This window comes from Acinetobacter sp. 251-1 (assembly GCF_030329305.1).
In the GTDB taxonomy this organism is placed as follows: domain Bacteria; phylum Pseudomonadota; class Gammaproteobacteria; order Pseudomonadales; family Moraxellaceae; genus Acinetobacter; species Acinetobacter piscicola_A.
This window is the reverse complement of sequence record NZ_JACANS010000014.1, coordinates 1-115,343: the sequence shown is the minus strand read 5'-3', so window position 1 is coordinate 115,343 and position 115,343 is coordinate 1. Positions and strand designations below refer to the sequence as shown.

The following is a 115,343-nucleotide window of genomic DNA, read 5'->3' as shown; positions in this document are numbered from 1 at the left end:
GTAGCTATAGTGGACGTTGCACATGCAGCGCCGAGTCCAAACCAAAATCCACCCTCTCTAAAAGCCAATGCACCGCATGTTTATGTGGTCAAACGTGGCGATACGTTATGGGATATTGCAGGACGATTCCTCAGCAAACCATGGCGTTGGAAAGAGATTTGGGCCAGTAACCGCCATGTCAAAAACCCACATTGGATCTATCCCGGGGATAAATTATTACTCTGTAGCTTAAATGGTCGTCCACTGGTCGGTGTCGATGAGGGTGACGGCTGTGATGGTATTATTCGCCGTCATCAAGGTGGTGCATCTTTACGCCCACAAGTGCGTGTTGAATCTATTGGGAATACCATTCCAATCATTTCAAGTGCAGATATCAAACCATGGTTAGAACATAGTATTATCGTTTCACCTGAATCACTCATTGGCGTGCCTTATATTCTGGGTGCAGCGGATAATCGTGTGATTACAGGTGCAGGTCAAACCGTCTATGCTCGTGGCAATGGTTTAGTTGTTGGACAACGCTATGGTGTGTATCGTCAAGCTGAGCCATATTTCTTTGTCGATGAAAAAGGCAAAAAAATCAATGTAGGTCAAGAGCTTACTGAAGTGGCTTCTGCTGTTGCAGTTGCAGGTGAGAATGATGTTACAACGCTTGAACTGACTGACAGTTATAATGCTGAAGTCCGTAATGGTGATTATGTCTTACCTGTGTATGAGTATAATTTACCTTCTATTTTTTATCCTACAGCACAAAATGAAGTACTCACTGGTGGTAAAATCGTTCGTGTACAAGGCTCAATTGGCACAGGTGCAGTCAATGGTGTTGTAACCATTGATCGTGGTAGCGTAGATGGTGCAAAAGCTGGACAAGTATTTAGCATTTACCAACAGGGTGAAGTGGTAAAAGATCCAAAAACCAAAGAACCAATCAAACTACCGAACCAAAATGTCGGCACTTTGATGGTCTTCAAAACGTTTGAGCGTTTTAGCTATGGCTATATTTTAGATAGTGCATTGCCAATTAAAGTGGGTTCTTCAATTCAAACCCCTGCGATTGCAGAAAATTAATCTTTCTAAAACGCTCTAAAATCTAAAAACAACTAAAAAATGTGATATCGGCATGTTGAACTTTATACCTGATGTGCAATTAGACACCATCAAGTTATGGTATTTAGTTCAACATTCCAATCTTGCATTTCGTAGTCTCGAAACTTATTTTGGCTCAGTGGCAAAAGCAGTTTCGAGTGAAAATTTGCTGCGTTGGTCTGAGGTGAATATTCATAAAAATCACCTCCAACGTGCCGAAGAGTTTCTCACAGACAAAGGACAAACTTCCTTTTATCTGTGCCTTGAGAAGTTAAAACAACACTGTGATTTTATACTGTTAGACCACGACAGCCATTATCCACAACAACTCCTCCCCTATGCCGATCATCCACCCATTTTATTTGGTCAAGGCGCTTGGCAAAATTTAACACAACCCCAAGTAGCAATTGTAGGTAGCCGAAAGCCAAGCCCCCACGGTAAACAAGTGGCTTATGATTTTGCCTATTATCTCAGTGAAAAAGGCTTTTTTATTACCAGTGGTTTAGCTGAAGGAATTGATGCTGCGGCACACGCAGGCGCATTAAAAAACTTACGCACCATTGCGGTCATTGGAACAGGTTTAGAACAAGTCTACCCTACACAAAATCGACAATTACACGCACAGATTTTAGAACATGCAGGAACGATTATTTCCCTGTATTTACCTAATACACCGCCCTTAAAATCTAACTTTCCACGCCGCAATCGGATTGTGAGTGGTTTAAGTTTAGGGGTTTTGGTGGCTGAAGCTGCTTTAGAAAGTGGCTCCTTGATTACCGCTCAAGCCGCAGCCGAACAAGGCAAAATTATTTTTGCCATTCCTGGGCATATTTACAGTGAATACCATCAAGGTTGTCATCAATTAATCCGTGAGGGTGCTATTTTGGTCGACCATCCTGAGCAAATCATTGAAGATTTAGCATTACCTACACAATGGCATTGTGAAAATACTCAAAAAATCGAAGAAAAAGAAAAATTACCCGTGTTGCCTGAACATTTATTTCAACTTTATCAACAACTCGATTGGGTTGGACAAGAGATTGATATTCTTCATCAAAAGCTCAATTTAGATATTGCTGTTTTAACAGGATATCTCATGGAACTAGAGCTTTTAGGCTTATGTATTCAACAATCTGGCTTGTACTTACGTTGCCGAGCGAGTCATTAAGGTTCACAATAGCCCTTTAAAAACTGATAAGGTGGAAAGATCCATGATGACAACCTCAGTTGCTGAAGCTGCTCAAATTCTGCGTCAAGGCAAAGTGCTTGCTTATCCGACAGAGGCAGTATGGGGCTTAGGTTGCGACCCAATGAATGAACAGGCATTTTTAGAAATTTTACGCTTAAAACAGCGCCCAATTGAAAAAGGTGTCATTTTACTTGCGGGACAACTTACTCAAGTTGAACATTTATTGGAAAACTTAGAACCCAAAATCCGTCAACAAGTCATTGAAACTTGGACACATCGCACACAGACTGAACGTGCAACCACTTGGCTTCTCCCTGCTGATGAAAGCATTCCCCAGTGGATTAAAGGCAACCATCCCAAAGTTGCTGTTCGTGTCACCACACATCCTTTATGTATTGCACTCTGTAATGCGTTTAATGGTTTTATTGTTTCAACCAGCGCCAACCCTGCGGGTTTAGAACCTGCTCGTTCATTACAAGACGCCAACCGCTATTTTGCATCACAACTGAATTATTTAAATGGTGATTTAGGACTCAGCCAACAGCCAAGTCGTATTTTAGACGCTGTCACAGGTGAGATTATTCGAGCTTAAATGAGATAGCATTTTAGAATATTTGAGACTGTAAATTGAGGCTTAGGCAAAATAACGCCAAAGTATTTAAATTTCACCTCAATCATTCCATCACTTTTCTCAAATGATAGACAAAAAAAAGCTCAGCCATATAGGGTCGGCTGAGCATGAAAAAGGATGTGGATCACATCCAGAGGGTATACAAAAATTTGGTTTAAACAACAGATAAATGATCTTTCATACCTTGTTGTCTATGGGTATTATTATGCTATAAAAATACTATTCATACAAATTTTATCTTTATTTTACAAAAATAAAACTATGTTTAAATCAAGCTAACAGATGAGTATATTGATAAAATTAAACCTATCTATTTGCTTTATATTTTTTTTAAAATGAACGTATCAAATTTTAACCAAAATTCAATTAATATATTTTAAGCCTAAATTTATATAAAAAAAGTCTAATAAAAATCAAAAATATTTCTCATCTTTACCGATTAATTCAATACTTTTACTTTTTTCTGCGCAAGTACAATACCCAATAAAATAATCAAACCACCGATGCTATGATAAATCGTCCACGCCTCATTTAACCAAAAAAAGGCGATAATCGCGGTAAAAACGGGCATCAGATTCATAAAAATACTGGTACGATTTGGGCCTAAATATCGAACGGCCATCATCCATACAAATGGTGCAATCAAAGAAGGAAAAATTCCTGCGTACAATACACTACCAACATTATTCATATCGATACTTTGCAGACCAAACCAAGCAATAAACGGTAAGTGATAAAGCAATGCAAAAGCAATTTGAATATATAAGCTAATCAACAAAGGGACTTTGAGCTGCCATTTTTTTAGAAATACACCATAAAATGCATAAAAGAACACTGCAAGCACCATTAACAGGTCACCTGAATGCCCACCTAAACCGAGCAAACTTGCAAAATTACCTTGTGCCATGACATAGACCAAGCCTAAAAATGACAGAATACTCCCAATGATCGCAAAACGATTTGGGATCTCATGCAAAATCAGCATCGAGACAAAAATAGTAAAGATCGGAATAAAAGCATTGATAATGCCCATATTGGTCGCGGAAGTATGATGGGCTGCGGAATAGGATAAACCTTGATATAACACCATTCCAAAAGCACTCAAAATAGCAAACTGCCAAAAGTGCTGACGAATCAAATGACGGTTTTGCCACATTTTTTTTGCCATAAATGGCGTCAAAATAATAAATGCAACGAACCAACGGTAAAAGCTGATACTGACTGGTGAGATATAGTCTGAAACATAGCGAGTGACAGCAATATTCATTGACCAGATCAAAACTGCAATGATGGGTAAACACACTGCCCACCACATCGGCTTGGTATTGGTGTACATAATTTTAACGCTTCAGAATGAAAGCTCGATTATTGACTAAGTCGGAAATAATTTAAATATCGTATTTCCGACATCTATAGCGAATTTCAGACAGCCCTTATTCCGCATATTGGATTGATGTTTTAAAATAAATCGTAGGTTTTCAGCGCTAAAAGTACCACTTTCTCAAGTTGTTCTAGTCCAACACCATCACGAGCCTGCATCGTCAATCCTTGAATCACCGTTGTATAATAATCTGTCATCGCTTGAATATTGGTTTCAGCTTTTAAGTCACCATCCAGCACCCCCTGTTGTAAACGCTGATAAATTTTTTCTTTGACTTGATTACGTTTCGACAGTAAATCTTGTTGCAACTCAGTATGTTCTTGTGAGCAATTCATGGTTGCCGTGAGTAACATACAACCGGTGGGTTTGTTTTGCTGAACGATTCTTTTTAAATTTTCATATAAATAAAGTTCAAGTGCGATTTTAGCTGTTGTTGATTGTTGGAAAATCGCCTCTAATGCGCATGCTTCATGTTCAATATAATAGTCTAAACAAGCATGAAACAATTGCAACTTATCACCAAAACTACTGTAAATACTCGGCGCAGTCAGATGTAATGCTTTGGTTAAATCACTCATCGATGTCGCTTCATAGCCATATTTCCAAAACAACAACATGGCTTTTTGTAACGCTTCTTGTTCGTTAAAGCATTTTGGGCGACCTCGCCCACGTTTAAGCGATTGTTTACCTTCAATTAAACTTTGCTCTTCAAAATCTGCCATAAACTTCACATATATTTTTATAACGAACATTATTAAATTAATTGACAGCTAAAAATTAATCAAATACTTTATTTTTATAACGATCGTTAATGAATTAAAAACAAGCAAAACTCAGTTTAGCCAACGTGCCCTTCAAAGTAGGAACCCTGCTCATGAATACGATGCAACCTCAAATTTCAGAACATAGCACGACCGATGTTCCCCCCAGTAGCCAAGGTAGTTGGATTGCTTTGCTCACTGTAGCAATCACTGCCTTTGCATTGGTCACCAGTGAATTCCTCCCCATTGGTGTCATCAATAATATTTCTACAGATTTACATGTTTCAGTGGGTACAGCGGGTTTAGTCATTACCTTACCCGGCATCATGGCCGCGTTTGCAGCGCCATTACTGCCTGTACTGGTGAAGAATCTTGATCGTCGTTACCTACTATTGGGACTGGCTACCACCATGGTGGTCGCGAATGCAATTACGGCAATCGCACCCAATTTTGAGATTTTATTAGTGAGTCGCCTTATCCTCGGTTTCGCCATTGGTGGATTTTGGGCAACAGCAATTGCCCTGAGTGGACGTTTAGCGCCATCACATCTTCCTATAGCCAAAGCCACAGCTACAGTCATGGCAGGTGTAACTTTAGCCACTGTACTTGGAGTACCGATTGGAACGTGGTTAAGTGATAGCTATGGTTGGAGGACATCCTTTGCCATTACCTCTGTGATTGGCTTCTTTGTGGTCGTACTCGGTTTTAAATTTATACCCAGCTTAAAGCCTGAATCTGCAATTCATTTTAAAGACTTACCTGCACTGCTTCGCATTGATAAAGCCAGACAAGGTTTAATTATTATTTTACTTTTGGGTCTTGCACATTTCTCGACCTATAGTTACCTCACGCCTTTCTTTAAACATTCTGCAGGTTTTGATAGCACGACCATCAGTTCGCTGTTATTACTTTTTGGTATTTCAGGGATTTTTGGTAATGCATTTGCAGGTTATAGTGGCAATTTAAATGTGCGTTATACCTTTGCTTTTGTGGCAATTTGTTTTGCCTTGGTATTTTTTGGATTCCCAATTTTTGCAACCCATACCACAGGTGCATTTATTCTCACTGCACTATGGGGATTTGCCTTTGGTGCATTTCCAACAACCGCCAATATTTGGATGTTTTTACATGCCCCACATGCCGTAGAAAAAGGAATGCCCTTGTTTGTTGGCTTTTTCCAAGTCATGATTGCAACAGGCGCGTTAATTGGTGGTTATATTGTTGATCACTTCAATGCCGATACCTTGCTTTATAGTGTTTTGAGTTTCATCATTTTAGCGGTGATTTCCATCTTCACTTTAAGCCGTGGTTTAAATAACCCTAAAACTAAACAACAGCCAATACAATGTGAGAATTAGTTTTATTCACTATGTCATATACCTCACTGATTTCTGTAGAAGAATTCTTTTACCAAAAACATGATATTGTCACACCCCATTCAAATTTATGGGGTGATTTTAATTTGAGTCTAAATGGTACTTTAGAACTCAATATCGCAGATCAAACCTATCTTTCACCACCAAGCTATGGTTTATGGATCCCCCCTCAAATTGAGCATTGTTGTACGGCTGTGGATGATCATTTAACACATTATATTTGTATCCGTATCCATCCAAAGTTATGCCAAAATTTGGCGAAACAAGTACAAACACTCAATGTTCGCCCTTACCTCCGCCAAACCATTGAAGAAATTTTAAATCAGCAAAAGTTAGGCATCCCTAGGGTTGAATACTACGAACATTTATTACAATTGGTACTTGATCAGATTCAGTATAGTGACTCATACACGCATTATTTACCTCAGACTAACCACCCTATTTTAAAACCGATCCTTGAACGACTTTCAGATCAAAATCTATTTAATAAAAGCTTGCAACATATTTTAAATGACTTCGATATTACAGAACGACACGCACTGCGTCTTAGTCAGGAACAACTTAAGCTTTCACTCTCTGAATGGCGCAATCGCGCCAAAATCATTTATGCAATTTCATGCATACAACGTGGCAACGCTGTGAAAAAAGTCAGTTTAGAATTAGGTTACCAACACAGTTCTAGCTTTATCGAATTTTTTAAGCGTTATACAGAACAAACACCTACACAGTTACTTGGAAAATAAAATTTAATTTTTAAATATAGGCACAGCACAAGTAAAATTAGAAATTGAGATAAAATATGATTCTTTTTAAAATTTGAATAAGTGAAATGAAAAAAATAATCTGTATATGCCTACTCTTTTTTACATATCATTATTGCGCTTTCGCAACAACTTATCCCCAACCGCCACAAAAGGTTCAATCACTTATTCCTCAAATAAACAACACCAGCAAAGATGAACTTGCTGAAATTCAAACACTTTCGATAAATAAGACCAAAGACGCACTGGCATTTCAAGATGCCGTTATACAAGCAGTACAAAACCATGATCAAATTGAGTTACAAGCCCTTGTTCACAAAATGAAAAAATTCGTCGAAGATTTTAACCAAGACTTAGATGCACTGACATTAAAAAGCCCAGAAGCAAATAGCATCCGAAGTAAAATAAAACAAATCAATAATTTAGGTATTAAACTTTCTGAAGAAGCTGTGAAAGATTCGCCTGACTTAGATAACATCAAAGCACTTCAAACAGAAATTAACGAATTACAACAACTGTTATCAACAGAAATTATTCATGTGCAAAATAAAATAGACATCGCAAAATAATGATTCAACGTCTAACAAAAGCAGCGTATTTGATCTGCTTTTTTTGTCTTAAATTGTATGATTCTAACAATTATATCTTGCTGAAAAGCAGAATAATCGCTAAAACATTAAAGCATAATATTTTTGAAAATGACTTTAGGACAATAAGATGAGCGCATCTGTTTACGACATTCCGGTAAAAACTATTCAAGGTGAAGAAGTCACCCTCAATCAGTATCAAGGTAAAGTTTTACTGCTAGTCAATGTTGCATCTAAATGTGGATTAACACCACAATACGAAGGCTTAGAAAAACTGTATCAAGCCCAAAAACAAAAAGGCTTAGAAATTTTAGGTTTTCCAGCCAATAACTTCTTAGCACAAGAACCGGGTTCAAATGAAGAAATTCAACAATTTTGTTCACTGACCTACGATGTGCATTTTCCACTTTTTGCTAAAATTTCAGTCGCAGGCGATGACAAACATCCACTCTATAACACCCTAATTCATGCAATTCCTGAGCGTATTGGTGAAGGACCATGGTGGAAAGACTTGGTCGATTATGGCTTAACACCAAACCCAAAACCCGAAATACTCTGGAATTTTGAAAAATTTTTAGTGAATAAAAATGGGGAAGTCGTGGCACGTTTTGCGCCAGACATTACCGCAGATGATCCTCGTATTGTACAAGCGATTGAAGCGGAACTTGCCAAAGCATAATCAATGCGTTGTAATCAAGATGACTGAGGTCATCTTTTTTTATGCGCTCAAAACACTAAAATATAAATACAGTAATAAACTGTTATTCATTTGCAACAATCCTATCTTTATCCATAGTTCAGTTTTATATTAAAAATCATAAGATTATTTTTGAATTTGAATGTTATGAAAAAGCTAATTCAAGGCGCCCTTCTCCCTTTTATTATTTTTACCTCAGGGGTGCTTTTACTCGGTTGTAACCAAACCACTGAGCCACAGGAACATACTGAACAATTTGAACAAACAGAAACATTAAAAGATGAAACACATGAAAATGCATCATTAGCCGCAGAGGTTGAAACTGAAACAGCACAAGTACAAAACAATGAAAATTTAAAAAGTGGCAACATGTTTTATATCGCGCGTGACGTTGCTGATGTTCAACTCAAAACAGGAACTTACATCGAAAAATTACAACAAGCACAAACTGATTTGCAAACAGCAATTGACAGTAAAGACCAGCAACAACTGCAAGAAACAGCAAAAAATTTAAGTCATGAGTTACAAGGTTTTAATACAGCATTGATTTCTTTAGATTTAAAAAGCCAAGAAATTGACAATATACGTCAACACGTTTTATTCGCAAATAAACAAGTGCTTAGTTCGCCACTACTCAATGGTGAAGTTGATTTTACAAAAATTGATTTTGATAAAATTGAAAAACAAATGAGTACAATTCAATCCGAAATGATCAAATTGGCAGGAATGATGATTCCCAAAGGTGGATCTTCAGACAGTCACAACAGCTAATTTAAGTGTCACTTCAAATTCATTTACAGTTAAAATAGGATATTCCATACGGAATATTCTATTTTTTGCTGACATTTGCACATTTAAAAATTTAAGTATGTGCTTTAAATGCATGTTGCATTAATTTTTGAACCTGCTCAGAAACCTCACGTTGTTCTAAAAAAGAAAAATCACCACGATAGGCTTGTTGAACGATTTCTTGTGCAAAATCATGCAGGAATGGTCGCCCATTTTGTTGATAAAACACAGCTTCTTCAGCATCTAAATGAATAGACCAACATGACACCACCGAACTCATGTCGATGGCAATACTAAAATAATACCGTGTATCATCCTGATATAATTCCCAAAAATGTACTTCTTGCTCAATCATTTTCATCATGATGTATTCTACTTTTACCCTTTTTATAAAATACATAGAAATATTTCAGCATCCAATACCACTTTAGCGCTAGAACATCAACATTTTCAAGCTCAGACTATATTTGCCATTACAAGCATGTTTTAATCTAAAAATAGATAAAAATGACTGAAGTAAACCATGCAACTGATTATTTTTACAGGTGTCCAAGCATCGGGTAAATCGACATTTTATAAAGAATATTTTTATAAAACACACTTACGTCTAAATTTAGACATGCTAAAAACACGCCATCGTGAAAATATTTTATTTGAAGCAGCTTTAGCTTCTAAAACCAAGATGGTGATTGATAATACCAACATGACGAAAGCAGATCGTGCGCGTTATATCCAACGTGCTAAAGATGCTGAATTTGAAGTGATTTCTTATTATTTTGAAGCTGATTTGGACAGCACATTAGAACGCAACCGACAACGATTCGGTAAAGAACGAATTCCTGATCAAGGTGTACTTGCCACAGCTAAAAAGTTTGAACTACCCTCGCTTCAGGAAGGTTTTGATGAACTTTATAAAGTTAACATTATAGAAAATCAGCAATTTTCCATACAGCTTTTAGCAATTCGAGAATAACCTCATGAGATTTAATGATTTAGATACTCGCTTACGTGTATATGAAACAGCTTATGATTTTTGCGTACCACCTGAACAATATATCGTGGTACGACTTGATGGTAAGGGGTTTACACGATTGACTAAAGAAATTTGGCAATTTGAAGCACCTTTTGACATTCGCTTTAGAGATTTGATGGTCGAAACTACTGCACATTTAATGCAATGTGGTTTCAACATTATTTATGGCTATACACAAAGTGATGAAATTTCACTGCTTTTTCATCTTAAGGATGACAGTTTCAACCGTAAAACACGCAAAATCATTTCGATATTGGCGGCTGAAGCCAGTGCAAAATTCAGTATTTTACATGGGCAAATGGCAACTTTTGATGCTCGAATTTGTATTTTACCCAATGCAAAAATTGTTGAAGACTATTTTCGTTGGCGACATGAAGATGCTCATCGTAATGCTTTAAATGCACATTGTTATTGGATGTTACGTAAAGAAGGTGAGACTATTAAAAAAGCAACCCATCAAGTCAAAGGCTTAAATCGTCAAGAAAAGCATGATCTTCTGTTTAGCCGAGATATTAATTTTAATGAATTGCCATCGTGGCAAAAAAGAGGGACTGGTCTATATTGGCAAGAAGTTGAAAAAGTAGGATTTAATCCAAAAACCAAACAGCCAACGGTATCGACTCGTCGGAAAATTTTTAAAGACTATGAATTGGCTTTAGGGGATGAGTATAGTCAATTTATAAAAAAACAATTTTTATAAATAAAAAACCGCCATTTCAGGCGGTTCTTTCAATCTCAAACTGCGTCTTATTGAGCGCGGTTTTTGATTTTGCGGATGGTTTCCAACTGTGCAGCAGTTTCTGCAAGCGCAGCCAAAGCAGCAGCAGCGTCCAAATCGCTCTTTTGATTTGCAAGCAATTGTTCAGCATTTTTACGTGCTTCAATAATTGCAGCTTCATCTAAGTTTTCTGCACGGACAGCAGTATCTGCTAGAACCGTAACAACATGCGGTTGAACTTCAAGTACACCACCAGATACATAGATTAACTCTTCTGTACCGTTCTCAAGCAGAACGCGAATCGCGCCCGGCTTAAGTAAAGTAACTAACGGAGCATGACCAGGCATAATACCGAGTTCACCGCCAGCACCTTTCGCGATTAGCATTGTTACAGTGCCTGAGTACAAAGACTCTTTAACACTGACAACATCACATTGCATCGTAGACATGAGAATCTCCTAAATTAGGGAACTAATTAAAGTTTCTCAGCTTTAGCAATCACTTCGTCAATACCACCAACCATATAGAACGCTTGTTCTGGGATGTGATCGTATTCACCAGCTAGAAGACCTTTAAAGCCACGAATTGTTTCTTTAAGCGGTACAAGTTTACCAGGAGCACCAGTAAACACTTCAGCTACGTGGAACGGTTGAGAGAAGAAACGTTGAATTTTACGCGCACGGTAAACAGTCAATTTATCTTCTTCAGCCAATTCGTCCATACCAAGAATTGCGATAATGTCTTTCAATTCTTTATAACGTTGAAGAACGTTTTGAACTGCACGAGCAATTTCGTAATGCTCAGTACCCACTACAAGTGGATCTAACTGACGTGAAGTTGAGTCAAGTGGATCGATCGCTGGATAAATACCAGAAGATGCGATGTCACGGCTCAATACAACAGTTGCGTCCAAGTGAGCGAACGTCGTTGCAGGCGATGGATCTGTTAAGTCATCGGCAGGTACGTATACCGCTTGAATTGACGTAATAGAACCAGACTTAGTCGATGTAATACGTTCTTGTAGAACACCCATCTCTTCTGCAAGAGTTGGCTGGTAACCTACAGCAGACGGCATACGACCTAACAATGCTGATACTTCAGTACCCGCAAGTGTATAACGGTAGATGTTATCTACGAACAATAATACGTCACGGCCTTTACCGTTTTCGTCTTTCTCGTCACGGAAGTACTCAGCCATAGTCAAACCAGTTAACGCTACGCGTAAACGGTTACCTGGTGGCTCATTCATCTGACCGTAGACCATTGCTACTTTGTCAAGAACGTTAGAGTCTTTCATTTCGTGATAGAAGTCATTACCTTCACGAGTACGCTCACCAACACCAGCAAACACAGATAAACCTGAGTGAGCTTTTGCGATGTTGTTGATCAACTCCATCATGTTTACAGTTTTACCAACACCGGCACCACCGAACAGACCAACTTTACCACCTTTCGCGAACGGGCATAGTAAGTCAATGACTTTAATACCAGTTTCTAAAAGGTCAGTAGAAGCAGCTTGTTCAGCATAAGAAGGCGCTTGACGGTGAATCGGTAAACGTTCTTCAGTTGCAACTGGACCAGCTTCGTCGATTGGGCGACCAAGAACGTCCATGATACGACCCAAACATGCAGTACCTACAGGTACAGAGATTGGAGCGCCAGTATTAGTTACGTTCAAACCACGCTTAAGACCTTCAGTAGATCCCATTGCAATAGTACGAACTACGCCATCACCAAGTTGTTGCTGAACTTCTAAAGTAGTTTCAGTACCGTCAACGTGGAGAGCGTCATAGATCTTAGGAACGCTGTTGCGTTCAAACTCGACGTCGATAACCGCGCCGATGATCTGAATGATACGACCGCTACTCATTGCTGTCTCCTCAATTCAAAATAATGTTAAACGGCAGCGGCACCACCAACGATCTCAGAAATTTCCTGAGTAATCGCGGCTTGACGCAGCTTGTTATAAATGAGTTGTAGGCTCTTGATCAATTCACCCGCATTATCTGTTGCAGCTTTCATTGCAACCATACGAGCAGACTGTTCACATGCGATATTTTCAATCACACCTTGATACACCATAGACTCAATGTAACGAACCAATAAACCATTCAAAAGCTCTTCAGCTTCTGGTTCATAGAGGTAGTCCCAACCGTATTGGCGGTTTAGACCTTCATTCTCTTCAGCAGCAGCTAAAGGAACAAGTTGTTCGATTTTTTGGTTTTGAGTCATGGCATTGACAAAGCCGTTTGACACAAGATAAATACGATCTAATTCGCCTTTATCAAATGCGTCCAACATCACTTGTACAGAACCAGTTAACTGTTCAAGACTTGGTGCATCGCCTACATTCGTAGTCGCCCCAAGTACTTTACCGCCGTAGTTTTTAAAAAACGAAACCGCTTTTTGACCAATCAAAGCAAATTGAACTTCAATTGACTGCTCTTGTTGCTGTTGTACGTGTTTAACCACTTTTTTGAACAAGTTAATGTTCAAACCACCAGCAAGACCACGATCTGAAGACACAATGATATAGCCAACGCGTTTGACTGGGCGTTCAACCATATAACGGTGTTTATATTCAGGATTCGCTTGTACCAAATGAGCAATTACACGGTGCATATTTTCGGCATACGGACGGCCCTGAGCCATGCGCTCTTGCGCACGACGCATCTTAGAAGCTGCTACCATTTGCATCGCGCGAGTAATTTTCTGCGTGCTCTTGATACTAGCTACTTTGGCGCGAATTTCTTTTAAATTTGCCATACGCTTAACCTAGTATTCGAAAGCCCTTTCGAGCCTTCGAAGGTTGATTCCGTGAACCAAACCATAACTAGATTCAACATCGTTGAATCTTAGTAAGTTTGAGTCGCTTTAAAGCTTTCAATACCTGCTTTAATTGCAGCTTCGATGTCTTTGTCATAAGCACCAGTTTCATCGATTTTTTGCATTAACGCAGCATGTTCTGAACGGAAGTAAGAAATTAACGCAGCATCAAAGTCTACGATTTTCTTCACTTCAACGTCAGCCATATAACCTTCGTTAGATGCATAAATTGAAACTGCTTGGTCAGCAATTGAATATGGAGCATATTGTTTTTGCTTCATTAATTCAGTTACACGTTGACCATGTTCAAGTTGCTTACGCGTTGCTTCGTCAAGGTCAGAAGCGAACTGAGCAAACGCAGCCAATTCACGGTATTGTGCTAAAGCAGTACGGATACCACCAGACAATTTTTTGATGATCTTCGTTTGTGCAGAACCACCAACACGAGATACAGAGATACCCGCGTTCACAGCAGGACGAATACCTGCGTTGAATAATGATGTTTCTAAGAAGATCTGACCGTCAGTAATCGAAATTACGTTGGTTGGTACGAATGCAGATACGTCACCTGCTTGAGTTTCAATAATCGGTAATGCAGTTAATGAACCAGTTTGGCCTTTAACTTCACCGTTAGTGAATTTCTCAACGTAGTCAGCAGATACACGAGAAGCACGTTCAAGTAGACGTGAATGAAGATAGAACACGTCACCTGGGTAAGCTTCACGACCTGGTGGACGACGAAGAAGCAATGAAATTTGACGATACGCAACTGCTTGTTTAGACAAGTCATCATAAATGATTAACGCGTCTTCACCACGGTCACGGAAGTACTCACCCATTGTACAACCAGCATATGGAGCAAGATACTGCATTGCTGCAGGATCCGCTGCAGCAGCTGCTACAACAGTTGTGTACGCCATAGCGCCAGTTTCTTCAAGCTTACGTACAACGTTTGCAATCGTTGATTGTTTTTGACCAATCGCAACGTATACACATTTAATACCTGATTGTTTTTGAGCAATGATCGCATCGATCGCCATCGCTGTTTTACCAGTTTGACGGTCACCAATGATCAACTCACGCTGACCACGGCCTACAGGAATCATTGTATCAACTGATTTATAACCAGTTTGTACAGGCTCATCTACAGATTGACGCCAAATTACACCAGGTGCTACTTTTTCAACAGCATCTGTAAGTTTTGCATCAATTGGGCCTTTACCATCAATTGGATTACCCAAAGCATCTACGACACGACCAAGAAGTTCAGGACCAACTGGAACTTCTAATACACGGCCTGTGCAACGCGCTTTTTGACCTTCTTGAAGGCTTAAGTAGTTACCTAAAACAACGGCACCCACTGAATCCTGTTCTAGGTTCAGTGCCATACCGTATAAGCCGCCGTCGAATTCGATCATTTCACCGTACATTGCATCAGCAAGGCCGTGAATACGCACAATACCGTCGGAAACCATCACAATGGTTCCTTCGTTCTTAGCGGTCGCGCTGGTGTCCAGATCGCCGATACGCTGTTTAATGAGCGCACTGATCTCGGATGGATTCAGTTGTTGCATTGCGCTATACCTCAATCTTTTATTAGTTCAGTCTTCGTCTTATGTAATTATGATGCACAATTACGCTAAAAGACGAGTACGCATTTTTTCAAGCTTGCTAAGCGCAGAATCATCTATCACTTGGTCGCCTGCACGAATAACAACACCAGCAATCAATGCTGGATTTACTTCAACTGTAACTTTCACAGCGCTGTTCAAACGTTTTTCCAACGCATGAGCCAACTTCTGTTCTTGTACTGAATCTAGCGGGAAAGCCGATTCAATCACAACGTCTACAGTGTTGTTATTTTGCGATTTGAGTTGTTCAAATTCAGCTTCAATTTCAGGTAACAAGGTCAAACGACCGTTGTCAGCAAGAAGTGTCAAAAAGTTTGACACCGCTTCAGTTTGCTGTTCACCTAAAACTTTCGCGAAAAGTGCAACCTGCTCAGCAGGCGTCAACTCAGGGCGATTTAAATAAGCGGAGAATGCTTCATCTTGCACCGCAGCACTGAGCAGTTGTAATGCATTTGACCAAGCGTCAGTTGCATTTTGCTCAGATGCATAAGCAAATGCTGCTTTAGCGTATGGGCGTGCCAACGTCAAGAGTTCAGCCATATTCGCCTCTCTTAAAGTTTAGCAGCCAGCTGATTCAGCATGGCATTATGAGCTTCTGCGTCAACTTGTTGGTTCAGAATTTTCTCTGCACCAGCAACTGCAAGAGCAGCAACTTGTTGACGTAATTCTTCACGAGCAGAATTGATGTCTTGGTCAACAGCATCTTTCGCTTGTTGACGAATACGCTCACCTTCAGCAGATGCTTGGGTACGCGCTTCTTCGACCAATTGTGCCGCACGACGGTTCGCTTGTTCGATCAATTGAGCCGCTTGTGCTTTTGCTGCATCAATTTCTTGCTTTACTTGTGCTTGCGCATCAGCAAGATCAGCTTTCGCTTTTTCAGCAGCATTTAAGCCATCAGCGATTTTACGCTGACGCTCACTAATCGCATTGATTAGTGGTGGCCATACAAACTTCATGCAGAATGCGACAAAAATCGCAAATGCAATCGCTTGGCCAATCAATGTGAGGTTGATATTCATTGCAAATTCCTCAATGGTTTAATTTAGGAATTAAGCTGATTAACCTACAAATGGATTTGCGAAGATGAAGAACAAACCAATACCAACGCCGATCATAGGCACAGCATCAAGAAGACCCGCAATTAAGAACATACGAGTTTGAAGTTGTGGAGCCAATTCTGGTTGACGAGCAACAGCTTCAAGGAAGCGACCGCCTAAAAGACCAAAACCAATCGCAGTACCTAAAGCACCAAAAGCGATCAAGATAGCAGATGCAATTGCAACTAGACCTAAAGTGAGTTCCATGATAATTCCTCAGAGGTTAGGTTTTATACCAAATTAAGTTAAAAAAACTGTACCTAACCACCGATTGATAGTTAGGTAATACCATTAATGCTTTTCGCTTGCCATGCTTAGATAAACGATGGTGAGCATCATAAAAATAAATGCTTGCAGGGTGATAATCAAAATATGGAAAATCGCCCATGGCACAGACAATGCCCACTGGATCCAGAACGGTAATAATGCGATAAGAATGAAGATTAATTCACCCGCATACATGTTACCGAAAAGTCGGAGAGCCAAAGAGATTGGACGTGCAAGGAAAGTTACCAATTCCAAAAGCAAGTTAAATGGAATTAAAAGCGCTTTAGCGATTGGATTCTTAGGATTGAATGGATTCAGTGCCAATTCGCCTACAAAACCACTCACACCTTTTTCACGAATACTGTAGAAAATAATGAGAGCAAATACAGATAAAGACATACCAAGAGTAATGTTAGGATCTGTAGTAGGTACAATTTTGAAATACACACTGTGTGGATCCATACCAAACACGTTGCTACCAATAAGCGTAGCGAGATGTGGAATGAAATCTACTGGTACTAAGTCCATTAAGTTCATGAGGAAAATCCACACAAAAATGGTTAGTGCCAACGGTGCAATCAAACGAGACTTCCCGTGGAAAGTATCACGAACACTTGAATCTACAAACTCAATAATCATTTCAATTGCAGACTGGAACTTGGTAGGAACACCAGAGTTTGCAGCTTTCGCTACGCACCAGAACAACAAACAGAAAATTAAACCAAGTCCGATAGACCAACCCATTGAATCCAAGTGAATAGCAGTGAACCCCATCTGTTGAGCTTCAGCACCACTTTCAGCCAATTTCCATGTACCGTCTGGCATTTTACCATAGGTCATATTGGTCAAGTGATGCTTGATATACTCGGTCGAAGTAAGGGCATGTTCTTCAGCAGCCATAAATCACACCTGGTCAATGTAAAAAAACTAATAGAATAAAACGAATATCGCGTGCTGCTTGATATCTCGCCTATTCCTGAAAAACTTTTCAATTTTTGCTGTGCTTATACTCATTTTTGTAAACGGGTTGCCCAAAAAGGAGCAATCCACGTCATGGCTTGTACAAGTATAAAACCACAAAACAATGCGACCGGGGATAACGGTTTGACATTGCTTAAAATTAAAATGAATCCAACGATCACAATTGCAAATTTGCCCATCATGCCCCGATACATGTTCGAAAGAACTTGTTTCGATGCTCGCGCGCCTGCTGCTCGAAATGACTGCCAAGAAAAATAACAACTAGCAAGCCAACATATTAGTGCACCTAATGCTGCACTCAAAGCCGCAGTCGAGTCTTTCAAGACCCACCCTATCAAGGCTGAAACAGGAATCATACATGCTTGTAAATAGACCAAAGCTTTCGCTAATCGTCGGTCAATCATGCGACTAGTTCGGCTCATTTTTTATCCACTCACAGCATAAATGCTTGACAAGTTTAGCTGATGATCGTTTTTAATCGCAGGCATTATAGAGTTACACCCCTGAACATGCAATCTTTTCCCGACCTTAGTCGTGTTTTTTTCACAGATTAAATTGCTTTTGATCTGTACAATTGTTGCTTAATATTTGCATCATTTTCGTGCATTAACTACGCAAGCTTGTGTTTGTGCAGCTAAAGTTTGCCATGCAACCACAAAATCTTGTTGTTTCGCTAAAGATTCATCAACCGATTGAAATGTAATTGCACCCAATTTTTTATATTGACTTGGGCTTGCACTGGCTTCAGCAAGTAAACAGACTTTTTTGCTTGGTCGATGGTCATTGAGGTATTTAATTTGGGCAATCGTGGGCGCAACATGTGGGTCATCAGTCATCGCACCCGCAAATTTTAAGTTAAGCGAACGTTCTAAATATTGATAAGCATCATGATATGCCCAATATGGTCGTGCTACCCCCTCTCCTGTATATCTTTGTGATGCTAAAAGCATTTCATTGGCAAATTTTTTCGCATTATTCCAATACGCTGTTTTATTTTCAGGATGTTGTTGTGAACGTAAAGCTGCAATAAAGAAACCGATACGTACAGCATTGTTTGGATCAAGCCATACATGAGTATCGACAGTATCTTTTAAGGCAATACCTCGTGGACTTCTTAAGGGCAAGGCTTGGATAATACCCGAATCTAAAATAGAAATGGCATTGGCATTGTCTTGCAACGCTTTTTCGAGCGGTGCTTCATGGGCTTTACCCAGCCAAATCACCAAAGATGCCTCTTTAATGGTTTTCCGGTTCAATGGCGTTAGCTGTACATCATGTCCACTTTGATGATCTAAAAGCAATACAGGTTCTTCAATACCTTGCATGACTTTTTTTGAAATCAAATAAATAGGATGTGTTGACACCACCAAAGGTGCTTGTGCCCACGCCATACCTGCAAATAATGCGCTGACACAGAAAGCAAAGAAGCGTTTCATGTGGAAAAATTTACCAAAATTACTTAAATGTTATAATATAACAAATATGAAAAAAAACCTATGCCATTCGTAACATGATCAGGCTTCATGTTACTATTTGTGATTGTCCTTTTACTAAAAACGTCTTTTGAGGTGTGCAATGAACCTATGTTCACACGAGCATCATGATACTTTACATGGCGTCCATGACCATCAAAATGTCAAAACTCGTCTAATAGAAGCAGAAAATATTTGTGCTGCTGCGGGTGCTCGTCTCACACCTCTACGAAAAGAAGTGCTAGAACTCATCTTAAATTCGACAGGTCCCGTGGGTGCGTATGACTTATTGGCAAAACTAAAAGGCTCATCTGAACGCCCTGCTGCCCCACCAACAGTGTATAGAACATTAGACTTTTTATTAGAAAAGGGTTTTATTCACCGTTTAACCTCTATCAATGCCTATATTCCGTGTTGCCACCCTCGTGAAGGACACCAAGCGGCTTTTTTGATTTGTTCTGAATGCCATACGGTGAAAGAGGCTTCTGCTAAAGGTCTGATTGAGCAACTTGATCAACTCTCAGATTCAGATGGATTTAAAGCACACCACAGTATTATCGAGATTTCAGGACTATGTCAGCAGTGCTCGAACAAGGCTTAAAGCCAGTCACAGCTTCGCTTGTGCAATTACAACAGATCAATGTGCGGATTGATGAGCGTGATATTTTAAAAAATGTTGATTTTTCTTTACATGAAAAAGAAATTGTCACGCTGATTGGTCCCAATGGCGCAGGAAAATCAACCCTGATTAAGGTGCTATTGGGCATAGTAAAGCCCAACTCAGGTAAAATCATTAGCCCTAAAAAACTCAAACTGGCATATGTACCACAAAAATTCAATCCTTCGCATAGTTTACCACTACGTGTGAAAGATTTACTTGATCTCGAAAAATGCGACAAAACCATTAAAACCGAAATCATTCGAGATACAGGCATTACCAAACTAAAAGACTCAAAAGTACAGCAGCTTTCAGGTGGCGAACGTCAACGTGTGCTATTGGCACGGGCGTTATTACGCCAACCGGATGTTTTAGTGCTTGATGAACCTATGCAAGGCTTAGACATTCAGTCTGAAGCTGAACTCTATGATTATGTGCGCAGTTTGCCTGAACGCTATGGTTGTTCGATTTTAATCGTATCGCATGATTTACAATGGGTCATGCAAGGGACACAACGGGTCGTGTGTTTAAACAAACATATTTGCTGTAGTGGTTTACCTGAAAATATTCAACAACATCCTGAGTATCAAGCGATTTTCGGGACAAATCGTGTCCCATATCAACACCATCATGATCATTGTGCACACGGTGACTCTGCAAAAACCTGTGAACATGATGCTCGTCCCCACATTCACCCTGAACCGGAAGCCTAGATCATGATGGAATGGTTACAACTGCTATTACCAGCATGGATTATGGGCACACTTTTGGTTTTTCTAACAGCACCTTTGGGCTGTTTAATGTTGTGGCGCAGGATGTCTTTTTTTGCCGATACCATGGCACACGGCACGCTCTTAGGGGTGGCACTTGCAGCAGTGCTAAGTCTGCCTTTATGGATTGGTGTAACGTTTACCGCTATTTTATTAGTGGCAATTCTTTGGGTATTGCACGATCCTCGTTTACCCAATGATGCTTTGCTTGCGCTGTGCTCCGCAACTTTACTCTGTTCAGGCTTGTTGCTGATTCAGCACTTACCTGCCCTACGACCTGAATTATTGAGTTATCTATTTGGTGACCTACTCACCATTGAATGGTCAGATTTACCTGTATTTATTGGTATTATCATCGCAGCTTTGGCTGTGTTGTTTCACTATTGGCAAGCACAGATTCAAATTGCCATTGATCCTGATATTGCGGTCAGTGAAGGGGTTAATGCAAAATGGCAACGCCTAATTTTCATGTTGCTTTTGGCATTATTTACCGTTTTAGCATTACGTGCTGTGGGTTCTTTACTCATGGGTGCATTGTTGGTTATTCCTGCACTCAGTGCACGTCTCGTGTCACACTCTCCAAAGCAAATGGTCATTGCTGCTTTTATCATTGCTCAAATGGGTGTGACTGTCGGTTTATGGTCAAGTGCGGGTTTAAATATTTCCACAGGTTTAAGCATTGTTTTAACCATGTCGATTGTATTTGCCATGATCTTTATTATTCAAAAAGTTAAAAAAATCCGTTAAAACCTGAGAGTTTCAAATCATTAAACTCACTGCCAAAGTTTAATATAGTCTGTTTAATGATTTGCTTTTTACGGTATATGTCTCAACTCAAACATAAGATCATTATGAATCAACGTTTTTTCGTATAAATATAAGCTCATTCTAAAAAAGAATGCTTAAAATGTATTCCATCACTGATGCACCAAACTCAACAAAGCTGCGGCGCAACTAAATAATATGGCAAAAGTACGATTCATATATTTTTGTTGTTTTGGTGATTTGAGCAACCTTAAGACTTTGGCTGCCAAGCCTGTATAACCTGCCATCACAATCAAATCAATCGTAATCATGGTGACAGCCATAATCACATATTGAATCCACTGTGGTTTAGACAAATCTAAAAATTGTGGCAAGACTGCGAGTAAAAACACAATGGCTTTAGGATTACTCATATTCACCAAGAAACCATGTAGAATGAGCATAGGAATCGTTTTAGGCTGAGTTTCGGCTTTAATATCAATCGACTGAATGGGGGCATTCCATTGTAAATATGCCAAATACAATAAATACAACACTCCAAACCATTTCACCAATAAAAATGCCCAAGGTGTCGTCGCGAATAACACTCCCACCCCTGCTGCAACAATGCCAATTTGTACAATTAATGCCAGTTGTAAGCCTAAAGCATTCCAATAACCACGGCGAAAACCATAGCTTAAACCACTCGACATCGATGCAATTGCGCCCGCACCAGGGGAAATACTGATCACCCAGCACGCCAACATATAAGCAAACCAGACTTGATAAGACATAATAAATATCAGGAGATTTTTTGAAATGTAATTATAACGATTTTAATACCATACTTTTCGATTAATTTAATCGTTAAAAAATATAAAGCTTCGCTTTCTAGTCTGTGTATGATCATGCACAATAGTTAAATTGAATGAATAATAAATGAAGGAGCCATCTCGTAATGACAGCCCAATCTGTAATTTTGCCTTTACCGTCAAATCATGCCCGCTTTATTGTTTTAAATTTAAAAGATCTGTCTATTGATGCTTTAAAAGAACAACTCAATGCGCTGTTTAGCACACGTGATCGTTTAATCACCCAGCATCCTGAAGCTGAAATCAAAACCTCTGTCGCATTTGGTCCCGCACTTTGGACACAGCTTTATTCTCAAACTCCGACAGGTTTTAAACAACTTGAACCGATTCAGGGTTCTTTCAACATGCCTGTAGTGCCTGCGGATGTCCTGATTCATATTGCTTCAGCCCGTGCAGATTTATGTTTTGCAATGAGCCAATCATTTTTTGATGGCATCCAAGACCAAGTTGAAGTTTTAGATGAACGAGTGTGTTTCCGCTATTTAGATGGCCGTGATTTAACAGGTTTCATTGATGGTACTGAAAATCCACAATTCCCTGATGACCGTGACGAAGTCGCATTACTTGGTGAAGAAGCAGGTATTTTTGCTGAAGGTTCTTTTGTCTTTGCACAGCGTTATGTACATAACTTAGAAAATTGGAAAAAACTAAAAGTTGATGCTCAAGAGCATGTCATTGGTCGTACTAAGTTAGAAAGTATTGAGCTCGATGATGATGCTAAACCTGACAATGCACATATTGCGCGTACCGTGATTGAAGATGATGCAGGTGAAGAACTCGAAATTCTACGCCACTCTTTACCCTATGGTGATGGTCAGGGCGAACAAGGTTTATTCTTCATTGCTTATACCAAAGACTTAACCCGTATTGATAAAATGCTCGTGCGTATGTTTGGTACAAGTGGCGATGGCATTCATGACCGTTTACTTCACTTTGTGACCCCAGTAGATGGCGCTTATTTCTTTGCCCCGAATGAAGACATACTCGAAGAAATTCTAGATACAGAATAATTTTGCAAGCCAATATTCGACTTGTGCAAGAAGAATATTTTCTGGATCAAGATTAAGGTGCATTGGAATTTCGTACTTCCAATGCATCAATACATTGTTGCTCTGTTGAATATGCAAAAATACGTGAGGAGGCTTTCTCAATATAAATTGCATCATTTTCCAAACCAAACGCCTACTTAGAAATATCACATTGATCAGGTTTCAGTTTATAAAATTTCACTGTATGACACATCGGCTCTGGCGAGTTTTCATCAAATCCAAACCATGTTTCCACATTCATCATTTCATAAAATTCTTTTGAATCCATTGGTGTTTCTTCGGATGATGCTTGGGATGAACGGTTAATTTGTTCTACTTTTTCTTCAACGGCAGCTGTAATTTGAGTTTGATCATCGCCTATTTTTGTGATGGGTCATGACATACTGTCAACTCCAGCAACACAAGAATGACAATACTAATTTTATTAAATTTTTTCATTTCCCACTCAATCTTTGTTTTAGACTGTCGGCTTCTTCATATTCAATGTCCTGAATTCGCATACAGTTTTGCTCCATACGCATTTTGAAATCAATGAATTGTTCGCCAACTTTAAGTAGTGCACGATGCTCTGTCGCATCCAAAACACGGATGGAAATATCGTCAGCTACATCTTGCGCATTACTCAAAATGTTAAAATCTAAATGACATTGACCCTGTATTTTTGCAGCACACTTTTGCTCACGCAATAAAAGTTGCACCATATTGGCATCAAAATAATGACGCAAAATCTGTCGAGGCTCGCCTGCAATATCTTTGTCTGAGTGCAGTGGATAATCCCGATACAATTCAGAAATCAAGTCACGACTACTTTGCACACACGAAATATTGTCTGCAAAGACCTGTGCGCTACTTAACAGTAAAACCACAACTAAATATTTTTTCATGTCTTTTTAAATCTGCGTCTATATTTATTTACTGTTATCGTCAAAAGAATAATGTGTTAAATCTATGCCACGTTGAAAAATATTTTGGATCAAAATATGCGGCAATTTTGAATTATTCCCTAACGCTGCACATTTCAAATCAACGCCGTGTCGATTGGCTGTTTGGGTTGGAATAAATTTATCTTCTACAAATGAATATTTGCCTAAATCTCTAAAAAATCCATACAGATTATTGTTTGAATCGCGAAGCACGTACAAATTACTCAAGTCATTTTTATAATAAGCTTGATACAAGGTGTATTTTTGCTGCCCCACTTGGATCACATCACACTCATCGGTTGCCATCCATTGATCATTATTGTGGTTCAGCCCCATCTTTTTTAGTAACGCACTGACTTTGGCATCCTCCCAAATCAAAGCACAATGTTGACGTTTGAGCTTTTTGATTTGAATGGGTTTTTTCTGTTCAGTTTGCCACTGTGTTTCGCATATATTTTCTTGTGCATACACGCTTGAAACTGACAAACATACGGCAAGTGCTAAAACTATTTTTCTCATATATACATCGCTTGCTATACGCATTTTAAATATAAAAATGGAGTCTATGTAGACTCCATCTTATGTGAATAGACAATAAATTCAACTTAAAATGGTATACGTTTATAACGACGATACTCAGGTTTCCAAAAGTTTGCTTCAATATTTTCTTGTAATTGCTCATCACTAATCGCAGGTGCAACACCATCTTCGATCGCTGCTTTTGCTACTTTAAAAGCAATGATCTTAGAAACTTTTTGTAGCTCGTTCAAATCAGGCAATAAGTCAGCATGAATATCTTGTAATTTTGGTGAACAATCTGCCAAAGCATTACTTGAAGCCATTAACATATTATCTGTGACACGTGTTGCTTGTACTGCAACAACGCCCAGCCCTATACCAGGGAAAATGTATGAGTTATTACATTGTGAAATATTAAAGATTTGACCTTGATAATTCACAGGTGCAAATGGACTACCTGTTGCGATTAAAGCTCGCCCTTCTGTCCATTCGATAATATCAGCAGGCACAGCCTCTACACGAGAGGTCGGGTTTGATAATGGTAAAACAATCGGATGCTCGCAATTGGCAGCTAAAGTTCGGATAATTTCTTCCGTGAATAATCCTGGTTGTCCCGACACCCCAATAAGAACCGTTGGTTTAGCATTTTTAACTACATCAAGTAATGAAATGACTTCTTCTGCATTGCCCCAATGCGCGACTTCCTCAGGCTTTTGTGCCAATTTACGTTGGAAATCTAACAGGTTCGGCTGATTTTCAGTGATTAAACCAAAACGGTCGACCATAAAGACACGTGCACGTGCTTCAGTATCGGTCAGACCTTCTGCCACCATTTGTGCAACAATTTGTTCTGCAATACCACAACCTGCTGAACCTGCACCTAAAAATGCCACTTTTTGGTCTTTCAGTTGTTTGCCTGCCGCACGACTTGCAGCAATGAGACTGCCTACTGACACTGCTGCTGTCCCTTGAATATCATCATTAAAACAGCAAATTTGATTCCGATATTTTTCCAGTAAAGGCATCGCATTTTTTTGTGCAAAGTCTTCAAATTGAATTAATGCTTTTGGCCAACGACGCTTGATCGCCGCAATCACATCATCAACAAAATGATAATATTCTTCGCCGCTGATTCGAGGCTGATTCCAACCGAGATAAATTGGATCATTTAACAATTGTTGATTGTTCGTCCCCACGTCTAAAGTAATCGGTAATGTATATGCAGGACTGATGCCACCACATGCGGTATAGAGCGATAATTTTCCGATTGGAATACCCATGCCACCAATGCCCTGATCGCCTAATCCCAAAATACGTTCACCATCTGTGATGACAATCACTTTGACATTTTTCTTATTCACATTATGCAAAATATCATCGATATGTTCACGGTCTGGATAGGAAATAAATGTCCCACGATGACGGCGATAAATATCCGAGAAACGCTGACATGCTTCACCAACGGTTGGTGTATAGATGATTGGCATCATTTCACTGAGATGATTTTCAATCAGGTGATAAAACAAGGTTTCATTGGTGTCTTGAATATTTCTAAGATAAATATGTTTATTGATAGCGTCATTAAAGTCGCAATATTGTTGATATGAGCGTTGACTTTGTTCTTCGATGGTTTCGATCACATGTGGAATCAAGCCATATAAATTAAATTGGCTACGCTCTTCTTCCGTAAAGGCCGAGCCTTTATTTAAAAGCGGAAGCTCAAGGAGAGTGTTCCCTGCATAAGGGGTATATAACGGTTTCTTTACTTGCAAGTTTTCTGTGGTCATGTCCCATCTCATTATGTTTAGATTTAGATGAAAATCCAGATAACAAACAGTCGAGTTTCATCTATCTCGGGCTATAGATTAGTCCTTTTTTTACGATTTAGGGTATTTCTTAAATTGATAGTGATATGAGATAGATTTAGACATGGAATACAGCTTTAAAAACAACAAATCAGCTTATTTATGCGGTTGATTTGGTGACATATCGACAAATAAACTGGTTAGTTTTCTTACAATTGGCAATATGATCAACACGATAGGATAAGCAAACATCCATGACATCATCCAAGCAGAAAAGAAAATAGAGAATAAATTTTCGATCCAACCCAAGTTCTTGACAGTATTTATAAACGAAATGATACCACTCATCAGTCCTGATAATAATAAAGGTAAAATCCAAGGAGCATATTTGGCAGGTAACTTCGGAATATTACCAATAATCATGGCTGTTTTCTGATTCATACAACGCGCTTTTGACACATATAAACCACATACAATAATTGAAAGTATTAAGATTTTGAATCTTTTTCAGTATTTATCAAAAATTAAACAAACGTATTTATCTTCTTTTGTACTTTGCATACAAATGGTTTTACCTAAAAGCATGGAAATTTGCTATATTTGCTGTTTTTCTGCAACATTTATTTCTCGATCGATTATGAATACGGCAATACAAGCAGCTCTTGATCATGCAGTGCAATCCCTACAAGCTGAAGGGACCCTTCCATCTGACTGGAACAACACCAGCGTTTTAACGCGAACCAAAGACCGAAGCCATGGGGATTTTGCGTCAAATATTGCCATGATGGGTGCGAAAGTTGCAGGTATGAAGCCTCGTGATCTTGCAGAAAAAATCTTGGCAAATTTGCCAGAAGTTGCAGATATTAGTAAAGCTGAAATCGCAGGTCCTGGTTTTATTAACTTCTTTTTAAATGCAGACCAACGTTTTGCAGTGCTTGATCGTATCGAAGCACAAAAAGATCAGTTTGGTAAAACCCAAGCCAATGCAGCAAAGAAAATCCAAGTTGAATTTGTGTCTGCAAACCCAACCTCAAGCCTTCACGTTGGTCATGGTCGCGGTGCAGCTTATGGGATGACCGTTGCAAACTTACTTGAAGCAACAGGTGCAAAAGTTGACCGTGAATATTATGTCAACGATGCAGGTCGTCAAATGGACATTTTGGCAACCTCAACTTATTTGCGTTATTTAGAGCTAACAGGTCAAACTTTAGTTTTCCCTAAAAATGCCTACCAAGGCGACTATGTAAAAGAAATCGCGCAAAGCATTATCGACAAAGATGGTGAAGCGTACGTTCGCCCTGTCGCTGAGGTATACAAAGATGTCCCTGAAGATGTTCAATACGCAGCAGAACTTGATGCTGATGGCAACAAAGTTGTACTTTCAGGTGATAAAGAAAAACACATTGATGGTTTAATTCATAACTCGCAAAACTTAATTGGCGAAGGCTATCGTGTTTTCCATCAAGCTGCTTTACATGCCATTTTAGATGACATTAAAGATGACCTTGGTGAGTTTGGTGTGACCTTTGACAAATGGTTCAGCGAAGCATCATTGACTGAAAAAATTGATGAAGCATTACAAACTTTAGACCAACGTGGCTTCCTTTACGAAAAAGATGGCAACATTTGGTTTAAATCGACTGAATTTGGTGATGAAAAAGACCGTGTCGTCAAACGTCGCAATGGTCAAACCACGTATTTTGCCTCTGACATCGCGTATCACTTGAATAAATTACAACGTGGCTATACCGATATTATCGATATTTGGGGTTCAGATCACCACGGTTATATTGCACGTGTCAAAGCGGCAATTGATGCGATGGGCTATGACTCGAAGAAACTTACCGTATTACTTGTTCAATTTGTGAGCTTATGGCGTGGCGGTGAGATGATACAAATGTCATCTCGTTCAGGTCAGTTCGTGACTTTGCGTGACTTACGTAAAGAAGTGGGCAATGATGCTGCACGTTTCTACTATGTAATGCGTAAATCTGAACAACACATTGATTTTGACTTAGATCTTGCTGTGTCACAAAGTAAAGACAATGCGGTGTATTACATCCAATATGCACATGCACGTATTTGCCGTATGCTTGAAAAAGCGGCTGCAGCGGGTATCAATTTTGATACAGTAAATGCACGCCAATTTGCTGCAAAATTAGACTTAGATGCAGAAACAGAAATTCTTGCAAAACTTGCAGCTTATCCTGAAATTTTGATTCGTGCTGCGAACAATTATGAACCACATCAAGTGGGGAATTATTTAAAAGAATTAGCGTCTTTATTCCATGGTTGGTACAACGAACATAAAGTTTTAGGCGATGATGCCGAGTTAACACAAGCTCGTTTATTATTGTCAAAAAATGTTCAACAAGTCATCTATAATGGACTAGAGTTACTCGGTGTTTCTGCACCAGAGGCAATGTAAGGTATCGCTAAAATACTGTAGAAATCTATTGAGTATCGTCCACCGTGTCGGTACTCAAAGACGTTGTCAAATATAACGTTGTTATTGAGTAAGAGGAATTCCACGTGTTTGGAAAAACGCAACGCGGCGTGTCTGAACGGCCAAATAAACCTAAAAAACCATTGATTCCAAAATGGTTAGGGATGCTTGTCGTTATATTAATTATCCTCAGTTTTGGTGTCGCACTGATGCTCTGGAAACCGTGGGCACCTGTAAAAACACGTAGTAATGAAGTGACTTCTGATCATTATCAAGAAGATACCAATAAAGATTACCGTTTTTATGACCTCTTGCCCAACCAACAGGTAACACCAATTCCAGAGCAAGCTGTGCCTGAAACTCAAACAAGTACACAGCCTGTGATCGTGGAAGCACCTGAAACACCAAGCAGTAGTGAGGAAGTGAATGTTGGTTTAGATAGCTCTGAACAAGCACCTGCACCTGTACAACCTGAATATATTTTACAAGTACGTAGTTACCCTGACCCTGACAGTGCCGATGCGCGCCGTGCTGAAATCATTTTAAATGGTCTATCAGCAGATGTCGTTAAAGCAACCGAAGGTGGTCAAACATGGTACCGTGTAATTTCTGGTCCTTATGATTCTCAAAATGCAGCAGTGATTGCACAGCAGACCTTACAACATAGCGGTATTGACTCAATCGTAGTCAAACGCTAATGCTCAATAAAAATGGATGCTAAAAGCATCCATTTTTATAACATCACAATAAATTACACTTTTTTCTCTTCAATATTCAGTGCACTGATCGCCAATACCGCTTGGGTACGATTTTGCACGCCCAATTTACGGAAAATTGCAGTGACATGCGCTTTAATTGTCGCTTCAGATACCTCAAGTTCATAAGCAATTTGTTTATTCAGCAAACCTTCTGCCACCATCATCAACACACGGAATTGTTGCGGTGTTAAAGATTGAATGCGTTCAGCCAAGGCAGCCTCATCTGCTGCACGTGGATCAAAACTCATATTTGCAGGTAAATTTGGAGGTAACCAAATGTCCCCTTCTAACACCTGTCGAATCGCTTCACCAATATGGCTTGGATGCGCTGATTTTGGAATGTAACCCATTGCACCATGTGCAATGGCACGTTGGATAATCGAAGCTTCTTCATGCGCAGAAACGACAATGATGGGCAATGAAGGATATTGTGCACGGACATGCACCAGTGCAGAAAACCCAGATGCACCCGGTAAATTTAAATCTAACAGAACTAAATCAGGTTCAGGACCATTCTCTAAACGCTCATAAAATTCATTCACTGCAGCAGTTTCATGAATTTGAGCTTGGGGTAAACTATAACGCACCGCTTGAATTAAAGCATGGCGAAACAGTGGATGGTCATCAACGATTAAAATATTCATAAGCGAAGTGAGAGCTCTCTAGCACAGTCTTTCATTCTAACTGTACTATTGCTGTTAAAGATAATTAAATATAACGAATTTTTAATAATTTTGTCGCTTTAAATATAAAATCCCTACACATTTTATGTTATTTATCATTTTTTGTATTTCTTTATCGTTTTTAAATATAAATTTAAGCATTTGCAAAGAATTGCTTATATATTTTAAAACTAAATAAATATATCAAGCAGTTAAAGAATAAAAATAAACCTCAAAATAAATTTTTAGCATATATCCAAAAATCTGATAACCAATCTGTTTTTGCTTATTTTACAGAATATATTGAATGTTGATTAATAAATGTCATTCCGATATTAAACGCTTTTAGGTTATTGACATGTCATTTATTCAACAGAAACCCTTAAATATTGTTGCTGTATCAGGTGGCTTAAATCACCCTTCAAAAACCGAAGCTTTAGTCCAAGCCATTTTAGATGAATTAGGTGAAGCAACGCCCATCCATGTACATTTCATTAAATTTAGTGAAATTGGGCAACTCTTAGGTGGTGCAATTTACCGTCATCAACTCCCACAACGTGTGCAAGAAGATTTAGCAGCCGTAGAAGCAGCCGATGCACTGATTGTTGGAACACCTGTTTACCGTGCGTCATTCACTGGGTTATTTAAACATTTCTTTGACTTTGTTGAACAAACTGCATTGGTCGATGTACCTGTATTGCTTGCTGCATCGGGTGGTTCAGACCGTCATGCTTTAGTGCTTGAGCATCAACTGCGTCCATTGTTCAGCTTCTTCCAAGCACAAACTCTACCGATTGGTGTTTATGCAACAGATCGTGATTTCACACCTGAATACACGATTCACAGCGAATTTTTACGTGATCGCATCACGCTTGCCGTTGCACGTGCATTACCCATTTTAGAGTGGGCACCTGCCAAAGGAAAACGTGCAGATGTGGTGAAAGTAAAATCTCAACAGGCTTCACAAAACTTAGGCATTAACAAACAAATCGAGCAAGAAGAAGTTTTACCCTCCGCTGCTGTACCAAGTTTAGATGCAGCAGAAGCACGGATTCATCATAAAAAGCCAAAAACACACGTGGCTTAATTATTCCAAGGATCAACTAATGTCACAACACGATAAAAATATTAAATTTGCGTATTGGGTACCGAATGTGAGTGGTGGTTTGGTGGTGAGCCAAATCGAACAGCGTACAGATTGGAGCTATGACTATAATGTGCGTCTAGCAAAAGCCGCTGAAAAAAGTGGCTTTGAATATGCACTCACTCAGATTCGCTTTACAGCAGGATATAACGCAGAAAATCAACATGAATCAGTGAGCTTTAGTCATGGTATTTTGGCAAAAACTGACAAATTAAAAGTGATTGCCGCAATTTTACCAGGTCCTTGGAAACCAGCACTGGCAGCCAAGCAATTAGCCACCATTGACCATTTAACCAACGGGCGTATTGCCATCAATGTGGTCAGTGGCTGGTTTAAAGGTGAATTTGATGCTATTGGTGAGCCTTGGCCTGAACATGACGAACGCTATGTTCGTTCAGAAGAGTTTATTCGCACACTAAAAGGGATTTGGACAACAGATCATTATAGTTTTGAGGGTAAATATTATCAGTTCCAAGATTATACCCTCAGCCCAAAACCCATTCAAAAGCCGCATATTGAAATCTTCCAAGGTGGTAGCTCTCGTGCCGCACGCGATATGGCTTCACGTGTATCGGATTGGTACTTTACCAACGGCAATACACCTGCTGAGCTGAAAAAGCAGATTGATGATATTCGTGAAAAAGCAAAGGCAAACAACCATCAGGTTAAAATTGGGGTCAATGCCTTCATTATTGCCCGTGATACCGAAGAAGAAGCTCAAGCCGTGCTACAAGACATCATTGATCAAGCCAATGTTGAAGCAGTCAATGCCTTTGGTGATGCAACTCGTGAAGCAGGTGCAGCTTCTAAAGAAGGTGAAGGTAACTGGGCAAAATCTACTTTTGAAGACTTAGTACAATACAATGATGGCTTTAAAACCAATCTGATTGGCACACCACAACAAATTGCTGAACGTATTGTGGAATTAAAAAGTGTGGGCGTAGACCTTGTGCTTTCAGGTTTCTTACATTTTATTGAAGAAGTGGAATATTTTGGCGAAAAAGTATTGCCTCTCGTTCGTGAATTAGAGGAGGCTCAAAAACATCAAATCACTGCAAAATCAGCTTAAAGTGTGGGTCAATAATCACAATAAATTATTTTAATCGATCATCAGTTTTTATCCCTCAGGACTCGGCTTGGGGGATTTTTTTAATCAAAAAATCCTAAATGATATTTATTTGTATAAAATCATAGTCTTAATAACTTCCATCCTTTAAATCAAATTTATAGCCAAAATGGTTTAGGCAAATTTGTATTCCATTCAAAGAATAGTTATCACACCCTTTATGAATACACTTATTTTCCGAAAAGCCTTCATGAGTCAATACGACTAAAAATATCTGTAAAACCATTTGGGCATACAAAGAAGTTATCAATTTTTTGACACGTGCACATAAATTTGTCTTATCTAATAGCAATTTTATTTAGTGTGTATAAATCTAAAATCTTTCACAGTGATGTCTAGTTTAAATTCGCTAGGCTTTTTAATTTTATCATTAAGAATAAAAACTTGGCTCAGGTACTTTTCCTGTCAACACCCATTCCCCAACTTCTTGATACTTATAATCAATCGGATCATGCAAAGTTTGTGTGCGTACATTACGCCAAAAACGATCTAAATTGAGTTTTGCTGTGGTTGCCCGAGCACCCATCACTTGGAAAATATTTTGTGTCACAAACAATGAAGTATTGGTCGCTGCAATTTTCGCTGTGGCAATTGCAATCGATACTTCTCCTCGCTGTTCAGCATTCAAACCTTCTCCGATATCCCAAGCAGATTGAAAAGTTTCAACCGCTTTATTGGCAAGTAAACGTACACTTTCAAGTTGTACATAAAACTCTGCAAAATGCTTTTGAGTAAAGGGATCATTCACTGCATTTTCTACTAAGGATTTTGACCATGCTTTTTGGCTTTGCACCATTTCTTTGGCAATATCAAAAGCCCCTTCCGCTACACCTAAAAATAAATGCACAAAGATCAATTGAGCAATTAAAGGGCGTAAACTTGAGTATGGAGTACTTAATGGTCCAGGATTCAGCAATAACTCATCTTTAGAAATTTTCACTTGCTCGAAGTGACTTGTTCCACTATCCGTTTGGCGTTGTCCCATATTGTTCCAATCACCCAAAAAGCTGATGCCTTCACGTGCCGTTGGAATCACCCCAATCAATAATTTTCCCTCCTCATCAAACCCTGAACAAAGCAAAATATCTGAGTCAATCGAACCTGAACAAAAGCTTTTATCGCCATGAAAAATAAACTCTTGCTCTGAAACTTGAGTTGCTTTGGTACGTCTGTCCAAAGGGTTTAAGGTATTGCCCCAAAATAGGTTATTTTTTGCAGTATCTTCAAACCATTTTGCATATTGCGTAGGTTGTGCAAATAACTGTACCGTTGCAATAAGTAAATGATGGAAAGCATAAATATGCGCTACAGAACTATCCACTTGGGCAATGGTGCGGACAGTTTGAAAAATGGTTGCCCAATCTGCACCTTGCCCACCATATTGTTTAGGAATAGACAAACTCAATAAACCACTTTGACGAATTAAATCCCGCTCCACTTTGGCATTACCGCCTGCTTTGTCTCGCTCAGCAGCTGTTTTTGCAAACGTGTGAGCAAGTTGCTGCGCAATTTCTAGCGCTGTGAAATTCAGAGGATGTAAAGCATTCATGAGATCGTCCTTATTTTTAATATTTTTAGCTTAGCAGATCATTCTGAATGGCTTTATCTCAATGCCTGCTGTACTTATACATGATGTTGGAAACATTGAACGGGATATAAAATAGCGTCGTTGATATACAACGTGATTTAACTTTAAGCTTAGCAGAATTAGACCATAAATCATCTATTGCATATCCCCCTCTCCCTGTAGGAGAGGGATAGACCAAGGGCTTCAAATCAATGATTGGCTTTCACTTCTGCAATCAACTGATCCACCACACTTGGGTCAGCCAAAGTCGATGTATCACCTAAACTATCAAGTTCATTCGCCGCAATTTTACGTAAAATACGGCGCATAATTTTCCCTGAACGGGTTTTCGGCAGCGCAGGTGCCCAATAAATCGCATCAGGTGTGGCTACTGGGCCTAAGACTTTACGCACCCAAGCTACTAACGCATTACGTAATTCTTCAGTTTCAGTTGCATCGGCTTGTAAAGTCACATAAGCTGCCACACCTTGCCCTTTAATGTCATGTGGCATCCCCACGACAGCAGCTTCTGCAACCAGCTCATGTGCCACTAATGCACTTTCAATTTCAGCAGTCCCCAAACGATGCCCTGAAACATTTAATACATCATCGACACGTCCTGTGATCCAATAATAACCATCTTTGTCACGGCGTGCACCATCTCCAGTGAAATAACTGCCCGGATAAGTTGAGAAATATGCCTCAATAAAGCGTTCAGGATCACCCCAAATAGTCCGCATTTGACCCGGCCATGAATCCTTGATAATTAAATTACCTTCTGCCTCGCCCTCAAGTTCATTTCCGTCAGCGTCAACCAAAGCAGGCTGTACACCAAAAAATGGGCGTGTTGCAGAACCTGGCTTCAATGCTGTTGCACCCGGTAAAGGAGAAATCAGAATCCCACCCGTTTCAGTTTGCCACCATGTATCCACAATTGGACAACGACTTTCGCCCACGACGGTATAGTACCAATTCCATGCTTCAGGGTTAATCGGCTCACCGACCGATCCAAGCAAGCGCAAACTGCTACGATCACTTTCACGAATATACGCATCCCCTTCACGCATCATGGCACGAATGGCAGTCGGTGCAGTATATAAAATGGTGACATGGTGTTTATCAACAATATGTCCTGTACGTGCCCATGTTGGGTACTGTGGCACACCTTCTGAGATCAATGTGGTTGTACCATTGGATAAAGGTCCATATAGCACATAAGAATGTCCTGTGATCCAACCAACGTCAGCAGTACACCAAAACACATCATCTTGTTTAATATCAAAAATTTCACGAAAGGTACAATTCACATAGGTTAAATAGCCACCTGTGGTATGTAAAACACCTTTCGGTTTCCCTGTCGAACCTGATGTATATAAGATAAATAATGGATCTTCAGCATTCATGGGTTCAGGTGGACAATCATCCGTGACGGTCATAATTTCCATGTGATACCATAGGTCACGCCCTTCTTTCATTTCAATCGGTTCACCCGTGCGATACACCGTCAACACAGTTTCCACGGATTCTGTCCCTTTGATATTTAAGGCTGCATTGACATTTTCTTTGATTGGAATCGGTTTACCACCGCGTAAACCTGAGTCAGCCGTGATCACCAATTTTGCCTGACTGTCTTCAATGCGACTTGCCAAAGAGTCAGGGGAAAAACCGCCAAATACCACACAATGTACTGCACCTATTCGCGTACATGCCAACATCGCAATGGTGGTTTCAGGCACCATTGGCATATAGAGCACAACACGGTCACCTTTTTTTACGCCATGCTTTTTGAGTACATTAGCAAAGCGGCAAACTTCATCATGCAGCTCTACAAATGAAATAATTTTATGTCGCGAAGGATGATCCCCTTCCCAGATAATTGCAGGTTTATGTGGATGAACTTTTAAATGCCGATCTAAACAGTTTTCACTGACATTGAGTTGCCCATCTGCAAACCATTCTATTTTGAAATTATCCTTGTCATAACTGGTATTTTTAACTTGGGTAAAGGGTTTGATCCAATCCAGTTGTTGCGCAGCCTCAGCCCAAAACTGATCAGGATTTTCAACAGACTTTTGATAACGTTGAAAATATTGTTTTTCATTGGTTCTTGCAGTTTTTACAAAATTTTCTGGTACTGGATACACTTCATTCATATTATACGTCCTTATTTTCTAATCATCTCGTCTCGAGATCTATGCCTACGTTCTTGATTTTATTCCTTGCATACATTCAGTATTACGATAGCGCATTTTAGATCACAATAGTGCTTTGGTCGTAGACGAGGCGTTCACTTTAATGATCGTGTTTGTACAAATCATTTGCAAAAACATTCAAAAAAATCAGCTTTTTTGTCGTTTTTTGATCTTATAATTTCACAAATGCTTTAGGCATATTTTTTAAGTCGTTACACTTTCTTACTAGACGTATTCAAAAGTTAATCTCTATGTCATCTCAAGATAGCGCCCCATTTTTTTCTCGGCAAAATACTGTGCCCACAGCCCCACCCTCTACAGCACAAGGGCGTTTTAATCGTCTCAGTTATATTGCTTGGTATGGTTTGCTACATTTTATTTTTTTGGCAGCAGTGATTGCACTCAGTTTAGCACTAGGCATTTTTAACCTAAGTCAGTTGTCATTAAATCAACATGCTTTAAATACTTTTGGCATGATGAGTAGCATAAGTTATGGTCTGCTTGTTGTGTTGTATATTTATTTTAACTTTGTGATCATTATTCGTCGCTTACATGATCGTGATCATTCTGGCTGGTTGTGTTTACTGCTGTTTTTACCTGTGGTGAATTTCTTTTTTACACTGTATTTACTGTTTGCTCAAGGTGATGCGACATATAATCGCTATGGACATCCTCGCCCTGCCACAGTGATTGAAAAAATCATTGCATGGACACTGATCTTATTGACCATATTCAGTTTAATCGCAACTGCCAGTGCCATCTCCTATTTGGTCGGAACAGGTGACCTAGAGAAACCGACTGAAATCATTCAGCACAGTACTGATTATTTCTAACCTGACAACCCAGTGATTTAACTGCTTGTCAAAACTCGCCTTGTGATCATTTATTTTGTCAATGCAAGGCAGAGTCACTCAACTTTTTATTGGACTTTAAAGTGGCTGAAGAAACAACCAAACTTAGTGATGTTGCCCAAGACACCACTCAATTGCTACATACTGCTAGTGAAAAAACAGCAGAAACTGTGATTAAACACACCGCGAAATATAATGATGCCTATACCACCATCGATAAAATTATGGATGGTTTTTGGGAACGTGTGCCTTATTTCTGTATTGCGCTTGTGGTACTGATGATTTTTTGGCTTTTGTCAAAAGTCTTTAAATTTTTCGTGCGTAAAACCCTTGAAAATCGCTCATATACCCGCCAAAACTTAGTTTTAGTACTCAACCGTGTTGGTAGTACCTTCATTATTTTCTTTGGTTTCCTCATTGCGATGGTCATCGCTATTCCAGGTTTTACCCCAGGTCAATTAATGAGTGCATTAGGTATTGGTTCTGTTGCGATTGGTTTTGCCTTCAAAGACATTTTCCAAAATATGCTATCAGGGATTTTGATTTTACTCAGTGAACCTTTCAAAATTGGCGATACGATTGTGGTCAATAATATGGAAGGAACGGTTGAAGATATTCAGATACGTGCAACTTTTTTACAATCACCTGATGGTCGCCGTATCGTCATTCCTAATGCAACGGTATATACCAGTGCAGTAACCGTGAACACCGCTTACCCACGCCGCCGTTGTGAGTTTGTGGTGGGGATTGGCTATGAGGACAATGTACAAGAAGCTAAAAGCATTATCATGAAAATTTTGGATCATGATCAAACCATTCTCAGTCAGCCTTTATTTAGTGTGAATGTCTCAGCATTAGCAGATTTCTCAGTCAATTTAAAAGTGCAATGGTGGGTAAATACCTCTGAAACTACGACATCTGCATCGATCAGTGAAGTCCAAGAACGTGTCATTCAGGCTTTTGCAGAAAATAGTATTTCGATTCCATATCCTGTACAGGAAGTTAAAGTCTATCGTGGCGAAAACCCAGAAGAAGAATCAGCACGTGCTAAATAAGCGTCCTAAAACATAAGGAATCACAGTTTCAGTACGGATAATACGGTTGCCTAAGCTTACAGCTTGGCAGCCGTTTTTGATGAGCAAGTCAATTTCATATGGAATAAAACCACCTTCAGGACCAATCACAATGCTACAGGCATGATCAATCGCAAAAGGCATTTTTTGTTCTACATAAGGATGCGCCACATAAGCAGGACATTGCTCATGAATAAGCGTCGGCAATACATCTTCTACAAAGGGTTTAAAGCGTTTATACAGCTCAATTTGGGGTGGTTGAGTATCACCTGCTTGTTCTAAACCCAATATAATAAAATGCTCAAGTTGTTGTAAAAAAGGCGTCTGCCAATAACTTTTATCCACCCGATAACTATGTAAAAGAATGATTTTTTCTACACCCAAAGTCACTGCATCCATAATCAAACGGCGCAAAACTTTTGGTCTTGGCATTGCGACAATCAAGGTCACAGGTAATTTAGCAGGAACGCTTTCTTCTCGAATAGCCTGAATTTTAATTGCATTTTCCGCAATACTCACAACCTCTGTAAGATAACGCTTTCCTTGAAGAATACCGACTTTTAAAGTATCTCCAACCTGAACACCCACATGCGTCTTTAAATGTTCTAGTTGTCTTTTAGAGGTGATTGTCCACATTTCCGATTGGGTTTGTCGTGGGTCTAATAACACAATATTCATAAATAGGTATCAATCACTGCAATATGCTTATGCAAAGAACCTTTATTTTGAGTCAACACACGATCTGCATGTTGAGTAAGCTGTTGTTCAAAATGTGTATCATCGATACAACGCAGCAGCAAAGCCACGACATCCTCGACAGATTGACCGACTTTTACGGCATCTGCCTGTAAAAAATCATCGACAATGACTTGGAAATTAAAATAATGAGGACCTATCACAGTTGGCACATGTAATGCCATCGGCTCTAAAATATTGTGTCCACCGCCTGGCTCATTTAAAGACCCCCCCACAAAACAGGCTTGGCTTAACGCATACCATTGCCATAACTCACCCATGCTGTCTGCTAAGTAGACCTGAGTATTGACTTGAATCGTTTCACTTAAACTACGGCGCTGGGTCTCTAAGCCCAAACTTTGCGCAACCTGAAAAACCTCATCAAAACGTTCAGGATGTCGAGGTACAACCACACACAACAATTCAGGTCGTTGTTGCAAGTATGGCTTTAACGCAGTGAGTAATTTTTGTTCTTCAGGAGAATGAGTACTGGCAAGAGTAATGATTTTTCGAGCACGTAAATTCCACTCCTGCTGTAACTGTTGCGCTTTTTCAATAAATATTTGCGGTGCTGAAATATCAAACTTAATGCTGCCCACCACATTCGCGGTATTTTTAGCTAAGCCTAAAGCAATAAAACGTTGTGCTGTGGCTGTATCTTGTGCCAAAACATCATCCAATTTTTGCAACATTGAACGCGTCAAGCTCGGCACTTTGCCATAGCCTTTGGCTGATTTCTCCGAAAGTCGAGCATTAACCAACAAGCAAGGCACATTGAATTGCTTCGCTTGATCAATCAAATTTGGCCAAAGTTCTGTTTCAACCAAAATAAGCAGTTTCGGTTGATATTTACGATAAAAATCTGCAACCAAATCTTTCAAATCTGCAGGTAAATATACCGCTTGGAAATGTGACTCAAACGGTGCTTTTAGAAATAATGACTTGGCACGTGCTTGACCTGTCTTAGTGGTATTGGTCACTAAAACTGCATGCCCTTGTTGTAAATAATGTTCAATGAGCGGTTGTGCAGCATTGGTTTCACCCACAGAGACACAATGAAACCAAATGGCCTGCGTATTTTTCACAGCTTGGAAGGGACCAAAACGCTCAAGATATTCCTGTTGGTATTCGGCCAAATCTGTCGCACGTTTTTTGATACGCCATTGATACAAAGGTTTGACGATCGCAAGTGCTGCGTTATACCAAAAAGGAGTAGCCAAGCAAAATTTCTCATATCAAGATCAATCGGCAAATATAACAGAGCGCTATTGAGTTGTTAATCGAATCACCCAAGTTGATACAATATCACTCATTTTCTAGCAAAATTGCTTGGAAATTAAACGCTCATTTTATCTTTAAGTTTTTTAAATCTTTTCTTTTACGGCTGCATTTATCCCCGTTTGTAACAACGTCCATTTAAAATAATGCACATAGCGTATCCAACATTTTTTATGTATTTTATAAATCTTTGTGACCCAATAAAAAAGAGCAACATATGTTGCTCTTCTTAAATTGATTTTTTAAGACCATCTTTAGAACAGGAATGAAACACCAAATCCTGCATTGTAACTACGATCTTGACCCTCTAAATCAACCCCGATGCTGCCATCAAGTTGAGTACGGTCATTCAACGCATAGATCAGACCTGAAGCCAAGCCATATTGATAATCTTCGCTTTCACCTTTACGGTAAATAAATTCAGAAAAACCTGATAAATTACCTGCAATTTTATAACCTACAGTTGGAATCGCAGTCACTGACCAGTCACCATCTTGCACTGCATAATTCATGGTAATGCCCGTATTCACCAAGTCATTATATTTATAGTCGAGTGAAGTACCTACGCTATAAATATCATCTTCGTTACTAAAGCCTTCATTCCCTGTTGCAATCACAGCTTGTGCTAAAACAGCCATAGACAATTTATCATCGTCTAAATCAATCGCTTTCTTTAAACCGATACTGACATCACCCAAACCATTATCATCAGCTTTTTCACCTTTATATTTGGTTTGTGTCCATGCAGGTCCTGCCCAACCGAGTTGTAATTCTAAGCCTGATGCCAAACCTGTACGCAACAACATATCACCATTTAAGGTCACCGTTTTTGCCTTTGCACCATCGATCGTTGTTTCGCTATAAGTTGCGCTCGGTAAACCTTGCTCCCAAGCCACCTGACCTACAGGTGTAATCCCTGTACTAAATCCTGCACCAGGACGATCAAATGAAAATTCTGCTGCAAAGCTGCTCATACTTGCACTTGCTACAAGCAGAACGATGATTTTGTTAGATATTGTCATACTATTACTCTGTTAAGCTAATTCTTTAGACATTTTGGCGCCGTGGCTACGCAATAACTCTAAAGTTTCTTTCTCTTCAGGTAAAGCCTGTGACCAATCTATTTCGTCAAAATCTTGATCAAAAAATAGATCACAAATTGAAGTAAGAATGGTTTTTCCTTCTTCATCTTTGCTATTTGGGTCAACTTTATGTTCTAACAAGCGTTTGACCGCAGGTACACATGCAGCACTTGCTGCATCCCACAATGGACCATAACACTCTTCTGCATCCCATAAATGGAAGTTTGCATTGGCTTGAATTAACTGTTCTAAAATCTCTAAGTGCACACTGAGCTGTGCTTGCTTTTGTTCAGCACTGAAGGGTTGACCCGCTTCATAAGCTTCACAAACCACTTCCCACCATTGAAATAAACCATCCGACCATACAGATACAGCAGGTCCTTTCTCAGGATCAATAAAATTAGGGTCTAGACCCTCAGCCAATAGACGCTTTACTTGTTCCAAATCTAATGCTTCTATAGCCTGTAAGAAATGTTGTTGTGGCGCAGTCAGCATGTGTTTATCTCATTTTGGAGTTCATATGCAACATATTATGCCGAAAAATAAAAAAGATAGTTCAAGTAATTATTAGCTTACTGATTTTGCAAAATTTTATGTCATTTTTTGTTGTTTTCTGACCAAAACTTTTCAACATGCCATAAAAAAAGCCCCTTTCGGGGCTTTTCTCATTAAGCTTCATCAGCTTCGACATCTGTCTCACTAAATTCTAACTTTCCACCACGTGGATTTTCTTTTTTCTCTAGAACATGTTCAATACTACGTTTAATACGATCAATTGCACCATGCAAAGCGAGATCAATATTTTTCGCCTTATGTGTAACAACCACTGGTTTTAAACCTGCAGCTTTGGCTTCGATCATACAACGAATATCGTCATCGCCGCCTTTATCCCCATTTTCATCACTAATATGAACCGAAAATTGCGTAATACGCTCACTATGACGTTGAAATTCTTGATTTAATTCTTCACGTACATAGGTAATTAAACGATCACTATTTTGAATATTTTTATCTGTACGAATTTCAATGTTCATAAATATTAACCTCTTTTAACCAATTTTAACCAATTTTATATTTTCAATAAATTTAAAAAAAAATCATTTATGTGTATGTGCAAAACTTTCTTATGTCGGCACGTTAGATTCTGGCTGATGCTTCAGCACTAAGCACATCTTCATTTAAATTTTGGTCGTAACCTCCACAATGAATGATGAACACTTTAAAGAAGTTTCTGTGTCCTTATATCTTCAATATCGGGCTATATTGAAAAATATGCAAGCGGATTTTGAAAATATTTATGAAAACAATATGAAAAATGACAACTTGTTACTTTATTTTCTAATTTAATGATTTATTTATCTTTTTTTATTTATAATTTTACACTTTTCACACATCTAAAATCGCTCAAAAAGCATACAAGTGTACATGTGAAAAATAGCGGTTACAGAATATTACTATTTTAGATATTTTCCTGCCCTGCTTAAATTACATAATAATTTACATTTTTGACCATTGTGGCTTTATTTTTGCTTAAGAATCTGTATCCTTGTTACGCTTTCTTGGGGGAAGAGATTTTCATGAAACTCACACACTTTGCAACTCTATGTACACTGGCTTCAACTGCAACTTTCGCACAAGCGAATCCTGTAGTTTGGCAAGATTTCAGCTTAACGGGACTTTATGGTGAAAACTATGAAGTGGGTACTGAAGACCGTACAACAGTTACTGCTGAATACGCAGCAAAATTGAAATACGCTGATGTATTTTTCTTCGTAGACCACCAACTTGATGGCAATGACGAACAAAATACCTATTTTGAGTTATCTCCACGTTTAAGCTTGGGTGAAGTTTCTGGTGAAAAACTTGCTTTTGGTCCAATCAAAGATGTACTCATTGCAACCACGTGGGAACATAACGCAGGTTACGATCTTAACCAAGAATTCAACAACTTTTTGTATGGTGTAGGTTTTGACCTTGCTATTCCTTATACACAGTTTGCTAGCATCAACTTCTATAAAGCAGACAATGACAAACAAGATGATGATTATCAAATGACCATCACTTATGGTGTGCCATTTAAACTCGGTTCAGAAGACTTTTTAGTTGATGGTTTCCTTGATTGGTCTACAGCAGAAGATGACCATGCAAGCGAACTGAACTGGACAACTCAGTGGAAATGGAATGCAGGTAAACACATTTCACCGAAAACTAAGCTTTATGTCGGTGTTGAACACTCTGTTTGGAATAACAAATACGGCATTAAAGGCGTTGACCAAAATGACGTGAGTGCCTTAGTAAAATATCATTTCTAAAACTATAAAGATTTGATTTTTAAAGCAAGATTTCGGTCTTGCTTTTTTATTTTTTAAAGCGTAAAAATTGTTTAATTCTTTCTTTTTATTCATCTAATTGTCTATGCATTTTCATATCCGCCCTGCACAAGCACAGGATTTAATTCATATTATGAATATTTATAATCAGGAGATTGAAACAGGTTTAGCCACATGGAATAGCGAAATAAAAAGTTTAGACGCATACCAAAATTGGTTTGAAACCTTACACAGCCAAAATTTCCCGATTTTTGTTGCAGAAGAAACTGAAACTAAGCACATTGCAGGTTATGCCGATTATTCAAGTTTTCGGGCGATCCATGGTTATAAACATACTGTTGAACATTCAATTTATATTGACCCACGCTTTGCAAGACAAGGTCTAGGTAAAGCTTTATTGCTCAGCTTAATTCAACATGCCAAGCAACAACAAATCCATGTCATGGTCGCTGCAATTGATCATGAAAATACCGCCTCGATTCAACTGCATCAAAACTTAGGCTTTCAACAAACAGGATATATGCCGCAAGTGGGACAAAAATTTGGACAATGGCGTGATTTAGTTTTGATGCAACTCGTTATAGATACTGAAATATTTTGATTTTTTAAATTCAGCAAAGCATGAAAATAATAATTTTAGTTTCAGCAATTGCTGAATTATTTTCTAGCGTATCAATCTCTAAAAAACATAATTCATTGAATTTTATAAAATAATATTTATGGCATGTTTCTTGATTATCTAAAAGTACAACGACAAGGAATCCATCGTTGTTTTTTGATATTCATGGAGATGACAATGAAAAAATGTATTTTACTCTGTCTAGGATTATGCTCATTTTCAAACAGTTATGCTGAAATAGACCTAAGTAAATTTAAATCACGTCTAGGAGTGACGCTGATTGAGCCGAAAGATCACCCAGGCAATTTATACGATGGTACAGTAACCAGTATTTCGCGTAGTTATGCATTAACTGCATCCAATTTGTACTTTGTCACTCCCAATGTCGCTGTTGATCTGTTGGTTGGAACTGCGCCAAAGCATCGTATCTATGGCAATGGTGAAAAAATTGGTTATACCCGTTATTTACCACCAACCTTGAGCGTACAATATAACTTCAATCCAGATGGCAAATTCAATCCTTATGTCGGTGCTGGGGTCAATTATACTTACTACTTCAATGAAAAATTGATCAGCAATGATAAGCTTAATATTAGCAATTCTTTTGGATATGCTGCAACGCTTGGTGTGGATTATAATATCAATAAAAATATAAGCTTAGGTACAGAACTTCGCTATATTGATGTCAACTCTGATATTGAAATTAATGGCACTAAAGTCGGTAGTGGTGATGTCAACCCAATGCTTTATACACTGACACTCGGTTATAAATTTTAAAGTTTTTAGGCTGTAACTTTCCCAACAATGAAGTCTAAAGGCTTCATTGTCTTTTCAAATTTTGACAATATAATCCCAAATATTTTGCTATAAAGATTCCATTTAAAATTTTTAATGTTAAATAACAATGCAAAAAATCCTTATTTTTTCGAGTGCTATATTCGCTTTTTCCGTCCTTCAAAATGTACATGCTGAACCGTCCTCTTTTCAACAAGAATTACAGCAAGGATGCCTAGCAATAAAGACTGAAGCAACATTAGGCAAAAAATTATATGACCAAAAAAATTATAAAAAAGCATTAGAACATTTTCAAACCCAAGCCGCATGGACATCTTTTTGTCTGAGTAATGCAGATGAAACCACTGTTAAATTTTCTGAAAATAATGTGATTACGGCACAAAATAATGTGGCACTGACGTATGCCAAATTGGGAAAACCGATGTGGGCAAGAGCATGGTTAATGATTAACAAAAATGAAAAGTCCAATCAATTTAATTTAAAAAATCTTGTAAAGACTAAAATTTCACATGATTTATCAGGTGAATATGTCAGTTATGCAGGTTTTGGCGAATGGGATCATATTTCAGTTAAACGTACTAAAAATGCTTATGAGATGAGCTATGCAGGTCTATATATGGGTTTAAGAAGTCTTATTTATGGACCTAATATGGGCGAGTTTGATACGACTTTTGCTTTAAATCAAAAACGTGCAATGTATAAATATGAAGACTGTACCATTCAGCTTGATTTTAAAGCAGATCAAAATTTAGGAAATTATATTGAAGTTAAACAAGATGATGGAGACTCAGGTTGTGGCTTTGGGCATAATGTTTATGCAGGTGGTACTTTCTATAAGGTTGAGACTTAGATGAAGTTAAAACTTATTCCAGTCTTTGAATTAGAATATTCACATCCTGATGTTAAATCCCCACCATATCCATTTTCAGATGAAGAATATACAAATTACCTTGATCAAGTATATAAATTAAATGGCTTTATGGACCCATTTGAACCTATTGCAGAAGGTTATAATTTATATGCTATTCAACAAACCAGTGAAAATAATCTTGTTAAAATTATAAAAGATGCTATTTACAAAGATCAAAATAGTCTTGAAGGTGGATTTGTTTTATGTGAAATAGCTGAAACATTAAATCCCATTCTCACACATAGATGTTGTTCCGATCTCAATGATGTGGATAGCTGGATTAACTTAGCTAAAAAAAATTTAACTGGGTTTTGGATTGGTCATCCTATGTTGAGTTGTAAAATAGAAAATGATCAAATTCGATTTATTGAAGAAGAGGAAGAAGAGCTTGAAGGTATTGTTATTCCATTTTCTGATTATCAAATTGCTATTCAGGAATTAAAACAAGAGCTTATTGAAATTCGTAAAAGAATTTTAGAAATATCAGCAAGACATCAACTCAACAATAAATCAGTCTCTCAACTTCTAAACTTTACCTTAATTGATCAAAGTAATGCTTAACATTACTTTGATCATTATATTTTATCAAACACCTAAATCCGCTAAGTTACCTTTCTGTTCTAACCAATGTTTACGGTCAGCAGAACGTTTTTTCGCAAGTAATTTATCCAACAAGCCCGCAGTAAACTGACTATCATCCAAATCTAACTGCACCAAACGACGAGTATTTGGATCCATCGTGGTTTCACGAAGTTGACTTGCATTCATCTCCCCCAAACCTTTAAAGCGAGTGATTTGTGGATTTTTAGATTTTACTTTCTTTAAGATGGTTTCTAACTCATCTTCATCAAGTGCATAATGCACATCTTTAGCATCATCAATACGGAACAATGGCGGCATTGCCACAAACAAATGCCCTTCTTCGACTAGATTCGGGAAATGTTTCACAAACAATGCACAAAGCAAAGTCGCAATGTGCAAACCATCCGAGTCAGCATCGGCAAGAATACAGATTTTACCATAACGTAGTTCTGACAAATCATCACTGCCGGGGTCTACGCCAATCGCAATCGCAATATCATGCACTTCCTGAGAAGCCAAAACCTCATCCGAAGACACTTCCCATGTATTTAAAATCTTACCGCGAATCGGCATGATCGCTTGGAAGTTTTTATCACGAGCTTGTTTGGCAGAACCACCCGCAGAGTCACCTTCCACAATAAACAATTCAGATTCTTCAAGGGTATGCCCAACACAATCCGCCAATTTCCCCGGTAAAGCAGGCCCTGAAACGATTTTTTTACGTTCCACTTTTTTCGCTGCTTTTAAACGACGACCTGCTTTAGCAATTGCCATTTCAGCAAGTTGCATGGCTGTTTCTGAGTTTTGATTGAGCCACAAAGTAAACGCATCTTTGGCAATATTTAATACAATATTTGATGCTTCACGGCTCGATAGACGTTCTTTGGTTTGCCCTGAAAATTGTGGTTCTTGTAATTTCAAAGACAGAATATAATTCACACCATCCCATACATCTTCAGCAGACAGCTTCATATTGCGTGGTAATAAATTACGTAACTCACAAAACTCACGTAAAGCCTCAATGATACCTGAACGCAAACCATTCACATGCGTACCACCTTGCGCTGTTGGAATCAAATTCACATAACTTTCTTGAATCTGTTCGCCACCATCAATATTCCAACAAATCGCAAATTCAGCACTGGCACGTTCTGCCTCACCATTGGCGACAAAAGCAGGATTTGGCAAAATCTCACGGTCTTGCACTTCATCCATCAAATAATCGACTAAACCATTTTCAAATTGCCACTGAATTTTTTCATCATTGATCTGGTCTATATAATTGATTTCTAAACCTGCGGCTAATACGGCTTTGGCTTTTAAATTATGCTTTAAGGCTTTGAGTGCAAATTTTGGTGAATCAAAATATTTTGCTTCAGGCCAAAAACGAACCGTTGTTCCTGAAGCACGCTTCGGTGCTTTGCCTTCTAGAACGTCTAAAGGCGCAACAGGCTCACCATGTTCAAATGCCATTTTGTAGAGATTACCCTGACGCTGAACTTCAACTTCAACGCGGTCCGACAAGGCATTAACTACTGAAATCCCGACACCATGTAAACCACCTGAAAATTGGTAGTTATCTGTACTGAACTTACCACCTGCATGGAGTTTAGTAAGGATGATTTCGATCCCGCTTTGCCCATATTCAGGGTGAATATCGACTGGCATACCACGCCCATTGTCTTCAACCGACAATGAACCGTCTTTATATACCGTAACGGTTATTTTATTGGCATGCCCTGCAAGTGCCTCATCGACAGCATTATCAATAACTTCTTGTGCCAAATGGTTTGGACGTGTGGTATCGGTGTACATACCCGGACGACGGCGAACAGGGTCTAAACCAGATAAAACCTCAAGAGATTGGGCTGTGTATTGCGTCACGTTGCAAGTTTCCCTTTTTTAAAAATTAAGCAGATAGATTATGAGTTGGTACAGTATCTCATTTTCAGTAAAAAAACAGCTTTGATCATCATCTTAAATGGGGTAATACGACAGTCAGTGACGTAATTGTTACAGATTCACTCATTTTTCACTCAAGTTTTGATTGAAAATTTGTTAAGATTCTCTTGATTTATTTCAATCTGATAATAGTTTTTTGCAAAAAAATCATGCTTTGCCTTATAAAAATTGAGATAAATTTTTTAATATGAATGAGAAATGATATGAAAAATATACTCCTACTCTCCAGCCTTGTATCAACACTACTCCTAACTGCCTGTGGTGGTGGAAGTGACTCGGATGATAATAATGCTGTAGAACCAAAACCAGAACCGCCAAAACCTGCCGAATATGTTCCGTCACAGTACAAAACCTTGAAAGATAATTTCAAATATGTACAAGACCCTCTCACTGAGGTAAAAAATAACAATTTATATGACATAAGCTATTGGGTAAATGAAAATCCTCTCGAATTATCAAGTTATAGCTATTTATACTCAAAAGATGATAAAACTTTCAAAACTAAAACATATGCAACACAAGGATCATCTTATAATACTTGGCAAGAAGACTCTGCTCCATCATTGGTATTTAATATTGCTCAAAATAAATGGGTAGAAACTCAAGGAGATATGACCGTTTCACAAGGTCCTGTTGGTACTGAAGGTATTAAAACGCTCTATATTCAGTCAGATACAGGCATTAAATACTATACATTAACTGAAAAATCTCTTGCAGGACTCAGCCTTGCACAGGGTATCAACCAAGGCTTTGGTAATGGTATTCCTTTACCTGAAGCTATTAAAACTCAATATTTTTCTCAAGGTGCCAAAGCCTATGCTTGGGTACAAGATATTACTCAACCGAATTACTCTATTAATCGTACCCATACAGTATTTAGTTCAACAAATACACCTCATCCTATTTATACCTGTAACACGGTAAGTTCATATTGTTCAACGACAGCCCCAACACTTGAAAAAGCCATCGAAAGCAAAGCTTGGTACCAAAATACTGGACGTAATGGTGTCATTCGCTTAAATGACAAACAAGTCGCTGATGTTGCAGTTTTTGATAAAGATCAAAATAAAACACTCAACTACACGATCAAATATGAGTTGATTGCAGCAAAACAAGGTGCACCAAAGCATATTTTATTTACTGCGTCAGACACAGCAGCAAAAGAAGCACTTAAAACTTATTTTAGTGTTAATGATAGTCAAATTGCATGGTTTGAATACAATAATCAAGTTGTTAGAGGAAACTACAACTTACCAATCAAAGGTTTACAAAGCACATACTATAGCTACAACAAAATTGCGGTGAATGACATTTTAACCAAATGGAACCCAAGCAAACGTCCAGTGCTTGAATAAGTGTTCCAAAAATATAGACTGTATAATGCTAAGGCTATGAACTAGCCTTAGCATTTTTATTTTTAGAATTAAACTTGATAAAAACTTGATAAAAACTCAATCAACATCGGAATTTTTTCTGCAAAGTTTTCCATCGCATGATTCCCCTGCATTTCTGTAATCACAAAAGAATTTGGTCTATAAAATGCTTGTGCTTCACGATAATCTAAAACTTCATCACCTTGTTGTAATAACACTAAAAAATTTTCAGAATGTTGTAATTTTTTTATCGCCGTCTGCTCTAAGAAATTAAGCTGTGTATTATCTAAAGTCCATTTTTCATTGACTTGATAAGGTAACTGCTCTATTCCAAATAATGTTCTAAATAATACCCACGGTTGTACAGCAGGATTAATTAAAACTGCTGGAATATTAAACTTTTCTGCTAATTGTGTTGCGTAAAAACCACCAAGACTACTTCCCACCAAAGCCACTTGATCGAGTGAAGTGAGCATTGTTGAGACTTTCTGTATCACTTCGTCAGGTCGACAATTTAAATCTAGCAAATGTACCTGACATTCGCTAATGTATTGACAGTGTTGATACAGCTGTTGCCCTTTTATAGAAAAGGGGCTGCTTTTAAACCCATGTAAATAAATAATATTCATCTAAAACCATTTGCAAATTTAACAAAGCTCATATAATTTTTAGTGTGATATACATCACATAATGTTTCAATTTGTACAACACAGTTTATTGTCCGACAAAAAAACAATATGCTGAAACTTGAAACAGTATGCTAATCAAGTTTCAAGATGATGAATAGAATGATATAGGGATATAAGTCTAGATCTAACTCATTTTAATGGGTTTAGATCGTATGGAGGATAAGAAAATATGGCAAGTTTAACACCACTACACGAGACTTATTGTAAATGGGATCGCTCTCCACCCAGTCAGGCTGATGTATTAGAAGGCTTAGCACAACTGGTCAGCACACCACTTAATAGTGTCGTGCAAGATCTGATTCAATCTTTACAACGTGAAGTTTTACTCAGTGTTTTTGGTTTAAGTAAACAAAAAGCCAAACGTTTCCAAGCACGTCCTTATGTCGAAAAAATCTATCAGTTTGGTTTTAACTCACTGCAAAACTACGGGCATTACTTTTTGGCACCTAGTTTACGTAAAGTGATTGAGCATTTTCCTAAATTACATGACAAACCATTAACCCCCACACTGACGTTCTTGATCAGTGCGCTCAATGGTGTACTTGGCGACTACTTACTCGCAACACATAATCCTTTAGCATTATCCACTGTATTGTATGACCATTATGGTGAAATTCAGCAAGGCGATTTGGCTGGACGCATGGTTATTTTTTCACATGGTTTATGTATGAATCATTTGGATTGGAGCAACCGTGGCAATGGCGGAATTGGTGAAAAATTACTTGCCCAACGTGACAATAACACCATGTTATACGTACATTACAATACAGGTCGTCGTATTTCAGCTAATGGGCGTTCTTTAGCTAATATGTTAGAAGATTTAGTCAAACGTAATCCGCGTATTACCAGTATTGACCTGATTGGACATAGTATGGGTGGATTGGTTTCACGTAGCGCCTTGTTTTATGGTAAGCAAAATATGCATCAATGGATTCATATGGTTGAAAACCTTGTCTGCTTAGGTTCGCCTCATCATGGTGCTGTGTTAGAACGATTTGGTTTTGCACTACAAGATAAAATCGGACATTTTCCTTTGGTCAAATTAGTCAGTCATGTCGTTAATATTCGTAGTAATGGCATTTTGGACTTACGTTTTGGCAGTGTGCGTGATGATGATTGGGAACATAACCATGCACGAATTGGTTTAATGGATGACAACCGTAAACCTGCTCCTTTACCTTCTTATATCAATACCTATCTCATCGCAGGAACTCTTGAGTTTGAAAATCGCAAGAATCGTACGTTAAAAGTCATCGGCGATTATTTAGTTAGTGTAAAAAGCGCACTAGGCGAACATCCTAATCCAAGATTTCAATTAAAATTGCCTGAATCACATAAAGCTGTTTTTTATGGGTTAAATCATTTTGAATTGCAATATCATCCTCATGTTGCTGAACAAATCGCGAAATGGTTTTATCCACACCATGATGAAATCGCAGAAGAACAGATTCGTAAATATTTAATTAAATTAGAAAGTTTAGAAGGAATTGTTGAAACTTGACCCAAAGTTATCACGATGGAATATAAAAAATGCCAACATTTACGTTGGCATTTTTACATTTATGTAGGATATTTTCTAAATAACTGCCATAAACTAATTAACGCAAGCACACTAAAGAAAGTCAGCGACCATACAGGTAAAGATTGTCCTAAGAAAGTCCAATCAATCATGGCACATTCACCTGAACCTTTAAGGACATTTGCAAATACTTCTTTTAACGGCAAAGTATCCACCCAATAATTTAGCCCTGGACCACAACTAGGTACCTGATCAGGGGGTAAATTTTGCAACCAGACATGACGCCCCGCGATCGCAACTGACCATCCAATTGATAGCAACCCCAAAAATGCATAAAAACGCCTAAAGACATTGGTTCTTGGATGATGTAATAGCGCAATTAGGGAAATTAAACCTAACCCGATCAAGCCTATTCGTTGGAATATACACAAAGGACAAGGGTCTAAACCTTGCACATGTTCTAAATACAACGCAAATGCCATTCCAATCACACTTGCTAAAAATAAAAGACCACTAACGAAGCGATAACTCTGCCATTGCATGGCTTTTCCTCTCATTTTTTGATGTGGTTATATCATCTAAATTTGGCAAGATAATCTTCAAAACTCAAATCTGTTTCTTGCTCAAGTTGCTGTTGTTGTTGCAATGATGAGGTTGCAAGTTGTTCAAAATACGCTAAAGTTTCTGCACTTAATACATGTTGTTCGTAACTTTTCACATGCTGATGTGCCATCGCACTACCGAAGCTCCATGTACCACCATGGTGTAAAGTATCTTCAATGACTTGTGCCGATAGTGTCTCATCTACGTTACGAATGCGTTGCTGCATTACAGTCAAAGCATGCGTATATAAACTGGTGTCATAGCTTTCATTCAATAATGCAGCCAATGGCAACATTGCAGATAAATGCTGAGATGCCCATTGCTCAAGCGGATAAGATTGTCCTGCTTCTTGGATCGCTGCATTCGGCGCACGTCCACGGTTAACCACTTCATTTTGATTTTTTTCAATCAAATCTTGCTCTTCTTCCCAAAGCTCAGGACTGTCTTTAAGTAAGCAATACAAAGCTAAAACTTCCAAGAAACCTGCAGTCGTTTCATTGATCCCAATCGCCACATATGGATTAACATCTACCGCCCGTAATTCAACATAACCAATACCACGTTTTGCTAATGCTTCCGATGGTGTTTCACCTGCTTGTGGTACTTGTTTAGGACGTACTAAACTGTAGTATTCATTTTCAATTTGTAGCACATGATCATTGATCTGAATGGGCTCACCATTACTATTATTTAAGCCCAAATGGCTAAATTGTGCATAGGGTGTATTGACGGCTTTCTGTAGTTCTGCGACATAGCATTTAAGGTTGTTATAATGAATACCCAATTGTTTTTGTGCAGAATTTTGATAACCAAAACGTCCCATACGCAAAGCCGTTGCATAAGGGGTAAATAATGTCCCTTTGACCAATGGCAATAAATGATGCTCACGCCCTGTCATAAAACATTTACATACCGATGGACTCGCACCAACCAAATACATCACTAATGGTGTTAAGCGAATAAAATTACGTACTAAGCCCAAATAACGATGGCTACGATAATCTTGTAAACTCAGGTTTTTTAATGCTTCATCTGTTTCATGTTGTTGTAATTGTTCAAATAAAGTATCGGGAAATGACACATTATAATGCACGCCTGAAATGGTCTGCATACGGCGACCATAACGAATGCCTAAACCATGACGATACAAGGTTTTAAATTTACCAATATTCGATGAACCATATTGTGCCAAACGAATACTCTCTTCTTGGTCATCCAACATACAAGGCATCGACAAAGGCCACAGTTTTTCGCCATTTTCTAAATGACGATGCACCACGGCATGAATATCTGCCAAATAATTCAATGCTTCAGGAATACTTGCTTTCGGTGGCGTGATGAACTCCATCAACGCTTCAGAATAGTCTGTTGTAATATGCGGATGGGTCAGCGCAGAACCCAAACTTTGCGGATGATCTGCTTGAGATAAGAAGCCATTACTTTGCATACGCAAACTTTCACGCTCAATGCCACGTAACATGCCTTGTAATAATTCAGCACTTGCCCAAGTTGGCAAAATGGCTTGAGAATTGGCTTCAGTTTGACTCATTATTTACTCACTTATCTTAAAAAAGTTTTTAAAATAAAATATTTTTGATGCCCACAAGTATAACGTGAATTATCGATATACATGTATATTCAAAGTACTTTTAAACAGAATATTCATTTTTTCGGCAATTTTTTATCACAATTAAACGCTTTTAGACACTTCAGAATTGTGATTTTATGCAAGAATACTTTCAAAAGAATTTAAATAGATATGAAGTCTCAAGACATTCTCGATTTTTGGTTTGCTCCAAATACTCAACCTTTTTGGTTTGCAAAAAGTGATGACTTTGACCAACAACTTCATCAACGCTTTAATCAAGTTTTAGCACAAGCCAAACAAGCTGAATTGTATACATGGCGTGATAGTGCTGAAGGTCGTTTGGCTGAAATCATTGTGCTTGACCAATTTTCACGAAATATTTATCGAGATCAAGCTGCCGCTTTCTCACAAGATGCACAAGCCTTAACCCTAGCGCAAGAAGCTGTTCATTTAGGTTTAGACAAAAATCTGCGTCCTGAACAGCGTTCATTTTTATATATGCCGTATATGCACAGCGAATCTAAACTGATCCATGAAGAAGCATTAAAGTTATTTGCAGCTTTGGGCAATCCTATCAATTTGGATTTTGAGAAAAAACATAAAGTCATCATCGATCGTTTTGGGCGTTATCCACATCGAAATGCAATATTAGGACGTGAATCTACTGCAGAAGAAATTGAATTTTTAAAACAACCCAATAGTGGTTTTTAAGCAGATGTTATAACTTAATCCAACACGGCAAGGTGGAGGAATGCACTTTCATTTTGCCCTTAAAAAAATAAAATTATCCTAATAATTTTTTATAAAACCCCTAACAAACATCCCAATTAAAATTGAATATTTTTCATTTTATAATGTTGTATTGCAGTAATCATTGAAATCATGCTTCTCAAAATACATTTAACAAATTTCTGCTTAAAATACATCATTTATCCCACTATTTCAGGCAATATAAATACTCTTAATCACTGACCCATCCCAAGGAGCACGGTATGAACAAAATACTCATCGGTCTAACTGCGGTGGCAGTATTCACCATGACGGGATGTGCTTCTACACCTTCGAAACCCCGTACCTTTGACCAACTGGGACAGTTTTCAACGTTAGCGCTAAACACACATACATTTCGCATCAGCTTTGAAACGCGTAACATGAGTTATGGTACAGCCGAAGAAATTACCTTACTCAAAGCTGCACAAACCACAGTACAAAATGGTTTTCAATTTTTTAAAGTGCTTGATGACCCAAGCAATCGTACACAACAACCGCCTCGTAGAGCGGTGGTTTACCCAACACCAAACTATTATCCATATGGTTATCGACGTCATGGGGCTTTCTTCGACCCATTTTATGACATGCCACAAGTAGTCACACTTGACCCAACTCAAGTGTCTTATACTATTGAATGCTATCAAGATAAAAAATCAGCACCGAATGATGCTTTTGATGCAGGCTTGATTTTACAGTCTTTAGGACAAAAATATGGCCTTAGTCCGACAGGACAAATATTACAACCACAAGCGACTGATGTATCATCAAACAAACCATAATTTTCAGGATGTTGCATGAACCAAGCCCAAGACGTGAATGTACCGAGTCTGAATCGCAGTAAACGCTTTGCCACCATCGCTTTAGTTGTGGCAGTGGTGATTTGGATTGCACTGATTATTGCAGCCAAGCTTTTACCTGAATACGTTTGGTTTATTCACATCTTAATGCTCGGTGCAGAAGCAGGCGTGGTCGGTGGTCTGGCAGACTGGTATGCCATTACCGTACTGTTTCGCAACCCTTTCGGCAAAATTCCTATTCCAAAATTTTTACGTGATCACACGGAAATTATTCCGCGCAATAAAGCCCGCATTGCTGAGTCAATGGGAAAATTTGTACAAGAAAACTTCCTTTCACCGCAAATTGTGGAAAAAAGTCTACAAAAAACTGACTTGAGTTTGGCTGTTGGACAATGGCTTGCCAATCCAAAAAATAACAGCCAAGTGACGGATGTCATCCAACAGACTGTTCCCAAGATTTTTGATTTTGTCGGTCAGCAACAAATTGGAAAATTCATCCAAAATAACAGTGTGCAATGGGTCAAAAATACACACATTAATCACCTTGCCAGTGAAATGCTGCGTGCAGTTTTAGACAATGATTTTCATCAAGACGTACTACAACGTGGCTTAGACATAGCACATGAATGGATGGTCAATCATCCTGAACAAACCCAAGATTTGACTCGCCGTTTATTTAAAGAATTAGGTGTATGGAAACTTGCCAAAGGTGCAAGTTGGATTGGTATTGATGTTCAACAACGTACGATTGATTCTTTATTGGAAAAAGTTGAAGCGATTTTGGCTGATCCTGAGCATCCATTTCGCAAAAAAATTGAAGATGTTGCCAACAACCTGATGCTAGAACTTGCGGACAATGATAGTGCTGTCAGTATTCGTTTGAATGAAACCAAAAATGCATTATTGGACAGTGAATCCGTGCTCAATTTCATCACAGGTGCTGTGGTGATTTTATGTGATGCAATCAAAGCCGATTTATTAAAAGATGACTCTGGCATTGCTCTGAATTTGCGTGTTGCCATTCAACAAGTCGGTGAAAACTTAATTGAAAATCAATCTGTACGTCAGTTATTAAATGAGCGTATGAGTGAAATGGCAATTCTTTTAAGTGATCAATACAGTGAAAAAGTGATTAAATTTATCAGTCAACGCATCCATGAATGGGACTCTCGTGAAATGATTGATAAGATCGAAAGTGAAGTCGGTGGTGACTTGCACATGATTCGAGTCAATGGCGTGGTGGTAGGTGCTTTTATCGGTCTAACTTTAGGTGTGATTCGTGCGGTAATTGATTATTTGATTTGAGCTTGTAATTGATTGAAATTACTTAATCTATATATTGCATTTTGCATAAGGTGGATTATGTTGATTGTAGATAAACCTTAAAGAAAAAAACGATGTGTGAATGTCAATCTGTAGCTCAATTTTTTGTGTGTCCTTCGCGTTATTCAAATATTTTCAGTCATCACTACGATATGAAAAACAGGTTTCCTCACTACATCATTGAAGATGCTCCATGTGAGGAAGTGCAACCAGAGTTTGATTATGGTGAGTTTTATTATGTCTGTACGGAATGTCGGCAAGCATGGTATTTTGAATGTTATCCCGATACACCAACATTTCCTATTTTTGGTATAAAACTTTTAGATATAAAACAAGCATTAAGCCAAAATAAAATAAACAGCATTAAGCAATTTTTAGTAGTTTTAGCTCATGAAGGATTTTCTGAAAATAAGTGTATTCATACAGGCTGTATGAACTATTCGCTTCATGGAATTCAGGTATGTCTTAATCATTTCGGTTACAAATTTCATTCCGATTGATCCGCCTATTGAACATCATGACGCTTATGCCAAGGTTTAAAGCTCAGAAAACAATCATTCAACAAAGAAACTTAAGCCTAAACGTACAACACTTTAAGGCATTGCCGAATATACAGATCCACCGCAATTTCCTATCATGAATCCATAGCGAGCAGGATGCTCCAGACAACAATAAGAAAAGACAGCAATGGACATGCAGGTTCGACAGGAGTCAAACCAAAGCATCAAATATGTAAAAAAGCCCAACAGGATGTTGGGCTTTTTTATTTTCACCAATAAAAACCATAAGTTAAAAAATCAAAAGAGATAACTATTTAGCTCATAAAACCGACCTGCTACACTCACTGAAACACCTTAAAAATCCGCATCATCATGATCACAATCAATTCCAAACTGCCTGCACAAGGGGTCACTATTTTCAGTACGATGAGTGCGATGGCTCAGCGCTTGAATGCACTCAACCTTTCACAAGGCTTCCCTGATTTCCCTGCCCCACCTGAACTTTTATATGCCCTCAGTCAAGCCACTTTAGAGGGACATAACCAATATGCTGCTGGTGATGGATTACTGAGTTTAAGAGAACAAGTCGCAGTACAATTTCAAAAAAGAGACCAACTGAAGCTCGATCCAATCACAGAAATCACCATCACACCTGGCGCAACCATTGGCATATTTTCAGCAATCCAAGCCATCGTGCATGCAGGTGATGAAGTGATTATTTTCGACCCAAGCTATGACAGCTATGCACCTAGTGTGCAATTGGTCGGTGCGAAAGCCATTCATATTGCACTACAAACATCTGACTTTTCAGTGGATTGGAATCAGGTCAAAGCAGCAATGACCGACAAAACCCGTATGATTATTGTCAATACACCACATAATCCCACAGGAGCAATTTGGTCAAAGCAAGATTGGTTAAACCTAATTGATTTAATTCAAGATAAAAATATTGTGGTGCTGTCTGATGAAGTCTATGAACATCTCATTTTTGATGGGCAAAAACACTACTCTGCTTTGTCATTTCCTGAACTGAGGGAACGGAGTTTTGTAATTGGTTCTTTTGGAAAGACTTTTCATGTTACAGGTTGGAAAACCGGCTATTGTGTGGCTGCCCCTGAACTCATGAAAGTATTTCGCCAAGTCTATCAATTTGCTAACTTTTGCGGGGTTACACCTGTACAGATTGCACTTGCCAATTTTATGCAACAGCATCCTGAACATATTGAGAATTTATCGAGTTTTTATCAACAAAAACGAGATTATTTTAATATCGGCTTACAGCAATCTCGTTTTAAATTTACGCCCTCACAAGGGACTTATTTTCAAAATGTCGATTATTCCGAAATTCGCCCTGATTTAAATGACGTCGAGATGTGCAAGTTTTTAGCAGAACAACATAAAATCGTGGCGATTCCCGTATCCGTTTTTTATCAAACTGCTCCACAAGATTTACGTTTAATTCGCTTTTGTTTTGCCAAAAAGGAAGCCACCTTGACACAAGCGTGTGAAATTTTGAGCCAAGTTTAAGCACATATTTGCAGTAAAATATGAAGCCTTAGTTACTTAAAAGCTAAGGCTTTTTTTTATAATTATGATATTTTGAGGAATAAAATAATTTCAATGGATTGGACAAAATAGCAAAAATGTCAGCAAAAGATAATTTATTGCATCATCAAAAATTTTGGAAAGGTTTCCTTATTTTTTTAGTTCCTTTGATTGCAACCAATATTCTACAAAACCTCTCAGGCACGATGAATACCATCTTTGTTGGACAAATGATGGGGGTAAATGCGATTGCTGCAATTTCAGTATTTTTTCCAATTTTGTTTTTCTTGTTGGCTTTTGTGATTGGACTGTCCGCAGGCGCGACTGTTTTAGTGGGACAAGCATGGGGAGCAAAAAACCTTGAAAAAGTTAAAATGGTGGTCGGTTCAACGCTGTTTATGACCTTGATTGGCGGTTGTATGATTGCTTTACTCGGTGTGATCAGTGCCAAACAAATTTTACTACTTTTAGGCACCGACCCTGATGTCATGCATTTGTCTTTGCCTTATGTACAATGGATGCTTGCAGGTAGTCCATTATTGTTTATTTATATTATCTATACCTCGATTTTACGTGGTGTAGGTGACAGTACCACACCATTGATTGCTTCTGGTCTGACCATTGTTATCGGTGTGATTGTGACACCTATTTTGATTGCAGGTTATTTTGGCTTTCCTCAACTTGGCATCATCGCTCCAGCCATTGCGACCAGTATTGGTTATATCGCCGTTTTAGGATTTTTAGCTTTTTATCTTCATTATCGTGATCATGCTTTAAAACTTGATAAAGCCTTGCTCAGCCATATTCGATATCATCCTGAACTCAGCAAAATTATTTTACGTTTAGGTATCCCAACAGGGATCCAAATGGTGACGACCTCTGCTGCAGGTCTCGTGATTATTGGGCTGGTGAATCATTATGGTTCTCATGCCACCGCTGCATACGGCGCAGTCAATCAAGTGCTCAATTACATTCAGTTCCCTGCTTTATCCATTTCAATCGCAGCATCAATTTTTGCTGCTCAAGCCATCGGTGCAGGAAAATCAGAACTACTACGTAAAGTGACACGTACGTCATTGATTATGAATGTTGTGATCACAGGCAGTTTGGTGATTTTGGCATATTTATTTTCTAAATATTTAATGGCGCTATTTATTACAGATCCAAGTGTGATCGAACTTGGACAAAGTTTATTATTTATTGTGCTATGGTCGATTCTATTTTTTGGTGCGGGTTCAATTTTTGCATCGATTATGCGTGCCAGTGGTACAGTGACTGTACCGATGATTTTAAATATCTGCGCTATTTTACTGATCGAAGTGCCTGCCGCTTATTTGTTTAGTGAATGGTGGGGCTTAAAAGGTATTTGGTATGCATATGCTTTGGCTTTTATATCATTATGTTTAATGCAAGCTCTTTATTATCAATTTGTTTGGAAGAAAAAAGCGATTCAAACGTTGATTTAATGGATTTAATCTAAAGAATCAGATCGTTATACTTCTAAAAATAAAAAATGCCCTTTCATGGGCATTTTTTATTTACTCAATTGACTTTACCATGCCAGCCCGTAACGCTCTAACTCATGCGGCTCAGATCTCACCTGCTGAGCTGTAAAATCCTGCAAAATGTCATGTTTTAAAGCTGTCAAACGATAATCCTCTCGACGTCGAGGACGCTCCAAATCAACATTCACAATACGTTTAATTCGCCCCGGATTTGGTTGCATCACCACAATACGATCACCCAACAACACAGCTTCCTCAACATCATGGGTTACTAAAATCGTGGTGACTTTTTCTGACAATAAAATACTTTGTAGTTCTTGTTGTAAATTAGAACGTGTCAATGCATCCAAAGCACCAAAGGGCTCATCCAATAATAAAATACGTGGACGATTCACTAAACTACGTGCAATTGCTACACGTTGACTCATCCCACCTGAGAGTTGACTCGGGTAGGTATGTTTAAATGCAGTGAGCTGTACAAGTGCTAAGTGATAATCGATCAATTCTTGTTTTTCAGCCGCTGTAAATGGGCTTTTTTCCAATGCTAATGCAATGTTTTGTTCAACCGTCAACCATGGAAATAAGCGGTGATCTTGAAAAACAATGCCACGATCCAAACTTGTTCCCTGAATCGGTTGATGATCAATTTCAATAGAGCCTTCAAAATTGGCATCTAGACCGACCAATAATCTCAGTAAAGTCGATTTTCCACAGCCACTATTGCCCACGATGCTGATAAATTCGCCGGCAGCAATGTCTAAATTAATATGTTCAAGTACGTGTAAATCTTGCTGCTCACCGTGAAAAGATTTATTTAAATTTTGAATGCTAACCTGTCCTGCAACACTCTCTTTCTGCTTCATGTTCTATCCTCTTATTTGTGTGTGCCTTGGCGCCAACGTAAATTATAATTTTCAAAATATTGTGCAATTTTTGAAAAGACCAAACCCACCAAAGCAATGATGCTCATCCCATACAGTACGGTTTCCATTTGGAAGAGATTCTGTCCATCTAAAATAGGATTAACCACACCTGGTGCTGCCACAAAGAAATATTCTGCACCAATGGTAGCGACCCAAGAAAACACCAAGGCAATGTTTAAACCCGCAAAAATACTCGGTGCCGCCGAAGGTAAAATCACTTTAAAAAAGCGGGTCGAACGACTCAATTGAAAAATTTGTGCAACTTCTTTATTTTTTTCTGAGACATTTTTCACGCCATCATAGGTATTAAAAAATACGGGATAAAACACCACTAGTGCAATAAAAATAATTTTGGAGAGTTCACCATTACCAAACCACATGATCATCAGTGGAATCCAAGCAAAGACTGCCACATGTTTAATGGCATTTAGGGTCGGTGAAAAAAAACGATCTGCCCAAATATTTAAGCCTAAAAACAATCCCAAAGCTGCACCTAAAATGCCACCTGCAATAAAGCCCGTGGTATTACGCAGCAAACTATAGGCAATATTTTCAAACAGCTCTTTAGACTGCCAACTGTCTAAAAAAACCTGCCATACGTCTTGTGGTAAGGGCAACAAGGCACGATCCATCCAATTTTTATTGCTGACAACAGTCCAAATGAACAATAAAATGAGCGGAATCACCCATGCTCTCAAGTCTATTTTTTTCATCATTTTCTCCATTATTTTTGGGTTGTCCATGCTGAAAAACGCTTCTGAATCAAACGAATAATTAAATCAAAAGCAAAACCCACTACACCAATCACAATGACGGTTGCCATCACCACATCAAGCTGAAAGATTTGTCGCCCATAGACCATGAGATAACCAATGCCCTCACTCGATGCAAGCAGCTCGACTGCAACCAATGCCCCCCATGCGCTAGCGAGAGATAAGCGTAATCCACCGATAAAACTTAAAAATGCCCCAGGTAATACCAAATATTTAAAGCGAGACCATGTATTGAGTTGATAGACATTCGCGACCTCTGTCAGTGCAGTGGGAATATTGCGTACACCTTTAAACACATTAATGGTCATTGGCACTAAAGCAGATTTTGCAATTAAGATAATTTTTAAAGCTTCATCTATGCCAACCAATAAGATCAGCAAAGGAATCCACCCCACCACAGGAATCAAATTAATCACTTTAAACGTCGGCCATACATAGGCTTCGACTGTACGAGAAAGCCCCATGCTCAAACCTAAAATAAGCGCAATCACGATTCCTGCACTAAATCCGTAAGCGATTCTTGTCAGACTAATACTTAAATTTGCCCATAACTCACCACTACGATACAAATCCTTCAGGGCAGTCCAAACTAAGTCGGGTGCAGGTAAAAGCAATGGATTGACCCAATTTTTTTCAACTGAAATATGCCAAAGCCACAGCACAAACAAAGGGAAAATTGCACCAACTACCCAACTCAATAGAAGTTTATTTTTCAAAAAGAAAGTCAAAGAAATTGTTTTTGCCGATACTATTTGAGTGTTATGTACAGTGCTTTGTTTTAAAAGAATATCCTGAGACATTTTTAAATCTCCTGTTACAAAAAATACGAGGGCTTATTTAGCACTCGCACCTTGAGGTGTCCAAAATGTCTGTAAATTCAGTGTTTTCAATGCATTATTAACATATTTAGGCTCAATCCAACGATCAACATCAATATTGCCACGAATCAATTTAAGGTCTTGCCCTGCTTTTAATTTTTGCTTGATCAGTGCAACGTTATAGCCATCAAAAATAGGAGAACTATGTCGTTTCAAATCTACACCTGCGTATGCTTTGTCAAAGTTGGCATAAGGCAAGCCTGATTTTGACCAGAGTTTAAAAAGCTCGGTTTTATTGGCAGGATTACTTTCCCAAGCAGCTTGTTTCACCAATACATTAACAATCCGTTGTACAGTTTCGGGGTATTTCTGTTCAAATTTTGAATTAACTAAGACATAGCCCGAAAGCCGATTTACTGCAGGTTCTTGTTTGGTGCTATAAATAATTTTGGCAATTCCTCGATCGACAACAGGAAATAAAGTCTGATTACTCCAAATCGCATCTAAGTCACCACTCGCTAAAGCTGAATAACCCACTGCACCATCGGTATTGACAAAACGGAAGTCTTTTTCAGATAAACCTTGTCTTTTCAATGTACTAATCAAAGATAAATGGATGCTGGTACCTTTAAAAAAACCAATTTTTTTACCTTTTAAATCGGCAAATGATTTCGCAGTTGAACCTGTTGGCACAGCTAAATAAGCATTGTCATTGGTTCCACCCACAGCAATTAAACGTGTATCTAAACGACTGGCTTTACCAATTAAAGACGGTAAGTCGCCTAACCAAGTGATATCCACGAGACCATTGGCAAAAGACTCATTAATTGCAGGACCTGCACCCTTAAAGTTATTCCACTGAATCTTAATACCATCTTTTTGAAATTCTTTTTCAATCAAGCCTAATGTTTGTGTGGTTGAATAATAATTACTATAGCCCACAGGTCGATTACCTGTACCGACATAAGGGGTGGCTAAACGAATGACTGTTGGCTTTACTTCTGCGGCAAAAATCTGTGCGCTTGAAAATAAAGTCGTTGTTGCCAATACGCTACCTACGAGTATTTTTGACCATGCTGACATTGTATATTCCTCTTTAAATTTTAAAATTTTGACTAAAAGCCATATTGGAACTGCGCAACCAGTTCGTTATATTTTTGGTTGATAATTTGATTGTCTACGTGATTAAAATTGAGCTGAAATTTAGTCATTTCAGCAAAAAATGCATTTAAACCAATACTGTGAATATCTATCTTTTGATGATCTAGATGGGTATCTCGGTCGATGCTGTCAAAACGGTAAAAGCTTTGATAGGATTTCGGCCACCAGTCGTCATAGCGACCTTGATTACGGAAACCTTTGACAAATTGCTCACCAAAATTCCAAAATAACGTACCTGTATGTGCTTCACTTTTACGGTTATAGACACCGCCTGTGGCATTAATGAAAGTATCGTCTTCACCCTGTACATATTCATAGGTCACGCCAAAAGGATGGTGGTTGTAATAAATATCAAAACCTTTACGCAGGACATCACCTTTGCCTGCAAAGCTCGCTTCAGTACCACTTAAATCAAATAAATTGCTTTTGCCCTGATACCAAGACACGCCAAAGCTCAGTTCACGTAACCAAGAGTTATATTCAGCAGGTAAGGTGTAACGTAAACGCCCAACAAAATTTTTATCATCATTGTCATCTGACTTATTTGCTCCATTACCATTGACCAAACCAAAGGCATAACTCAACATCGGTGAACGGTAGTTATAGCCATAATCTACAGTTGGAAATGCATCACCACGCACAATCAAACCCACTTCCCGCAGTGCCAAACCGTAGCCATAACCTGGTAAGCTAAACAGTGCGTTGTTAATCGTTGGTTTTAAGTCTTCAGTTGCTTGTACTTCTTGCCCAAAAGGCAAAAGTTGCTGACCCAAAGTGGCACTCAAACGTCCTGTGTCTAAACTTATGGTGGGTAATATGTTATAGATCAGCTGTGCATCTAATAAATTTAAATAACTGTTATTTGTACCTGACTGCGGTGAAGTACCAAAACGCAAATTAAAGTCTAAGTTTTTTCCCTCGTTATAATCTTTATATAAATTGCCACTAAAACCAATTTGCACCGCACCCAAATCAAAGGATGAATGACGATCATTCACCGCTGTCATCGTATTTTTGCCATTGGGGTTGATATGTTGTGATTCATCCACATAAGCAGCTTTGGCTTGCACTACCCCATTGATCAACAACTGACGGGTTGACAACGCCGTCTTGGTGTCTCGTTCACGTTGAACTTGGTACTTATAATTTTCCAAATCACTTTGCATGCCTTGAAATTCAGCCTGCGTGACATAACGCTGATCTGCGTTTTCAGCTAAATTTTCCGTAGCAAGCTCTGTAGTAGATGGTTCTATCGATTCTGCAACGGAAGTCACTGGTGAATTTTGTTCAGTCGATTGATTTTTTAAACGGTTAATTTCACTTTTTAACTGTTGTAAGGAACTTTCAAGCTGTGCAACCTGCTGTTGTAACTGCTGAACATCGCTATCGGCATGGCTTAATGAAATACTGCACTCAATAAACTCACCGTTGTGAGAACATATTTAAAATTTTTCTTCATCAAACGTATACACCTACAGCTTTGCAAGTGATACATCAGTCGATTTAATCAGCACAATCACTTGGCTTCCGACTTGTAACTCAAGTTGTTCCACAGAACGAGTCGTAATGACTGAAGTAAAAATACCTGATGCCGTAACGACATCGACCTCAGAAACGACATCACCTTTAATAATTTCTTGGATTGTACCTTTTAACTGATTTCTAACATTGATAGATTGAATGGTCATCATTAACTCCTAATTTAACTTAGAAATTAATATGTAATATTTTCATAATATTCAAAAATAATATAAAAATATTTTAATATCACTTTTAATAAAATAAAAAATTAATATTTTAAATATCATTGACTTTATATTTCAAATACTGAAGATCTTTAATAACAATATTTTCATACTGCCACTCAATAATATTTAAACCCACTAGGTTTTTTATTTCTTTATTAATTGTTTGTCTGGAAGTAGATAATAAATCGGCTAAATCATGCTGTGATATTTTTAAATAAATTTCTATCCCTAAAGGATGATGCAGACCATATTGCAATGCCAGATTTAACAAAGTCTTACAGATTTTTTGATGTAAATTAGCAACATGCAAAAACTTAATTTCGGCAATAAGGTGATGCATTCTGAGTGCAATAAGGTCAAATACATCTTGTTTTAAACCATTGTTATTCTTTAATTCTTCTAAAAAAATCTGCTTTGGAATCACCAAAACACGCACTTGATTAAATGCATAATAGTCATAATCAATAATGTGCCCTTTTAAACAAGGCAGTGCATTGATTAAATTTTTTTCTGAAAAATAATTAAAAGCATGAAAACGTCCAGATACACTTAAATATCCAACATGAATAATACCATTCAATAGAATATAAAGTGCTTTCGAACAATTTTCTTTATTTAAAATTAATTCATTTTTTTGATATTTTTTAATATAAGCATAATCCAAAATATATTTAATATTATCTCCTGACAAACTTTTAAAAATATTTTTTAAAACATCAAAATTAGAAACAGAGTTTAAGTCATAATATTGCATAAAAGTATCCATCTAATATTTTATTTAATATTAGATGGAGAACAAAAATTGATCTAATGATTTATTCTGCTGTTCAACGCTTATTTTATGCAAAGTTATTTTAAATTTTATCTGTACTTATGAAACTTTTTCATATACCCCTTCTTCACTCAAACGATAATCCTTGATATCAAATTTTTCTTCTTTCACAATTGTTTGACTTAAACGTCCATCCACGCCGACAGGAATATCACCTTCTAAGGTCACACGGCGTACTACACGGTGTTGATCACCATAATCATTGATTGCGCGATGCTGTGTTGCACGGTTGTCCCAAATTGCAACATCACCTGCTTCCCAACGCCAACGGACAATATTTTCCTGTTTTACGACATAACTTTGAAATAAATCAAATAATTTACGTGAATCTTTACTATTAAAACCGACAAAACGTTTGAAAAAATGCCCTAAGACCAAGGTTTTTTCACCTGTTTCAGGATGTACACGTACTAAAGGATGCTCAGTTTCATATTCTGTAGATTTAAAGAAATTTCTATACTTTGCCAACGCTTCTTTATTAATGGTCAGCTCACCACTGGCATAATCATAATCGTTACTATGTACCGCACGAAGCGTATCAGCCAAGGCTTTTAAAGGTTCAGGTAATGATGCATATGCCGATGTAGTATTTGCCCAAACAGTATCACCACCTGCTTCAGGTGCAATCACACTACGTAAAATCGAGGCTTTAGGGTAAGCATCTAAAAAAGTAATATCGGTATGCCAACTATCTGCACGTGCACCGTGCGCTGAATCTAACTCTAAAATATGTTTAGAACCATTTTTAATGGGTACAGTAGGATGATTCAGTGGTGTTCCCAAACGTGCAGCAAATGCTTCTTGTTCTGCATCATCCAAATGCTGCTGTGCTTTAAAGAAAATCGCTTTGTATTGCAACAATGCTTGATTAATTTCAGCAATAACCTGATCCTCTAATTGTCCAGATAATTTTACACCCGAAATTTCCGCACCGATTCGACCTGTGATGGGTTTGACTTGAATGTGTTGATAGCTATAGCTCATTGTTATTTCCTCAAAATTTTATCATTAAATAAGAACAAAATTGTCTATGGCTTGATCTTGCCAAAAGTCCTTATTCCAATCTGTCAAATAAGTGACATTTTTATGCTGTATTTTAAATAAATAAAAAAATTAAAATGATTTAGCGCTGAAGCCACTCACACAATTAAGAAAATCATCTAAATTAATCTTGTCAAAAATGAATTTTGCAGCAAATTTTGATTATTTTGCAGTAATTTAAATCCCTTCCTGTCTTTACGTGGCGAAAAAAAAACCGTCATAAATGACGGTTTTTTGTGGTCTAAACCTATTATTTTGGTTCAAAACGCTTGGTTAACTTGGTCAAACCTGTAGCCAGTTTCTGATAACCTGTTGGTAATAAACGTTGTGCCAAATCAACAATCACCGCATCGCCACCAATCAATAAACGGCGTTTGTCTGCTAAAACTGCATCCAAAATTTCTTGTGCAGCTTCGACCGCAGGTTTACGCAACAGTTTATTAAATGCTTTCGCTGATTTATCAGGACTCATACCCAATGATTTTAAGCTGTCGTTCATACGCGCATCGTTGGCAATGTTGGTACGAATACCCCCTGGGTGTACACATAGTGCACTCACGCCACATTTTTCAATATCAAGTTCTTGGCGTAAAGACTCAGTAAAACCACGTACCGCGAACTTCGTTGCGTTATAACCCGACTGCGTTGGCTGAGCAGTTAAACCAAAGATACTTGAAGTATTGATGATATGCCCCTCACCTGTTTGCTTGATGTATGGTAAAAACTCTTTCGTACCATAAACCACGCCCCAAAAGTTAATCCCCACGATCCACTCTAATTCTTCGTATGTTTCACCCTCGACGGTTGCACCCAGCGCTACACCGGCATTATTAAAGATCATGTTGACAGAGCCATGATCTTTCACCGTTTCTTCTGCCCAAGCCTTAACTTCAGGCTGTTTTGCTACGTTTACTTTTTTTGATGTTACTCGTACATCATATGCTTTTAATAATTCAACAGTTTCGGCCAAGCCCTTTTCATTGACATCACTGATGGACAAATGACAACCTGCTTTTGCCAATAGAACTGCCAGTTGTTGTCCCATACCTGAGCCTGCACCTGTAATTGCAGCGACTTTATTTTTAAAATTTTTCATTGAGTTTCCTTGTTTGAATTCTTTCTGTATGTACTTTTTCTATACATACACTCACAGCTACACTATAATTTTGACAATGACTATTGTCAATATAATATGTTAAGCTTTTCAATGTTGATGAGTTGCTCAGAAGTATGACGTAAATTTCAACTATTTTTATTGATCAAATATTGCTATTTGCACACTTAATTTGGCACAAATTCATATGACTACACACGTATTAAATGAAACGATGCAACATGCTCAGAACGAAAATACATCTAAAAAAATGGTAAAAGAAAGACAATTTAAAGGTATGTCTCTTTCTGAACGAAAGTTAGCTCGCCGTGAAAAACTGATTGAAGCGGGTATTGAAACCTATGGCACACAAGGATTTTTTTCAGTTACCGTGAAAGACGTCTGTAACGAAGCTAAACTGACTGAACGCTATTTCTATGAATCTTTTAAAAAAAGCGAAGAGCTATTTCAAACCATCTTTTTACAATTGATTGATCAATTGCAACACAACGTGATGCAAGGGGTCATGCAAGCTTCTCCTGAACCTAAAAAAATGATTCATTCGGGCTTATTTGCATTATTTTCTATGCTCAAAGCTGACCCACGTATGGCACGCATCATTTATGTCGATGCGATGTTGGTGCAAGAGTTGCACAATCAGGCAACAATCCATGAAACCATGAGTCGCTTTGACCGTATGATTCAAGCTTTTGTCATGTTAATGATGCCGCAGATCAACCACAGCGAACAGGAAATTTCATTGGTCTCGACTGGCTTAAATGGCTATGTCACACAAATTGCAGTGCGTTGGGTCATGGGTGGTTTTAAGCTTTCTGTAGAACAAGTGGTCTTTGCCTGTGAAGCAGTATTTTTTTCATTATTAGAATCTTTTTCTGAAAAACAAAGTGCTTAAATATACCTGAACTTCTCAACCTTTAAATTTTTCATCCCGATATGAAAAATCAATGTCGACCATTATTTTATGGATTTAGCATACAAATTCAAAAGTTTTGTCACAAAGTTTTGCAAAAAATAGCCAATATGTTTTTTTTGCAATGATACTGTCATAATTAATCTTTGTAATAAGCCTGTCATAAATAATAAAACGGTACACCGTTCATACATAGGATATTGCGTTGTGAAAGATGACTATATTTTAATCGTCGATGACGAACTTCCAATTCGCGAAATGATCCATACCTCATTAGATATGGCAGGTTTCCAATGCTTACAAGCAGAAGATGCCAAACAAGCACATCAAATGATTGTCGATCAACGCCCTTCACTCATCCTATTAGACTGGATGATGCCTGGCGGAATTAGTGGTGTGGACTTGTGCCGCCGCTTAAAACGTGATGAGAACTTGGCTGAAATCCCTGTAATTATGCTCACTGCACGAGGTGAAGAAGATCATAAAGTGCAAGGCTTAGATGCAGGGGCTGATGACTATATGACTAAACCCTTTTCAACGCGTGAATTGGTTTCTCGTATTAAAGCCGTGCTACGTCGTGCCAATGCACTTAGTGGTGAAAAATCGATTGATGCCAATGGTCTAATCCTCGACCCTGTCAGTCAACGTGTCAGCTTTGGTGACAGTATTTTAGAAATGGGACCAACAGAATACCGTTTATTGGCTTTCTTTATGACTCATCCTGAACGAGCATATACACGTGCACAGTTGCTTGACCAAGTATGGGGCGGTAACGTCTATATTGAAGACCGTACTATTGATGTACATATCCGCCGTTTGCGCAAAGTATTAGAACCCTATGCTGCAGATCGTTACGTACAAACCGTTCGCGGTACAGGCTATCGTTTTTCGACACGTGCTGATGTCGCTTTAGGCTAAATTTAGGTCAGTTTTTTATGTATGAACCCTACCCCGTCCCAGATCTTGCACGTGAACATAAACGATTTCGTTACAGCAGTTTATGGACTTTTGCTAAACAAGATTTAAGACTGTTAGCATTTTTATTCGTCATCGGATGCTTTATCGGTTTTGGGATTGGGTACTTTTGGCTCTGTATTTCTTTCTCTTTTGCAATTTTTTTTATTTTGCAACTTCGCTCGTTATATTTGGTCAATGAGTGGATTTCTAACCGTCCTTATGATGTGCCACCGAATTTAAATGGAATTTGGGGTGCATTGCTATTTAATGTGTATCGTGCCCAACGTCAAGAACGTGTTGTTCAAGCCGAAATGGTCGGGTTAATTGATCGGGCACAATCATCCTTGGTTGCGTTAGCAGAAGCTGTCGTTTTAACTGACGAGTTACATCAAATCGAATGGTGGAATCCTGCGGCTGAAAAATTACTTGGCATCCAAATGCTTGATCGTGGTCGCAATTTATTGACCATTATTCGCCAACCTGGATTTATTGAATATTTTAACAATATTGATCAATATCCTGACGGAATAAAAATAAAATCAACGGTTTACGACGAGCATTATGTACAGATCAAACTCACTCGCTTCGGCAGTGAAAGTCGTTTATTGGTCGCTTATGACGTAACCCGAATTCATAACTTAGAACAAATGCGTAAAGACTTTGTCGATAATATTTCACATGAATTACGCACACCGCTCACGGTTCTCAGTGGTTATATTGAAACATTTACTGATCAAGAAGATTTAAACCCACGTTGGAAACGTGCTTTTGATCAAATGCAATCACAAACGCGACGTATGAATGCCCTAGTGAATGATTTATTGCTCTTGTCACGTCTTGAAGGCAATAAACAAATTGCTAAAAATCAAATCATTGAAATGCCGAGTTTAATGAATCAATTGTTTGATGATGCGCAAGCCTATAACGTCGATTATGGACATACGCTCAATTTAGACATCGACAGCCATTGTGACTTGATCGGCTCTGATACTGAACTTGCGAGTGCTTTTAGTAATTTAATTACCAATGCCATCAAATACACGCCTAAAGGGGGCTCAGTTACAATGGGATGGCATGATGATGGGTTACATGGTTATTTCACAGTACAAGATACAGGGATCGGTATTGACCCTAAACATTTACCTCGCTTAACTGAACGTTTCTATCGAGTAGACAGTGCACGTAGCCGACAAACAGGTGGCACAGGTCTAGGTTTAGCGATTGTGAAACACGTACTGATGCAACATAATGCTTATTTAGAAATTGATTCTATTGAAAATCAAGGCTCTACATTTAGAGTGGTATTCCCTAAAGAACGCTTATATAACCCTGAATAATTTTTGCTCTAATCTACATCTTAGAATAAACAAAAGGTGAAGAATATAATCTTCTTCACCTTTACTCAAACTGAGTATTTTTAAATACTTATAGGATATGCCCTAAAGCCTCACCCATGACAACCACGGAGTTCGCTTTAAATTGTGCATCCCAATTCATTTTACCTTGTTCAAATAAAACGATCGCGGTTGAACCTAAATAGAAGCGTCCTAACTCATCACCTTTTTCAAGTTTTAACTCATGATGGTTGAGTTCCAAGCGACCCGATGGTTTCACCTTACCTGTTGCTACAGTTTCGATGCCTGCAACAATCATTGCACCCACCAAAACAACAGCCATACGACCTAATTCTGTATCAAACAAACACACCATACGTTCATTACGGGCAAACAAATCTGGCACATTTTCCGCAGTCGTTTGATTGACAGAAAATAATTCACCTGGAATATATAACGTTTCAGTTAATGTGCCTGCAAAAGGCATATGCACACGATGATAATCACGTGGTGACAAATAGACGGTCGCAAACTCACCATTTTTAAACGGTGCTGCAAGCTGCGGATCACCAATCAATTTTTCAACTGAAAAACTTTGACCTTTGGCTTGAAATACATCGCCTTCTTTCACTTGACCTAATTGGGAAATTGCACCATCCGCAGGTGAAACAATACTATTTGCATCTGTATCAATTTCACGCACACCCTCTTTTAAAGCACGGGTAAAAAACTCATTAAATGATTTATATTTTAATGCATCACTTTGCTGTGCAATCGACATATCAATGCCATATTGTGCTTTAAACGCTTGAATGACGACATTTTTAACCAATGGATTTTCACTAGCTGCAAGTTTACCCACCACACGGCTGAGTTGTTGTTGCGGTACTAAATTTTGAGCACGAATAAAAAGTTGTTTTTTTAAGTTTGAGGTTAGACTCACGAAGGTGATTCTCCACTAATAATAGGACTGTCGAGGCGGTTGCCCCATTCGCTCCACGCACCATCATAAGCTTGAATGTTCCAACCGAGTAATCGACCTAAGATATACGCTAAGCCTGAACGATGATGTGATTGACAATACACCACCACAGGTTGATCTAAATGAAAGCCCAATTGTTCTAAACGTTGTTGCGTGCGTTCTAAAGGATGCAATTTTAAATGATTTTGACGATTAATTGCAGTACTCCATTCAAAATGTCGTGCATTTGGAATATGACCACCACGTCTTGCTGCTAAGCGTTGTCCTGTATATTCTTCTGTCGTACGGCAATCCCAGACTTGTACTGCGTTTTGTTGTACTTTTTCTAATAATTGATCATATTCGATTCTATATTTTTCTATATGTTGCAAATCCACCTGAACCAAATTTTCTACTTTTGTGAATGCTTCAACCTCAGATGAAGTTGGCAAGCCTGCACCTAACCATGCATGAATACCGCCATTCAGTAAACTGACATGTTCAAAGCCTAAACACTGTAAGTTCCAAATCAAACGCCCAGCCCACGCACCGCCTTCATCATCATAAACCACCACATGATGCTCAGGAGAAATGTTTAAGTATTCTATTAAAGCAGCTAAACCTTGTTCATCAGGCAATAAACCCGAAGCATGTTCTTCTTGTCGCACTAAATACTGTGGCTTAAGATGTAGTGCATGTGGAATATGTAATTGTTCATAAACCGAGCTACGGCTTAAATCAACAATGCGTAATTTTTCGTGTCCTAAATAAGGAACAAGCTGTTCAGCTTCAACCAACAAATCAAAATTAAAAATGGGAGCAGTCATACGATTTTTTGAATTTTAGCAGGATTATTTTAACCATCTTAGCATAGTCTTTTTTACGGTTTAGCTGATTTCCTGCATTTCTTTAGCAAAAAATCAGCTATCGTTTTTCTTCTAATTGCTTGGCTCAGCAATTTCAAAAACCTGACGTAGATAGGCTAAAAAGGTATCATTATCCGTCATTGTTTTTCCTGGACTGTCAGAAATTTTTGCCACAGACTGACCATTACACTCCACTAGTTTTAACACAATATTAAGCGGTGTTTGTCCCATATCATTGGTCAAGTTAGTGCCAATCCCAAAACTCACTTGAAAACGGTCTTTAAAATATTGGTAAAGTGCCCAAGCCCGCTCTAAATCTAAACCATCACTAAAAGTTAACATTTTGGTTTTGGTGTCAATTTTGAGTTTACGATAATGCCCATATGCTTTATCTCCCCACGTAAATGGATCACCACTGTCGTGACGTAAGCCATCAAATAATTTCGCAAAATATAAATCAAAATCACGTAAGAATGCATCCATTCCCACAACATCTGTGAGGGCAATACCTAAGTCACCACGATACTCTTGCACCCATGTTTCTAATGCTGATTTTTGAAAATCTCGTAGACGTACATCTAACGCTTGGAAAGCTTGTAAAAACTCATGTGCCATGGTGCCTATTGGGAAAATATTGAGTTCTTTCGCAATGAGAACATTACTGGTTCCACGGAAAATACTTGGTGCAGCTTTATGAAAAGTTTGAATCACATGACGTTGCCAATCTAGACTATAACGGCGACGTGTCCCGAAGTCAGAAACTAAAAATGGAGGATCATTTGGTTGAATCTGTGCTTCATATTTTTGCATCAGAACCACTTTGGCTTGTAAACGACGCTCACCTTCTGCCAAGACCTCATCTGAACGAATACGGCGAAAATAGAGTTCATTGACAATAGCCAATACAAAAATTTCAAACATCATTGCTTGAACCATGGGACCTTCTACCCAAATGTCCAAACGTCCTTCTGCATCAATACCTGCTTTAATAAAACGGCGCTTGAGTTGAAATAATTCTAAATAATCAACAAAGTCACTTTTGATAAAACGTAGCGTGCGTAGATATTGTAATTCGTCTTCTTTAAAGTTGAGCTGACAAAGATAATCTAGCTGTTCATTCAAATCATCTAAAATATCCGTCAATGGATATACGGTATCTTGTAAATTTCGGCAACGGAAATGGTATACGCTATGTGTTTGTGGAAATTTATGAAGTACCACTTGCAACATTGTAAATTTGTACAAATCCGTATCAAGCAATGACTGAATGATGGGTTGCATATTCGATCCAATTAATCTGTATCTTCTCACTATAAAAACTTAATCAAAACTTGCAAATCAAAAAATAGATGATCTTGCGTTTTTAACAAAAATCTGACGACTTTCAATTTTTAAATACCATGAAATATTCAAATAGTTATAATTATATTGTAATAAAATAATATTTAATATTTTATCATTAATATATATTGAAATTAAATATTTTTTTAATTAACATTAAATAAGATATAAATGTATTTAAAAATGTCAAAATCTAAAAATACTTTTTATATTTTCAAAATAAATGGGGTCAAATTAGGAAATCCTTATGTCAAAACTTAATTTAAGTGCATTAAATGAAATTGATGGTTTTATCGCAGCAGCATTAGTCGACAGTTCAAGTGGTTTAGCACTAGGAGCTGCAGGTACAGGCTTAGATTTAGAACTTGCAGCAGCAGGAAATACTGAAGTAATTCGTGCAAAGCGCAAAGTTGCTAATGCACTAAAACTTAATGATAAAATTGAAGATATTCTAATTACTTTAGGCAAGCAATATCACTTGTTACGCCCTTTAGACCGTAATGATGAGTTATTTTTATATTTGGTTTTAGATCGTCAAAAATCTAACCTTGCGATGGCACGCCATGAATTACGTGCGTTTGAAAAAGAACTTGATTTTTCTTAAGTAGAATTAGCTACCACCACATTTCGTGGTGGTAGTTTTATCATTTTGCCAAAATAACTAAATGAACATTATTATTTAATTTATTGATTTTTATCCGCAGTATTATTTTTCAATTTGGTCGCATAATCTACGCCATGTGATTGTAAGTATTCACGGATCAGTTGACGTACAACTTGCGATGGTGTGATATCTTGTTGGTTACATAAGTCTTCAAATGCTTTCTTTTTGATCGGATCAATCAAAATAGTCAATCGTGCAGTTTTATTTTCCATGCGTCTCTCTTCTATGATTAATTATAACTAAATTATAATTTAATTATAATTCAAATTCATCTATTTTTTATGCACTTTACATTTCTTCAATATTTTTGAATAGCGAAAATTTGCAAAAAGATTTATTCAACATCATCTATGTTTGAAAATTTTCCAACTGCCCAATAACCGCTTCACAACTCTAATTCGAGCTTAAAACACCTCTTGCTTTAGTCAAAATTCAAACAACTAAAGGCTATAATTGTATAAGCTTTTCGTTAGTTCAAAAATTAGGTACAAGCATATTTTCGCAAGAGATTTATTATATAATTGCCTTTAATGGATAAATTTTTTTATTATAAAAATAACCGTATAAATAGATTGTTAAATCAATCTTCTATAATTTCGATATTTTTCAATACATTATATCTTTTCAGTCATTTCAATTATTAAGCGCATAAATTTGATAAAATTCATATGGTTAAAAAATATCAGTCATGGTTCAAATATGCGTGCGTTATTACAACGGGTTTTACAAGCAAAAGTAGTTGTTGATGGTCAAATCACAGGTGAAATTCAATCGGGTATCTTGGTTTTTTTAGGTCTAGGAAAAGATGATAATTTTGAAAAAGGCAAAAAGCTGATTGATAAAATTTTGAAATATCGTTTTTTTGATGATGAACAAGGCAAAATGGGCTGGAATGTCAGCCAAGCTGGTGGTGGCATTTTACTGGTTTCACAATTTACCCTCATGGCACAAACTCAAAAAGGCTTACGCCCTGATTTTGGTCCTGCGATGCCGCCAAGTGAGGCTGAAGCACTCTATGATCAACTGGTTGAATATGCCAAGACCCAGTTTGAACATATACAAACGGGTGTTTTCGCTGCCGATATGAAAGTTCACTTGGTCAATGATGGACCTGTGACCTTTAATTTAGAAGTGGAATAATCCATATGATTTCGATTGCACAGAAAAATTGATTGAAGTTATAACTTCCAATGTTAGGTCAATTTTCACTTGGAGTTGACCTACTTGTGCTCTTTTCAATCACAAAGTCCATATGCTTTCGATACGTCAGTCCTTGCTGATCTATCACCTCAATCATCAAGTCTGTATCTTGTGAACTTGGTCAATACTGATGCAGTGTTAAAAATGCAGGTAACTATTGATTAAAGTAAAACTGACCTTTTGATAAATCCCCCCTAACTTCAACAATGTGTGTCACGGTTTTATTCAAAATATAGAGATCAATTAAAGTTGTGGCAGGTGTTGGTTTTAACTGGGCACATCCGTTGAATAGACGATTAGAAAATAAAATTAAATACATATTTTTTATTTTCATTCTTTTATTTAGTAAGAAACTGATGCGTTTTAATCACCAGTTTCTATACGTCAAGCAAAATTAGCGACCTGTCTTTTCTTTAAGAAACTGACGCGCCAAGGCAATTTTTTCTTTCACTGGTTTTGGTACTTTAGGTGGAATCAATTTAGCCACTTGGTTAAACCAAACCAATAAGCTGAAATCACCTTCCATTTTGATGCTGCCATTTTGCATGCCTGTCATGAATGCACTTGGATCACCTTTGACTAAAGTTTTGACCCCTTGCTCACTGTCTGCAAACTGTAGAATAAAGTCAGCTTTTTCTGCATTTCCTGCAACGGATTCGATTTGACCGTTATTGACAATGATTTGACGAGCAACGCCTGTATCTGTGCCAATTTCAATACGGAATTGACGGTCATGGGTCAATTCAATAAATTTTGGACTTGTACGTGCCAGTTGTTTCATACGTAATGCTAAGCCGAGTACCAAAAGATCTAAAGGATCAGTACTTGCATCAACAATAGGTAACTTTACAACGGGTATTGAAGAAAGTTTCATGACATTTTAGCCTGTTGTTTTAATATAAAAAATCTACTCATTATCCTAGCATAACTTATTATTTCTAAGACAAAGCTTCTAACAAAAGTATACGCAGAAAAAAGGTATATCATTCGATATACCTTTTAAATGTCTTTTATGATTATTTTATTGAACTCTAAAGTCAGTCATGCTCAGAACATCGGCTTTTATTCATCTTCATAAACAGGCGTATGCTCAATATATTGGCGATTTTGCAATGCCTTTTGTGCCAATTTGTCTGCGCGTAACAAAACCACAATCAGTGCACTCATTGCCACAAGGATCGCTGTTAAATAACTATAAGATACCGATAATTCAAAAAAACTTTGCACATTAAACCGTATCGCCTCTAATATGCCCCAGAACACCATTCCAGCAAACATAAATCCCAACCAATGACGATAAGGAGAAAAGAACACAGTCACCAACGCTACGGCAATCAGACCAAATCCAATCAATGTTGCCCATGTCGCTGCTACCATAACAACCTCCGTCAAAATGAAGTGTCCACTTCTGAATTAAAGTGATACACCACAATTTTCATCAAGCCAATCTTTTTTTCTTTGCAATTTTACCAAAGCTTATGTTGTGCATTATGGCGATTTTTTTTTAGAAGAAAATACCTGTTTTTAGGTAAAACGACATACTTTGTCGTCATATTATTTTGTCATTACATTTTTTTATTTTGTATTTTGCATGCATGCTAATCTTTGCCTGTGCTCCCGTGTCATTACAAAAAAATACAAAGCCATTTTTTGATAAAAATAACTTTTTCCTATCTGCTCAATCTATAATCTGAAGATTGAGATAATTTTTACATTCACAATAAAAAACAATATTTTTCAATAAAAAAAGAGCAACGTTACGCTGCTCTTTTTCATCAGACTGACATATTTAGAGCCACTTAAGCACGGCTTAAATCTTTGTCATGTACACCGAGTAAATATAAAACACCATCTAAGCCGACACTTGAAATCGCTTGATTGGCATTTTGACGAACCAACGGTTTTGCACGGAAAGCAACGCCTAAACCTGCTATTGAAAGCATTGGCAAGTCATTTGCACCATCCCCTACCGCAATTGCTTGCTCAAGTGAAATACCCATTTTTTCAGCCAATTCAGTCAATAAAAGCGCCTTACGTGCACCATCAACAATATGACCTTTGACTTCACCTGTCACTATGCCGTCTTGCACATCCAAAATATTAGCATGCACTTCATCAATACCCAGTTTTGCTTGCAAATATTCAGCAAAATACTGGAAGCCACCAGAGAGAATAGCTGTTTTATAACCCAATGATTTTAAGGTTTTAATTAAACGCTCAGCACCCTCTGTTACCGTTAAGCGTTCTGCAATTTTAGGTAAAACTGCCGCATCTAAGCCTTTCAACAAGGCGACACGAGCACGGAAACTTTGCTGAAAATCCAATTCACCTTGCATGGCACGCTCAGTAATTTCAGCCACTTGTTCACCAACACCCGCTTCGATGGCAAGTTCATCAATGACTTCTTGCTCAATTAAAGTAGAATCCATGTCAAAACAAACTAAACGGCGGTTACGACGATAAGCGTTGTCTTCTTGAACTGCGACATCGATACTCGATTCTGCAGAAAGTCGTAAACATGCTGCACGCATCGCTTGTGCATCCAACATTTGACCTTTCAAACCAAATTGGACACAAGAACGTTTAGGTTCATGATCATGTTCTTCTCTTTCAGGGCGTCCTGAAAGACGAGTGACTGTTTCAATATTAAAACCTTGACTCGACACAATATTTGTTACTGCTTGTAAATGAGCAGCCGTCAGTTCAGGCGCTAAAGCCGTCACAATATAACGGGTTCGGCCACCTTCGCTTACCCATTGATCATATTCCGCACCTGTAATTGGCTTAAATCGAACAGTGAGTCCAATATCGTGTGCTAAAATAAGGATATCTTTCATGGCTAAAGCCGTGGCGGTTTGGTCATCTGACGAAACCACAATCCCTAAAGTCAACTGGTTATGAATGACTGCCTGCCCTACATCTAATATTTGCAAAGAATGTACGGACAACACTTGCATTAATCGAGTAAACTGATTGGGTTGGTCAGGTCCTAAAAATGATATAAGAATGATTTCTCGCATGAATTGACTCGGGTCTGAGCTACAACTATTGTTAGAATCATAATCGAAATCGAATATTTTTTCTTTGGAAGTTTAAGTTGAATGCGCCAAGACAAGGGCTATTTGCTAGCCTACTCATTATAAGTTTTGCTTTACATACCTTTTTGATGGTAATTGCAACAACTCATCAACTCAATGCGAACCGCGCAAACCAAGGTCAACTCATGACCAGTCAATTGGTTGCAGATAGTCTTTCTGAGCTTGAACCTGCCAATACAGTCTCTTTAGCCCTGCTGGCAAATCGTTATGCCACGAACCCTAGTGTCGCTTCGATTCGCATTTTAGATGCGCAAAAGCAAGTACTTGCAACAAGCGGTTTAGCCAAAACACGTCAAGGTGAGGTGTTTGTACGTGATGCATTACAAAATGAGAAAAAAGTGGGTAGCATTGAAATCACCTTAATTAAACCTAGCATTGGTGAGATTTTAAGAACTCAATGGTTGGCGATTTTGGTTTCATTTATTATTCATGCTTTGATTTGGCTTGCTTATCGTGCCATTGCTCGTCCAACACGTAGTGAATTATTAGCACGTTTCAATAAAGAAGCTCGCCTAAAACATGAGATTCAACAACTTTTAGAAGCTTTAGAAGCTGAAAAAGCAGATAAAACCTTAGCCATTGCACAAGCTAAACAACAGGTAAAACCAAAACCACTAAAAGTAGAGATACCAGCTGATTTTGATCACCAACAAGCAGTAATTGCGTTAAATATCCAATACTATGATCCAAAACAGTTAATGAATACTGTTAACCAATCAGTGTCGGTACCCTATTTTAATTTATGCCAAATTTTCTTAAATAAAAGTATAGAGTTATCAGCACAACACTTTAAGCTCAACTCTAAAGACTTTGTGGTACATCAAGAGTTTAATCAACAAGGTGCTTTGCTCACTGTGGCCGCAGATAAACCAAATGCTGCACATTGTATTCTAATGATTGGATCTGTATTTCAACTTTTATCAGAGGTGTTATATAAGCGTTATCGTGAAGATAAACGTTTTGTTTTACAAACACGTTGTGCTGTAACTACCGAAGTTGAAGCTATGCAACTTGATGCCATGCAAGCTGCAGATCGTTTGACTCATCATTTAATTGCCAAAGAAATGGCACTCTATTTAAGTAATGACTTACTCAAACAGATTGGTGAAAATTATCAATTGGTGTCTATGCCAAATCCTACCAACGTACTGACACGCCATGCCTTTATGATTAATGGGATGAATGCCGAATCTGCAGAAATTGCACAAAATCTTCGCACTGAAATTTTAAAAGGTAAAAAAAGAAACGTAAGTACAGCGGTTTAAAATTCTATTTAATCGACAAATAAAAAAGCATGTTCAAAATGAATGTGCTTTTTTATGGATATTTATTTTTATAATATTCAATAATGATTTTTTGCTAAACAAATGTTGAAAGATTAAACAAATTTGCACTAAAAAGAACTGTATCTACTTTTCATTTCCCTACAGCCTTGTGTATAACTATGTTTCTCAAAGGAATGTGATAAGCATAGGCAAACTACCATAAAACACGGTAGACTATGTCACAATGAATTAAATGAAAATGTCACATAGACAGAACAAAAAGGTGAAGCTTGATGGCGCTCAATACTGTTGAAGAGCTTGTAGCAGATATTCGTGCAGGAAAAATGGTCATCCTGATGGATGATGAAGATCGTGAGAATGAAGGTGATTTGGTCATTGCTGCAACTCATGTACGTCCTGAAGACATCAACTTTATGATTACCCATGCTCGTGGATTGGTTTGTCTGACTCTAAGCCGTGACCGTTGCAAGCAATTAGACTTACCTTTAATGGTCGATAGTAATGGCGCGCAACACGGCACCAACTTTACGTTGTCCATTGAAGCTGCTGAAGGCATTACTACAGGTATTTCTGCTGCAGAACGTGCGCATACCATTCAGACGGCTGTTGCTGCACATGCCAAACCAACTGACATTGTTCAACCTGGGCATATTTTCCCGCTCATGGCGCAGCCAGGTGGCGTATTGCACCGTGCAGGACATACTGAAGCAGGCTGTGATTTGGCTCGCTTAGCTGGACTTGAACCAGCATCTGTCATTTGCGAAATTATCAATGAAGACGGTACGATGGCACGTCGTCCTGATCTTGAAGTATTTGCTGAAAAACATGGCATAAAAATGGGGACGATTGCCGATCTGATTCATTATCGTATGACCAATGAACAGACCGTTGAACATTTAGACCATCAAGAAATTGAAACCGAATACGGTACATTTAATTTGCACCGTTATCGTGAAATTGGTAATCCAGACATTCATCTTGCTTTGGTGAAAGGCGAGCCGAAAGACGGCGTAACTACAGTTCGTGTACATGGCTTTAATCCAGCTCGAGATTTGTTAAAACTCAACAAGAAAGATGGTGAGCCTGCATGGAACTTAGACAAAGCGCTCAAAACCATTGCCCATAGTGAGCGCGGAATTTTGGTGTGGATTGGTCAACGCCATTTGTCTGATTTAGGACCTGCGCTAGAAGCATTAAGCAAGCCAAAACCAACCAAATCCAATGCTGCACTTTCTCAACAATATCAAACTATTGGTGTCGGTGCGCAAATTTTACGTGATTTAGGTGTTGAGAAAATGAAATTGCTCAGTTCACCATTACGTTTTAACGCATTATCAGGTTTTAATTTGGAAGTGGTAGAATACGTTACCGCTGATCAAGCTTAAGCATTTTGCATATATTCAATTATTGATCTATTAAATCATCGAGGTTGCTATGGCGATTCGCCGAATTGAAGGTTTGTTACATCTCGCGAGCGAAGACCGTTACGCGATTTTAGTTGGTCGTTTTAACAGCTTTGTTGTTGAACATTTATTAGAAGGTGCAATTGATACATTGCATCGCCATGGTGTTAGCGACGATAATATCACTGTCGTTCATGCACCTGGCGCATGGGAGCTCCCTGTAGTTGCAAAAAAACTTGCAAGCTCTGGTAAATTCGATGCTGTAATCGCACTTGGCGCAGTCATTCGTGGAAGTACACCACATTTTGACTTTGTTGCAGGTGAGTGTGCCAAAGGTTTAGGTGTGGTTGGTCTAGAGACTGGCTTACCTGTAATCAATGGTGTATTGACTACGGACAGTATTGAACAGGCGATTGAACGCTCTGGTACAAAAGCAGGTAATAAAGGTGGTGAAGCTGCCCTTACTGCAATTGAAATGGTTAACCTGTTAAAGGCAATTTAAAGCATGTCGCAAACACTCCAAGCTACTTATGCAGCAAAACGTAAAGCACGTCGTTTTGCTGTACAAGGGATTTATGAATGGCAAATGAGCCACAACCCTGTGCATGAAATCGAAGCACGTACGCGCGCTGACAATGCGATGCATAAAGTGGATCTCAGCTATTATCATGAGTTGCTCACAGCCGTGATCGCAAACCATGAGGCATTGGATGCTTTACTTATTCCAGTTCTTGATCGTGAGATCGAAGCATTGGATGGCGTTGAACTTGCAACATTGCGTTTAGGCGCATATGAACTCAAAGATCATCTTGAAGTTCCATATCGTGTTGTTTTAGACGAAGCAATTGAACTTGCAAAACACTTTGGTGGTGCAGACAGTCATAAATACATCAATGGTGTATTAGACCGTTTAGCAACAAGCCTGCGTGAAGCAGAAAAGCAACAAGCAAAATAACTTGTGGTTATGGCTGAGTTCTCAATTATCGATACCTATTTTAACCGTCAATCTACGGATGTAGATTTAGGTGTCGGTGATGACTCAGCACTGCTTTCTCCTCCATGTAATCAACAATTAGTGATTTGTACTGACACACTGGTTGCAGGTCGGCATTTTCCTTTAAATACTTCTGCTCATGCCATAGGTTGGAAATCTGTTGCTGTCAATTTATCTGACATTGCTGCAATGGGTGCAAAACCGCATAGTATTCTGCTCGCATTGAGCCTACCCCAAATTGATCATGCTTGGCTCAAAGATTTTAGTCAGGGTTTATATGATTGTTGCGATCAATTTGGTGTACGTTTAATCGGTGGTGACACCACACAAAGTCCACATCTCACCATTACAGTTACTGCACTCGGCTGGATTGAGACAGGTCAAGCCGTGACGCGTTCAGGTGCGAAAGTCGATGATCTTGTCGTAGTCAGTGGTACTGTGGGCGATGCTGCATTTGCACTCGAGCATTTAGGGCATCCCTTACAACAACGTTTGGACTACCCCACCCCCCGCTGCGAACTGGGGATGCTGTTAAAAAATCTTGCACATAGCATGCTTGATATCTCTGATGGTTTGGCACAAGATTTAGGACATATTCTTGATGCATCAGGTGTTGGCGCAAGTTTAAACTTAGACCAACTCCCTATAAATGCAGCACTTCACAGCTTGGCCTTAGAAAAACAGTGGGAATACGCGCTTTCGGGTGGCGATGACTATGAGTTATGCTTTACAATAAGTCAGCAAAACTATCAAAAACTTTTGCAATTACAACCCAATGTTAAGACTACAATCATCGGGAAAATTAAGGCACAACACGGACTCACATTTGAAAAAGATGGCTTAGATCATCCTCTTCACTTTCATGGATATCAACACTTTGCATAAACCTCCTATTATCTTTAAAGAGATGACTTGGTCTGAACGCTTTATTGTGTTCTGCGGTGTTGGTTTTGGCTCAGGCCTAGCCCCCAAAGCACCCGGTACTTTCGGTTCAGCCTTTGCCTTATTATTCATTCCTCTTTGGCTTATGCTTGGCTTTTATGCTTCTGTAGCTGTCATCATTCTCATGTCATTCATTGGTATTTATATTTGTGGGCAAACTGCAAAGATTATTCACGTGCATGATGATGGACGCATTGTTTGGGATGAATTTGCAGGGCAATCAATTACTTTTCTTCCTCTGATTTATTTAGGGGAAATGAATTGGTTATGGGCATTGATTGGTTTTGCTTTATTCCGTTTGTTTGATGTGTGGAAACCTTGGCCGATTCGTGTCATTGACCAGCGAGTTGATGGCGGCTTTGGCATCATGTTTGATGACATCATTGCTGGAATTTGGGCTGCGTTGTGTATTGCGATTTATTTTTATTTTATTTGATTTAAATTTATTATCAGGTGTTATATGTCAACAACTGTAATCATTCTTGCTGCTGGTAAAGGAACACGTATGCGTTCTAGCCTGCCTAAAGTATTACAACCTTTAGCTGGACGTCCTTTACTGGGTCATGTGATTGAAACAGCGAAACAGTTACATGCAAAAAATATAATTACAATTTTTGGGCATGGTGGACATTTAGTTCAAAATGCATTTGCTGATGAAAATGTGCAATGGGTTGAACAAACTGAACAACTCGGTACAGGACATGCGGTAAAAGTCACTTTACCCGTACTTCCTACAGAAGGGATGTCTTTAATTTTGTCAGGTGATGTACCTTGTGTACAACACAGCACTTTGCAACGTCTAATTGACGTCTCTTATACATCTGGCATTGGTTTAGTCACGCTCACTTTAGATGATTCTACAGGCTATGGTCGTATTGTTCGTAAAGATGGAAAAATTCAAGCCATTGTTGAACATAAAGATGCATCTGATGAGCAACGCCAAATCAAGGAAATTAACACAGGTATTTACTGTGTCAGCAATGCTAAATTGCATGAATGGTTACCAAAACTGAGTAACGACAATGCCCAAGGTGAATATTACCTCACCGACATCGTTGCTATGGCATTGGCTGATGGCATGGAAATCGCCTCAATTCAACCTGAACTCGCTTTTGAAGTTGAAGGCGTGAATGACCGTCTACAACTTGCTGCATTAGAACGTGAATTCCAAAATCACCAAGCAAAATTGTTGATGCAACAAGGTGTGCATATTATTGATCCACAACGTTTTGACCTTCGTGGAAAACTCAAAACAGGCAATGATGTTCGTATTGATATCAATGTGATCATTGAAGGTGACTGTGAGTTCGGCGATCATGTCGAAATTGGCGCAGGTTGTATTATTAAAAATACTAAAATTGCTGCTGGCACCAAAGTTCAACCTTATAGCATTTTTGACAATGCCATTGTTGGAGAACAAGTTCAAATTGGACCATTTGCACGTTTACGCCCAGGTGCAAAATTAGCCAATGAAGTACATATTGGCAACTTTGTTGAAGTGAAAAATACGTCTATTGGTTTTGCATCTAAAGCCAATCATTTTGCTTATCTTGGTGACGCTGAAATTGGCGCTGAATCCAATATTGGTGCAGGAACAATCACGTGTAACTATGACGGTGCCAACAAACATAAAACCATTATTGGTAATCATGCCTTTGTCGGTACAAATAACTCATTGGTTGCACCTGTCACGATTGGCAACGGTGCAACAACCGGTGCAGGCTCAGTGATCACGCATGATGTTGCAGACAACAGCCTTGCATTTGAACGAGCAAAACAAATTTCTAAAGAAAATTATCAGCGTCCCCAAAAGGTCAAGAAATAAGAGGATATAACTATGTGTGGTATTGTTGGTGGCGTTGCAGAACGTAGTATTACAAATATTTTAATCGAAGGTCTAAAACGCCTCGAATATCGTGGTTATGACTCTGCGGGTGTTGCACTCGTTGATCACGGTCAAATTTTACGTGAACGTCGTGTAGGTAAAGTTGCAAACCTTGAACAAGCCGTGAATGAAGCAGATATTATCGGTTCACTTGGGATTGCTCATACACGTTGGGCAACGCATGGTAAACCAACTGAAAACAATGCGCATCCGCATATTTCTGGTGATGTAGCTGTTGTTCATAATGGTATTATTGAAAATTATCAAGAACTTAAAAATAACTTAGAAGCTTTAGGTTATGTATTTACCTCACAAACAGATACTGAGGTTGTTGCTCATTTAGTCCATGAAGCACTCAAAACAATTCCAGATTTATTGAAAGCGGTAGAGAGCATCGTACCTCAACTTAAAGGTGCCTATGCCTTAGGTATTGTACATACTGCACATCCTGATGAATTGATCACAGTTCGTGAAGGTTCACCACTTGTGATTGGTGTCGGTATTGGTGAAAACTTTATTAGCTCTGATCAATTGGCATTACTTCCGATTACCAATCGCTTTATGTACCTTGAAGAAGGTGATATTGCACGTTTAACACGCAATAGCATTGAAGTATTTGTAAATGGACAGTTGGTTGAACGCCCAATTAAAGAACTAGATGCAACGGTCAGTAATGCATCAAAAGGTGAATACAAGCACTACATGCTCAAAGAAATTTATGAGCAACCCGAAGCGATTCAGCAAACCATTTCTCAAGCACTCAATGGCAATGCGCTACGTGATGATTTCTTAAAAAATGCGGAAGCGGATTTCAATACCATTCAACAAGTTCAAATCATCGCTTGTGGTACCAGTTACCATGCAGGCATGATTGCCAAATATTGGTTCGAGCAAATTATTGATTTACCTTGCCAAGTTGAAATTGCAAGTGAATTCCGCTATCGCTCACCTGTCATTGTAGGCAATACATTATATGTATGTATTTCTCAATCAGGTGAAACAGCGGATACTTTAGCCGCATTACGTGATACGCAAAAACGTGCAGCAGCGAAAAATCTATCTATTTCAACCATGACGATTTGTAACGTTGCAACATCATCAATGGTTCGTGAAACCAATCACCATCTACTCACACTTGCTGGTCCTGAAATTGGGGTTGCTTCAACAAAAGCATTTACCACTCAGCTTGCTGCGTTAATGTTGTTGATCTTAAAAATTGGTCAAGTGAAAAATTCAATTTCTGCTGAAAATATGGCGGAAATTACAACCGCTTTATGGCATACACCAAAAGTTATTTTAGATACTTTACAAGGTGACAAAGCAATTTTACGCTTGTCAGAACTCTTTAAAGAAAAACAACATTGTTTATTCTTAGGGCGCGGCACGGAGTTCCCTATTGCGCTTGAAGGTGCTTTAAAGCTCAAAGAAATTTCATATATTCATGCTGAAGGTTATGCTGCTGGCGAACTTAAACATGGTCCACTGGCTTTAGTGGATAATGATATGCCTGTGGTTATTCTCGCGCCAAACGATGATATGTTAGATAAGTTAAAATCTAATATGGAAGAAGTTCAAGCACGTGGTGGTGAACTCTTTGTCTTTGCAGATGAAAACAGTGGTATTGTGGAAAAAGATCGTCAACATGTTGTGTATATTCCAACCACAAATCATTGGTTAGCCCCTATTGTTTATAGTATTCCAGTACAACTTTTGTCGTATCATGTTGCTGTATTACGTGGTACAGATGTCGATCAACCTCGTAACTTGGCAAAATCTGTCACTGTAGAATAATTAAGTAATAGTGAAAAATTACTCTGATATAGGCTGGATATAAACCAGCCTTTTCTTTATCAAACGAGAGAAGATATGAGCCAACTCACTTGCTTTAAAGCTTATGATATCCGTGGAAAACTCGGCACAGAACTCAATAACGATATTGCATATAAAATCGGTCGTGCTTATGGGCAAATTTATCAACCTAAAACTGTAGTTGTCGGTTGTGATGTTCGCTTAACCAGTGAAGCACTCAAACAAGCCACCATCCGTGGTTTAAATGATGCAGGTGTTGATGTTCTTGATTTAGGTATGACAGGTACAGAAGAAGTTTATTTCGGTGCTTTTCACTTAGATGTTCAAGGTGGGATTGAAATCACAGCCAGTCATAATCCGATGGATTATAATGGCATGAAATTAGTGCGTGAAAATGCACGACCAATCAGTGCAGATACCGGCTTAAAAGACATTCAAGCTTTGGCTGAGACAGAACAATTTAAAGACGTTGCCAAAAAAGGAACCACTCAAAAATATAATATTTTGCCTGAGTTCATCGAGCATTTAATTACCTATATTGATCCAAGTAAAATTCGTCCATTAAAATTAGTCATGAATGCAGGCAATGGTGCAGCAGGTCATGTTGTTGATGCTATTGAAGAAAAATTCAAACAGCTGAGTATTCCTGTTGAATTCATTAAAATTCACAATGATGCAGATGGTCACTTTCCAAATGGGATTCCTAACCCAATTTTAGTGGAAAACCGCGATAGTACCCGTAATGCTGTACTTGAACATCAGGCAGATATGGGGATCGCATGGGATGGTGACTTTGACCGCTGCTTCCTTTTTGATGAAAAAGGTCAATTTATCGAAGGCTATTATATTGTAGGTCTACTTGCCCAAGCATTTTTACTGAAACAGTCAGGCGAAAAAATTGTGCACGATCCTCGTTTAGTGTGGAATACGTTTGATATTGTTGAAAAATATCAGGGAACAGCAATTCAATCTAAATCAGGGCATGCTTTTATTAAAGATGTGATGCGTGAACATAATGCGGTTTATGGTGGAGAAATGAGTGCACACCACTATTTCCGCGATTTTTCATATTGTGACAGCGGTATGATTCCTTGGTTATTGGCAATTTCAGTGCTTTCAGAGACCCATCTATCTTTATCTACACTGGTCGAAGATATGATTGAAAAATTCCCTTGTAGTGGTGAAATCAACTTTAAAGTCGCTGATACTCAACAGACGATTCACAAGATATTTGACTATTTTGCAGATCAAAATCCAAAAATTGACCAAACTGACGGTGTGAGTTTAGATTTTGGCGCTTGGCGTTTAAATGTTCGTGCTTCAAATACAGAGCCTTTATTACGCCTCAATATTGAAAGTCGTCAGGATAAAAATCCAAAACCAATGCAAGCTTATGTCGATGAATTAACGACTTTAATTCAAGGATAATCTGATTTTCATCAGAAATTTTGCTAAAAATGGGAGCAATCAGCTCCCATTTTTAAATACTTAAAAAATTATTTTTTATATCCTTCCGGATTTTGCTTTTGCCAATTCCAACTATCTATCAGCATATCTTCTAAACTATATTCAGCAACCCAACCAAGTTCGGTTTGTGCTCTTGTACTATCTGCGTAAAAACTCGCCAAATCACCAAATCGTCTTTCAACAAATTCAAAAGGAATCTTTCTGTCATTTGCTTTTTCAAACGTATTTTTCATCTGTAATACAGAAATAGGCTGCCCAGTACCAATATTCCAAGCTCTACAACCTTTTGAATTTAAACGATGATCAAGTGCTAATAAATGTGCCTTAGCTAAATCCATGACGTGAATATAATCACGTTCACAAGTTCCATCTTGGGTTGCATAATCTTGACCAAAAATAGACAGCTTTTCACGGCGACCTACAGCAACTTGGGTAATAAACGGCATTAGATTATTAGGAATCCCTTGTGGATCTTCACCAATACGACCACTTTTATGTGCACCAATAGGATTAAAATAACGCAATAATGCAATTGACCAACGCTCATCTGCCAAAGATAATTTTTCTAACATTTGTTCAACGATAAGCTTTGTATAACCATAGTTATTTGTAGGCATACCCAGTGGCATATTTTCTTGATAAGGTGAGGAGTTACTTTCACCATACACTGTTGCAGATGAACTAAAGACTAAATGAAAGACTTCAGCACGTTGCATGGCTTGAACCAAGCTAATCGAACCCGCAATATTATTATCAAAATAAGTCAATGGAATTTGCTGACTTTCACCTACAGCTTTGAGTCCTGCGAAATGAATCACAGCATCAATTTTATGCGTTGCAAACACTTGATCTAAAGTAGAGGCATCACGAATATCCCCCTCAACAAAAGTCAAACTTTTTGCTGTGAGCTCTTGCACACGGAGTAGCGCTTCTTCAGAACTGTTAGATAAATTATCGAGTACAAAAACAGAATGACCCGCATTCAGTAGCTCTACACAAGTATGTGAACCGATGTATCCTGCACCACCTGTCACTAAAATGTTTGCCATAATAAAACGCTGTTATTTTTGAAGAAGGATTTTGATTAAACCTTGTGTTGATGCATCCAAGGCAGATAAGTCATGTTGCTGCTGATTTAAAATAGGCAATAATTGATTGGCAATTTCCTTACCTTTCTCAACCCCCCACTGATCAAAAGGATTAATATTCCATATCACAGATTGTACAAACACTTTATGTTCATATAAAGCAATTAACATCCCCAAACTGTAAGGACTTAATTCTTTCATGAGAAGTGTGGTACTCGGTTGATTCCCTGTATATTGTTTATATTTAGGTAAATCGGTCAGCTCTTTTTGATCCAGTGCTTGATTACCGAAGGCCAATAAACGTGACTGTGCTAAACAATTCGATAATGCTAAATGATGTTGTTCAATCAATGCTTCTGCATTTTGGGCATAAGTAAATTGATTGGCATTATAACGATGAACAGGGGCAATAAAATCACAGCTCACTGAATGTGTGCCTTGATGCAATAATTGATAAAAGGCATGCTGTGCATTTGGTCCCACTTCGCCCCATAAAATCGGACAAGTATCATATTCTACCTGTTCATTATTACGCTGAATGGATTTTCCATTCGATTCCATTTCTAATTGTTGTAAATAAGCTGCAAAGTATTTTAAACGCCCATCATAGGGCAACACAGCATGGGTCTGGATGTTTAAAAAGTTATTATTCCAAACACCGAGCATACCCATTAACACAGGTAAATTTTCTGAAAATTCAGCATTTTGGAAATGCTCGTCGATCGCATACGCACCCGCAAGGAGTTGTTTAAAACCATCTACACCAATCGTCAATGCAATCGGTAAACCAATGCATGACCACAGCGAATAACGACCACCCACCCAATCCCACAGCAGCAACTGATTTTCAGGCGCGATCCCCCATGCCGTCATTTTTTCAGGTTTGGTCGAAACACCAATAAAGTGATTTTTTAAAACTCCTTCACACTGCCCTAAAGACTTTTCTAACCATTGGCGTACCGTTTGTGCATTCGATAATGTATCGATCGTACCAAAAGACTTGGAAGAAATAATAAATAACGTCGTTTCAGGACGTAACTGATGCAACAGTTCTGAAAGCTGACTGCCATCCATGGTTGAAACAAAATGAACATGCAGAGGCTTGGTCGTATGCACCTGATAATCAGATAGTGCATGTGTAACCATTAAAGGTCCTAAATCTGAGCCACCTACACCAATATTCACCACATCTTGGATTACTTCACCGGTTACTCCACGATATTGTCCCGCATGAATTTTTCCAACCATGCGATACATGCGCTCTAACTGTTCATGTACAGCCTGTACAATTTTACTATTTTTTTTATTTTCAGATGGTTGTCGCAAAGCCCAATGCATTGCAGCACGCTGCTCTGTATAGTTAATCAGCTCTTCCGAAAATAAACGCTGAATCCATTGTGCTAATTTTTTTGATTCAGCAAATTGTATTAAATTTTTAAAAATCGCCTGATCAATACGATGCTTACTGAAATCAAAAGTTAAATCTTGATACTGTACAGAATACTGTTCAAAACGCTGTGTTTCTTTTTCAAACAATTCATTTAAATGGATTTTTTTTTGTGCTTCAGCCAATTGGCTCAGTTGTTCTCTAAGCTCTGTCACTACAGAAAATTGTTCAATATGACTCATGAACGCCCTACTCCTTGGTATGCAAAGCCTTGTGATTTCACATAAGCGGGATCATAAATATTACGACCATCTAAAATCAAAGGATGCTGCATTTTCTGCTTAAGTTGCAGGTAATCTGGACTCCAATATTGCGCCCAAGCGGTCATCAAGCACAATGCATCTGCATGCTCAACGGCTTGGTATTGATCTTCACATAAAATCAGATCAGCACGCGTGCCATACATATTGTCAATTTCTTTTAATGCTTGCGGGTCATGTAATTTTACGATTACACCTTGTGCCCATAAAGCTTGTAGCATCGCATGAATCGGTGCATTTTGAATACTTGAGGTATTTTCTTTAAAAGAAGCGCCCCAAATGGCAACAGTTTTGCCTTTTAAATGGCTATGGTAATAATTCCATAACTTTCTAAATAAAACTTCTTTTTGTTGCTCGTTAATTGCCCAGACTTGTTGCAATAAATGACTATGAACCCCCATATCCGCCACAGTATTCGACAAAGTTAAGATATCATGCGAAAAATTCTCACCACCAAAACCTGCACCGGGGGATAAATACGTTGCACCGATGCGCGTATCAGCGGCTAAGCCTTGCTGGACATTACGAATATCAATCCCTAATTTTTCTGATACAGATGCCAAATCATTCATATAACTAATACGGGTCGCCAACATGCCCGAAATGCTGAGTTTGGTAAATTCAGCATCCAAAATTGGCATAAATAAAAATTGATGTTGCAGCTGAAAAATAGGACGGAGTAATTCAGACATCAGATTTTGAGTTTCTTCTTGCTCCACACCCACAATCACTTGTTTCAACTGCGTAAAACTCTGAATTGCATTACCTTCTTGAATGACATCAGGTAAATATGCCCAATAATCCTGAGATAAAATACTTTTTAATTTTTCAGTGCCCTGCAATCCAAAGGTTGAACCATTAATCATCAATTTAGGATGAATGAACGGAGATAAGCTAATCTTTTTTGCAATATTTAAAGCAATATCAACTTCTGTCGGTGTAAATGAAAATAAATAAACATCTTGATCTAAATTCAGTTGATCCACATCAACAATATTTAGAAAACCAAGCTGAGCTTGGCGTTCAATCAACTGGTTGACTTGCTCATCCTGATAATTCAGTGTTTTTTGTGAATTTAAACACCACGACACTTGATGACCAAATTCAGCCATCAAACCTGCCAGTACGCCTGCTTGTAAAGTCGTACCAAAAACACTAATTTTCATTGATCACCTAATTTTGAATCTTTATAAATCTAATTCTTGAATGAGCTGTTTGAACTCTGTACCCAATTTTGGATGCTCAATGCCATAGTGTAATACAGCTTTTAAATAACCAATTTTACTACCACAATCAAAGGTTTGACCTTTCATACGATACGCTTCAACGGTTGCTGTATTTTGTAATGCAGCAATCGCATCGGTCAACTGAATCTCATTACCTGCACCTTTGGGTGTATTTGCTAAAAGTTGCATAATTTCAGCAGGTAAAACATAACGCCCCACAACCGATAAATTTGAAGGTGCAGTACCTACTGCAGGTTTTTCTACAATCCCTTGCATTACGATGCTTTCACCTTCATTCGGTGATTGAGCAACATCAACAATACCGTATTGATCGACTAAATGATCAGGCACAGCTTCAACCATAATCTGTGACGCATTGGATGCTTGAAAACGTTCAATCATTAAAGCCAAATCATTCTTTGTATCTGCATCTTTCACTAATACATCAGGTAATAAAACGGCAAAAGGTTCATTTCCAACAATATCTTTAGCACACAGTACAGCATGTCCTAAACCTAAAGGTTGAGGTTGACGCACGCTCACAACACTGACATTTTTAGGCAAAATATCGGTAATTTCTTTGAGTAAATCAAATTTCTTTTTATTTTCTAAGGTCGTTTCTAACTCAAAATTACGATCAAAATAATTTTCAATGGATGCTTTAGATGAGTGTGTTACAAGAATAATTTGTTCGATTCCTGCAGCAACCGCCTCTTTTACGACATATTCAATCGCAGGACGGTCTACCACTGTGACCATTTCTTTAGGAATAGACTTACTTGCAGGTAAGAAACGTGTGCCTAAACCTGCCACAGGGAGAATTGCTTTTTTGATCATAATTTAATTAACTAACGCTTTTAAATTTACTGATGAGAGTGTGGTTTGGTATTTGTTGAAGTGTTGTTACCAGAAAATCGTTCTGCACCCACTTCTTGGTCAGGTGCATTAATACCTTCTTTCTTCAGCATCACTTCAACTGTTTTAAACATAATTTTAAAATCAAGTAAAGTAGATTGTTTTTCAACATATTCTACATCTAAATCAAATTTCTCTTCCCAAGACAAATTATTACGACCGCTGACTTGAGCCAGCCCTGTCATTCCTGGTTTTACCTCATGGCGACGCATTTGATGAGGTGTGTAGTGATCTAGAAATTCTTTCATTTGTGGACGAGGACCCACAATACTCATATCACCTTTCAGTACATTAATAAGCTGAGGCATTTCATCTAAACTTGTAGAACGCAATTTTTGCCCAAATGGTGTAATACGTTGGTCATCAGGTAAAGGATGACCGTCTTTATCAAACGCATCCTTCATTGAACGAAATTTAATCATCTTAAATAACTGACCATCTTTACCTGGGCGTTCTTGATAAAAGAAGATTGGAGAGCCTAGATTTTTACGAACTTTATTTGCAACAATGAGAAAAATTGGTGAAAGAAGCATCAATGCTACAGATGCAATAAATATGTCAATCAGCCTTTTCATAAATTTTATGCTCTCTTATTTACAGTTCAAGAACCCGCTCTAATTCTTGAGCCAATTTACTATACTCATATTTAGATTCTGCTAATGTTCGACCATTATAGCCCATAGCAAGACGCTCAGATGCAGGCATTTGCAGCAATAACTGTATTTTTTTTATTAGATCTGGCACATTTTCTGGAATAAATTCATATCCAGCATTTGCTTCAGAAACTGGTTTGTAATTTCCTGAATCTATACCATACAATAATGGTTTACCTGAGTATAAATAATCAAATAATTTATTCGGTGAAACCCCATATTTAAAGAGTGGATCTTGCGTTAAACCAATATAACAAACATCAAATTCATCTAACATACTTTGAATTTGGATTTTAGGAATTGGATCAATAAAAATTACATTTTTAAGATCATGCTTTTGTGCATAAACTTGTAATTCTGCTTTATAATCACCTTTACCTACAATAACAAAAGCGATCTGGTCATTATCCTTAAACGCTTTTGCAGCCTGCAACAAATAATGTAAGCAATTGGCTAAGCCTAAAGTTCCTGTATAACCAACAATAAACTTATTTTGTGGCAACAATGCTTTGATTTGTGGATCAAGTGGTTCTTTATTTGATACTTCATCTTGAGAAAAACCATTTGGAATCCAATGGAACTTAGTGCGATCTAGTCCTCTAGACACCATATGCTCTACTGAATTTTTCAAATTTGATATTACTTTATAAGAGTTTTTGTAGGCACGATCTTCAATCCATTGTAGCAACATAATAAATGGATGAGATTTTGAATATCCGCCTAGTTCTAATAAAGTTAAAGGCCAAATATCTCGAACTTCAAAATATAAAGGCACTTTTAACTTTTTAGCTAATTTTTCAGCTGCCATATATGAAACAAGGCTTAAAGAAGAATTCAAAATTATATCTGGCTTTTCGGACAATATTTTCGGTAGTTTCAAAATTTTCCAAGAAAACTCAAACCAATTCAATACACGACGTTTACTGCGTGATTCAGCATATTCAGGTACTTTAACCCAAACATAATTAAAATTTGGCGCATGATTTTCAATATAAAAATCATCTTCAAAAGTTAATGGTTGTCTTAAAATATGTGTATATGAAGCCGCAATAATATAAACATTATAACCTAGCTTGGCGAGTTCCTGACCAAGGTAATAATGTCTCCCCGCAAAACCAGTCTGCGGGGTTGAAGCATAATGATTAATAATCCAAACTGTCTTCTTTTGACTCATAATTCTTTAGTTCTTCTCAAGGACATGAACAATATTTTGTGAAGCTTGACCGCCACCATATAAGTTAGAAGGATCTTCGATCAATTTACCTAACATTGCTTGTGTCAACTCAATAATTTTTTGAGTATCAGCACCAGCCAAGACATTGACACCATGTTCAATAAGCTCAACCCATTCTGTTTGATCTCTCATTGTAATACATGGTTTTTTAAAGAAAAATGCTTCTTTTTGTACACCACCACTATCTGAAACTACAGCACTACAATGCTTCAACAACCAAATCATTTCCAAATATCCAACAGGTTCTAACACAAGCATTTCTAAAGTTAGACCTAAAGACTTAACAACCTTTTGAGTACGTGGGTGTAATGGTAAAACAACTGGTAAAATATTTTTATGAATATAGTTTAAAGCATCTATAATTGCCTTTAAACGCACAGGATCATCTGTGTTTTCTGCTCGATGTAGCGTCGCGACAATAAAATCAGTATCAGGTACGTGATTTAATGCTTCACCTTTGACTGCTCGTTCAGCAAAAAACATTGATGAATCTTGCATCACATCACCAACATTCAATACTTGTACTGGTTTATTGGCAAAACCTTCATTATTTAAATTTTTTACTGCTGTATCTGTTGGGCAAAATAAGATATCACTGACTTGATCCGTTAAAATACGGTTAATTTCTTCAGGCATGCGCATATTAAAACTACGTAATCCTGCCTCAATATGCGCAACAGGAATATGAAGTTTTGAAGCAGCCAGCGCACCTGCTAAAGTTGAATTGGTATCACCATATACCATTAAACGATCAGGTTGTTCAGTTAGGCAAATTTTTTCAATTTCTTCTAACATACGTCCAGTCATTGAGCCATGACTACCACTATTAATATCTAATTGATAGTGTGGTTTTGGAATACCTAATTGATCAAAGAAAATATTAGACATATTCGCATCAAAATGCTGACCTGTATGAATAATTTTTTCTTCTAAATTTGAGCTTTTTTCAATAGCTGCTGATACAACACTTGCCTTAATAAATTGTGGGCGTGCGCCAATCACTGTTAATATTTTCATACTTCACCTAATAACTCTTGATAAACTTTAATTAATTTAGACTCTTCAATTTTCCAATTATACTTTGTATTTACTGCATTTATTCCATTTTTTCCCATTTCTTCTGCAAGCTTTTTGTCTAATACCAAACGATCAATTGCATTTGCTATTTCCTTGGGGTCTTCAGGATTTACACATATTCCACATTGATTCCCTTCAATAATACTTTGCCATAATGGATAATTGGCACCAATGACTGGTATACCAGCACTCATATATTCAAACATTTTATTAGGCTGTGCATCAATATGATTAGGTACTGGTAAAAAGGTTACTAATCCAGCTATAGATCTTTGTAAAACATCTCGAACTTGCTCTCGATTTAACTGTCCTAACTCATTAACAGAGTTCCATCCTTTACTATTTTTTACATTCTCATAGGTGGCAGTTTCCGAAAATTTACCAACTAAGTTTAATTGAGTGTTAGTCTTTAATAAAGCTAATGCATTTACACTTTCTTGAATTCCTCTAATCTTAGAAATCCCTCCCACATAAGCAATTTCATTTTTAATAGTAATCCAGTCCTTATCCAAAGGCTGAAGCTCACCCAACAATGGATAATTATTAATATCAATCACATTTTTACAAAAATTAGAAAATTTCTGACAAATAGCTGGAGTTGCTGTAACGATTAAATCCAACTTTGAACAAACATAATGTTCATAATACTTCATAGAAAATGAAATAATTTTTGCTAAGTGTTTATTTAGATAGGGTTTAGTTAAAACTTGTTTAGGAAAGTCTTCATGAGCATCAAAAATAACTTTCTTACCTTTTCTTTTCAATTTTAATGCAACTGGTAAAAGTTCAGGATCATGTAAATGATACAAGTCAGCATCTAATTCTATTGCTTTATTATAAATTAATTTAGTAAGTGCAAACATCCGATTTAATCTTCCATTTGGTTTACCAATATCAATAATATTTACATTATTTGCATTAGAATCACCTAACCCATCTGCAACTATAAGAGTTACATTAAATCGCTGAGCTAATGATGTACATTGTTTCATAAATATTCGGATATCATTTCGTTGATGAACTGATGTCAAATGTACTATATTCATAATTACCACTCTTTACTAAACTTTTTATTTCTTAAAATAAATACACTTGAAAGTATGAAAAACAAAGATAATGGATTAAATGGTGTATCAAGAATAACTTCAAAAGATTGTTGTATTAAACAAGTTAAAATAAAACATGAAAACAAAAGTAAATTTTGTTTTTTACTTTCCATAAAAATATTATATATTGAATTCACCAATAAGATAAATATAAATATAAATATACCTAATGAACCAACAATACCCAATGAAACTAGAAAAAATAGATATAAATTATGGGTACTAAATGCTGCCTGTCCATCAAAAAAACGGTAATTACCAAAACCAAGTCCAAAATATGGTTTTTCAAAAAAGTTTTTTATCGCATCTGCCCATATAACATCTCTATATGTTAAACCAGCAGAGTCAACCCTTGTATAAAAAATATCCCAGTAATCCGATTGATAAAATAAAAATAAAAATAAAAATAAAAATAAAAATGATATTATTTTAATTGAAAAATTAATTTTAGATAAAATAAAAAAAAGAATCATCGACACTAATAAAGCAAATATCGGACCTCTTGCCAAAGTCAAAACAAACATAATTAAATTCAAAATAGCAAGCACTATAATAACATTCTTTTTAAAGACACTTAAGTCATTTAAAATAAAAAGTAAAAAAGTAAAAAAACCAACAATTAAAATTGGTGCAAATGTATTTTGATTTAAATATATTCCAGTCATCGCAAACAATCGACCACTACCACTTAAATCTTTAAAAGTTTCAAGTGTTTCAGTATTTTTATCATAAATATTGAACTCATATAGACCAAAACTAGAAATTGATGATAAAACAACCACAATCACTGAGCAAACCAAGAAAGGTAAAATAACTTTATTTAAACTAAAATTCCCGACAATATATTTAAAAAATATAAATAACAACGGATAAAAAAAAGAAAATAAAATAAATCTATTTAAATTAGGATAACTATTAATATTATAGACATAACTAATAGTTACTGGCAAAATAAAAATAAAAATAAAAATAAGTTCCTTAACATCCACCTCATGCTTCACCAAAACATATAAAACTGAAATAACAATTAAAATAATAGAAGAAAATAAAAATATATTAGAAATAAGTGTAGGTAATATACTAAACCCACTAAAAAAAATTAAAGTTACAATTAAAAAAAATGATAGATACGATAATTTTTTGAGACTTAAAAATCCAACCATACCAACCTCTTAATTAAAAAAATATACATAAAAACACTCAATAGCTAAAATAAAAACTTATCTATCCTACTTTATTTAATAGCCTTAAAACCTTGTCTCAATGGTATTTTAAAAATAAAAAAACCAAAAATTAACAAAAAAATCCATATTATTTTCATTTCAAAATCAGTAAGGAATTGCAATGAGTTTAATACTGCTGTACATAGTAACATTGATGTTACTAGGTATAATTTCTTTGTTTTGAACTTCTCCCAACATCTATTAGAGAACTCTGTCCGTAATATTAAAAAAAGCCAAAATGCAATACTTGAAGCAATCGATGCACCAGCTGCACCTAGTAAAGGAATTAAAAAATAATTAAATGATATACTCAGTATTAAAGCTATAAAAGATGCATACATTGAAAAAAATGTTTTTCTAGAAATAGCAATGCCAACTGAACTTACTTCAGAAAGTGTGTAAAAAAATGGAACTAATAAACAACTTGTAATTATATATTGCACAATATAGTAATTTTCTGGTAAAAAAAACATAATTAACCAAGAAAAAAGACCTGATAATACAATTAAAAAATATACTCCACATAAAGTATATTCTTGTATATCACATATTTTAGGATAGTTTACATTTCCACTACTAACCCATTTAAAAACCATAGGTGACCAAATAGTATTAAATACTCCAGCAAAGATAGTTGCCACACCTGCGATACTAAATGCCATGGAGTACAATCCTAATTCATTAAAATCTGCTAAATTTTTAAGCATTAACTTATCTGTAACATTAAGACCCCATGATGCAAGTCCACCTATAATAAGAGGAGAACCAAATTTAATTACTCTCTTAAACTTAACTACATCAAAATTCGTTTTTAAAATTTCGATCAGCGTATCTTTATTATTCCATAATAAAATCAAAACACAGAAAAAAAGTGATAGTACTTGACCTATTATTAAATTTTTAAAATTTTTATCTAAATTAAATATATATATTGCGAATATAAAATTTATAAAAAAAACTTTAGGTGTAATCTGACTGATAGAATACAAAAAAGCTCTATCCTGCATCCTCAAAATTAAACCTAAAAATCTTATAATAAAAGCAAATAAAAAACAAATAATAGATAGACAGCTTATATATATGCTATCTATACCATATAAAGCTATAGATATTATTTTTGAATTAAAAATAAATAAAATTAAAAAAAATATTAAGCAAAAAGTAAATCCTGGCAAAAAGCAACTTTTAAAAAGAGATTCCTTGTCATCACTTTCATGAAATTCTCGGACATATGCTTGATCTAGACCCAAACAAAAAAATAAAATCGAAAATGTCGAAAAAATCTGTAACATAGAAATCCGACCTATATCTTCAGTCGAAAAGAACCATGCCATTACAGGTAAACTTATAAATCCTAAAGCAGCAGCTCCAAATGGACCTAAAGCATAGCCCATAACCTTTTTTAGATTCATCTTTTTACCATACTATAAATTTTTATAAGTTCACTAACTACAGCGGCTTCACTAAAATTATCTATACAATATCTTCTAATATTAGATGCTGTAAATAGACTTAATTTATTATGATAAACTGCTAGCATAGCTTCTACATATTCATCTATATTATTTTTTTCCACCAAATAACCAACTTCTGGACTTATAATAGATTCAGGTCCTCCACATTTAGTAGATATAACAGGCTTTCCTAAAGCCAATGCTTCAACAAGTACAACACTAAATGTTTCAATGTCACTAGCGACTAATAATGCGCTTGACGTATTAATTTCTTTTATTACATCTTCTCTATTCAATAGCCCTAAGAAACTTACGTTTTCTTTTATATTTAAATTTTCAACTAAACTCTCTAATTTCTCTCTTTGCGGTCCATCGCCTACTATTTTCAATTTAGCATTTATATTACTCTTTAAAACCTTATGAAAAGCATTAATAATTAAATCAACATTTTTATTCTTATTTAACATACATACACTAATAAATGAAAAGTCACACTGCTGAGAATCATAAAGTTCGTGCATTAAAAACTTATCATTAACAATATTTGGTAAATAAAACCATTTATTCTCATTAAACAAATAATTTAACTTATCAGCAAATGCTTGACTAACAGCAATACATGAACTTGATTCTTTTACAATTTCCTTAAGACTATTTATTTCATTAATATCTACTGAATCTGAAAAAAAATGACTGCTATGTTCAGTTATAACATAAGGTATTTGATATTGTTTAAAAATTTCATATGCTAAATATGCACCATTAGTCATAGAATGCACATGAATCACATCTGGTTTACCATTATCTTTTACATATCTGTGGAATAATTTTAAACCTTTCGATATCCATTGTTTACGTATTAAAGAATAAAATTTAGGAGTAAATACAACTGAATGATATCTATATGTCTTTACTCCATTATCTAAGCATAAATCTAAACCATATTTTTTCTTAAATACTCCATTAATGTCCTTTAATGATCGACTTAAAGGAGAAATTACGCCAACTTTCAAACTATATTTTTGTAAAGCTATTGCTTGTTCACGAAAAAAGCTCCCTCTTATATCTTTTGAATCATATGGATACCATGATGGGATAATCAAAATATGAGGGAGCTGAATATTCATGAATTAACTACTTAAACAATTAACAATTTTTTCTTGTGCTTCAAGTGTCAAATAAGGATGCATTGGCAAACTCATTACACACTCAGCAATTGCATCACCTACAGGTAAAACAGCATCATTTGCTACTGCAGGCTGCTTATTCAATGGAATTGGATAATGTACAGCCGTCGGAATACCTTGTGCTTTTAGCTTTTCCTGAACTTCATCACGATTTTCCACTTGAATGGTATATTGCGCCCATGCACTTTGATTGTGTTCTTCAATATATGGAGTGGTTGAGATTCCCGCCTCATTGAAAAGTCGTGTATATGTTTCAGCAACACGTTGACGTGCTTGCATTTCATCATCCAAAATTTCAAGTTTTGGCAGTAAAATTGCAGCTTGTAACGTATCTAAACGACTGTTCATACCCACACGAATATGATGGTAACGACGATCTTGACCATGACGTGCAATTTGACGAATAACTTTTGCAAGCTCATCATCATTGGTAAAAATAGCACCACCATCTCCATAGCAACCCAAAGGTTTACTTGGGAAAAAGCTTGTACATGCTACTGTACTTAAATTACAACTCTTACGACCTTTATATGTTGCACCAAAACTTTGCGCAGCATCTTCGATCACAGGTAGATTATACTTTTCAGCAATTGCATTAATAGCATCAAAATCAGCACATTGCCCATATAAACTTACAGGAATAATGGCTTTAGTACGCGGAGTAATCGCCGCTTCCAACTTTTCAATATCTAAATTATATGTTTTTGGATTAACATCAACATATACAGGCGTTGCACCCAATACTGCAACTGTTTCCGCTGTCGCAATATAAGTAAACCCAGGTGTGATTACTTCATCACCAGGACCAATACCAAATGCCATTTGCACGATCTGTAAAGCATCGGTACCATTTGCACAAGTAATGCAATATTTTGCACCGACATAAGCTGCAAGCTTCTCTTCCAACTCTTTTACTTCAGGTCCAAGAATATATTGACCATGTGTTAATACATTTTGAATACCCGCTTCAATTTTATCTTTTAGACGAGTTTGTTGTGCTTTTAAATCAATAAATTCAATCATTTTAAGCCTGCTGCTTGGTCACAACCTGACCATCCAAACGGTAAATTGCACCAGTATGTGAGCATACTACTTCTGCCTGACCTGTGATTGGCAATGCCAATTGCTCACCAAATTCACTCATCCAGCCAATTTGTTTTGCAGGCACACCCACCATTAATGCATATGCAGGTACATCTTTATTAATGACAGCACCAGCGCCTACAAAAGAATATTCACCGATAGTCACACCGCACACGATGGTACAGTTTGCACCTAAAGTCGCGCCTTTTTTCACTAAAGTATTGCGATATTGATCTTTGCGCTCAATAAGAGAACGAGGGTTATATACATTTGTGAATACCATACTTGGTCCACAAAAAACTCCTTCTTCCAAAGTCACATTATCATAAACTGAAACATTGTTTTGAACTTTACAATGATCACCAATAATAACTTTGTTTCCTACAAATACGTTTTGCCCTAAAGACACGCCTTGCCCAATTTTGGCACCGCCACATACGTGAACAAAATGCCAAACTCGAGAATCATTTCCAATTTGCGCGCCTTCATCAACAATCGCACTTTCATGTTGATAAAAACTCATAATAGAATCCCTGATTATTTTTTTACTTTCGCTAATAATGGGTGTGGATTTGTAGGATTTTCTACTAATGGTGCCACACGGATCACTTCAACTGTTTCAATTGCAGCACGGTTTTCTTCAACACCGTAGCCTTTGCCTTCTAAAATACGTTGATAGCTTTGTGTATGAAGATCGGTGAAACCACCTGAGAACTCAAGCTCTTCATTTTCAATGGTAATGCTACGATAAGTTAATTTTTCACCCTGAACTGCATTTTCAGGTAAGTTATTTGCATCGATAGACAAGAACCAACGTACACGAGCACGTTCATATTCTAAATAACCAGAAGCTGTTTTTTCATCACGGTGATGGACTTCATTCTTCACAATTTTGCCAAAAATAAAGTGCAACATATCATAGAAATGCACACCGATATTGGTTGCAACACCACCTGATTTATTATCAACGCCTTTCCATGATTTTAAGTACCATTTACCACGCGAAGTTAAATACGTTAAGTCAACATCAAAAATTTTACCTTCGGGCGCTGACTGTACTTTATCACGTAAAGCAATAATCGAAGGATGTAAGCGTAACTGTAAAATTGAGTTTACTTTTGCACCATATTGTTTTTCGTATTCAGATAATAAGTTTAAATCTTCTGAACTTAATACCAATGGTTTTTCACAGATGACATCTATACCATTTTTCAAGGCATATTTCATGTGAGGCGCATGTAAGTAGTTTGGTGAACAAATTGCAACGTAATCGAGCTTTTCACCTTTTAATTTTTGGTCTTCCACATAGGCTTCAAATTCTTCAAACTCTGTAAAGAACTCTGCTTCAGGAAAATGGCTGTCCATGATTCCAACTGAATCGTTAATATCCATTGCAACAGCTAAAGTATTACCTGTTTCTTTAATCGCTTTAAGATGGCGAGGTGCGATATATCCTGCTGCACCGATAAGAGCAAACTTTTTCATTCTATATACTTCTTTCTTTCGATCATTAAAATTAAAGGCGGAAAACAGTAAAACCTTGTGCGACCATTTCATCACGATCAAACAAACTTTTCACATCAGACAAAACAGGTTTTTCTGTACGTACTAAACGACGTAACTGCTCAGCTGTCAATGTGCGGAATTCATTATGTCCAACAGCTACAATCAAGCTATCTACAGGATTGTCTTCATCAATAACCTGAAGATCAACACCATATTCATGTTTTACTTCTTCAGCATCAGCCCATGGATCAGCAACAACAACTTGTGCTCCCCAAAGTTCTAATTCTTTGACTAAATCAGACACTTTACTATTACGAATATCTGGACAATTTTCTTTAAAAGTTATGCCCAAAACACCTACTTTTGCACGAGGCACATCAATACCATTTTGCAGCATATGTTTGATGGTATTACGAGCAACATAACGTGCCATATTGTCGTTAATACGACGACCTGCAAGAATGACTTGTGGATGATATCCAACTTCTTCTGCTTTATGTGTTAAATAGTACGGATCTACACCAATACAGTGACCCCCCACTAAACCTGGACGGAAAGGTAGAAAATTCCACTTACTTCCTGCTGCTTCTAATACATCGACAGTATCAATACCGATACGATCAAAAATAACAGACAATTCATTAACCAAAGCAATATTTAAATCACGTTGTGTATTTTCAATCACTTTAGCTGCTTCAGCTACTTTAATACTTGATGCTTTATGTGTTCCAGCAGTAATAATACTTAAATAAACACGATCTACGAGATCTGCAACTTCTGGTGTACTACCACTGGTAATTTTCTTAATTTTAGTTAGTGTATTAACTTTATCACCTGGATTAATACGTTCTGGACTATAGCCCACAAAAAAATCTTCGTTAAATTTTAAACCTGAAAATTTTTCTAAAACTGGAACACAAACTTCTTCTGTTGCGCCTGGATATACAGTTGATTCATAAACAACAATATCACCCTTGGAAATCACTTTACCAAGTGTTTCACTTGCTTTTTGCAATGGTGTTAAATCTGGACGATTCACATGGTCAATTGGTGTTGGAACGGTGACAATATAAAAATTTGCGCTTTTTAAGTCTTCTAAATCAGCACTATAAGAAAGATGTTGTGCTGTTTTTAACTCTTCTGGGCTGACTTCTAAAGTATGATCTTGACCACTTTTCAACTCATCAATACGTTTTTGATAAATATCAAAACCAATCACAGAGGTTTTTTTCCCGAACTCTACTGCTAATGGTAAACCGACATAGCCTAATCCAATTATTGCTATCTTTAGTTGTTCAATCTGAAACATGCTTTTAAAATCCTGAGACTGGTTTTGAGTCCAGTTTATTAGATAAAATAGAGTTTCATTCTAAATGAAAAGCTTGTAAATATTAACTGAAATTACATGTTTTTAACCAAAACGATTCATTTTATGTATTAATTATATTTATGCTAAACAAGTCTAGTAGGAATTTAACTTGTAATAGAATACAATTCGACCCATAAGGTCACTCCAAGTTACAATTTAATACAATTAAGGGTTTTGAATGTGAAGTATGCTCACACCTCACTTTTTTTAGCAGTTTCGTTTTTATTTACTGGTTGTGCTATGACTTCTGGTCTGCAAACTTATGATGTGCCTGAACAAGGACAATATCAAACGGATCAAGGTGCAGCTCTTAATGTTGTTCAGCTAACACAAAGCACTTTACCGAGTATTTTAAATACAACTGATATTCAATCCCAAAATTTATATACTTTGTTCCAAAATCAAAATAAAGTCTATCGTCTCAGTCCTGGTGATGTTCTGTCGATTCAACTGTGGGCATATCCCGAAATCACCCCTCCTGTGACTCAAATGACCAACGATACGTCTGTACTCGCAAACGGTTACCGTATTGATCAAAATGGGTATATTCAAGCGCCACTGATTGGTACGTATCGTGCTGAAGGCAAAACCCTAACGCAGATTAATAAAGAAATGCGTAGCTTATTTGCCAAATATTTAAAAACGCCTGATGTCGTTGTACGTGTACTTTCCTATGAAGGAAAACGATATTTTGTCAACGGGCAAGTGATGAAAAGTGGTCAATATACTTTAAACGATCAACCCATCAGTGTTTATACAGCATTAGGTCAAGCAGGCGGGATTAATTCTCAAACAGGTGACAATACCAATATTCAACTGATCCGTCATGGTCAAACCTATAATCTAAATACCATTGCACTTGAGAAACAAGGCTTATCTTTACATAATCTACTCATTCAACCGAATGACACTTTATTTGTAAATACTAAACAAGATCAGAAACTTTATGTATTAGGTGAATCTACCCGTACGCAAGCAGTAAATTTACGTGATCAAGGGATGACTTTAAGTGATGTATTGGGTGAAAGTGGTGGGATTAATCCAAACTCAGCTAGTGCTGCACGTATTTATGTGATGCGTACAGACCTTAATACTAAAGGCTCAACTGTCTATCAATTAGATTTAAGTAGCTTTGGTAATTTTGCATTAGCCAACCAATTTGCCATGCAAAAAAATGATATTGTTTATGTCGATGCAACTGGATTAACCCGTTGGCAACGTGTTATTAATCAAATCATTCCATTCTCAAATGCTTTATATAATATTGATCGGTTAGGGCAATAATGCAAATCCAAAATATTCTTGTCGTATGTGTGGGTAATATTTGTAGAAGTCCAATGGCTGAGTATTTTTTGAAAAATGCGCATCCTCAATTACATATAGAATCTGCTGGCCTTTCAGCGATGGTCGGACACACCGCTGATGATAAGGCCATCGCATGTATGGACAACAAAAACATTGATATGCGTGGGCATGTTGCCAAACAGATCAATGCTCAACTGATTAAGAAGTCGGATCTTATCTTGGTCATGAGTCACAAGCAGCAAAAACATATTGAGCAAACTTGGCCTTTTGCAAAAGGCAAAGTGTTTTTGCTTGGACATTGGCAAAATATCAATGTGCCTGACCCCTATAAACATGATCAAGCATTTTTTATAGAGACATGCGATAATATTCAACGTTATGTCACTGATTGGCAATCACATCTTTAAATTTTAATTAGTTGCAGTCATATGAACCAAAATTCAAAAACGAATGATGATACCATCGACTTAAAAGAGTTATTTTTTTCCTTAATTGCGCAGTGGAAAGTGATTGCCCTTTGTGTAATTCTGAGCCTAATTTGTGCTTTATTATACCTGCGTGTCACGCCGAACACCTATTCTACCGATGCACTGGTACAAGTTGAAGAAAGTAAAGGGGCAGGTGCCGCTGCACTTTTAGGTGATTTATCGTCTGTTGTTGAGCAAAAATCTCCCGCTCAAGCTGAAATTGAAATCTTAAAATCTCGTATGGTTTTAGGAACTGTGATTCAGGATTTAAATCTCAATATCCAAATTCAAGATGATGAGGATGGTAAACTCCACCGTTTATTCAATAAAGATGAAATCCTTTTAGATTATCGTAAAGATGGTGTTTTTTATCAAAAGAATCAATCCAGCTTTTTAATTAAACAATTCAATGTGCCTGCTTTTTATCAAAATAAAGCACTCAGCTTAGATTTAACGACACCGAATCAATTTAAACTGATAGATATAGAGAAAGAACAAGTTATTTTTACTGGGAAGTTAAATCAACTGAATCAAAATATTGATCGTTATGGTTCATGGTCAATTGAGATTGAGAGCAAAGCACCTTTTAAGCAAACTTTCACCATTGTTAAACAATCCTTACCTGCTGCTGTCACATCTTTAAATGCTGATTATTCTGTAGCAGAAAAAGGTAAGCTTACAGGTGTCATCGGGCTTAATTATCAAGGTCAAGACAAACAACATATTACTGAAGTTCTAAATAATATTTTACATGTATATCATGCACAAAATATTGAGCGTAAAACTTTAGAGTCGAAACAAACTTTAAAATTTTTAGATAAACAACTACCTGAGCTCAAACAACAGCTTGAAGAGTCTGAAATTAAGTTCAATAAATTCCGTGAACAATACAATACAATTGATGTTACGCAAGAATCTGAGTTAATGCTCAAACAAAATATTGAACTCGAAAAAACACGTATTGAATTAAAGCAGAAACAAGCTGAACTTTCTGCAAAATATACCGCTAGTCATCCGTTAATGGCTGAAATCAATGCTCAATTGGCAACTATTGATAAAAAAGCTGGCGAACTCAATCAAGCGTTAAAACGTTTACCTGAAACACAACGTCTGTATTTGCAATTGTATCGTGATGTGAAAGTCAACAGCGAACTATATACTTCTTTACTTAATAACTACCAACAATTAAAGATTGCTGAAGCAGGTGAAATTGGTAATGTTCGTATCATTGATACAGCTGCTGAACCGATTGAACCTATTAAGCCACGTAAACTCATTATTCTCATTCTCTCTATTTTTGTGGGTGGTTTTGTTGGCGTATTAATTGCGTTATTACGTAATCTCATGCATACAGGCATTAAAGACTCAGCGCAAATTGAAAATGAGTTAGATCTTCCTGTTTATGCGACGGTTCCACGTTCTCCTGTACAAGAAAGTCGTATTCAAATTCTCAAGAAGAAAAAATCGATTCCTATTCTTGCAGTGAAAAACAGTGATGATATTGCCATTGAAAGTTTACGTAGTATTCGTACCACGATTCACTTTTCTCTAGCAAATGCCAAAAATAATATCATTGCGGTATCCGGTCCTGCACCTGAAGTCGGTAAATCATTTATTTCGACAAACTTGGCGACTATTTTTGCACAGAGTAATAAACGCGTCTTGTTAATTGATGCCGATATTCGTCGTGGGTATTTACACAAATATTTTTCTCGTGAGACTTCCCCTGGTTTGACTGAACTTTTAAACAATCAAAGTTCACTAGAACAAACCATTTTTAAAACCCAAGTGCCAAATTTAGATTTTATTGCGCGTGGTAAAAACCAGAGCAATCCATCTGAAATGTTAGCTTCAAGTCAATTTAAAACATTACTTGAACAACTGTCTCAACAATATGATCATATCATTTTGGATACACCACCTGTATTGGCGGTGACTGATGGTATTATCATTTCACAATATGCAGGTGTGAACTTAGTTGTCGCTCGTTATGCTAAAACTCAAATGAAAGAGCTTGAAATAACGCTTACACGTTTTGAACAAGCGGGTAGTAAAGTCAACGGTATTATCTTAAATGATATTAACCGTGCATCAGGTAGTAGCAGCTACGGCTATAACTATGCTTATAGCTATACCTCACATAAAGATGATTAAGTTAATTGAATGTCGAAAAATCCAGATCTATGATCTGGATTTTTTTTGGGAAATCCCTGTATATTTTTCGTTGATTTCATTGAATAAGTATATCGTTTCAGAGTAAGACGTTATATGCTTTGAGAGTTCAAGCTATCATTTAAAATATTTAGCTTTTTGCACGATAAAAATTTTAGGAAAGACCATGAGTAAAGCCTTACCCATCGCTGTTGCTGTATTATTAGGCGGTGCTGCACTTGTTCCTGTTTACTATGCAACACAACATCCTGTGGATGTAAATGCAAGTTCTATCTCCAAATCAGCAAAACCTGTCGAAAAAATCAGCTATGCTTTAGGCTATGAAGTTGCCAGCCAAACGCCACCTGAAGTTGATGTAGATACATTTATTACAGGGATCCGTGATGCACATGCGAAAAAAGAACGCATCTTCACTGATGAAGAATTACAAGCTGCGTATATTGAATTCCAAAAAGAAATGCAGACGAAACAAATCGCTGACTCAAAAGAAGCAGTATCTAAAAGTGATAATTTCTTAGCGGAAAATGCGAAAAAAGAAGGGATTAAAACCACTGCTTCTGGTCTACAATACAAAATCACTAAACAAGGTGATGGTAAAGCACCCTCTGCCAATTCTGTTGTTACTGTCCACTACAAGGGTCAACTTCTTGATGGTAAAGTCTTTGACAGTTCATATGATCGTAATAAACCTACTGAATTCCCACTAAATCAAGTGATTCCAGGTTGGGCTGAAGGTTTACAATTAATGAAAGAAGGTGGAAAAGCGACCTTATATATTCCATCTAAATTGGCTTATGGTGAACAAGGTTTCCCTGGTGCTATTCCTCCAAACAGTACCTTAATTTTTGATGTTGAATTAATTAAAGTAAAATAAAAATAAGGAGAGCATCTGCTCTCCTTTTTGGATGTATATGATGAAGAAAATAATTTTAGGGTTAAGCATTTTAATGGCAGTAAGTCATAGTCACGCTGCAACTGTTAATAATAAAAGCCCACAAAAAGATCAATTTAGCTATAGCTATGGTTATGCTATGGGTAAAACGTATGCCGATATTTTAAAAGATATTCATCCAGAGGCTTTTTTACAAGGCTTACAGCAAGGTGCGCTTGGACAAAAAACCAGTTTAACCGATGAAGAAATGGCGAAGGCTTTAGCACAGTATAAACAACAAAGTGAAGCCAAACAGCTCATAGCATTTCAACAAACAGCACAAGAAAATGGCAAACTTGGTGAAGCTTTTTTAGCTGAAAATGCAAAAAAATCAGGCATTATGACCACAAAATCAGGTTTGCAATATCAAATTGTACAAACAGGTCAAGGAAAAAAACCGACTGTGACATCCAAAGTATCCGTTAATTATGAAGGACGTTTACTCGATGGTACGGTTTTTGATAGCTCAATTGCACGTGGGCAACCTGTTGATTTTCAAGTCAGCCAAGTCATTTCGGGCTGGACGGAAGGTTTACAACTGATGCAAGAAGGTTCGAAATATCGCTTCTTTATTCCTGCAAAATTAGCATATGGGGATATGGGGGCAGGCGATAGCATAGGCCCGAACAGTACCCTGATTTTTGATGTTGAATTATTAAAAATTTTACCTTAATTTTTTATTTATATTTTGAGAGCTTTTTAGCTCTCTTTTTATTCAAAGGTCAAACATGCTTAACAAAACCATAATTTTTTCAACACTTATATTATCTCAATCAGCTGTTTTTGCTGCATCTGCACTTGATAAAATCAGCTACGCACTTGGTTATGAAGTGGCCTCTCAATCTCCTCAGGAAGTGGCGATTGAACCATTTATTCAAGGCGTTCGTGATCAAAAAGCACAGAAAGCCAACGCATATACTGAAGAAGAATTACAAACAGCATATCATGAGTTTCAAAAAACATTAACAACCCAACATCTGCAAGAAGCGACAAATAATAGCGCGAAAGAATCTCTGTTTTTAAAGGAAAATGCCAAAACACAAGGGGTAATCACCACGGCTTCAGGTTTACAATATAAGATCCTTTACCAAGGGACAGGTAAAAAACCCACGCCAGCGTCTATAGTAACCACACATTACAAAGGTCAACTTTTAGATGGAACAGTGTTTGATAGCTCTTATGCGCGTGGTAAGGCAATTGAATTTCCATTAAATCAAGTGATAGAGGGTTGGACTGAAGGTCTACAATTGTTAAATACTGGCAGTAAAGCAACGCTGTATATCCCCGCAAAACTTGCATACGGTCAAGATGGTGTACCAGGAACGATTCCACCTAACAGTACATTGATTTTTGATATCGAATTACTCAAAGTAAAATAATTAACCATAAAAAAACCTATAACTTAGGGATTAAGTTATAGGTTTAATTCTAAATTTAACAAATTAAATCAATGTTTTAAATGACGTGGTCTAAATCCGCTTGCCACTAAACCAATCGCATAGGCCAACACACCGACGACACACAATCCAACTACTTCAAATATACGAATCCACTGCGCAGCACTACCATCATACCAAGTTAATGCATACCACAGCACAGCAATCATGCTGATATTAGCAATGAAAAATTGTACAAATAATTTTTTCCAATGTGCACCAAAACGGAAAATATTGCGTTTATGCAAATAGAAATACAGCATACCTGCATTCACCAATGCAGAACCTGAAGATGCAATGGCAAGTGCCATATGCTCAGCATGCCAATCAATCAGTTTAAAAATACCAATAAAGATCACGTTTAAAATTGCATTCGCTGCAACGGCCATTAAACCAACACGTACAGGCGTCTTTGTATCTTGAATCGCATAAAAACCAGGTGCAAAGACTTTAATCAACATAAATGCCAATACCCCTGCACTCATACATTGCAACGCCATAGCCGTCATTTGTGTATCACGTACATCAAAAGCACCATGTTGGAAAAGCGCTTGAATAATCGGCGTAGACAGCATAAACAGTGCAATACTTGCAGGTACACCCACTAAAACAATGACACGGGCTGCCCAATCTAGCATTTTTCTAAATTTTTCTTGGTCTTGTTCAGCTTTACTCATCGACAAAGACGGTAAAATGACAGTACCGATCGCGACACCAATTAAACCTAATGGTAGCTCTGTCATGCGCTCGGCACTGTATAACCAAGACACTGAACCATCCTGCATAAAAGATGCCCAAATGGTATTGAGTAATAAATTAATTTGCGTGACCGAAACACCAAACAAAGCAGGCAACATTAATTTTAAAATGCGTTCCACACCTTCATGTTTAAAATCAACTTTTGGTGGAATCAATAATTTTTTACGCCACAATTCAGGAATTTGAATGGCAAGTTGTAAAATGCCTGCTGCAACCACAGCCCAACCCAGTGCCATGATGGGTTCAGCCATATGTGGAGCAAGCCACCATGCCCCTGCGATCATTGCAACATTTAACAGTACAGGTGAAAATGCAGGTGATGCAAATGAACCGTAACTATTTAAAATACTGCTGGCAAATGCTGTCAGTGACATAAACATCAAATATGGAATCGTTAAACGAAACATATCAACAGCTAAGTCAAATTTAGCAGGATCATCATGGAAACCAGGTGCATAAATATACAAAATCACAGGTGCCGCAATCATAGAAAATAGCGTCAATAATGACATAACCGTTAATAAACAACCAAAAACACGGCTAATTAAAATCTGTACTTCGGCATGTAGTTTTGTAGTTTTATATTCAGTTAAAACAGGAATAAAGGCTTGTGAAAAAGCTCCTTCAGCGAATAATCGCCGAAAAAAATTGGGGATGCGAAATGCAACAACAAAGGTATCAAAATCCTTACCTGCACCAAAAACATTTAACAACACCATATCTCGTACGAGTCCTAAGACCCGAGACAACATGGTCATAGAACTGACAATAAAGGTGGATCGCCACAGCGCCATTGCATTTACCTAGTTAAAATAAAGTCGTTATTGTAAAGAAACTCAAAACAAATATCGTTGTAAAATCTTGACATCCTCCCCGACCTAAAGGACGGGGATTCCTCCTGCGAGACGCTCATGTCCGAGCGCAAGAATATTCAGTGCGGCATTTATATCCCGATCCCATGAGCTAC

The 115,343-nt window shown here is 37.5% G+C and carries 116 protein-coding genes and 1 pseudogene (1 of these 117 running past the window's edge); 53 read left to right on the top strand and 64 right to left on the bottom strand.

Going from position 1 to position 115,343, the window contains the following annotated elements; translation table 11 throughout:
* The 3 genes in view from HX129_RS12995 to tsaC are tightly spaced (at most 52 nt apart) and all read left to right on the top strand, a layout consistent with a single transcriptional unit that may run on beyond the window.
* Positions 1 to 1,068 carry the 3' portion of a LysM peptidoglycan-binding domain-containing protein gene (locus HX129_RS12995; protein ID WP_286435004.1) on the top strand. It extends 87 nt beyond the left edge of the window, so the window shows 1,068 of its 1,155 coding nt (coding positions 88-1,155); its start codon lies off the left edge, out of view; its stop codon occupies positions 1,066 to 1,068.
* A 52-nt stretch (positions 1,069 to 1,120) separates the two neighbouring features.
* Positions 1,121 to 2,254 (top strand): DNA-processing protein DprA, encoded by a 1,134-nt coding sequence (gene dprA, locus HX129_RS12990; RefSeq protein ID WP_286435003.1) that lies wholly within the window; start codon positions 1,121 to 1,123, stop codon positions 2,252 to 2,254.
* 43 nt (positions 2,255 to 2,297) lie between these two features.
* Complete coding sequence (gene tsaC / locus HX129_RS12985) at positions 2,298 to 2,867, top strand: L-threonylcarbamoyladenylate synthase type 1 TsaC (protein ID WP_130074798.1); 570 nt, start codon at positions 2,298 to 2,300, stop codon at positions 2,865 to 2,867.
* A gap of 478 nt (positions 2,868 to 3,345) precedes the next feature.
* On the opposite strand, the gene HX129_RS12980 is transcribed toward tsaC, so the two are convergent.
* Together HX129_RS12980 and HX129_RS12975 are read right to left on the bottom strand one after the other, a co-directional pair.
* Positions 3,346 to 4,221, bottom strand: coding sequence for a DMT family transporter (locus tag HX129_RS12980; RefSeq protein WP_286435011.1), 876 nt, complete (start codon positions 4,219 to 4,221; stop codon positions 3,346 to 3,348).
* 143 nt (positions 4,222 to 4,364) lie between these two features.
* Complete coding sequence (locus HX129_RS12975; RefSeq protein ID WP_130074799.1) at positions 4,365 to 5,009, bottom strand: TetR/AcrR family transcriptional regulator; 645 nt, start codon at positions 5,007 to 5,009, stop codon at positions 4,365 to 4,367.
* A 152-nt stretch (positions 5,010 to 5,161) separates the two neighbouring features.
* Here HX129_RS12975 and HX129_RS12970 point away from each other — a divergent pair, with 152 nt between their 5' ends.
* From HX129_RS12970 to HX129_RS12950, 5 genes are all read left to right on the top strand, one after another.
* Complete coding sequence (locus tag HX129_RS12970; RefSeq protein ID WP_130074800.1) at positions 5,162 to 6,406, top strand: MFS transporter; 1,245 nt, start codon at positions 5,162 to 5,164, stop codon at positions 6,404 to 6,406.
* An 11-nt stretch (positions 6,407 to 6,417) separates the two neighbouring features.
* Complete coding sequence (locus HX129_RS12965) at positions 6,418 to 7,167, top strand: helix-turn-helix domain-containing protein (protein WP_286435002.1); 750 nt, start codon at positions 6,418 to 6,420, stop codon at positions 7,165 to 7,167.
* Between the two features lie 86 nt (positions 7,168 to 7,253).
* A complete protein-coding gene (locus tag HX129_RS12960; RefSeq protein WP_286435001.1) occupies positions 7,254 to 7,754 on the top strand; it encodes a PM1805 family lipoprotein in 501 nt (166 codons plus the stop codon).
* A gap of 148 nt (positions 7,755 to 7,902) precedes the next feature.
* Positions 7,903 to 8,451, top strand: coding sequence for a glutathione peroxidase (locus tag HX129_RS12955; RefSeq protein WP_130074803.1), 549 nt, complete (start codon positions 7,903 to 7,905; stop codon positions 8,449 to 8,451).
* Positions 8,452 to 8,616: 165 nt separating this feature from the next.
* Positions 8,617 to 9,240 carry a PM1805 family lipoprotein gene (locus tag HX129_RS12950; protein WP_130074804.1) on the top strand — a complete coding sequence of 208 codons (624 nt, stop codon included), beginning with the start codon at positions 8,617 to 8,619 and terminating at the stop codon, positions 9,238 to 9,240.
* Between the two features lie 91 nt (positions 9,241 to 9,331).
* Here HX129_RS12950 and HX129_RS12945 read toward each other — a convergent pair whose 3' ends face one another.
* Positions 9,332 to 9,622, bottom strand: a complete 291-nt coding sequence (locus HX129_RS12945; RefSeq protein WP_353620014.1) for a hypothetical protein — start codon at positions 9,620 to 9,622, stop codon at positions 9,332 to 9,334.
* 159 nt (positions 9,623 to 9,781) lie between these two features.
* On the opposite strand from HX129_RS12945, the gene HX129_RS12940 reads away from it, so the two are divergent.
* Both HX129_RS12940 and HX129_RS12935 read left to right on the top strand, forming a co-directional pair.
* Positions 9,782 to 10,231, top strand: a complete 450-nt coding sequence (locus HX129_RS12940) for an ATP-binding protein (protein WP_130074805.1) — start codon at positions 9,782 to 9,784, stop codon at positions 10,229 to 10,231.
* Between the two features lie 4 nt (positions 10,232 to 10,235).
* Entirely contained in the window at positions 10,236 to 10,991 is a 756-nt protein-coding gene (locus HX129_RS12935; protein ID WP_130074806.1) for a tRNA(His) guanylyltransferase Thg1 family protein, read from the top strand.
* A 47-nt stretch (positions 10,992 to 11,038) separates the two neighbouring features.
* Here HX129_RS12935 and HX129_RS12930 read toward each other — a convergent pair whose 3' ends face one another.
* From HX129_RS12930 to HX129_RS12885, 10 genes are all read right to left on the bottom strand, one after another.
* Positions 11,039 to 11,458, bottom strand: coding sequence for a F0F1 ATP synthase subunit epsilon (locus HX129_RS12930; protein WP_120375742.1), 420 nt, complete (start codon positions 11,456 to 11,458; stop codon positions 11,039 to 11,041).
* 26 nt (positions 11,459 to 11,484) lie between these two features.
* Positions 11,485 to 12,879 carry a F0F1 ATP synthase subunit beta gene (atpD, locus tag HX129_RS12925; RefSeq protein ID WP_130074807.1) on the bottom strand — a complete coding sequence of 465 codons (1,395 nt, stop codon included), beginning with the start codon at positions 12,877 to 12,879 and terminating at the stop codon, positions 11,485 to 11,487.
* 26 nt (positions 12,880 to 12,905) lie between these two features.
* Positions 12,906 to 13,775: a F0F1 ATP synthase subunit gamma gene (gene atpG / locus HX129_RS12920; protein WP_130074808.1), complete on the bottom strand. Its 870-nt coding sequence runs from the start codon at positions 13,773 to 13,775 to the stop codon at positions 12,906 to 12,908.
* Positions 13,776 to 13,864: 89 nt separating this feature from the next.
* A complete protein-coding gene (gene atpA, locus HX129_RS12915; RefSeq protein ID WP_130074809.1) occupies positions 13,865 to 15,409 on the bottom strand; it encodes a F0F1 ATP synthase subunit alpha in 1,545 nt (514 codons plus the stop codon).
* A gap of 60 nt (positions 15,410 to 15,469) precedes the next feature.
* A complete protein-coding gene (locus HX129_RS12910; protein WP_130074810.1) occupies positions 15,470 to 16,006 on the bottom strand; it encodes a F0F1 ATP synthase subunit delta in 537 nt (178 codons plus the stop codon).
* 11 nt (positions 16,007 to 16,017) lie between these two features.
* Positions 16,018 to 16,488: a F0F1 ATP synthase subunit B gene (locus tag HX129_RS12905; protein WP_130074811.1), complete on the bottom strand. Its 471-nt coding sequence runs from the start codon at positions 16,486 to 16,488 to the stop codon at positions 16,018 to 16,020.
* 39 nt (positions 16,489 to 16,527) lie between these two features.
* Positions 16,528 to 16,773, bottom strand: a complete 246-nt coding sequence (gene atpE, locus HX129_RS12900; protein WP_000424060.1) for a F0F1 ATP synthase subunit C — start codon at positions 16,771 to 16,773, stop codon at positions 16,528 to 16,530.
* 84 nt (positions 16,774 to 16,857) lie between these two features.
* The gene (gene atpB / locus HX129_RS12895; protein WP_068975643.1) at positions 16,858 to 17,733 is read right to left on the bottom strand and encodes a F0F1 ATP synthase subunit A; all 876 of its coding nucleotides are present in this window, start codon (positions 17,731 to 17,733) and stop codon (positions 16,858 to 16,860) included.
* A gap of 110 nt (positions 17,734 to 17,843) precedes the next feature.
* Complete coding sequence (locus HX129_RS12890; protein WP_111861471.1) at positions 17,844 to 18,236, bottom strand: ATP synthase subunit I; 393 nt, start codon at positions 18,234 to 18,236, stop codon at positions 17,844 to 17,846.
* Between the two features lie 171 nt (positions 18,237 to 18,407).
* Positions 18,408 to 19,250 carry a metal ABC transporter solute-binding protein, Zn/Mn family gene (locus tag HX129_RS12885; protein WP_286435000.1) on the bottom strand — a complete coding sequence of 281 codons (843 nt, stop codon included), beginning with the start codon at positions 19,248 to 19,250 and terminating at the stop codon, positions 18,408 to 18,410.
* 139 nt (positions 19,251 to 19,389) lie between these two features.
* On the opposite strand from HX129_RS12885, the gene HX129_RS12880 reads away from it, so the two are divergent.
* The 3 genes from HX129_RS12880 to znuB are packed head-to-tail and all read left to right on the top strand — an operon-like array spanning position 19,390 to position 21,461.
* Positions 19,390 to 19,887: a transcriptional repressor gene (locus HX129_RS12880; protein ID WP_130074813.1), complete on the top strand. Its 498-nt coding sequence runs from the start codon at positions 19,390 to 19,392 to the stop codon at positions 19,885 to 19,887.
* On the top strand, positions 19,860 to 20,657 hold the full coding sequence (gene znuC, locus HX129_RS12875; RefSeq protein WP_174493515.1) for a zinc ABC transporter ATP-binding protein ZnuC: 798 nt from the start codon (positions 19,860 to 19,862) through the stop codon (positions 20,655 to 20,657). Before HX129_RS12880 ends, znuC begins: the two co-directional genes overlap by 28 nt.
* A gap of 3 nt (positions 20,658 to 20,660) precedes the next feature.
* Positions 20,661 to 21,461, top strand: a complete 801-nt coding sequence (gene znuB, locus HX129_RS12870; RefSeq protein ID WP_130074815.1) for a zinc ABC transporter permease subunit ZnuB — start codon at positions 20,661 to 20,663, stop codon at positions 21,459 to 21,461.
* A 170-nt stretch (positions 21,462 to 21,631) separates the two neighbouring features.
* Here znuB and HX129_RS12865 read toward each other — a convergent pair whose 3' ends face one another.
* Positions 21,632 to 22,252 carry a LysE family transporter gene (locus HX129_RS12865; RefSeq protein WP_130074816.1) on the bottom strand — a complete coding sequence of 207 codons (621 nt, stop codon included), beginning with the start codon at positions 22,250 to 22,252 and terminating at the stop codon, positions 21,632 to 21,634.
* A 164-nt stretch (positions 22,253 to 22,416) separates the two neighbouring features.
* On the opposite strand from HX129_RS12865, the gene HX129_RS12860 reads away from it, so the two are divergent.
* Complete coding sequence (locus HX129_RS12860) at positions 22,417 to 23,340, top strand: Dyp-type peroxidase (RefSeq protein ID WP_130074817.1); 924 nt, start codon at positions 22,417 to 22,419, stop codon at positions 23,338 to 23,340.
* Positions 23,341 to 23,512: 172 nt separating this feature from the next.
* Here HX129_RS12860 and HX129_RS12855 read toward each other — a convergent pair whose 3' ends face one another.
* The 5 genes from HX129_RS12855 to HX129_RS12835 all read right to left on the bottom strand — a co-directional run bounded on the left by HX129_RS12855 (position 23,513) and on the right by HX129_RS12835 (position 27,067).
* On the bottom strand, positions 23,513 to 23,647 hold the full coding sequence (locus HX129_RS12855) for a hypothetical protein (protein WP_286434999.1): 135 nt from the start codon (positions 23,645 to 23,647) through the stop codon (positions 23,513 to 23,515).
* Positions 23,648 to 23,813: 166 nt separating this feature from the next.
* Positions 23,814 to 24,263 carry a hypothetical protein gene (locus tag HX129_RS12850; RefSeq protein WP_130074819.1) on the bottom strand — a complete coding sequence of 150 codons (450 nt, stop codon included), beginning with the start codon at positions 24,261 to 24,263 and terminating at the stop codon, positions 23,814 to 23,816.
* A 24-nt stretch (positions 24,264 to 24,287) separates the two neighbouring features.
* Positions 24,288 to 24,821: a hypothetical protein gene (locus HX129_RS12845; RefSeq protein WP_174493520.1), complete on the bottom strand. Its 534-nt coding sequence runs from the start codon at positions 24,819 to 24,821 to the stop codon at positions 24,288 to 24,290.
* Positions 24,822 to 24,907: 86 nt separating this feature from the next.
* Positions 24,908 to 26,608: an NAD-dependent malic enzyme gene (locus HX129_RS12840; RefSeq protein ID WP_130074821.1), complete on the bottom strand. Its 1,701-nt coding sequence runs from the start codon at positions 26,606 to 26,608 to the stop codon at positions 24,908 to 24,910.
* A 174-nt stretch (positions 26,609 to 26,782) separates the two neighbouring features.
* Entirely contained in the window at positions 26,783 to 27,067 is a 285-nt protein-coding gene (locus tag HX129_RS12835; RefSeq protein WP_286434998.1) for a DUF2798 domain-containing protein, read from the bottom strand.
* 196 nt (positions 27,068 to 27,263) lie between these two features.
* Between HX129_RS12835 and argS the strand changes: the two genes are divergently transcribed.
* Both argS and HX129_RS12825 read left to right on the top strand, forming a co-directional pair.
* Positions 27,264 to 29,054, top strand: a complete 1,791-nt coding sequence (argS, locus tag HX129_RS12830) for an arginine--tRNA ligase (RefSeq protein ID WP_180046536.1) — start codon at positions 27,264 to 27,266, stop codon at positions 29,052 to 29,054.
* A 104-nt stretch (positions 29,055 to 29,158) separates the two neighbouring features.
* Positions 29,159 to 29,770: an SPOR domain-containing protein gene (locus HX129_RS12825; RefSeq protein ID WP_130074824.1), complete on the top strand. Its 612-nt coding sequence runs from the start codon at positions 29,159 to 29,161 to the stop codon at positions 29,768 to 29,770.
* 53 nt (positions 29,771 to 29,823) lie between these two features.
* On the opposite strand, the gene HX129_RS12820 is transcribed toward HX129_RS12825, so the two are convergent.
* Entirely contained in the window at positions 29,824 to 30,474 is a 651-nt protein-coding gene (locus tag HX129_RS12820) for a response regulator (RefSeq protein WP_130074825.1), read from the bottom strand.
* Between the two features lie 376 nt (positions 30,475 to 30,850).
* Between HX129_RS12820 and msuE the strand changes: the two genes are divergently transcribed.
* Together msuE and sfnG are read left to right on the top strand one after the other, a co-directional pair.
* The gene (gene msuE, locus HX129_RS12815) at positions 30,851 to 31,579 is read left to right on the top strand and encodes an FMN reductase (RefSeq protein ID WP_130074826.1); all 729 of its coding nucleotides are present in this window, start codon (positions 30,851 to 30,853) and stop codon (positions 31,577 to 31,579) included.
* 19 nt (positions 31,580 to 31,598) lie between these two features.
* A complete protein-coding gene (gene sfnG, locus HX129_RS12810) occupies positions 31,599 to 32,705 on the top strand; it encodes a dimethylsulfone monooxygenase SfnG (RefSeq protein ID WP_130074827.1) in 1,107 nt (368 codons plus the stop codon).
* A gap of 427 nt (positions 32,706 to 33,132) precedes the next feature.
* On the opposite strand, the gene HX129_RS12805 is transcribed toward sfnG, so the two are convergent.
* Entirely contained in the window at positions 33,133 to 34,311 is a 1,179-nt protein-coding gene (locus tag HX129_RS12805; RefSeq protein WP_286434997.1) for an acyl-CoA dehydrogenase family protein, read from the bottom strand.
* 227 nt (positions 34,312 to 34,538) lie between these two features.
* On the bottom strand, positions 34,539 to 36,482 hold the full coding sequence (acs, locus tag HX129_RS12800) for an acetate--CoA ligase (RefSeq protein WP_286434996.1): 1,944 nt from the start codon (positions 36,480 to 36,482) through the stop codon (positions 34,539 to 34,541).
* Positions 36,483 to 36,772: 290 nt separating this feature from the next.
* On the opposite strand from acs, the gene HX129_RS12795 reads away from it, so the two are divergent.
* Both HX129_RS12795 and HX129_RS12790 read left to right on the top strand, forming a co-directional pair.
* Positions 36,773 to 37,354: a DUF805 domain-containing protein gene (locus tag HX129_RS12795; protein WP_130074831.1), complete on the top strand. Its 582-nt coding sequence runs from the start codon at positions 36,773 to 36,775 to the stop codon at positions 37,352 to 37,354.
* Positions 37,355 to 37,455: 101 nt separating this feature from the next.
* A complete protein-coding gene (locus tag HX129_RS12790; RefSeq protein WP_130074832.1) occupies positions 37,456 to 38,427 on the top strand; it encodes a mechanosensitive ion channel family protein in 972 nt (323 codons plus the stop codon).
* On the opposite strand, the gene HX129_RS12785 is transcribed toward HX129_RS12790, so the two are convergent.
* From HX129_RS12785 to HX129_RS12765, 5 genes are all read right to left on the bottom strand, one after another.
* The gene (locus tag HX129_RS12785; RefSeq protein WP_286434995.1) at positions 38,410 to 39,123 is read right to left on the bottom strand and encodes a 16S rRNA (uracil(1498)-N(3))-methyltransferase; all 714 of its coding nucleotides are present in this window, start codon (positions 39,121 to 39,123) and stop codon (positions 38,410 to 38,412) included. The two genes, HX129_RS12790 and HX129_RS12785, sit on opposite strands and share 18 nt — an antisense overlap.
* Complete coding sequence (locus HX129_RS12780) at positions 39,120 to 40,400, bottom strand: 3-deoxy-D-manno-octulosonic acid transferase (protein ID WP_174493527.1); 1,281 nt, start codon at positions 40,398 to 40,400, stop codon at positions 39,120 to 39,122. Before HX129_RS12780 ends, HX129_RS12785 begins: the two co-directional genes overlap by 4 nt.
* Before the next feature lie 312 nt (positions 40,401 to 40,712).
* Positions 40,713 to 41,480, bottom strand: a complete 768-nt coding sequence (locus HX129_RS12775; RefSeq protein ID WP_286434994.1) for a transporter — start codon at positions 41,478 to 41,480, stop codon at positions 40,713 to 40,715.
* A 12-nt stretch (positions 41,481 to 41,492) separates the two neighbouring features.
* On the bottom strand, positions 41,493 to 42,035 hold the full coding sequence (locus tag HX129_RS12770) for an ankyrin repeat domain-containing protein (RefSeq protein WP_130074836.1): 543 nt from the start codon (positions 42,033 to 42,035) through the stop codon (positions 41,493 to 41,495).
* A gap of 173 nt (positions 42,036 to 42,208) precedes the next feature.
* The gene (locus HX129_RS12765; RefSeq protein WP_130074837.1) at positions 42,209 to 42,574 is read right to left on the bottom strand and encodes an HPF/RaiA family ribosome-associated protein; all 366 of its coding nucleotides are present in this window, start codon (positions 42,572 to 42,574) and stop codon (positions 42,209 to 42,211) included.
* Positions 42,575 to 43,117: 543 nt separating this feature from the next.
* Between HX129_RS12765 and HX129_RS12760 the strand changes: the two genes are divergently transcribed.
* From HX129_RS12760 to HX129_RS12740, 5 genes are all read left to right on the top strand, one after another.
* Complete coding sequence (locus tag HX129_RS12760; protein WP_130074838.1) at positions 43,118 to 43,852, top strand: outer membrane protein OmpK; 735 nt, start codon at positions 43,118 to 43,120, stop codon at positions 43,850 to 43,852.
* Positions 43,853 to 43,955: 103 nt separating this feature from the next.
* Entirely contained in the window at positions 43,956 to 44,471 is a 516-nt protein-coding gene (locus HX129_RS12755) for a GNAT family N-acetyltransferase (RefSeq protein ID WP_286436285.1), read from the top strand.
* Positions 44,472 to 44,666: 195 nt separating this feature from the next.
* Entirely contained in the window at positions 44,667 to 45,266 is a 600-nt protein-coding gene (locus tag HX129_RS12750) for an OmpW/AlkL family protein (RefSeq protein ID WP_130074840.1), read from the top strand.
* 127 nt (positions 45,267 to 45,393) lie between these two features.
* Entirely contained in the window at positions 45,394 to 46,134 is a 741-nt protein-coding gene (locus tag HX129_RS12745) for a hypothetical protein (protein ID WP_286436284.1), read from the top strand.
* On the top strand, positions 46,135 to 46,755 hold the full coding sequence (locus HX129_RS12740) for a hypothetical protein (RefSeq protein WP_286436283.1): 621 nt from the start codon (positions 46,135 to 46,137) through the stop codon (positions 46,753 to 46,755).
* Positions 46,756 to 46,779: 24 nt separating this feature from the next.
* Here HX129_RS12740 and parE read toward each other — a convergent pair whose 3' ends face one another.
* On the bottom strand, positions 46,780 to 48,660 hold the full coding sequence (gene parE / locus HX129_RS12735; RefSeq protein ID WP_286436282.1) for a DNA topoisomerase IV subunit B: 1,881 nt from the start codon (positions 48,658 to 48,660) through the stop codon (positions 46,780 to 46,782).
* Positions 48,661 to 48,941: 281 nt separating this feature from the next.
* Between parE and HX129_RS12730 the strand changes: the two genes are divergently transcribed.
* Positions 48,942 to 50,093, top strand: a complete 1,152-nt coding sequence (locus tag HX129_RS12730; RefSeq protein WP_286436281.1) for a hypothetical protein — start codon at positions 48,942 to 48,944, stop codon at positions 50,091 to 50,093.
* Positions 50,094 to 50,161: 68 nt separating this feature from the next.
* Here HX129_RS12730 and HX129_RS12725 read toward each other — a convergent pair whose 3' ends face one another.
* A complete protein-coding gene (locus HX129_RS12725) occupies positions 50,162 to 50,740 on the bottom strand; it encodes a YqiA/YcfP family alpha/beta fold hydrolase (RefSeq protein ID WP_180046414.1) in 579 nt (192 codons plus the stop codon).
* Between the two features lie 229 nt (positions 50,741 to 50,969).
* Between HX129_RS12725 and HX129_RS12720 the strand changes: the two genes are divergently transcribed.
* Positions 50,970 to 52,301 (top strand): PGAP1-like alpha/beta domain-containing protein, encoded by a 1,332-nt coding sequence (locus HX129_RS12720; protein WP_130074846.1) that lies wholly within the window; start codon positions 50,970 to 50,972, stop codon positions 52,299 to 52,301.
* A gap of 59 nt (positions 52,302 to 52,360) precedes the next feature.
* Here HX129_RS12720 and HX129_RS12715 read toward each other — a convergent pair whose 3' ends face one another.
* Both HX129_RS12715 and gshA read right to left on the bottom strand, forming a co-directional pair.
* On the bottom strand, positions 52,361 to 52,861 hold the full coding sequence (locus HX129_RS12715) for a disulfide bond formation protein B (protein ID WP_130074847.1): 501 nt from the start codon (positions 52,859 to 52,861) through the stop codon (positions 52,361 to 52,363).
* A 32-nt stretch (positions 52,862 to 52,893) separates the two neighbouring features.
* Positions 52,894 to 54,471 carry a glutamate--cysteine ligase gene (gene gshA / locus HX129_RS12710; protein ID WP_286436279.1) on the bottom strand — a complete coding sequence of 526 codons (1,578 nt, stop codon included), beginning with the start codon at positions 54,469 to 54,471 and terminating at the stop codon, positions 52,894 to 52,896.
* Between the two features lie 210 nt (positions 54,472 to 54,681).
* Between gshA and HX129_RS12705 the strand changes: the two genes are divergently transcribed.
* The 6 genes from HX129_RS12705 to HX129_RS12680 all read left to right on the top strand — a co-directional run bounded on the left by HX129_RS12705 (position 54,682) and on the right by HX129_RS12680 (position 60,912).
* Positions 54,682 to 55,221 carry a DUF924 family protein gene (locus HX129_RS12705; RefSeq protein WP_130074849.1) on the top strand — a complete coding sequence of 180 codons (540 nt, stop codon included), beginning with the start codon at positions 54,682 to 54,684 and terminating at the stop codon, positions 55,219 to 55,221.
* A 281-nt stretch (positions 55,222 to 55,502) separates the two neighbouring features.
* Entirely contained in the window at positions 55,503 to 56,060 is a 558-nt protein-coding gene (locus HX129_RS12700) for a CC0125/CC1285 family lipoprotein (RefSeq protein ID WP_286436276.1), read from the top strand.
* A gap of 15 nt (positions 56,061 to 56,075) precedes the next feature.
* Positions 56,076 to 57,383, top strand: coding sequence for a DUF445 domain-containing protein (locus HX129_RS12695; RefSeq protein WP_286436274.1), 1,308 nt, complete (start codon positions 56,076 to 56,078; stop codon positions 57,381 to 57,383).
* A 92-nt stretch (positions 57,384 to 57,475) separates the two neighbouring features.
* A complete protein-coding gene (locus HX129_RS12690; RefSeq protein ID WP_286436272.1) occupies positions 57,476 to 57,901 on the top strand; it encodes a hypothetical protein in 426 nt (141 codons plus the stop codon).
* 372 nt (positions 57,902 to 58,273) lie between these two features.
* Positions 58,274 to 59,428 carry a methionine aminotransferase gene (locus HX129_RS12685; protein WP_286436270.1) on the top strand — a complete coding sequence of 385 codons (1,155 nt, stop codon included), beginning with the start codon at positions 58,274 to 58,276 and terminating at the stop codon, positions 59,426 to 59,428.
* Between the two features lie 116 nt (positions 59,429 to 59,544).
* Positions 59,545 to 60,912 carry an MATE family efflux transporter gene (locus tag HX129_RS12680; RefSeq protein WP_130074853.1) on the top strand — a complete coding sequence of 456 codons (1,368 nt, stop codon included), beginning with the start codon at positions 59,545 to 59,547 and terminating at the stop codon, positions 60,910 to 60,912.
* An 86-nt stretch (positions 60,913 to 60,998) separates the two neighbouring features.
* Here the strand turns inward: HX129_RS12680 and HX129_RS12675 are convergent, their stop codons facing one another.
* The 9 genes from HX129_RS12675 to HX129_RS12635 all read right to left on the bottom strand — a co-directional run bounded on the left by HX129_RS12675 (position 60,999) and on the right by HX129_RS12635 (position 69,343).
* Complete coding sequence (locus HX129_RS12675) at positions 60,999 to 61,814, bottom strand: ABC transporter ATP-binding protein (RefSeq protein ID WP_130074854.1); 816 nt, start codon at positions 61,812 to 61,814, stop codon at positions 60,999 to 61,001.
* Positions 61,815 to 61,825: 11 nt separating this feature from the next.
* Positions 61,826 to 62,587, bottom strand: coding sequence for an ABC transporter permease (locus HX129_RS12670; RefSeq protein ID WP_286436267.1), 762 nt, complete (start codon positions 62,585 to 62,587; stop codon positions 61,826 to 61,828).
* Between the two features lie 11 nt (positions 62,588 to 62,598).
* Positions 62,599 to 63,447 (bottom strand): ABC transporter permease, encoded by an 849-nt coding sequence (locus HX129_RS12665; protein WP_286434983.1) that lies wholly within the window; start codon positions 63,445 to 63,447, stop codon positions 62,599 to 62,601.
* Positions 63,448 to 63,480: 33 nt separating this feature from the next.
* On the bottom strand, positions 63,481 to 64,548 hold the full coding sequence (locus tag HX129_RS12660) for an ABC transporter substrate-binding protein (RefSeq protein ID WP_286436265.1): 1,068 nt from the start codon (positions 64,546 to 64,548) through the stop codon (positions 63,481 to 63,483).
* Positions 64,549 to 64,580: 32 nt separating this feature from the next.
* Positions 64,581 to 65,900 (bottom strand): putative porin, encoded by a 1,320-nt coding sequence (locus tag HX129_RS12655; protein ID WP_286436262.1) that lies wholly within the window; start codon positions 65,898 to 65,900, stop codon positions 64,581 to 64,583.
* Positions 65,901 to 66,098: 198 nt separating this feature from the next.
* Positions 66,099 to 66,314 carry a TOBE domain-containing protein gene (locus HX129_RS12650; protein WP_130074859.1) on the bottom strand — a complete coding sequence of 72 codons (216 nt, stop codon included), beginning with the start codon at positions 66,312 to 66,314 and terminating at the stop codon, positions 66,099 to 66,101.
* 109 nt (positions 66,315 to 66,423) lie between these two features.
* On the bottom strand, positions 66,424 to 67,128 hold the full coding sequence (locus HX129_RS12645; RefSeq protein WP_286436260.1) for a Crp/Fnr family transcriptional regulator: 705 nt from the start codon (positions 67,126 to 67,128) through the stop codon (positions 66,424 to 66,426).
* Positions 67,129 to 67,245: 117 nt separating this feature from the next.
* Positions 67,246 to 68,190, bottom strand: a complete 945-nt coding sequence (locus HX129_RS12640) for a TauD/TfdA dioxygenase family protein (protein WP_174493541.1) — start codon at positions 68,188 to 68,190, stop codon at positions 67,246 to 67,248.
* Positions 68,191 to 68,497: 307 nt separating this feature from the next.
* Positions 68,498 to 69,343, bottom strand: coding sequence for an SDR family NAD(P)-dependent oxidoreductase (locus HX129_RS12635; RefSeq protein ID WP_180046392.1), 846 nt, complete (start codon positions 69,341 to 69,343; stop codon positions 68,498 to 68,500).
* 232 nt (positions 69,344 to 69,575) lie between these two features.
* On the opposite strand from HX129_RS12635, the gene HX129_RS12630 reads away from it, so the two are divergent.
* The 3 genes from HX129_RS12630 (at position 69,576) to phoR (ending at position 72,565) form a co-directional block, all read left to right on the top strand.
* Positions 69,576 to 70,253 (top strand): TetR/AcrR family transcriptional regulator, encoded by a 678-nt coding sequence (locus HX129_RS12630; RefSeq protein WP_227554801.1) that lies wholly within the window; start codon positions 69,576 to 69,578, stop codon positions 70,251 to 70,253.
* 225 nt (positions 70,254 to 70,478) lie between these two features.
* Positions 70,479 to 71,189 carry a phosphate regulon transcriptional regulator PhoB gene (gene phoB, locus HX129_RS12625; RefSeq protein WP_130074864.1) on the top strand — a complete coding sequence of 237 codons (711 nt, stop codon included), beginning with the start codon at positions 70,479 to 70,481 and terminating at the stop codon, positions 71,187 to 71,189.
* A 17-nt stretch (positions 71,190 to 71,206) separates the two neighbouring features.
* On the top strand, positions 71,207 to 72,565 hold the full coding sequence (gene phoR, locus HX129_RS12620; protein WP_130074865.1) for a phosphate regulon sensor histidine kinase PhoR: 1,359 nt from the start codon (positions 71,207 to 71,209) through the stop codon (positions 72,563 to 72,565).
* An 88-nt stretch (positions 72,566 to 72,653) separates the two neighbouring features.
* Here the strand turns inward: phoR and asd are convergent, their stop codons facing one another.
* From asd to pncB, 3 genes are all read right to left on the bottom strand, one after another.
* A complete protein-coding gene (asd, locus tag HX129_RS12615) occupies positions 72,654 to 73,505 on the bottom strand; it encodes an archaetidylserine decarboxylase (protein ID WP_286436258.1) in 852 nt (283 codons plus the stop codon).
* Positions 73,502 to 74,350, bottom strand: coding sequence for a sulfurtransferase (locus tag HX129_RS12610; protein ID WP_286436256.1), 849 nt, complete (start codon positions 74,348 to 74,350; stop codon positions 73,502 to 73,504). Before HX129_RS12610 ends, asd begins: the two co-directional genes overlap by 4 nt.
* Before the next feature lie 111 nt (positions 74,351 to 74,461).
* Complete coding sequence (gene pncB / locus HX129_RS12605) at positions 74,462 to 75,670, bottom strand: nicotinate phosphoribosyltransferase (protein ID WP_286436254.1); 1,209 nt, start codon at positions 75,668 to 75,670, stop codon at positions 74,462 to 74,464.
* Between the two features lie 307 nt (positions 75,671 to 75,977).
* Between pncB and HX129_RS12600 the strand changes: the two genes are divergently transcribed.
* Complete coding sequence (locus HX129_RS12600; RefSeq protein ID WP_174493546.1) at positions 75,978 to 76,334, top strand: roadblock/LC7 domain-containing protein; 357 nt, start codon at positions 75,978 to 75,980, stop codon at positions 76,332 to 76,334.
* An 80-nt stretch (positions 76,335 to 76,414) separates the two neighbouring features.
* Here HX129_RS12600 and HX129_RS12595 read toward each other — a convergent pair whose 3' ends face one another.
* The gene (locus HX129_RS12595; protein WP_130074870.1) at positions 76,415 to 76,606 is read right to left on the bottom strand and encodes a ribbon-helix-helix protein; all 192 of its coding nucleotides are present in this window, start codon (positions 76,604 to 76,606) and stop codon (positions 76,415 to 76,417) included.
* 487 nt (positions 76,607 to 77,093) lie between these two features.
* On the opposite strand from HX129_RS12595, the gene dtd reads away from it, so the two are divergent.
* Complete coding sequence (dtd, locus tag HX129_RS12590; RefSeq protein ID WP_286436252.1) at positions 77,094 to 77,534, top strand: D-aminoacyl-tRNA deacylase; 441 nt, start codon at positions 77,094 to 77,096, stop codon at positions 77,532 to 77,534.
* 454 nt (positions 77,535 to 77,988) lie between these two features.
* On the opposite strand, the gene HX129_RS12585 is transcribed toward dtd, so the two are convergent.
* From HX129_RS12585 to serB, 3 genes are all read right to left on the bottom strand, one after another.
* On the bottom strand, positions 77,989 to 78,468 hold the full coding sequence (locus HX129_RS12585) for an SCP-2 sterol transfer family protein (RefSeq protein WP_174493548.1): 480 nt from the start codon (positions 78,466 to 78,468) through the stop codon (positions 77,989 to 77,991).
* 188 nt (positions 78,469 to 78,656) lie between these two features.
* Positions 78,657 to 78,971: a ciprofloxacin tolerance protein AciT gene (gene aciT, locus HX129_RS12580; protein WP_130074873.1), complete on the bottom strand. Its 315-nt coding sequence runs from the start codon at positions 78,969 to 78,971 to the stop codon at positions 78,657 to 78,659.
* Between the two features lie 422 nt (positions 78,972 to 79,393).
* Positions 79,394 to 80,614: a phosphoserine phosphatase SerB gene (serB, locus tag HX129_RS12575; RefSeq protein WP_130074874.1), complete on the bottom strand. Its 1,221-nt coding sequence runs from the start codon at positions 80,612 to 80,614 to the stop codon at positions 79,394 to 79,396.
* A 77-nt stretch (positions 80,615 to 80,691) separates the two neighbouring features.
* Between serB and HX129_RS12570 the strand changes: the two genes are divergently transcribed.
* From HX129_RS12570 to HX129_RS12530, 9 genes are all read left to right on the top strand, one after another.
* On the top strand, positions 80,692 to 81,957 hold the full coding sequence (locus tag HX129_RS12570) for a hypothetical protein (protein WP_130074875.1): 1,266 nt from the start codon (positions 80,692 to 80,694) through the stop codon (positions 81,955 to 81,957).
* A 293-nt stretch (positions 81,958 to 82,250) separates the two neighbouring features.
* Positions 82,251 to 83,363 carry a bifunctional 3,4-dihydroxy-2-butanone-4-phosphate synthase/GTP cyclohydrolase II gene (gene ribBA, locus HX129_RS12565; protein ID WP_130074876.1) on the top strand — a complete coding sequence of 371 codons (1,113 nt, stop codon included), beginning with the start codon at positions 82,251 to 82,253 and terminating at the stop codon, positions 83,361 to 83,363.
* Between the two features lie 49 nt (positions 83,364 to 83,412).
* Entirely contained in the window at positions 83,413 to 83,883 is a 471-nt protein-coding gene (gene ribH / locus HX129_RS12560) for a 6,7-dimethyl-8-ribityllumazine synthase (RefSeq protein WP_286436249.1), read from the top strand.
* A gap of 3 nt (positions 83,884 to 83,886) precedes the next feature.
* The gene (gene nusB / locus HX129_RS12555) at positions 83,887 to 84,336 is read left to right on the top strand and encodes a transcription antitermination factor NusB (protein WP_130074878.1); all 450 of its coding nucleotides are present in this window, start codon (positions 83,887 to 83,889) and stop codon (positions 84,334 to 84,336) included.
* 9 nt (positions 84,337 to 84,345) lie between these two features.
* Positions 84,346 to 85,260: a thiamine-phosphate kinase gene (gene thiL, locus HX129_RS12550; RefSeq protein ID WP_286436247.1), complete on the top strand. Its 915-nt coding sequence runs from the start codon at positions 84,346 to 84,348 to the stop codon at positions 85,258 to 85,260.
* On the top strand, positions 85,238 to 85,753 hold the full coding sequence (locus HX129_RS12545; protein ID WP_130074880.1) for a phosphatidylglycerophosphatase A family protein: 516 nt from the start codon (positions 85,238 to 85,240) through the stop codon (positions 85,751 to 85,753). The genes thiL and HX129_RS12545 overlap by 23 nt, the downstream gene beginning before the upstream one ends.
* A 24-nt stretch (positions 85,754 to 85,777) precedes the next feature.
* Positions 85,778 to 87,142, top strand: coding sequence for a bifunctional UDP-N-acetylglucosamine diphosphorylase/glucosamine-1-phosphate N-acetyltransferase GlmU (glmU, locus tag HX129_RS12540; RefSeq protein ID WP_286436245.1), 1,365 nt, complete (start codon positions 85,778 to 85,780; stop codon positions 87,140 to 87,142).
* 12 nt (positions 87,143 to 87,154) lie between these two features.
* On the top strand, positions 87,155 to 88,993 hold the full coding sequence (glmS, locus tag HX129_RS12535; RefSeq protein ID WP_286436243.1) for a glutamine--fructose-6-phosphate transaminase (isomerizing): 1,839 nt from the start codon (positions 87,155 to 87,157) through the stop codon (positions 88,991 to 88,993).
* Between the two features lie 75 nt (positions 88,994 to 89,068).
* The gene (locus tag HX129_RS12530; protein ID WP_286436241.1) at positions 89,069 to 90,439 is read left to right on the top strand and encodes a phosphohexomutase domain-containing protein; all 1,371 of its coding nucleotides are present in this window, start codon (positions 89,069 to 89,071) and stop codon (positions 90,437 to 90,439) included.
* A gap of 68 nt (positions 90,440 to 90,507) precedes the next feature.
* On the opposite strand, the gene galE is transcribed toward HX129_RS12530, so the two are convergent.
* The 15 genes from galE to tviB all read right to left on the bottom strand — a co-directional run bounded on the left by galE (position 90,508) and on the right by tviB (position 107,246).
* A complete protein-coding gene (gene galE / locus HX129_RS12525) occupies positions 90,508 to 91,527 on the bottom strand; it encodes a UDP-glucose 4-epimerase GalE (protein WP_286436239.1) in 1,020 nt (339 codons plus the stop codon).
* 12 nt (positions 91,528 to 91,539) lie between these two features.
* Entirely contained in the window at positions 91,540 to 93,195 is a 1,656-nt protein-coding gene (pgi, locus tag HX129_RS12520; protein WP_286436237.1) for a glucose-6-phosphate isomerase, read from the bottom strand.
* Positions 93,192 to 94,439 (bottom strand): nucleotide sugar dehydrogenase, encoded by a 1,248-nt coding sequence (locus HX129_RS12515; RefSeq protein ID WP_286436235.1) that lies wholly within the window; start codon positions 94,437 to 94,439, stop codon positions 93,192 to 93,194. Before HX129_RS12515 ends, pgi begins: the two co-directional genes overlap by 4 nt.
* A 21-nt stretch (positions 94,440 to 94,460) precedes the next feature.
* Positions 94,461 to 95,336 (bottom strand): UTP--glucose-1-phosphate uridylyltransferase GalU, encoded by an 876-nt coding sequence (gene galU, locus HX129_RS12510; RefSeq protein WP_286436233.1) that lies wholly within the window; start codon positions 95,334 to 95,336, stop codon positions 94,461 to 94,463.
* A gap of 26 nt (positions 95,337 to 95,362) precedes the next feature.
* Positions 95,363 to 95,989: a sugar transferase gene (locus HX129_RS12505; RefSeq protein WP_286436231.1), complete on the bottom strand. Its 627-nt coding sequence runs from the start codon at positions 95,987 to 95,989 to the stop codon at positions 95,363 to 95,365.
* A 19-nt stretch (positions 95,990 to 96,008) separates the two neighbouring features.
* Positions 96,009 to 97,241: a glycosyltransferase family 4 protein gene (locus HX129_RS12500; RefSeq protein ID WP_286436229.1), complete on the bottom strand. Its 1,233-nt coding sequence runs from the start codon at positions 97,239 to 97,241 to the stop codon at positions 96,009 to 96,011.
* 6 nt (positions 97,242 to 97,247) lie between these two features.
* The gene (wecB, locus tag HX129_RS12495; RefSeq protein ID WP_286436227.1) at positions 97,248 to 98,318 is read right to left on the bottom strand and encodes a non-hydrolyzing UDP-N-acetylglucosamine 2-epimerase; all 1,071 of its coding nucleotides are present in this window, start codon (positions 98,316 to 98,318) and stop codon (positions 97,248 to 97,250) included.
* On the bottom strand, positions 98,315 to 99,424 hold the full coding sequence (locus tag HX129_RS12490) for a glycosyltransferase family 4 protein (RefSeq protein WP_286436224.1): 1,110 nt from the start codon (positions 99,422 to 99,424) through the stop codon (positions 98,315 to 98,317). The genes wecB and HX129_RS12490 overlap by 4 nt, the downstream gene beginning before the upstream one ends.
* A gap of 2 nt (positions 99,425 to 99,426) precedes the next feature.
* Complete coding sequence (locus HX129_RS12485) at positions 99,427 to 100,647, bottom strand: O-antigen ligase family protein (RefSeq protein WP_286436222.1); 1,221 nt, start codon at positions 100,645 to 100,647, stop codon at positions 99,427 to 99,429.
* Between the two features lie 71 nt (positions 100,648 to 100,718).
* On the bottom strand, positions 100,719 to 102,119 hold the full coding sequence (locus HX129_RS12480; protein WP_286436220.1) for a lipopolysaccharide biosynthesis protein: 1,401 nt from the start codon (positions 102,117 to 102,119) through the stop codon (positions 100,719 to 100,721).
* Positions 102,116 to 103,288 (bottom strand): glycosyltransferase, encoded by a 1,173-nt coding sequence (locus tag HX129_RS12475; RefSeq protein ID WP_286436218.1) that lies wholly within the window; start codon positions 103,286 to 103,288, stop codon positions 102,116 to 102,118. The genes HX129_RS12480 and HX129_RS12475 overlap by 4 nt, the downstream gene beginning before the upstream one ends.
* Positions 103,289 to 103,291: 3 nt before the next feature.
* On the bottom strand, positions 103,292 to 104,371 hold the full coding sequence (locus HX129_RS12470; protein WP_286436217.1) for a DegT/DnrJ/EryC1/StrS family aminotransferase: 1,080 nt from the start codon (positions 104,369 to 104,371) through the stop codon (positions 103,292 to 103,294).
* Between the two features lies 1 nt (position 104,372).
* The gene (gene wbpD, locus HX129_RS12465) at positions 104,373 to 104,954 is read right to left on the bottom strand and encodes a UDP-2-acetamido-3-amino-2,3-dideoxy-D-glucuronate N-acetyltransferase (protein WP_286436216.1); all 582 of its coding nucleotides are present in this window, start codon (positions 104,952 to 104,954) and stop codon (positions 104,373 to 104,375) included.
* Positions 104,955 to 104,968: 14 nt separating this feature from the next.
* The gene (locus HX129_RS12460; protein ID WP_107008963.1) at positions 104,969 to 105,916 is read right to left on the bottom strand and encodes a Gfo/Idh/MocA family protein; all 948 of its coding nucleotides are present in this window, start codon (positions 105,914 to 105,916) and stop codon (positions 104,969 to 104,971) included.
* A 31-nt stretch (positions 105,917 to 105,947) separates the two neighbouring features.
* On the bottom strand, positions 105,948 to 107,246 hold the full coding sequence (tviB, locus tag HX129_RS12455) for a Vi polysaccharide biosynthesis UDP-N-acetylglucosamine C-6 dehydrogenase TviB (protein WP_286436214.1): 1,299 nt from the start codon (positions 107,244 to 107,246) through the stop codon (positions 105,948 to 105,950).
* Positions 107,247 to 107,486: 240 nt separating this feature from the next.
* Between tviB and HX129_RS12450 the strand changes: the two genes are divergently transcribed.
* The 6 genes from HX129_RS12450 (at position 107,487) to bamJ (HX129_RS12425) (ending at position 113,560) form a co-directional block, all read left to right on the top strand.
* On the top strand, positions 107,487 to 108,590 hold the full coding sequence (locus tag HX129_RS12450; RefSeq protein ID WP_286436213.1) for a polysaccharide biosynthesis/export family protein: 1,104 nt from the start codon (positions 107,487 to 107,489) through the stop codon (positions 108,588 to 108,590).
* The gene (locus HX129_RS12445) at positions 108,590 to 109,018 is read left to right on the top strand and encodes a low molecular weight protein-tyrosine-phosphatase (RefSeq protein ID WP_111860654.1); all 429 of its coding nucleotides are present in this window, start codon (positions 108,590 to 108,592) and stop codon (positions 109,016 to 109,018) included. The genes HX129_RS12450 and HX129_RS12445 overlap by 1 nt, the downstream gene beginning before the upstream one ends.
* A 21-nt stretch (positions 109,019 to 109,039) precedes the next feature.
* Positions 109,040 to 111,232: a polysaccharide biosynthesis tyrosine autokinase gene (locus tag HX129_RS12440; RefSeq protein ID WP_286436212.1), complete on the top strand. Its 2,193-nt coding sequence runs from the start codon at positions 109,040 to 109,042 to the stop codon at positions 111,230 to 111,232.
* Between the two features lie 184 nt (positions 111,233 to 111,416).
* Positions 111,417 to 112,124, top strand: coding sequence for a BamJ family beta-barrel-assembly machinery protein (gene bamJ / locus HX129_RS12435; RefSeq protein ID WP_111860652.1), 708 nt, complete (start codon positions 111,417 to 111,419; stop codon positions 112,122 to 112,124).
* 40 nt (positions 112,125 to 112,164) lie between these two features.
* On the top strand, positions 112,165 to 112,854 hold the full coding sequence (gene bamJ, locus HX129_RS12430; protein ID WP_111860651.1) for a BamJ family beta-barrel-assembly machinery protein: 690 nt from the start codon (positions 112,165 to 112,167) through the stop codon (positions 112,852 to 112,854).
* 55 nt (positions 112,855 to 112,909) lie between these two features.
* Complete coding sequence (bamJ, locus tag HX129_RS12425) at positions 112,910 to 113,560, top strand: BamJ family beta-barrel-assembly machinery protein (protein WP_353622018.1); 651 nt, start codon at positions 112,910 to 112,912, stop codon at positions 113,558 to 113,560.
* Between the two features lie 68 nt (positions 113,561 to 113,628).
* On the opposite strand, the gene murJ is transcribed toward bamJ (HX129_RS12425), so the two are convergent.
* Entirely contained in the window at positions 113,629 to 115,170 is a 1,542-nt protein-coding gene (gene murJ / locus HX129_RS12420) for a murein biosynthesis integral membrane protein MurJ (RefSeq protein ID WP_111860649.1), read from the bottom strand.
* A gap of 84 nt (positions 115,171 to 115,254) precedes the next feature.
* Positions 115,255 to 115,343, bottom strand: a pseudogene (locus HX129_RS12415) (RNA-guided endonuclease TnpB family protein); the annotation flags it as partial.

What these genes read in the sequence shown, in the direction of transcription:
- bamJ (WP_111860651.1), top strand. Translation starts at nt 112,165, where the DNA reads ATGAAGAAAATAATTTTAGGGTTAAGCATTTTAATGGCAGTAAGTCAT.
- ribBA (WP_130074876.1), top strand. Translation starts at nt 82,251, where the DNA reads ATGGCGCTCAATACTGTTGAAGAGCTTGTAGCAGATATTCGTGCAGGA.
- HX129_RS12505 (WP_286436231.1), bottom strand. Translation starts at nt 95,989, where the DNA reads ATGAAAAGGCTGATTGACATATTTATTGCATCTGTAGCATTGATGCTT.
- phoR (WP_130074865.1), top strand. Translation starts at nt 71,207, where the DNA reads ATGTATGAACCCTACCCCGTCCCAGATCTTGCACGTGAACATAAACGA.
- HX129_RS12660 (WP_286436265.1), bottom strand. Translation starts at nt 64,548, where the DNA reads ATGTCAGCATGGTCAAAAATACTCGTAGGTAGCGTATTGGCAACAACG.
- HX129_RS12480 (WP_286436220.1), bottom strand. Translation starts at nt 102,119, where the DNA reads ATGAATCTAAAAAAGGTTATGGGCTATGCTTTAGGTCCATTTGGAGCT.
- HX129_RS12940 (WP_130074805.1), top strand. Translation starts at nt 9,782, where the DNA reads ATGCAACTGATTATTTTTACAGGTGTCCAAGCATCGGGTAAATCGACA.
- dtd (WP_286436252.1), top strand. Translation starts at nt 77,094, where the DNA reads ATGCGTGCGTTATTACAACGGGTTTTACAAGCAAAAGTAGTTGTTGAT.
- HX129_RS12445 (WP_111860654.1), top strand. Translation starts at nt 108,590, where the DNA reads ATGCAAATCCAAAATATTCTTGTCGTATGTGTGGGTAATATTTGTAGA.
- HX129_RS12910 (WP_130074810.1), bottom strand. Translation starts at nt 16,006, where the DNA reads ATGGCTGAACTCTTGACGTTGGCACGCCCATACGCTAAAGCAGCATTT.
- tviB (WP_286436214.1), bottom strand. Translation starts at nt 107,246, where the DNA reads ATGTTTCAGATTGAACAACTAAAGATAGCAATAATTGGATTAGGCTAT.
- galE (WP_286436239.1), bottom strand. Translation starts at nt 91,527, where the DNA reads ATGGCAAACATTTTAGTGACAGGTGGTGCAGGATACATCGGTTCACAT.
- HX129_RS12745 (WP_286436284.1), top strand. Translation starts at nt 45,394, where the DNA reads ATGCAAAAAATCCTTATTTTTTCGAGTGCTATATTCGCTTTTTCCGTC.
- HX129_RS12665 (WP_286434983.1), bottom strand. Translation starts at nt 63,447, where the DNA reads ATGTCTCAGGATATTCTTTTAAAACAAAGCACTGTACATAACACTCAA.
- HX129_RS12805 (WP_286434997.1), bottom strand. Translation starts at nt 34,311, where the DNA reads ATGAATGCTTTACATCCTCTGAATTTCACAGCGCTAGAAATTGCGCAG.
- HX129_RS12785 (WP_286434995.1), bottom strand. Translation starts at nt 39,123, where the DNA reads ATGAATATTGTGTTATTAGACCCACGACAAACCCAATCGGAAATGTGG.
- HX129_RS12530 (WP_286436241.1), top strand. Translation starts at nt 89,069, where the DNA reads ATGAGCCAACTCACTTGCTTTAAAGCTTATGATATCCGTGGAAAACTC.
- HX129_RS12760 (WP_130074838.1), top strand. Translation starts at nt 43,118, where the DNA reads ATGAAACTCACACACTTTGCAACTCTATGTACACTGGCTTCAACTGCA.
- HX129_RS12740 (WP_286436283.1), top strand. Translation starts at nt 46,135, where the DNA reads ATGAAGTTAAAACTTATTCCAGTCTTTGAATTAGAATATTCACATCCT.
- wecB (WP_286436227.1), bottom strand. Translation starts at nt 98,318, where the DNA reads ATGAAAATATTAACAGTGATTGGCGCACGCCCACAATTTATTAAGGCA.
- HX129_RS12855 (WP_286434999.1), bottom strand. Translation starts at nt 23,647, where the DNA reads ATGGATTCAAAAGAATTTTATGAAATGATGAATGTGGAAACATGGTTT.
- atpA (WP_130074809.1), bottom strand. Translation starts at nt 15,409, where the DNA reads ATGCAACAACTGAATCCATCCGAGATCAGTGCGCTCATTAAACAGCGT.
- HX129_RS12640 (WP_174493541.1), bottom strand. Translation starts at nt 68,190, where the DNA reads ATGAGCTATAGCTATCAACACATTCAAGTCAAACCCATCACAGGTCGA.
- HX129_RS12930 (WP_120375742.1), bottom strand. Translation starts at nt 11,458, where the DNA reads ATGTCTACGATGCAATGTGATGTTGTCAGTGTTAAAGAGTCTTTGTAC.
- HX129_RS12865 (WP_130074816.1), bottom strand. Translation starts at nt 22,252, where the DNA reads ATGTCTTATCAAGTCTGGTTTGCTTATATGTTGGCGTGCTGGGTGATC.
- HX129_RS12955 (WP_130074803.1), top strand. Translation starts at nt 7,903, where the DNA reads ATGAGCGCATCTGTTTACGACATTCCGGTAAAAACTATTCAAGGTGAA.
- HX129_RS12960 (WP_286435001.1), top strand. Translation starts at nt 7,254, where the DNA reads ATGAAAAAAATAATCTGTATATGCCTACTCTTTTTTACATATCATTAT.
- atpG (WP_130074808.1), bottom strand. Translation starts at nt 13,775, where the DNA reads ATGGCAAATTTAAAAGAAATTCGCGCCAAAGTAGCTAGTATCAAGAGC.
- HX129_RS12725 (WP_180046414.1), bottom strand. Translation starts at nt 50,740, where the DNA reads ATGAATATTATTTATTTACATGGGTTTAAAAGCAGCCCCTTTTCTATA.
- HX129_RS12880 (WP_130074813.1), top strand. Translation starts at nt 19,390, where the DNA reads ATGAACCTATGTTCACACGAGCATCATGATACTTTACATGGCGTCCAT.
- acs (WP_286434996.1), bottom strand. Translation starts at nt 36,482, where the DNA reads ATGAATGAAGTGTATCCAGTACCAGAAAATTTTGTAAAAACTGCAAGA.
- pgi (WP_286436237.1), bottom strand. Translation starts at nt 93,195, where the DNA reads ATGAGTCATATTGAACAATTTTCTGTAGTGACAGAGCTTAGAGAACAA.
- HX129_RS12975 (WP_130074799.1), bottom strand. Translation starts at nt 5,009, where the DNA reads ATGGCAGATTTTGAAGAGCAAAGTTTAATTGAAGGTAAACAATCGCTT.
- thiL (WP_286436247.1), top strand. Translation starts at nt 84,346, where the DNA reads ATGGCTGAGTTCTCAATTATCGATACCTATTTTAACCGTCAATCTACG.
- HX129_RS12600 (WP_174493546.1), top strand. Translation starts at nt 75,978, where the DNA reads ATGTCAAAACTTAATTTAAGTGCATTAAATGAAATTGATGGTTTTATC.
- znuB (WP_130074815.1), top strand. Translation starts at nt 20,661, where the DNA reads ATGATGGAATGGTTACAACTGCTATTACCAGCATGGATTATGGGCACA.
- HX129_RS12470 (WP_286436217.1), bottom strand. Translation starts at nt 104,371, where the DNA reads ATGATTGAATTTATTGATTTAAAAGCACAACAAACTCGTCTAAAAGAT.
- murJ (WP_111860649.1), bottom strand. Translation starts at nt 115,170, where the DNA reads ATGGCGCTGTGGCGATCCACCTTTATTGTCAGTTCTATGACCATGTTG.
- HX129_RS12775 (WP_286434994.1), bottom strand. Translation starts at nt 41,480, where the DNA reads ATGACAATATCTAACAAAATCATCGTTCTGCTTGTAGCAAGTGCAAGT.
- HX129_RS12885 (WP_286435000.1), bottom strand. Translation starts at nt 19,250, where the DNA reads ATGAAACGCTTCTTTGCTTTCTGTGTCAGCGCATTATTTGCAGGTATG.
- HX129_RS12680 (WP_130074853.1), top strand. Translation starts at nt 59,545, where the DNA reads ATGTCAGCAAAAGATAATTTATTGCATCATCAAAAATTTTGGAAAGGT.
- HX129_RS12750 (WP_130074840.1), top strand. Translation starts at nt 44,667, where the DNA reads ATGAAAAAATGTATTTTACTCTGTCTAGGATTATGCTCATTTTCAAAC.
- nusB (WP_130074878.1), top strand. Translation starts at nt 83,887, where the DNA reads ATGTCGCAAACACTCCAAGCTACTTATGCAGCAAAACGTAAAGCACGT.
- HX129_RS12690 (WP_286436272.1), top strand. Translation starts at nt 57,476, where the DNA reads ATGTGTGAATGTCAATCTGTAGCTCAATTTTTTGTGTGTCCTTCGCGT.
- msuE (WP_130074826.1), top strand. Translation starts at nt 30,851, where the DNA reads ATGTCATTTATTCAACAGAAACCCTTAAATATTGTTGCTGTATCAGGT.
- HX129_RS12515 (WP_286436235.1), bottom strand. Translation starts at nt 94,439, where the DNA reads ATGAAAATTAGTGTTTTTGGTACGACTTTACAAGCAGGCGTACTGGCA.
- HX129_RS12485 (WP_286436222.1), bottom strand. Translation starts at nt 100,647, where the DNA reads ATGGTTGGATTTTTAAGTCTCAAAAAATTATCGTATCTATCATTTTTT.
- glmS (WP_286436243.1), top strand. Translation starts at nt 87,155, where the DNA reads ATGTGTGGTATTGTTGGTGGCGTTGCAGAACGTAGTATTACAAATATT.
- HX129_RS12650 (WP_130074859.1), bottom strand. Translation starts at nt 66,314, where the DNA reads ATGACCATTCAATCTATCAATGTTAGAAATCAGTTAAAAGGTACAATC.
- HX129_RS12490 (WP_286436224.1), bottom strand. Translation starts at nt 99,424, where the DNA reads ATGAATATAGTACATTTGACATCAGTTCATCAACGAAATGATATCCGA.
- HX129_RS12720 (WP_130074846.1), top strand. Translation starts at nt 50,970, where the DNA reads ATGGCAAGTTTAACACCACTACACGAGACTTATTGTAAATGGGATCGC.
- atpB (WP_068975643.1), bottom strand. Translation starts at nt 17,733, where the DNA reads ATGGCTGCTGAAGAACATGCCCTTACTTCGACCGAGTATATCAAGCAT.
- HX129_RS12645 (WP_286436260.1), bottom strand. Translation starts at nt 67,128, where the DNA reads ATGCAATATTATGACTTAAACTCTGTTTCTAATTTTGATGTTTTAAAA.
- HX129_RS12770 (WP_130074836.1), bottom strand. Translation starts at nt 42,035, where the DNA reads ATGCTGACTGCGCCACAACAACATTTCTTACAGGCTATAGAAGCATTA.
- HX129_RS12755 (WP_286436285.1), top strand. Translation starts at nt 43,956, where the DNA reads ATGCATTTTCATATCCGCCCTGCACAAGCACAGGATTTAATTCATATT.
- HX129_RS12695 (WP_286436274.1), top strand. Translation starts at nt 56,076, where the DNA reads ATGAACCAAGCCCAAGACGTGAATGTACCGAGTCTGAATCGCAGTAAA.
- aciT (WP_130074873.1), bottom strand. Translation starts at nt 78,971, where the DNA reads ATGGTAGCAGCGACATGGGCAACATTGATTGGATTTGGTCTGATTGCC.
- HX129_RS12700 (WP_286436276.1), top strand. Translation starts at nt 55,503, where the DNA reads ATGAACAAAATACTCATCGGTCTAACTGCGGTGGCAGTATTCACCATG.
- HX129_RS12630 (WP_227554801.1), top strand. Translation starts at nt 69,576, where the DNA reads ATGCAACATGCTCAGAACGAAAATACATCTAAAAAAATGGTAAAAGAA.
- ribH (WP_286436249.1), top strand. Translation starts at nt 83,413, where the DNA reads ATGGCGATTCGCCGAATTGAAGGTTTGTTACATCTCGCGAGCGAAGAC.
- HX129_RS12935 (WP_130074806.1), top strand. Translation starts at nt 10,236, where the DNA reads ATGAGATTTAATGATTTAGATACTCGCTTACGTGTATATGAAACAGCT.
- serB (WP_130074874.1), bottom strand. Translation starts at nt 80,614, where the DNA reads ATGCGAGAAATCATTCTTATATCATTTTTAGGACCTGACCAACCCAAT.
- atpE (WP_000424060.1), bottom strand. Translation starts at nt 16,773, where the DNA reads ATGGAACTCACTTTAGGTCTAGTTGCAATTGCATCTGCTATCTTGATC.
- HX129_RS12610 (WP_286436256.1), bottom strand. Translation starts at nt 74,350, where the DNA reads ATGACTGCTCCCATTTTTAATTTTGATTTGTTGGTTGAAGCTGAACAG.
- HX129_RS12585 (WP_174493548.1), bottom strand. Translation starts at nt 78,468, where the DNA reads ATGAAACTTTCTTCAATACCCGTTGTAAAGTTACCTATTGTTGATGCA.
- pncB (WP_286436254.1), bottom strand. Translation starts at nt 75,670, where the DNA reads ATGCAACCCATCATTCAGTCATTGCTTGATACGGATTTGTACAAATTT.
- HX129_RS12905 (WP_130074811.1), bottom strand. Translation starts at nt 16,488, where the DNA reads ATGAATATCAACCTCACATTGATTGGCCAAGCGATTGCATTTGCGATT.
- HX129_RS12670 (WP_286436267.1), bottom strand. Translation starts at nt 62,587, where the DNA reads ATGAAAAAAATAGACTTGAGAGCATGGGTGATTCCGCTCATTTTATTG.
- HX129_RS12820 (WP_130074825.1), bottom strand. Translation starts at nt 30,474, where the DNA reads ATGAATATTTTAATCGTTGATGACCATCCACTGTTTCGCCATGCTTTA.
- atpD (WP_130074807.1), bottom strand. Translation starts at nt 12,879, where the DNA reads ATGAGTAGCGGTCGTATCATTCAGATCATCGGCGCGGTTATCGACGTC.
- gshA (WP_286436279.1), bottom strand. Translation starts at nt 54,471, where the DNA reads ATGAGTCAAACTGAAGCCAATTCTCAAGCCATTTTGCCAACTTGGGCA.
- sfnG (WP_130074827.1), top strand. Translation starts at nt 31,599, where the DNA reads ATGTCACAACACGATAAAAATATTAAATTTGCGTATTGGGTACCGAAT.
- HX129_RS12945 (WP_353620014.1), bottom strand. Translation starts at nt 9,622, where the DNA reads ATGATGAAAATGATTGAGCAAGAAGTACATTTTTGGGAATTATATCAG.
- znuC (WP_174493515.1), top strand. Translation starts at nt 19,860, where the DNA reads ATGTCAGCAGTGCTCGAACAAGGCTTAAAGCCAGTCACAGCTTCGCTT.
- HX129_RS12965 (WP_286435002.1), top strand. Translation starts at nt 6,418, where the DNA reads ATGTCATATACCTCACTGATTTCTGTAGAAGAATTCTTTTACCAAAAA.
- HX129_RS12545 (WP_130074880.1), top strand. Translation starts at nt 85,238, where the DNA reads ATGGATATCAACACTTTGCATAAACCTCCTATTATCTTTAAAGAGATG.
- HX129_RS12440 (WP_286436212.1), top strand. Translation starts at nt 109,040, where the DNA reads ATGAACCAAAATTCAAAAACGAATGATGATACCATCGACTTAAAAGAG.
- HX129_RS12765 (WP_130074837.1), bottom strand. Translation starts at nt 42,574, where the DNA reads ATGAACATTGAAATTCGTACAGATAAAAATATTCAAAATAGTGATCGT.
- HX129_RS12730 (WP_286436281.1), top strand. Translation starts at nt 48,942, where the DNA reads ATGAAAAATATACTCCTACTCTCCAGCCTTGTATCAACACTACTCCTA.
- HX129_RS12715 (WP_130074847.1), bottom strand. Translation starts at nt 52,861, where the DNA reads ATGCAATGGCAGAGTTATCGCTTCGTTAGTGGTCTTTTATTTTTAGCA.
- argS (WP_180046536.1), top strand. Translation starts at nt 27,264, where the DNA reads ATGAATACGGCAATACAAGCAGCTCTTGATCATGCAGTGCAATCCCTA.
- bamJ (WP_353622018.1), top strand. Translation starts at nt 112,910, where the DNA reads ATGCTTAACAAAACCATAATTTTTTCAACACTTATATTATCTCAATCA.
- tsaC (WP_130074798.1), top strand. Translation starts at nt 2,298, where the DNA reads ATGATGACAACCTCAGTTGCTGAAGCTGCTCAAATTCTGCGTCAAGGC.
- HX129_RS12460 (WP_107008963.1), bottom strand. Translation starts at nt 105,916, where the DNA reads ATGAAAAAGTTTGCTCTTATCGGTGCAGCAGGATATATCGCACCTCGC.
- galU (WP_286436233.1), bottom strand. Translation starts at nt 95,336, where the DNA reads ATGATCAAAAAAGCAATTCTCCCTGTGGCAGGTTTAGGCACACGTTTC.
- HX129_RS12795 (WP_130074831.1), top strand. Translation starts at nt 36,773, where the DNA reads ATGTCATCTCAAGATAGCGCCCCATTTTTTTCTCGGCAAAATACTGTG.
- bamJ (WP_111860652.1), top strand. Translation starts at nt 111,417, where the DNA reads ATGAGTAAAGCCTTACCCATCGCTGTTGCTGTATTATTAGGCGGTGCT.
- HX129_RS12595 (WP_130074870.1), bottom strand. Translation starts at nt 76,606, where the DNA reads ATGGAAAATAAAACTGCACGATTGACTATTTTGATTGATCCGATCAAA.
- HX129_RS12675 (WP_130074854.1), bottom strand. Translation starts at nt 61,814, where the DNA reads ATGAAGCAGAAAGAGAGTGTTGCAGGACAGGTTAGCATTCAAAATTTA.
- HX129_RS12635 (WP_180046392.1), bottom strand. Translation starts at nt 69,343, where the DNA reads ATGAAAAATTTTAAAAATAAAGTCGCTGCAATTACAGGTGCAGGCTCA.
- HX129_RS12845 (WP_174493520.1), bottom strand. Translation starts at nt 24,821, where the DNA reads ATGAGAAAAATAGTTTTAGCACTTGCCGTATGTTTGTCAGTTTCAAGC.
- HX129_RS12835 (WP_286434998.1), bottom strand. Translation starts at nt 27,067, where the DNA reads ATGAATCAGAAAACAGCCATGATTATTGGTAATATTCCGAAGTTACCT.
- HX129_RS12705 (WP_130074849.1), top strand. Translation starts at nt 54,682, where the DNA reads ATGAAGTCTCAAGACATTCTCGATTTTTGGTTTGCTCCAAATACTCAA.
- HX129_RS12890 (WP_111861471.1), bottom strand. Translation starts at nt 18,236, where the DNA reads ATGAGCCGAACTAGTCGCATGATTGACCGACGATTAGCGAAAGCTTTG.
- dprA (WP_286435003.1), top strand. Translation starts at nt 1,121, where the DNA reads ATGTTGAACTTTATACCTGATGTGCAATTAGACACCATCAAGTTATGG.
- HX129_RS12850 (WP_130074819.1), bottom strand. Translation starts at nt 24,263, where the DNA reads ATGAAAAAATATTTAGTTGTGGTTTTACTGTTAAGTAGCGCACAGGTC.
- HX129_RS12980 (WP_286435011.1), bottom strand. Translation starts at nt 4,221, where the DNA reads ATGTGGTGGGCAGTGTGTTTACCCATCATTGCAGTTTTGATCTGGTCA.
- HX129_RS12500 (WP_286436229.1), bottom strand. Translation starts at nt 97,241, where the DNA reads ATGAGTCAAAAGAAGACAGTTTGGATTATTAATCATTATGCTTCAACC.
- HX129_RS12685 (WP_286436270.1), top strand. Translation starts at nt 58,274, where the DNA reads ATGATCACAATCAATTCCAAACTGCCTGCACAAGGGGTCACTATTTTC.
- HX129_RS12950 (WP_130074804.1), top strand. Translation starts at nt 8,617, where the DNA reads ATGAAAAAGCTAATTCAAGGCGCCCTTCTCCCTTTTATTATTTTTACC.
- glmU (WP_286436245.1), top strand. Translation starts at nt 85,778, where the DNA reads ATGTCAACAACTGTAATCATTCTTGCTGCTGGTAAAGGAACACGTATG.
- wbpD (WP_286436216.1), bottom strand. Translation starts at nt 104,954, where the DNA reads ATGAGTTTTTATCAACATGAAAGTGCGATTGTTGATGAAGGCGCGCAA.
- HX129_RS12840 (WP_130074821.1), bottom strand. Translation starts at nt 26,608, where the DNA reads ATGACCACAGAAAACTTGCAAGTAAAGAAACCGTTATATACCCCTTAT.
- HX129_RS12970 (WP_130074800.1), top strand. Translation starts at nt 5,162, where the DNA reads ATGAATACGATGCAACCTCAAATTTCAGAACATAGCACGACCGATGTT.
- HX129_RS12860 (WP_130074817.1), top strand. Translation starts at nt 22,417, where the DNA reads ATGACAGCCCAATCTGTAATTTTGCCTTTACCGTCAAATCATGCCCGC.
- HX129_RS12475 (WP_286436218.1), bottom strand. Translation starts at nt 103,288, where the DNA reads ATGAATATTCAGCTCCCTCATATTTTGATTATCCCATCATGGTATCCA.